General features: G+C 58.4%; 79 protein-coding genes, 5 tRNA genes, 7 rRNA genes and 4 pseudogenes (2 of these 95 cut by a window edge). 64 read left to right on the forward strand and 31 right to left on the reverse strand.

What is annotated here, in order from left to right; genetic code table 11:
• From ACA048_RS00510 to ACA048_RS00520, 3 genes are all read left to right on the forward strand, one after another.
• Positions 1-244, forward strand: partial view of a gamma carbonic anhydrase family protein gene (locus ACA048_RS00510; protein ID WP_497627507.1) — the 3' end only. 302 nt of this gene lie to the left of the window's left edge; 244 of the gene's 546 nt are visible here — the last part of the coding sequence; the start codon falls outside the window, past its left edge; its stop codon occupies positions 242-244.
• 29 nt (positions 245-273) lie between these two features.
• Entirely contained in the window at positions 274-924 is a 651-nt protein-coding gene (locus tag ACA048_RS00515) for an HAD family hydrolase (protein WP_497627508.1), read from the forward strand.
• Positions 925-1,099: 175 nt separating this feature from the next.
• The gene (locus ACA048_RS00520) at positions 1,100-1,558 is read left to right on the forward strand and encodes an REP-associated tyrosine transposase (RefSeq protein ID WP_497627509.1); all 459 of its coding nucleotides are present in this window, start codon (positions 1,100-1,102) and stop codon (positions 1,556-1,558) included.
• Positions 1,559-1,687: 129 nt separating this feature from the next.
• Here the strand turns inward: ACA048_RS00520 and ACA048_RS00525 are convergent, their stop codons facing one another.
• The gene (locus tag ACA048_RS00525) at positions 1,688-2,776 is read right to left on the reverse strand and encodes an aminopeptidase (protein ID WP_497627510.1); all 1,089 of its coding nucleotides are present in this window, start codon (positions 2,774-2,776) and stop codon (positions 1,688-1,690) included.
• 59 nt (positions 2,777-2,835) lie between these two features.
• Here ACA048_RS00525 and ACA048_RS00530 point away from each other — a divergent pair, with 59 nt between their 5' ends.
• The gene (locus tag ACA048_RS00530) at positions 2,836-3,258 is read left to right on the forward strand and encodes a PA0061/PA0062 family lipoprotein (protein ID WP_497627511.1); all 423 of its coding nucleotides are present in this window, start codon (positions 2,836-2,838) and stop codon (positions 3,256-3,258) included.
• A gap of 41 nt (positions 3,259-3,299) precedes the next feature.
• A complete protein-coding gene (locus ACA048_RS00535; RefSeq protein ID WP_497627512.1) occupies positions 3,300-3,722 on the forward strand; it encodes a PA0061/PA0062 family lipoprotein in 423 nt (140 codons plus the stop codon).
• 6 nt (positions 3,723-3,728) lie between these two features.
• Here the strand turns inward: ACA048_RS00535 and ACA048_RS00540 are convergent, their stop codons facing one another.
• Both ACA048_RS00540 and ACA048_RS00545 read right to left on the reverse strand, forming a co-directional pair.
• Positions 3,729-3,962: a DUF1161 domain-containing protein gene (locus ACA048_RS00540; RefSeq protein ID WP_497627513.1), complete on the reverse strand. Its 234-nt coding sequence runs from the start codon at positions 3,960-3,962 to the stop codon at positions 3,729-3,731.
• A gap of 155 nt (positions 3,963-4,117) precedes the next feature.
• On the reverse strand, positions 4,118-4,549 hold the full coding sequence (locus ACA048_RS00545; RefSeq protein ID WP_489334983.1) for an OsmC family protein: 432 nt from the start codon (positions 4,547-4,549) through the stop codon (positions 4,118-4,120).
• Between the two features lie 241 nt (positions 4,550-4,790).
• On the opposite strand from ACA048_RS00545, the gene ACA048_RS00550 reads away from it, so the two are divergent.
• Positions 4,791-5,792: an LLM class flavin-dependent oxidoreductase gene (locus ACA048_RS00550; protein WP_497627515.1), complete on the forward strand. Its 1,002-nt coding sequence runs from the start codon at positions 4,791-4,793 to the stop codon at positions 5,790-5,792.
• Between the two features lie 65 nt (positions 5,793-5,857).
• Here ACA048_RS00550 and ACA048_RS00555 read toward each other — a convergent pair whose 3' ends face one another.
• Together ACA048_RS00555 and ACA048_RS00560 are read right to left on the reverse strand one after the other, a co-directional pair.
• A complete protein-coding gene (locus tag ACA048_RS00555; protein ID WP_497627516.1) occupies positions 5,858-6,079 on the reverse strand; it encodes a DUF1161 domain-containing protein in 222 nt (73 codons plus the stop codon).
• Between the two features lie 121 nt (positions 6,080-6,200).
• Positions 6,201-6,416 (reverse strand): dodecin, encoded by a 216-nt coding sequence (locus ACA048_RS00560; RefSeq protein WP_007947897.1) that lies wholly within the window; start codon positions 6,414-6,416, stop codon positions 6,201-6,203.
• Between the two features lie 155 nt (positions 6,417-6,571).
• Between ACA048_RS00560 and ACA048_RS00565 the strand changes: the two genes are divergently transcribed.
• Positions 6,572-6,898, forward strand: coding sequence for an ElaB/YgaM/YqjD family protein (locus tag ACA048_RS00565; RefSeq protein ID WP_223521125.1), 327 nt, complete (start codon positions 6,572-6,574; stop codon positions 6,896-6,898).
• On the opposite strand, the gene ACA048_RS00570 is transcribed toward ACA048_RS00565, so the two are convergent.
• Positions 6,895-7,788: a LysR family transcriptional regulator gene (locus ACA048_RS00570; protein ID WP_497627517.1), complete on the reverse strand. Its 894-nt coding sequence runs from the start codon at positions 7,786-7,788 to the stop codon at positions 6,895-6,897. The genes ACA048_RS00565 and ACA048_RS00570 overlap by 4 nt on opposite strands.
• Positions 7,789-7,900: 112 nt before the next feature.
• Here ACA048_RS00570 and trpB point away from each other — a divergent pair, with 112 nt between their 5' ends.
• Complete coding sequence (gene trpB, locus ACA048_RS00575) at positions 7,901-9,121, forward strand: tryptophan synthase subunit beta (RefSeq protein ID WP_452628853.1); 1,221 nt, start codon at positions 7,901-7,903, stop codon at positions 9,119-9,121.
• Entirely contained in the window at positions 9,121-9,933 is an 813-nt protein-coding gene (trpA, locus tag ACA048_RS00580) for a tryptophan synthase subunit alpha (protein ID WP_223521119.1), read from the forward strand. The genes trpB and trpA overlap by 1 nt, the downstream gene beginning before the upstream one ends.
• A gap of 95 nt (positions 9,934-10,028) precedes the next feature.
• On the opposite strand, the gene ACA048_RS00585 is transcribed toward trpA, so the two are convergent.
• From ACA048_RS00585 to ACA048_RS00630, 10 genes and pseudogenes are all read right to left on the reverse strand, one after another.
• Positions 10,029-11,990 carry a DUF7844 domain-containing protein gene (locus ACA048_RS00585; RefSeq protein ID WP_497627518.1) on the reverse strand — a complete coding sequence of 654 codons (1,962 nt, stop codon included), beginning with the start codon at positions 11,988-11,990 and terminating at the stop codon, positions 10,029-10,031.
• A complete protein-coding gene (locus ACA048_RS00590; protein WP_497627519.1) occupies positions 11,987-12,307 on the reverse strand; it encodes a DUF2388 domain-containing protein in 321 nt (106 codons plus the stop codon). The genes ACA048_RS00585 and ACA048_RS00590 overlap by 4 nt, the downstream gene beginning before the upstream one ends.
• Positions 12,308-12,334: 27 nt before the next feature.
• A pseudogene (locus ACA048_RS00595) lies at positions 12,335-12,653 on the reverse strand (DUF2388 domain-containing protein).
• 106 nt (positions 12,654-12,759) lie between these two features.
• Positions 12,760-13,077 carry a DUF2388 domain-containing protein gene (locus tag ACA048_RS00600; protein ID WP_223521111.1) on the reverse strand — a complete coding sequence of 106 codons (318 nt, stop codon included), beginning with the start codon at positions 13,075-13,077 and terminating at the stop codon, positions 12,760-12,762.
• Between the two features lie 534 nt (positions 13,078-13,611).
• Positions 13,612-13,827, reverse strand: a complete 216-nt coding sequence (locus tag ACA048_RS00605; protein WP_497627520.1) for a DUF1127 domain-containing protein — start codon at positions 13,825-13,827, stop codon at positions 13,612-13,614.
• 319 nt (positions 13,828-14,146) lie between these two features.
• Entirely contained in the window at positions 14,147-15,640 is a 1,494-nt protein-coding gene (gene scpC / locus ACA048_RS00610; protein ID WP_497627521.1) for a succinyl-CoA:acetate CoA-transferase ScpC, read from the reverse strand.
• A 213-nt stretch (positions 15,641-15,853) separates the two neighbouring features.
• On the reverse strand, positions 15,854-17,290 hold the full coding sequence (locus ACA048_RS00615; protein WP_497627522.1) for an NAD(P)(+) transhydrogenase (Re/Si-specific) subunit beta: 1,437 nt from the start codon (positions 17,288-17,290) through the stop codon (positions 15,854-15,856).
• Positions 17,287-17,643 (reverse strand): NAD(P) transhydrogenase subunit alpha part 2, encoded by a 357-nt coding sequence (locus ACA048_RS00620; RefSeq protein WP_277533369.1) that lies wholly within the window; start codon positions 17,641-17,643, stop codon positions 17,287-17,289. The genes ACA048_RS00615 and ACA048_RS00620 overlap by 4 nt, the downstream gene beginning before the upstream one ends.
• An 11-nt stretch (positions 17,644-17,654) precedes the next feature.
• A complete protein-coding gene (locus tag ACA048_RS00625) occupies positions 17,655-18,776 on the reverse strand; it encodes a Re/Si-specific NAD(P)(+) transhydrogenase subunit alpha (RefSeq protein ID WP_497627523.1) in 1,122 nt (373 codons plus the stop codon).
• Between the two features lie 435 nt (positions 18,777-19,211).
• Positions 19,212-20,111, reverse strand: coding sequence for a LysR family transcriptional regulator (locus ACA048_RS00630; protein ID WP_497627524.1), 900 nt, complete (start codon positions 20,109-20,111; stop codon positions 19,212-19,214).
• 158 nt (positions 20,112-20,269) lie between these two features.
• Between ACA048_RS00630 and ACA048_RS00635 the strand changes: the two genes are divergently transcribed.
• From ACA048_RS00635 to rrf (ACA048_RS00670), 8 genes are all read left to right on the forward strand, one after another.
• Positions 20,270-21,451 carry an acyl-CoA dehydrogenase gene (locus tag ACA048_RS00635; protein WP_497627525.1) on the forward strand — a complete coding sequence of 394 codons (1,182 nt, stop codon included), beginning with the start codon at positions 20,270-20,272 and terminating at the stop codon, positions 21,449-21,451.
• 13 nt (positions 21,452-21,464) lie between these two features.
• The gene (locus ACA048_RS00640) at positions 21,465-22,685 is read left to right on the forward strand and encodes a CaiB/BaiF CoA transferase family protein (RefSeq protein WP_497627526.1); all 1,221 of its coding nucleotides are present in this window, start codon (positions 21,465-21,467) and stop codon (positions 22,683-22,685) included.
• Between the two features lie 585 nt (positions 22,686-23,270).
• Positions 23,271-24,807, forward strand: a 16S ribosomal RNA gene (locus ACA048_RS00645).
• A 162-nt stretch (positions 24,808-24,969) separates the two neighbouring features.
• A tRNA-Ile gene (locus tag ACA048_RS00650) sits at positions 24,970-25,046 on the forward strand.
• A gap of 30 nt (positions 25,047-25,076) precedes the next feature.
• A tRNA-Ala gene (locus ACA048_RS00655) sits at positions 25,077-25,152 on the forward strand.
• A 236-nt stretch (positions 25,153-25,388) separates the two neighbouring features.
• Positions 25,389-28,280: ribosomal RNA gene (locus tag ACA048_RS00660) — 23S ribosomal RNA — on the forward strand.
• Positions 28,281-28,436: 156 nt separating this feature from the next.
• Positions 28,437-28,552 (forward strand): 5S ribosomal RNA (rrf, locus tag ACA048_RS00665).
• A 107-nt stretch (positions 28,553-28,659) separates the two neighbouring features.
• Positions 28,660-28,775, forward strand: a 5S ribosomal RNA gene (gene rrf / locus ACA048_RS00670).
• The 16S, 23S and 5S rRNA genes sit together here with 2 tRNA genes alongside, the layout of an rRNA operon.
• Before the next feature lie 217 nt (positions 28,776-28,992).
• On the opposite strand, the gene ACA048_RS00675 is transcribed toward rrf (ACA048_RS00670), so the two are convergent.
• The 5 genes from ACA048_RS00675 to ACA048_RS00695 all read right to left on the reverse strand — a co-directional run bounded on the left by ACA048_RS00675 (position 28,993) and on the right by ACA048_RS00695 (position 36,004).
• Positions 28,993-29,460: an SRPBCC family protein gene (locus ACA048_RS00675; protein ID WP_497627527.1), complete on the reverse strand. Its 468-nt coding sequence runs from the start codon at positions 29,458-29,460 to the stop codon at positions 28,993-28,995.
• 23 nt (positions 29,461-29,483) lie between these two features.
• Positions 29,484-32,894, reverse strand: coding sequence for an amino acid adenylation domain-containing protein (locus ACA048_RS00680; protein WP_497627528.1), 3,411 nt, complete (start codon positions 32,892-32,894; stop codon positions 29,484-29,486).
• A 14-nt stretch (positions 32,895-32,908) separates the two neighbouring features.
• Positions 32,909-33,838: a diiron oxygenase gene (locus tag ACA048_RS00685; protein WP_497627529.1), complete on the reverse strand. Its 930-nt coding sequence runs from the start codon at positions 33,836-33,838 to the stop codon at positions 32,909-32,911.
• Positions 33,835-34,611, reverse strand: coding sequence for a DUF3050 domain-containing protein (locus ACA048_RS00690; protein WP_497627530.1), 777 nt, complete (start codon positions 34,609-34,611; stop codon positions 33,835-33,837). Before ACA048_RS00690 ends, ACA048_RS00685 begins: the two co-directional genes overlap by 4 nt.
• 682 nt (positions 34,612-35,293) lie before the next feature.
• Entirely contained in the window at positions 35,294-36,004 is a 711-nt protein-coding gene (locus ACA048_RS00695; RefSeq protein WP_497627531.1) for a GntR family transcriptional regulator, read from the reverse strand.
• A gap of 219 nt (positions 36,005-36,223) precedes the next feature.
• Between ACA048_RS00695 and lapG the strand changes: the two genes are divergently transcribed.
• The 3 genes from lapG to ACA048_RS00710 all read left to right on the forward strand — a co-directional run bounded on the left by lapG (position 36,224) and on the right by ACA048_RS00710 (position 39,612).
• A complete protein-coding gene (lapG, locus tag ACA048_RS00700; protein ID WP_497627532.1) occupies positions 36,224-36,916 on the forward strand; it encodes a cysteine protease LapG in 693 nt (230 codons plus the stop codon).
• Positions 36,917-36,930: 14 nt separating this feature from the next.
• A complete protein-coding gene (lapD, locus tag ACA048_RS00705; protein WP_497627533.1) occupies positions 36,931-38,877 on the forward strand; it encodes a cyclic di-GMP receptor LapD in 1,947 nt (648 codons plus the stop codon).
• A 459-nt stretch (positions 38,878-39,336) separates the two neighbouring features.
• Positions 39,337-39,612: a DUF6124 family protein gene (locus ACA048_RS00710; protein ID WP_497627534.1), complete on the forward strand. Its 276-nt coding sequence runs from the start codon at positions 39,337-39,339 to the stop codon at positions 39,610-39,612.
• 158 nt (positions 39,613-39,770) lie between these two features.
• On the opposite strand, the gene ACA048_RS00715 is transcribed toward ACA048_RS00710, so the two are convergent.
• Positions 39,771-40,109, reverse strand: coding sequence for a tryptophan synthase subunit beta (locus tag ACA048_RS00715; protein WP_497627535.1), 339 nt, complete (start codon positions 40,107-40,109; stop codon positions 39,771-39,773).
• A gap of 148 nt (positions 40,110-40,257) precedes the next feature.
• Complete coding sequence (locus ACA048_RS00720) at positions 40,258-63,090, reverse strand: retention module-containing protein (RefSeq protein WP_497627536.1); 22,833 nt, start codon at positions 63,088-63,090, stop codon at positions 40,258-40,260.
• Between the two features lie 357 nt (positions 63,091-63,447).
• Here ACA048_RS00720 and ACA048_RS00725 point away from each other — a divergent pair, with 357 nt between their 5' ends.
• The 12 genes and pseudogenes from ACA048_RS00725 to ACA048_RS00780 all read left to right on the forward strand — a co-directional run bounded on the left by ACA048_RS00725 (position 63,448) and on the right by ACA048_RS00780 (position 77,051).
• Complete coding sequence (locus ACA048_RS00725; RefSeq protein ID WP_497629955.1) at positions 63,448-63,768, forward strand: hypothetical protein; 321 nt, start codon at positions 63,448-63,450, stop codon at positions 63,766-63,768.
• Positions 63,671-63,910, forward strand: a pseudogene (locus ACA048_RS00730) (TolC family outer membrane protein); the annotation flags it as partial. The gene ACA048_RS00725 and the pseudogene ACA048_RS00730, both read left to right, overlap by 98 nt.
• A 60-nt stretch (positions 63,911-63,970) precedes the next feature.
• A complete protein-coding gene (locus ACA048_RS00735) occupies positions 63,971-66,127 on the forward strand; it encodes a type I secretion system permease/ATPase (protein ID WP_497627537.1) in 2,157 nt (718 codons plus the stop codon).
• Positions 66,117-67,484, forward strand: coding sequence for an HlyD family type I secretion periplasmic adaptor subunit (locus tag ACA048_RS00740; RefSeq protein ID WP_452628876.1), 1,368 nt, complete (start codon positions 66,117-66,119; stop codon positions 67,482-67,484). Before ACA048_RS00735 ends, ACA048_RS00740 begins: the two co-directional genes overlap by 11 nt.
• A 321-nt stretch (positions 67,485-67,805) precedes the next feature.
• On the forward strand, positions 67,806-68,708 hold the full coding sequence (locus ACA048_RS00745) for a TauD/TfdA dioxygenase family protein (protein WP_497627538.1): 903 nt from the start codon (positions 67,806-67,808) through the stop codon (positions 68,706-68,708).
• 17 nt (positions 68,709-68,725) lie between these two features.
• Complete coding sequence (locus ACA048_RS00750; protein WP_497627539.1) at positions 68,726-69,751, forward strand: ABC transporter substrate-binding protein; 1,026 nt, start codon at positions 68,726-68,728, stop codon at positions 69,749-69,751.
• Positions 69,752-69,756: 5 nt separating this feature from the next.
• The gene (locus tag ACA048_RS00755; protein WP_497627540.1) at positions 69,757-70,617 is read left to right on the forward strand and encodes an ABC transporter ATP-binding protein; all 861 of its coding nucleotides are present in this window, start codon (positions 69,757-69,759) and stop codon (positions 70,615-70,617) included.
• Between the two features lie 20 nt (positions 70,618-70,637).
• Positions 70,638-71,504, forward strand: coding sequence for an ABC transporter permease (locus ACA048_RS00760; RefSeq protein WP_497627541.1), 867 nt, complete (start codon positions 70,638-70,640; stop codon positions 71,502-71,504).
• Positions 71,505-71,702: 198 nt separating this feature from the next.
• Entirely contained in the window at positions 71,703-72,623 is a 921-nt protein-coding gene (locus ACA048_RS00765) for a LysR family transcriptional regulator (protein ID WP_497627542.1), read from the forward strand.
• Positions 72,624-72,841: 218 nt separating this feature from the next.
• Positions 72,842-74,377 (forward strand): MFS transporter, encoded by a 1,536-nt coding sequence (locus ACA048_RS00770; protein WP_497627543.1) that lies wholly within the window; start codon positions 72,842-72,844, stop codon positions 74,375-74,377.
• Between the two features lie 26 nt (positions 74,378-74,403).
• A complete protein-coding gene (locus ACA048_RS00775) occupies positions 74,404-75,468 on the forward strand; it encodes an HlyD family secretion protein (protein ID WP_497627544.1) in 1,065 nt (354 codons plus the stop codon).
• Positions 75,465-77,051 (forward strand): efflux transporter outer membrane subunit, encoded by a 1,587-nt coding sequence (locus tag ACA048_RS00780; protein WP_497627545.1) that lies wholly within the window; start codon positions 75,465-75,467, stop codon positions 77,049-77,051. The genes ACA048_RS00775 and ACA048_RS00780 overlap by 4 nt, the downstream gene beginning before the upstream one ends.
• A 10-nt stretch (positions 77,052-77,061) precedes the next feature.
• On the opposite strand, the gene ACA048_RS00785 is transcribed toward ACA048_RS00780, so the two are convergent.
• The gene (locus ACA048_RS00785; RefSeq protein WP_497627546.1) at positions 77,062-77,721 is read right to left on the reverse strand and encodes an NYN domain-containing protein; all 660 of its coding nucleotides are present in this window, start codon (positions 77,719-77,721) and stop codon (positions 77,062-77,064) included.
• A 585-nt stretch (positions 77,722-78,306) separates the two neighbouring features.
• Between ACA048_RS00785 and ACA048_RS00790 the strand changes: the two genes are divergently transcribed.
• On the forward strand, positions 78,307-79,878 hold the full coding sequence (locus tag ACA048_RS00790; RefSeq protein WP_497627547.1) for a glycosyltransferase family 39 protein: 1,572 nt from the start codon (positions 78,307-78,309) through the stop codon (positions 79,876-79,878).
• Positions 79,879-79,913: 35 nt separating this feature from the next.
• On the opposite strand, the gene ACA048_RS00795 is transcribed toward ACA048_RS00790, so the two are convergent.
• Both ACA048_RS00795 and ACA048_RS00800 read right to left on the reverse strand, forming a co-directional pair.
• Positions 79,914-80,672, reverse strand: a complete 759-nt coding sequence (locus ACA048_RS00795) for a slipin family protein (RefSeq protein ID WP_027926014.1) — start codon at positions 80,670-80,672, stop codon at positions 79,914-79,916.
• Positions 80,673-80,674: 2 nt separating this feature from the next.
• Positions 80,675-81,208 carry an NfeD family protein gene (locus ACA048_RS00800; RefSeq protein ID WP_497627548.1) on the reverse strand — a complete coding sequence of 178 codons (534 nt, stop codon included), beginning with the start codon at positions 81,206-81,208 and terminating at the stop codon, positions 80,675-80,677.
• 199 nt (positions 81,209-81,407) lie between these two features.
• On the opposite strand from ACA048_RS00800, the gene ACA048_RS00805 reads away from it, so the two are divergent.
• The 11 genes from ACA048_RS00805 to ACA048_RS00855 all read left to right on the forward strand — a co-directional run bounded on the left by ACA048_RS00805 (position 81,408) and on the right by ACA048_RS00855 (position 90,571).
• Complete coding sequence (locus ACA048_RS00805) at positions 81,408-81,869, forward strand: aminoacyl-tRNA deacylase (RefSeq protein WP_497627549.1); 462 nt, start codon at positions 81,408-81,410, stop codon at positions 81,867-81,869.
• 116 nt (positions 81,870-81,985) lie between these two features.
• Entirely contained in the window at positions 81,986-82,231 is a 246-nt protein-coding gene (locus tag ACA048_RS00810; protein ID WP_497627550.1) for a DUF2789 domain-containing protein, read from the forward strand.
• A gap of 90 nt (positions 82,232-82,321) precedes the next feature.
• Complete coding sequence (locus ACA048_RS00815; protein ID WP_497627551.1) at positions 82,322-82,546, forward strand: type II toxin-antitoxin system Phd/YefM family antitoxin; 225 nt, start codon at positions 82,322-82,324, stop codon at positions 82,544-82,546.
• Positions 82,536-82,817 carry a type II toxin-antitoxin system RelE family toxin gene (locus tag ACA048_RS00820; RefSeq protein ID WP_497627552.1) on the forward strand — a complete coding sequence of 94 codons (282 nt, stop codon included), beginning with the start codon at positions 82,536-82,538 and terminating at the stop codon, positions 82,815-82,817. Before ACA048_RS00815 ends, ACA048_RS00820 begins: the two co-directional genes overlap by 11 nt.
• Before the next feature lie 200 nt (positions 82,818-83,017).
• Positions 83,018-83,446 (forward strand): MarR family winged helix-turn-helix transcriptional regulator, encoded by a 429-nt coding sequence (locus ACA048_RS00825; RefSeq protein WP_497627553.1) that lies wholly within the window; start codon positions 83,018-83,020, stop codon positions 83,444-83,446.
• Positions 83,443-85,515 carry an FUSC family protein gene (locus ACA048_RS00830; RefSeq protein ID WP_497627554.1) on the forward strand — a complete coding sequence of 691 codons (2,073 nt, stop codon included), beginning with the start codon at positions 83,443-83,445 and terminating at the stop codon, positions 85,513-85,515. The genes ACA048_RS00825 and ACA048_RS00830 overlap by 4 nt, the downstream gene beginning before the upstream one ends.
• On the forward strand, positions 85,512-85,721 hold the full coding sequence (locus ACA048_RS00835; RefSeq protein WP_007946223.1) for a DUF1656 domain-containing protein: 210 nt from the start codon (positions 85,512-85,514) through the stop codon (positions 85,719-85,721). Before ACA048_RS00830 ends, ACA048_RS00835 begins: the two co-directional genes overlap by 4 nt.
• Entirely contained in the window at positions 85,718-86,605 is an 888-nt protein-coding gene (locus ACA048_RS00840; protein ID WP_497627555.1) for an efflux RND transporter periplasmic adaptor subunit, read from the forward strand. The genes ACA048_RS00835 and ACA048_RS00840 overlap by 4 nt, the downstream gene beginning before the upstream one ends.
• A complete protein-coding gene (locus ACA048_RS00845; protein WP_497627556.1) occupies positions 86,602-88,050 on the forward strand; it encodes an efflux transporter outer membrane subunit in 1,449 nt (482 codons plus the stop codon). The genes ACA048_RS00840 and ACA048_RS00845 overlap by 4 nt, the downstream gene beginning before the upstream one ends.
• Before the next feature lie 84 nt (positions 88,051-88,134).
• Positions 88,135-88,770 carry an NADH:ubiquinone oxidoreductase subunit N gene (locus ACA048_RS00850; protein WP_497627557.1) on the forward strand — a complete coding sequence of 212 codons (636 nt, stop codon included), beginning with the start codon at positions 88,135-88,137 and terminating at the stop codon, positions 88,768-88,770.
• Positions 88,771-89,062: 292 nt separating this feature from the next.
• Entirely contained in the window at positions 89,063-90,571 is a 1,509-nt protein-coding gene (locus tag ACA048_RS00855; RefSeq protein WP_497627558.1) for a YdgA family protein, read from the forward strand.
• Between the two features lie 76 nt (positions 90,572-90,647).
• Here ACA048_RS00855 and ACA048_RS00860 read toward each other — a convergent pair.
• Positions 90,648-92,175: pseudogene (locus ACA048_RS00860) on the reverse strand (FAD-dependent oxidoreductase).
• Positions 92,176-92,314: 139 nt separating this feature from the next.
• On the opposite strand from ACA048_RS00860, the gene ACA048_RS00865 reads away from it, so the two are divergent.
• The 7 genes from ACA048_RS00865 to rrf (ACA048_RS00895) all read left to right on the forward strand — a co-directional run bounded on the left by ACA048_RS00865 (position 92,315) and on the right by rrf (ACA048_RS00895) (position 98,885).
• Entirely contained in the window at positions 92,315-92,875 is a 561-nt protein-coding gene (locus ACA048_RS00865) for a YbhB/YbcL family Raf kinase inhibitor-like protein (protein ID WP_497627559.1), read from the forward strand.
• A gap of 11 nt (positions 92,876-92,886) precedes the next feature.
• Positions 92,887-93,135, forward strand: coding sequence for a hypothetical protein (locus ACA048_RS00870; protein ID WP_497627560.1), 249 nt, complete (start codon positions 92,887-92,889; stop codon positions 93,133-93,135).
• 468 nt (positions 93,136-93,603) lie between these two features.
• Positions 93,604-95,140: ribosomal RNA gene (locus ACA048_RS00875) — 16S ribosomal RNA — on the forward strand.
• 162 nt (positions 95,141-95,302) lie between these two features.
• Positions 95,303-95,379: transfer RNA gene (locus ACA048_RS00880), tRNA-Ile, on the forward strand.
• Between the two features lie 30 nt (positions 95,380-95,409).
• Positions 95,410-95,485: transfer RNA gene (locus ACA048_RS00885), tRNA-Ala, on the forward strand.
• Positions 95,486-95,721: 236 nt separating this feature from the next.
• A 23S ribosomal RNA gene (locus ACA048_RS00890) occupies positions 95,722-98,613 on the forward strand.
• A gap of 156 nt (positions 98,614-98,769) precedes the next feature.
• A 5S ribosomal RNA gene (gene rrf, locus ACA048_RS00895) occupies positions 98,770-98,885 on the forward strand.
• A 432-nt stretch (positions 98,886-99,317) separates the two neighbouring features.
• Here rrf (ACA048_RS00895) and ACA048_RS00900 read toward each other — a convergent pair.
• Positions 99,318-99,394 (reverse strand) — tRNA-Arg (locus ACA048_RS00900).
• Between the two features lie 348 nt (positions 99,395-99,742).
• On the opposite strand from ACA048_RS00900, the gene gabD reads away from it, so the two are divergent.
• The 3 genes from gabD to ACA048_RS00915 all read left to right on the forward strand — a co-directional run bounded on the left by gabD (position 99,743) and on the right by ACA048_RS00915 (position 103,998).
• Complete coding sequence (gabD, locus tag ACA048_RS00905) at positions 99,743-101,185, forward strand: NADP-dependent succinate-semialdehyde dehydrogenase (RefSeq protein WP_150633171.1); 1,443 nt, start codon at positions 99,743-99,745, stop codon at positions 101,183-101,185.
• 184 nt (positions 101,186-101,369) lie between these two features.
• The gene (gene gabT, locus ACA048_RS00910) at positions 101,370-102,647 is read left to right on the forward strand and encodes a 4-aminobutyrate--2-oxoglutarate transaminase (RefSeq protein WP_497627561.1); all 1,278 of its coding nucleotides are present in this window, start codon (positions 101,370-101,372) and stop codon (positions 102,645-102,647) included.
• Positions 102,648-102,783: 136 nt separating this feature from the next.
• The gene (locus ACA048_RS00915) at positions 102,784-103,998 is read left to right on the forward strand and encodes an HDOD domain-containing protein (protein ID WP_497627562.1); all 1,215 of its coding nucleotides are present in this window, start codon (positions 102,784-102,786) and stop codon (positions 103,996-103,998) included.
• 126 nt (positions 103,999-104,124) lie between these two features.
• Here ACA048_RS00915 and ACA048_RS00920 read toward each other — a convergent pair whose 3' ends face one another.
• Together ACA048_RS00920 and desA are read right to left on the reverse strand one after the other, a co-directional pair.
• Entirely contained in the window at positions 104,125-105,102 is a 978-nt protein-coding gene (locus ACA048_RS00920) for a sensor domain-containing diguanylate cyclase (protein WP_497627563.1), read from the reverse strand.
• A gap of 149 nt (positions 105,103-105,251) precedes the next feature.
• Positions 105,252-106,436, reverse strand: a complete 1,185-nt coding sequence (desA, locus tag ACA048_RS00925) for a delta-9 fatty acid desaturase DesA (RefSeq protein ID WP_489335046.1) — start codon at positions 106,434-106,436, stop codon at positions 105,252-105,254.
• Between the two features lie 147 nt (positions 106,437-106,583).
• Between desA and dibA the strand changes: the two genes are divergently transcribed.
• The 6 genes from dibA (at position 106,584) to ACA048_RS00955 (ending at position 112,792) form a co-directional block, all read left to right on the forward strand.
• Complete coding sequence (gene dibA / locus ACA048_RS00930) at positions 106,584-108,503, forward strand: phosphodiesterase DibA (protein ID WP_497627564.1); 1,920 nt, start codon at positions 106,584-106,586, stop codon at positions 108,501-108,503.
• A 256-nt stretch (positions 108,504-108,759) separates the two neighbouring features.
• A complete protein-coding gene (gene oscA / locus ACA048_RS00935) occupies positions 108,760-108,942 on the forward strand; it encodes a sulfur starvation response protein OscA (RefSeq protein WP_134419279.1) in 183 nt (60 codons plus the stop codon).
• A 68-nt stretch (positions 108,943-109,010) separates the two neighbouring features.
• Positions 109,011-110,024, forward strand: a complete 1,014-nt coding sequence (locus ACA048_RS00940) for a sulfate ABC transporter substrate-binding protein (protein WP_497627565.1) — start codon at positions 109,011-109,013, stop codon at positions 110,022-110,024.
• A gap of 69 nt (positions 110,025-110,093) precedes the next feature.
• Complete coding sequence (cysT, locus tag ACA048_RS00945; protein WP_483840858.1) at positions 110,094-110,912, forward strand: sulfate ABC transporter permease subunit CysT; 819 nt, start codon at positions 110,094-110,096, stop codon at positions 110,910-110,912.
• 13 nt (positions 110,913-110,925) lie between these two features.
• Positions 110,926-111,798 (forward strand): sulfate ABC transporter permease subunit CysW, encoded by an 873-nt coding sequence (cysW, locus tag ACA048_RS00950; protein WP_497627566.1) that lies wholly within the window; start codon positions 110,926-110,928, stop codon positions 111,796-111,798.
• A gap of 4 nt (positions 111,799-111,802) precedes the next feature.
• The gene (locus ACA048_RS00955) at positions 111,803-112,792 is read left to right on the forward strand and encodes a sulfate/molybdate ABC transporter ATP-binding protein (protein ID WP_497627567.1); all 990 of its coding nucleotides are present in this window, start codon (positions 111,803-111,805) and stop codon (positions 112,790-112,792) included.
• Positions 112,793-112,882: 90 nt separating this feature from the next.
• On the opposite strand, the gene ACA048_RS00960 is transcribed toward ACA048_RS00955, so the two are convergent.
• A complete protein-coding gene (locus ACA048_RS00960; RefSeq protein ID WP_497627568.1) occupies positions 112,883-113,401 on the reverse strand; it encodes an Mpo1 family 2-hydroxy fatty acid dioxygenase in 519 nt (172 codons plus the stop codon).
• Positions 113,402-113,485: 84 nt separating this feature from the next.
• On the opposite strand from ACA048_RS00960, the gene ACA048_RS00965 reads away from it, so the two are divergent.
• The 4 genes and pseudogenes from ACA048_RS00965 to ACA048_RS00980 form a co-directional block, all read left to right on the forward strand.
• The gene (locus ACA048_RS00965) at positions 113,486-114,172 is read left to right on the forward strand and encodes a Crp/Fnr family transcriptional regulator (protein WP_497627569.1); all 687 of its coding nucleotides are present in this window, start codon (positions 113,486-113,488) and stop codon (positions 114,170-114,172) included.
• A gap of 70 nt (positions 114,173-114,242) precedes the next feature.
• A complete protein-coding gene (locus ACA048_RS00970; RefSeq protein WP_497627570.1) occupies positions 114,243-114,608 on the forward strand; it encodes a response regulator in 366 nt (121 codons plus the stop codon).
• Positions 114,609-114,721: 113 nt separating this feature from the next.
• On the forward strand, positions 114,722-114,970 hold the full coding sequence (locus ACA048_RS00975) for a helix-turn-helix domain-containing protein (protein WP_497627571.1): 249 nt from the start codon (positions 114,722-114,724) through the stop codon (positions 114,968-114,970).
• A pseudogene (locus ACA048_RS00980) lies at positions 114,963-115,343 on the forward strand (type II toxin-antitoxin system HipA family toxin); it runs 851 nt beyond the window's last position. Before ACA048_RS00975 ends, ACA048_RS00980 begins: the two are co-directional and overlap by 8 nt.

The following is a 115,343-nucleotide window of genomic DNA, read 5'->3' on the forward strand; positions in this document are numbered from 1 at the left end:
GGTTCTGATCGGCATGGGCAGCATCGTCATGGACGGTGCGGTGGTCGAGGATGAGGTGATCATCGGCGCTGGCAGTCTGGTGCCGCCGGGCAAATGCCTGGAAAGCGGCTTCCTCTATGTGGGCAGCCCGGTGAAACAGATCCGCCCGCTGACTGACAAGGAAAAGACCTTTTTTACCTACAGTGCGGCGAATTACGTAAAGCTCAAGGATCTGCATCTGGCGGAAGGTTACGACCAGCTCTGACCCCGTCCCGTTTTTGCCCAGGAATAGTCATGCATTACCAAACCGTTTTATTCGACCTCGATGGCACCCTGACCGACCCGCGCGAGGGCATCACGCGTTCAATCCAGTTCGCCCTGAGCAAACTGGGCATCAATGAACCCGACCTGAGCAAGCTGGAACACTTCATCGGCCCGCCGCTGTTGCAGGCGTTCATGCAGTTTTACGACTTCGATGAGCCCAAGGCCTGGGAAGCGGTGAATTTTTATCGCGAACGCTTCAAAGTCACCGGTCTGTACGAGAACCGTGTGTTCGATGGCGTCACCCCGCTGCTGGAAACCTTGGGTGGGCAAGGGCGTCAGTTGTACATCGCGACGTCCAAGCCATGGGTGTTCGCCCGGGAAATCGCCCGGCATTTTGATTTCGCCAAACATTTCAAAGTGATTTACGGCAGTGAGCTGGATGGCACGCGTACGAATAAGGTCGAGTTGATTGCGCATCTGATGGCTGAAGAAGGCCTGGATCCTGCCAACACCCTGATGATCGGCGACCGCAAACATGACCTGATCGGTGCGCGCAGTAATGGGCTGGACTCGGCGGCGGTGGGTTATGGATTTGGCAGCCACGAAGAGCTGAGCGCAGAAGCGCCGACTTATCACTTTGAAACGCTGGATGAGATGCATCAGGCGTTTTTGCAGCGCTAGTTAAATCGCTATCGCGGGCAAGCCTTGCTCCTACAGGGTAGGCGTCGAGCGAATCCCGCAGGAGCAAGGCTTGCCCGCGATGGCGTTCTCCCAGACACATCCTGAGTAACTGTTGCGACTCAAATTTCGCTCCATGATCTAGCCTCAAAAGAAGATAGATCAAGGAGGATCATCAATGCCAAGTCAGCACCATGCCCATCGCCTACGTTTCGGACGTTACTCGCAGGAGGGGCAAATCTACTTGCTGACAGCCGTCGTCCGAAACCGCCAGCCTGTTCTCTCCAGTTTTCAAACGGGTCGATTAGTAGTCGATGCATTTAAAAAAGCCGAGCAAGAGCAATTTGCCAACTCATTGGCCTGGGTTGTCATGCCCGATCATTTCCATTGGCTTATTGAACTTCAAAACATTCCCTTGTCGACCCTGATGGCCCGCACGAAATCACGCACAACAGTCACATTGAACCGGACACTTCAGAGAGAAGGCCCGATTTGGCAGCCGGGATTCCATGATCGTGCCATTCGCAAAGAAGAAGATCTGCAGGCGATTGCTCGATACATCGTTGCCAATCCGTTGCGAACGGGATTGGTCGAGAGGGTTGGGGACTATCCGCTGTGGGACGCTATTTGGTTGTGAAGCAACTCTAGTGAGTGCTTGCGGACGCCATCGCGGGCAAGCCTTGCTCCTACAGGATATGCGTCGAGTCTACCCTTGGTGTCTGACTCGAATCCCGTAGGAGCAAGGCTTGCCCGCGATGGCGGCAGTTCAGTCGACGGAGATCTTATCTGCTAATGCTTTCAACGCCGCCTTGCGCTCCCCAACCGGCAGCGCCCCCAGCTTCTCGACCGCCGCATAAAACTTCATCCAATCCCCACCCTCTTGCCTGAATAAAGCGCTAAACGCCGGCACCCATTGGTCATACAACCCAAACGGCAACAGCCGGGCATTGTTCATCGGCGCGTTGATCCAGGCGTCATAGCGTCTGTCCCCAGCCCATTGGCTATCGCGTAATTGCCGGTATTCGCTGCGCAGCCGCTCGAACTCGGCGGCCTTGCGCTGGCGCATTTGATCCGCGGGCAATGGCAGGGCGTATAACTTTTCAAGACGCGTGCGAGTGTCCAGCACCAGTTGAGTGAATTGATCCCGTCGCTGTGCCTGTGCGCCGTTGTCCGGCGCCAGGCTGCGGGATGCACGCCATTGGCGCGTGCCTTCCTGTTCGACGAAGGTGGCGAAAGACTCGTTGAACTCAGTGTCGTCCTTTACATAAATACGTTGATGCGCCAGCTCATGGAAAATCAGCGTCGACAGCCGTTCGTCGCCCCAGCCCATCATCGAACTGATGATCGGATCGTTGAACCAGCCGAGCGTTGAGTAGGCCTCGACGCCGCCAATCGACACGTCCATTCCTTGCAGGCGCTGCACGGCTGCCTCGCCGCGGGCGGCGCTCTGGCTGTAGTAACCGCGATAGGCGACACAACCGGCGATCGGGAAGCAATGGTTCTGCGGTGTCAGGGAAAACTCCGGCGTGACGAAGACGTTCCAGACTACGTACGGCCGGCCAATGTCGGCATACAGCCGGTAGCTTTGGTTGTCTGGCAGGTGCAGATGCTCGCTGGCGAATGTCCGGGCTTTTTGTGACTGCGCCAGATGCGCGCGCAGTTTCTGATCGCGGGAGGGATCGGCAACCACCTCGGACACCGGCTCACGAGCCCGCAGCAGTTGCAGTTGGCCACTAGCCAACTGGCCGTAATAGCTGACGCTGGCGCAACCGTTGAGTAACAAAAGCAACACACCCGGAAACAAAACGCGGAAAACGCGATCAAGTAACCCAAGGCTTGGAAACGGCCGGATCAAAATAAAATCATCCCTGGAAAGTCTGTCGCAAGACTATCCCGCCTGACCGGAGCTGCGCTATGCACAAGTTGATGCTGACGGGGAGCCTGTTATTGCTGACGGGCTGTGCTGGATTTGGACTGCCCTACCATGACCCGTCGCAAGCGTGGATCGACCTGGACTCACAACAGGAAGACACGAAGCTGCAAGCGTTGGAAGTCGACGACAAAGCCGCCACCGGCAAACGCTATTTTCAGGTGCCGCCCGGCAGTCATGAGCTGACGGTGCGTTATCAGTTCCCGGTCCAGCCGACCAATATCGGCCCGGATGCCGAGCCGCTATGGCGTGACTGTCAGTTAAACGTGAAATACAACGAATTCAACGCCGGTGAGCGCTATCAGCTGCAAGCGGGGAATATCGGCTTTCGGCCGTGGGCAAAACTCTATAACCAACAACGAAAAGTGATTGGCCAAGGCACACCGGCAGGCTGCCAAGGCACCTGATCAGCGTTATGCTGAATGACCGAATCATTGGGACATTCATCATGCGCAGCTTGATGCTGTTGCTCGCCGCCAGTGCTGTTGCTGGCTGTCAGAGCCCGTTGCCGCCAGTTGATCCGCAGATGGCCTGGGTCGATTTTTCTGTGCCATTTCCCAACGATACGTTGTTGATGGCCGAACGGCTGGACAATCAGCGTTTGCGTGACGGGCGTTTTTTCCAGGTCATGCCCGGCAGCCACGTGTTGCTCGTCCGATTTGATTTTGAAGTGCCCGGTGGGAGTGGGGGCATGGGGGCTATGGACGGACCATCGGAACGGCTGTGCTACCTGACCATCAAGTACGATCATTTCGAAGCCGGCCAGCGTTATTTGCTGGTAGGCCAGTCGATAGTGTTTACCCCCGGCGCCCGGTTGTACAACGCCAAGCGCGAGATCGTCGCTGAAGACAGCGAGTCCTATTGCCTGTGAGGCGAATCAGCGGTCATTTTTCTGATAGATGATTTTTTTGGTGCCGCCGTCGCAGGTGCCTACGACCATGTTCTGATCGTGGACTTCGTCATTGGTGACGATTTCCAGGGTGTAGGACGAAACCTTTTGGGCCTGGATCTTGGCTTCGATCTCGGCCTTGAGTTCTTCACAGGGTTTCGGTGCTGCGAGGGCCGATGTGGCCAATGCGCAACAGATAACCGCCAAGGTAAAACGTTTCATGGTTGAAGCTCCTTTGAGGCAGCGCGCAGGGTAAGGCGCTTTCACTGCTGTCATTTATTCGACCACAATTTGGCTGGTCAGGTTTGTCCGGGCGCAAAAAAAGACCGCTGCCTGCTTCAGGCTGCGATCTTTTACAGGTGACTGCAAAGCTGTGATCAGCTGAGCAACGTCGCTTCCAGGCTGATTTTCGCATTCAACACTTTGGAAACCGGGCAGCCTTCTTTGGCCTTGTTGCTCAATTCCTCAAACTGCGCCTGAGTCGCCCCAGGGATTTTCGCCTTGAGGATCAACTTCACGGCCGTGATCGCAAAACCACCGTCTACCTGATCCAGGGTGACTTCGGCATGGGTATCGATGCTGTCAGCCTTGAGACCGGCATCACCAAGAATCATTGAAAACGCCATGGAGAAGCACCCCGCATGGGCTGCGCCGATCAGCTCTTCCGGATTGGTGCCTTTGCCGCCCTCGAAACGCGCTTTGAAGCCGTAAGGCGCTTCTCTGAGCACACCGGTTTCAGTGGAGATCGAGCCAATGCCGGTTTTCAGGTCACCTTCCCAATGAGCCGATGCTTTCTTCGTAATAGCCATATCTGCCTCCTCAAGATCCGGCACGAGCGTCGCGCCTTCGTGGTTTTCGCTTACAGGGTTCTGAGGATAGCTGCTGGTGCAAAGTTCACCTGATCTCATTAGTCCTACCGTTTTCGTAGGTTTTTTTGGCTTGGCTATTGAAACTCGGGTATATGCCCTCATTGCATGAAGCACGCTTATGGATTCGGCAGGTTTTCGTTTGCAAGAAATAACCTGCGACCTCAATTGGAGAAGCAGGTTTATGAAACGACTGTCCGACATCAAGTTCTCGACCCTTGATCTGGTGCCTGTGCGCGAGAACTGCAGCGCAGCTCAGTCACTGCGCAATTCCCTGGACCTGGCGCAACACGTCGAAAAATTCGGCTACAACCGCTTCTGGGTCGCCGAGCACCACAACATGGACGGCATCGCCAGCTCGGCGACTTCCGTGTTGCTAGGTTATCTGGCAGGCGGTACCTCGACCATTCGGGTCGGTTCAGGTGGCGTGATGCTGCCTAACCACGCGCCGCTGGTGATCGCCGAGCAGTTCGGCACCCTGGAAAGTCTGTACCCGGGGCGTATCGACCTGGGCTTGGGCCGCGCGCCCGGCTCTGATCAAATGACTGCCCGCGCGCTGCGTCGTGAACGTTCCGGCAGTGCCGATGACTTCCCGGAAGATGTGGCCGAATTGATGCGCTACCTCGGCCCACGCACTCCGGACCAGCGAATCATCGCCATGCCAGGCACCGGCACCAACGTCCCGGTCTGGTTGCTGGGCTCCAGCCTGTTCAGCGCGCAACTGGCCGGTGAGCGTGGTTTGCCCTACGCCTTCGCCTCCCATTTCGCACCGCGTTTCATGCATGAGGCGATTCGCGTTTACCGCAATCACTTCAAGCCTTCAGCGGTATTGGATAAGCCCTACGTGATGCTCGGTGTGCCGCTGGTGGCTGCTGATACTGACGAGCAGGCTGATTATCTGGCGACGTCGGTCTATCAGCGGATTCTCGCGCTGATGCGGGGGCAAAGTCTGGTTCAGCGTCCGCCAGTGAAAACCATGGACGGGTTGTGGCTGCCGCATGAGCGGGAAGCGGTCAGTGATTTTCTCGGATTGGCGATGGTGGGCAGTCCGCAGAAAATCCGCGCCAAACTGGACGTGCTGGTCGAGCAGACTCAGGCCGACGAACTGATTTTTACCTGCGACCTGTACGAACATTCGGATCGTCTGCACTCCTATGAACTGTTGGCGCAGGTCATGAAGGGCTGACGTTTGAAGCGCTTATAAAAAAGCCGACGCATTGCGTCGGCTTTTTCATTTAAAGCGCGATCAGTCTACTTCTTGTAGACGATGACCTTGGTTCCAAATTCGCATTTACCTACAACTTTCCCGCCTGCCTCGGCACCTTTATCGACGATTTCCAGTGCATAACCGGCAACGCCCTTAGCATCGAGTTTCGCAGCGATTTCGGCTTTCAACTCTTCGCACGACTTGGCGCTGGCAAACGCTGTCCCCGCAAGGCTCAACAAACCTACCGCTAAAATAAACTTCGTCATCGGTCGCATTCCCTGGTCGGATCAAAAGGGGGTATCCAGCGATCTGCCGGAGGCGCACATGTATCTTTGCCATTCCCTATGGCACTCGGCCAGCGCGCAAGTTCTGAAGACTAGCTCAAACTCAGCTGCTGGCAATCCGGAACCCGACTTTGAGCGTCACCTGAAAGTGCGCCGCCTTGCCGTCCTTGATGTGCCCGCGGGTTTCGGTCACTTCAAACCATTCCATGAGCTTGAGGCTTTTGCTGGCTTCAGCCAGCGCGTTATTGATGGCGTCTTCAATGCTGCTGGTGGACGAGCCGACCAGTTCGACTTTTTTGTAGGTGTGATGGTCAGTCATGGCGTTCTCCTCAGGGTGTGAATTACAGCCTAGCAGTGATTTTTAGTCTTACTTGCGTCAGTCAATCCGAAAGCGATGTGCAGATTTACTGCACTTTCTCCAACCCCTGAAGTCCCAACCAACACACGCAACTCAATCAATGCAGGAGAGCCACCATGGCCAACACTTCATTACGTAAAGCCTCATTGCAAAGCATGGAAGCTGAAATCGAGAGTCTGCTGAAATCGTTGGAAAGCCTGAAAGACGATGCTTCGGACGAGTCGCGTAGAACTCTGAAGGCCTTAAAAGCCAATGCCGAAAGTGCGCTGAAACATTCGCGTCATCTGCTCAGCGATGCGTACGAAGAAGTCAAAGTCAAAACCCGTGAAACCGGCATCGCCACTCGGGACTACGCCCAGGAGCATCCTTGGACGACAGCCGGTGTTGCCGTGGGTGCGTTGGGCCTTCTCGCGGCCTATCTGTTGTGCAAACGCGGGGATTAATCCGCCGGGTGCAGTTCGTTCTTGAGCCATTGCGCCAGTTGAAGAGCCCGCCCGTCAGCGGCACGCTTGGGTAACCACAACGCCAGTTGCGCCTGGGTTTCACTGAAACCCCATGGCGCAACCAGGCGACCGGCCTTCACGTCTTCGGCCACCAGTGGCTCCGGTGCAATCGCCACCCCCAGACCGGCCACTGCGGCTTCCAGCAAGTAATACAAATGCTCAAATCCTTGACCGTACTTCAACGCCTTGGCGTCGAGGCCACTTTGCTGTGCCCAACTCGGCCACGCCTGGGGTCGTGATGTGGTGTGTAGCAATGGCTCCTTCAGCAGCGCTATCGCCGGTGCGCCTTGCAACTTTTCGTATCCGGCGAATCGGGGGCTCATGACCGGGCCGATCCGCTCGCTGGTCAACTCATAGACCTGCATGTCCGCAGGCCATGGCGGCTCTGCAAACACCAGCAACGCATCGAGCCCTGGCCGACGCGGATCGAGATCGCCTTCTCCGGCTGACAGGTGCAGACGCAAGTCCGGCAAGTCCGCATTCAGCCGTCCCAGGCGTGGGATAAACCAGCGCGCAAGCAGACTTCCCGAGCAGCCGAGCACGAAGGGCGCATCGGCGGTGCTTTGCGTCAGCTCTGCACACACCGTGCGTAACCGTTCGAACGCTTCGCCGCTGGCATCACGCAACCGAATGCCGGCATCTGTGAGTTTAAGGCCGCGACCGTCCTTGATGAACAAGCTGACGCCGAGGTGTTCTTCGAGCACCTTGAGCTGCCGGCTGACCGCGCCATGGGTGACGTGCAGCTGCTCGGCGGCCAGACTGACGCTGTTCAGTCGGGCAGTCGCTTCGAAGGCACGAAGCGCGTTCAGCGGAGGAAGGTCGTGGCTCATGGGATCTGTGAGTTTTCCTGACAGGTTGTGGCGATCTTATCGGTTTTCAGTGCGTCACGTCAGGGGTAGAGTTAAGCCCATTGTCATCTCACGCATTCAACTGGAGCGACCCATGACTCAGACTAATCTGCGCAACGGCCCCGACGCCAACGGCCTGTTTGGCGCGTTCGGCGGCCGCTACGTCGCCGAAACCCTGATGCCGTTGATCCTCGACCTGGCCCGCGAATACGAAGCGGCCAAGGAAGATCCGGCGTTCAAAGAAGAATTGGCTTACTTCCAGCGTGACTACGTCGGACGTCCAAGCCCTCTGTATTACGCCGAACGTCTGACCGAGTTCTGCGGCGGCGCGAAGATTTATCTCAAGCGCGAAGAGCTGAACCACACCGGCGCGCACAAGATCAACAACTGCATCGGCCAGATCCTGCTGGCACGGCGCATGGGCAAGAAACGCATCATCGCCGAAACTGGCGCGGGCATGCACGGCGTGGCGACTGCCACCGTGGCGGCGCGTTTCGGTCTCGACTGCGTGATCTACATGGGCACCACCGACATCGAACGTCAGCAAGCCAACGTGTTCCGTATGAAGCTGCTGGGTGCTGAAGTGATCCCGGTCGTGGCCGGCACCGGCACCCTGAAAGACGCGATGAACGAAGCGCTGCGTGACTGGGTAACCAACGTCGACAGCACCTTCTATCTGATCGGCACTGTGGCCGGTCCGCACCCTTATCCAGCCATGGTTCGCGACTTCCAGGCCGTGATCGGCAAGGAAACCCGCGATCAATTGCAAGCTCAGGAAGGCCGTCTGCCAGATAGTCTGGTGGCGTGCATCGGCGGGGGCTCCAACGCCATGGGCCTGTTTCACCCGTTCCTTGACGACAAAAGCGTCGAGATCATCGGCGTCGAAGCCGCCGGTTACGGCATCGAGACCGGCAAGCACGCGGCCAGCTTGAACGGCGGCGTACCGGGCGTGCTGCACGGCAACCGAACGTTCCTGTTGCAGGACGACGATGGCCAGATCATCGACGCCCACTCGATTTCCGCCGGCCTCGACTACCCGGGTATCGGCCCGGAACATGCGTGGTTGCATGACATCGGTCGCGTTCAGTACACCTCGGTAACCGACGATGAAGCCCTCGACGCGTTCCACAAATGCTGCCGTCTGGAAGGGATTATTCCCGCACTGGAAAGCGCCCACGCCCTGGCCGAAGTGTTTAAACGCGCGCCGACCCTGCCGAAAGATCACCTGATGGTGGTCAACCTGTCCGGCCGTGGCGACAAAGACATGCAAACCGTGATGCACCATATGGAACAATCGAAGCAGGAGAAACACTGATGAGCCGCCTGCAAACGCGCTTTGCCGAACTCAAGGAACAGAATCGCGCCGCCCTGGTGACTTTCGTCACCGCTGGCGACCCGAGCTATGACACTTCCCTGGCGATCCTTAAAGGCTTGCCCGCTGCTGGCGCCGACGTGATTGAATTGGGCATGCCCTTCACCGATCCGATGGCCGATGGTCCGGCGATCCAGCTGGCCAACATTCGCGCCTTGGGCGCCAAACAGAACCTGGCGAAAACCCTGCAAATGGTTCGCGAGTTCCGTGAAGGCAACAGCGAGACTCCGCTGGTACTGATGGGCTATTTCAACCCGATCCACATGTACGGCGTGCCGCGCTTCATCGCCGATGCCAAAGAGGCCGGCGTTGATGGTCTGATCGTGGTCGACTTGCCCCCGGAACATAACGGCGAGTTGTGCGACCCGGCTCAAGCAGCGGGCCTGGATTTCATCCGCCTGACCACCCCGACCACCGATGACGTGCGTCTTCCGACCGTCCTGAACGGCAGCTCCGGTTTTGTTTACTACGTGTCGGTTGCTGGTGTGACCGGCGCAGGGGCGGCGACTCTGGAACACGTTGAAGAGGCGGTTGCCCGTCTGCGTCGCCACACTGATTTGCCGATCAGCATCGGTTTCGGCATTCGTACCCCGGAGCAGGCCGCTTCTATTGCTCGTCTGGCTGATGGTGTCGTTGTGGGGTCGGCGTTGATTGATCACATCGCCAACGCTTCGACGCCGGATCAGGCGATTGATGGCGTACTGAGCCTTTGCGCGGCGCTGGCAGAAGGCGTGCGCCAAGCGCGAGTCAGCTGAAGTTCAAGTTCCTGATACAGTGGAATTAGAGCCTCGCGGCACAGACTGAACAGCAAGATCGAGGGCTTCAGAACTGTGTTCTGAAGCCCTTTTTTCTACGGCAGTTCCAACCCGCCTGCTGCTTTGTGCAGCTTTCTCAGATGTTCGCCAACCTGCTTCAGATTGGCTTCATTGGCGGCCATTTCGGCGGCACGGTCGGGTTCGAGCAGCGCTCGCACTTCCTTATCCAGATCCCCTGTCAGCGCCAGCAACTGCTTTTGGCGCAGGCTGCTCTCCGACTCCAGGCGTTGCCACTCATTGGGTTGGGGTAATCCATAACCGCCGCTGCCGAGCAGTTCAGCCGGACGGCTAAGGTAGCCGCTATTGGCGAGAATCTGTTGCAAGGTCGCATCGGCCTTGTCCATACCGCCGTTTTCCAGGTTCCGAGCGCCGAGGTAGCGCTGCTTGACTTCGTCCTGGGCCAGCAGCATTTGTTGGCGGAAGGCTGCCTGCTCCAACAGCAGCAATGCGGCACTGGCGCGCAGGTCTGCCTGTTCGAACCATTGCCGGCGCTCGACCGCTTTCAATGCCAGCCAGTCTTCGACTTTGTCCTGCTTGATCGGCACGCGCTTTTTCAGCACGTCGAACATGGCCTGATAACGGTCGCGGAAGGAATCGAAGCGATAGCCCAGCCGGAGCGCTTCGCGTGGGTCGTCAAGCACACTGGTATCCGCCAGTCCGCGACCCTTGAGCACTTCCAGCAGGCCGTTCGGCATGATGTTATCCAGCCCGACCAGTTGTGCATGGTTGGTACTGCTACGCAGCAATTTCAGTTCTTCTACCGCACAGTTGTTGGATAGGAAAAAGTAGTTGCCGTCGTAACTCCAGTGCATCTCGGCGGCATGTTCCACGACACCTTCGATCTCGCTGTGCGACAGGTTCAGTGGCACCGAAGCCAGGCTGCGCAGTTCGGTCTTGGTGTACTCGTCGATGACCTGGGAGAGCGGCAGGACAAACAGGCGTGACGGGTATTTACCAATGAGTCCGCCCCAACTCGAAAGCTGCACGTCACCGACGAAGGCGCGGTAGGACAAGACCAGATGCTGGTCCAGATCGAGACGGCAGTCGGGGCCCCGTGGTCGCCCTGGCGCACAGATGACCAGCCGCAACATGCTGTGGCCCCAGCGGCTGACCCAGTTCTGATTGGCTTCGGCCAGCAGATAGTCGATGGCGTAGACCCGTTCCGGATCGACCTGCCCGAGGGGTTGCTTGGCAAAGTCATTGCCGGCGTTGAGAAAGGCGACGGTTTTAGCGCAGGTGTTTTTGGTCGCCGGTGCCCAGCCAAAGTGTTCCTGGTAGTAACGGTACAGCGCCGGGCGACGACAGGCGTAGCTCGGGTCGAGGAGGAAATACTCCATGTTGACCGCGACGAACTCTTTCGGACTGCTCGTTTCGTAAAGGTCCGGACTGCGTGCGATCTGTCGGTTGTGCTGTTCACGCTCGCCGCGACGGCCGACATATTGTGGCCAGCCGGCAAGGTCGAGCAGGCGAGGATCGTCGCTGACGGTAAAGCGTCGATCGGTCTGGCCACGGCACTGATCAGGAATCCCCACCAGTCCCGAGCTGCTGTTGCGCCGGGTACAGTGTTGAATCAGTTTGCGCTCATCGTCTGGCCACAGGCGCGAGCGATCATAGATGTGGGTGAGTTCGTGCAGCACCGTAGCGAGCATTTCGCGGCGGACAGTGCCATGAGGGCGATAGGTCTTCTTGCTCGCAGCACTGCCGTCGGTGAGGCTGGCGAGCAGGTTACGGTTCAAGTCGAGTTCGGACACCAGCGACGCCTGGCCGTAAGCATTGCTCGGCATGTCATCGGTCCAGCCGACATCGATGCGCCGGTCCAGTTGCTCGATGAACCGGGGCGGCAACGCCTGCATGGCTTCATCGAGCAGTGCCTGACTGGCTTGCTGTTGAGCTGGGCTAAGACCCTCAGTCTTGAGCTGTAATTGCAGGCTGGCGTGAGCCGTGCTGCCGAACAGCATCATGATCCCGGCCAGTAGCCAGGCGGCTGACGGCCTCACAGTGCGAGGATGGCTTCGGCGAGTACCTGATCACTGGCATCCCGGGCTTCCGGCACGCGAACGCGCAGGGTATTGAAAGCTGCTTCGAGGTGCGCGCCGCGGATATCGCCATCGCTGGCCACGAAACTCGCGGCATCGTCCTGGGCTTCGCGGATGATTTTCGAGTCACGAATGGAAGTGGTGGTATCAGAGGTGAAATCAAGCGTGCGTTGGGTGGCACGAATGAGGACGTTACTGGTGGCAACCAGGGTATGGGCTTGGGTCACATCGGCCAACAACAGCAGGCCAAGGGTGGCAGCAATAAGCGGGCTACGCATGGAACGACTCCGGGGGAACAGGGATAACTATTGGACGAGAATTGCTTGTGCCAGTTCAAGGTCGCTTGCATGAAGTTTTGGCTGGGTATAACGCAGATAAATCAGGGCGGATTCCAGCTGTGCTGCACGCAATTGGGCTCTCGCTGGCAATGAATGCCGCTGCATGATCGTGAGCGGCGAGCAGCAGTTTACGATCGAAGGGCGCGCAGGTCACCAGACTGGTGCCATAACCGCTGGCCACAGTGCCTTGAGTAGAAAGATTAAAGGCATCGAAGGCATGGGCCGAGCCGGACCAGCAGGCTACAAGACTGACCGGAGTGATCAACAGCAGAGATTGAAAACGCATGAAGCTCGATAGCTGGAAGCCGGTCTCAGGCTAGCGCAACGTCCGGTCTAGAGCCAGTGCCGAAACACGGGGACACGTTGGGCGTGTCCCGCGTCAAGGCTATCGCTTAGATGGTCAAAATCGCCTGCGCCAGCTGTGCATCTGTTGCATTCAGCTGTGGAGCCTGGTGGCGAATGTGATCGAGGGCGCTTTCGAGTTTTACCCCGCGGATAGCCCCTTCGCTGGCAACGAAGCTCGCGGCATCATCACGGGCAGCCAGCACAATTTTGTCGTCCTTAAACGAAGAAGTGATGTTGGAAGTAGCATCTGACGTGGCTTTGAATGCTTTGACGACGGCATCGGTGGTCACGATAAAGCTGGTGGCGTGGGAATTGGCAGCCACGGCAAGCAGGGCCGCAACGCTGAGCAGACGAAGTCGGGACATGAGGTTACTCCTTTGGAAAAATCGATTGAGGGTGGCGAGGTAACTTCTGGATTACGCCTGTCGTATAGCATTCGCCACGTTCTGGTTTTGATATTAGGCCTGCTTTGTTCTTTCGCACAGTCCGCTCTGTTCATCCAAGACGCTTGCGCCCGATTGGTTTATCCATTTTGTTGAGGTAAGCGCATGGCTGATGCCCAACTTTCAAAGTTGCTGAGCATTGCGCTGATCCCGTAAACGCTGGGGGCTGGCCCGTTCCAGGCAGTTGAAGAGCGCTGTCCCGAAGCCAAAGGAAGTGGGGCTTCGATTTCAGCGGGATCATTCCTCTGCCATTGCAAAACAAGCACACAAACTGTTGGAATTGTACTTGTACAAAGTTGGCGTGTTGAAAACTGTACCTGTGCTCCGCGGGTATGGTCGTTTTGGGAGAAAAGCACGAATACGACAAAGCCCGTCGTGGTTTCCCACGACGGGCTCTGTTTTTTCAATCTGGATTGCTGGCAGTGGACCCAATAGGTCAGGGCCAGCGACGCTAACTTAGCGCCAGAACGGCTTGCTCAGCTCTTCGTAACGCTGTGCTTCGCTAATCCCTGCGTCAGCCAGCAGACGCGAATCCAGGCGAGCCAGTTGGTGGCGGCTGGAGATGCGGCGCTGCCACAGCATCAGGTTGGCGATAACGCGCAGAAGCATGGAAGCCTGGGTTTTTGCAGCAGTGTCTTCGAAGAACAGCTCGGAACTGAGTGTACGTTCCATGATTGACATCCTTCCGCTTGTGGCGGGATTAGGTAGTGGTTTAACTGGTGCCCATGATCCTCTCGTTTGCCTAGTCTCTGTAGATACAGTTCACCTGTATTGTGAGGGGCCAGTTAACTGTTAATAGGGGGTGTACTGGTCTAAATTGAGGCAACTGTACCTGTCTGCACCTTAATGAGGCGTTTTACTTCGTTTGACTGGAAAAGGTAGGTTGTTTCGGTAGGAAATGACCGGTACAGCAGTACAGTTTTAAACGGATTTTTACTTGGCAACGGCAGACTGACGAAACTGTGTTTGCGTCAGCTGCCATCTGTATCAATTACACCTTGAGCATGCGCCCCGTTTCTTCCAGGTTTATGTGCCAGCTCAGCGCATCACGCAAGATATGCGGCGTGTGCCCGCCAATCGCACAAGCAGCGGTGAAATAGTCGTCCAGGGCCTGGCGATAGTCCGGGTGCACACAGTTGTCGATGACGACCCGCGCCCGCTCCCGGGGCGCCAGCCCGCGCAAGTCCGCCAGGCCAATTTCGGTGACGAGGATGTCGACGTCATGCTCTGTGTGATCAACGTGGCTAACCATGGGCACGACGCTGGAGATAGCGCCGCCCTTCGCGATTGATTTGGTGACGAAGACGGATAAATGCGCATTGCGCGCGAAGTCGCCCGAGCCACCAATGCCGTTCATCATCCGCGTGCCGCAGACGTGGGTGGAGTTGACGTTGCCATAAAGGTCAAACTCCAGCGCTGTGTTGATGCCGATAATCCCAAGTCGGCGCACCACCTCAGGGTGGTTGGAGATTTCCTGTGGGCGCAGCACCAATTTGTCCTTGTAACGCTCCAGGTTGCCAAATACATCGGCGTTGCGACGGCTCGACAGTGTGATCGAACTGCCCGACGCAAAGTTCAGTTTACCGGCGTCGATCAGGTCGAATGTCGAATCCTGCAGCACCTCGGAGTACATGGTCAGGTCTTCGAACGGCGAATCAATCAGGCCACACATCACGGAGTTGGCAATGGTACCGATACCAGCCTGCAGTGGGCCGAGCTTGTTGGTCATGCGTCCGGCCGCCACTTCCTGCTTGAAGAAGTTGATCAGATGGTCGGCAATCGCCTGGGTTTCGGCATCCGGTGGCAATACGGTGGACGGCGAGTCCGATTGATTGGTGATCACGATCGCGACGATCTTCTCCGGCGGGATCGGGATGGCGGTGCTGCCAATGCGGTCATCAACCTTCACCAGCGGAATCGGCGTACGGGTTGGACGGTATGTCGGGATATAAATGTCGTGCAGGCCTTCGAGATTCGGGTTGTGCGCCATGTTGATCTCGACGATCACGTGTTTGGCGAAAATCGCGAAGCTGGCCGAGTTGCCGACTGACGTGGTCGGCACGATATGGCCGTGCTCGGTTATCGCCACCGCTTCAATCACTGCGAGGTCCGGCAACTTGAGTTGCTGATTGCGCAATTGCTCCACGGTTTCCGAGAGGTGCTGGTCGATGAACATCACCTCGCCCGCATTAATGGCTTTGCGCAGGGTGCTGTCCACCTGGAATGGCATACGTCGTGACAGTACGCCGGCCTCGGTGAGTTGTTTGTCGAGGTCGTTGCCCAGGCTGGCGCCGGTCATCAGGGTGATTTTGAGCGGCGAGACCTTCGCGCGCTCGGCCAGTGCCTGGGGTACGGCTTTGGCTTCGCCGGCGCGGGTGAAGCCACTCATGCCAACGGTCATGCCGTCCTCAATCAGAGCGGCGGCGTCGACGGCGCTCATCACTTTATCCAACAAGGAAGGCAGGCGAATACGGTCACGGTACATGGGATGTTATCTCGGGCAACGGGTAGCAGGACGTGCAGTCTAGTGAATTACACCGACTCCTGTCCCGCTACCAAGGTCGCAAATAAGGCGTCTATTCCGGGCCTTTCGAGCAAAACATCATTACCGGATCGGTAACAAAAGCATAGTTTGTCTGACGATTTGCGCAAACAAAAACGCCCCGACGAGTCGGGGCGTTCTGTGTGCCGCTGAGGGTTACTCGACGGCTTTGACCATGTCTTCGATGACTTTCTTGGCGTCGCCGAAAACCATCATGGTCTTGTCCAGGTAGAACAGCTCGTTGTCCAGACCGGCATAGCCGCTGGCCATCGAACGCTTGTTGACGATGATGGTCTTGGCCTTGAACGCTTCCAGAATCGGCATGCCGGCAATCGGCGATTTCGGATCGTTCTTCGCGGCCGGGTTGACCACGTCATTGGCGCCCAGCACCAGCACCACGTCGGCTTGACCGAACTCGGAGTTGATGTCTTCCATCTCGAACACCTGGTCGTAAGGCACTTCGGCTTCGGCCAGCAACACGTTCATGTGGCCAGGCATCCGACCGGCGACCGGGTGGATCGCATACTTCACGGTCACGCCGCGATGGGTCAGCTTCTCGGTCAGCTCTTTCAGCGCGTGCTGTGCCCGTGCGACCGCCAGGCCGTAACCCGGAACGATGATCACGGTGTCGGCGTTGGTCAGCAGGAAGGTCGCATCGTCAGCCGAACCGGATTTCACCGGGCGGGCTTCTTTCGAGCCAGCTGGGCCTGCCGCATCTGCGGTGTTGCCGAAACCACCGAGCAGTACGTTGAAGAACGAACGGTTCATCGCCTTGCACATGATGTACGAGAGGATCGCACCGGACGAACCCACCAGCGAACCCGCAATGATCAGCATCGAGTTGTTCAGCGAGAAACCGATACCGGCCGCTGCCCAGCCGGAGTAGCTGTTGAGCATCGACACCACGACGGGCATGTCCGCGCCGCCGATCGGGATGATGATCAGTACACCCAGCACAAAGGCCAGCGCCAGCATCAGCGCGAAGGCGCTGAGATTGCCGGTCAGCATGAAGCTCACGCCAAGTGCCAGAGTCGCCAGGCCCAGTAGCAGGTTCAGCTTGTGCTGGCCACCGAACTGTACTGGTGCGCCCTGGAACAGGCGGAACTTGTACTTGCCGGAGAGCTTGCCGAAAGCGATAACCGAACCGGAGAAGGTGATAGCACCGATCGCTGCACCGAGGAACAGTTCCAGGCGGTTACCGGCCGGGATCGCGTCACCGAGTTGCTGGACGATGCCCAGCGACTGTGGCTCCACCACGGCAGCCACGGCGATGAACACAGCTGCCAGGCCGATCATGCTGTGCATGAAGGCGACCAGCTCGGGCATCTTGGTCATTTCAACGCGTTTGGCCATGATCGAACCGACAGTGCCGCCGATCAGCAGGCCGACGATCACGTAGACGATACCGTCATGGGCCAGCTCGGCACCGAGCTTGTAGATCAGGCCGACCGTGGTAAGGATCGCCAGGCCCATGCCGAGCATGCCGAACAGGTTGCCGCGACGCGACGTGGTTGGGTGCGAGAGGCCCTTGAGCGCCTGGATGAAGCATACCGAGGCGATCAAATACAGGGATGTAACCAGGTTCATGCTCATGCTTGCTGTACCTCAGCCTTGACTGCTTCGGTCTTGGCTGCCGGAGCTTTTGCTGGAGCCGCTTTCTTCTTGAACATTTCCAGCATGCGCCGGGTTACCAGGAAGCCACCAAATACGTTGACCGCGGCCAAGGCCACGGCCAGGGTGCCCATGGTCTTGCCCAGCGGGGTCACGGTGAGGGCGGCGGCGAGCATGGCGCCGACGATCACGATGGCCGAGATGGCGTTAGTGACAGCCATCAGCGGTGTGTGCAGTGCAGGTGTCACGTTCCAGACCACGTGGTAGCCGACATAGATGGCCAGCACGAAGATGATCAGGTTGTAGATACCGTGAGAGATCAGCATGTCTTCCATTGTTTTTATCCTCAGCCGTTCTTGCGCACGATCTGGCCGTCGCGGCACATCAGGCACGCGGCGACGATATCGTCTTCAAGGTTGATCACCAGTTGTCCTTCTTTATCGAACAACAGTTTCATGAAGTCCAGCAGGTTGCGTGCATACAGTGCCGAAGCGTCTGCCGCGACCGCACCGGCCAGGTTGGTCGGGCCGCAAATGGTCACGCCATTCTTAACTACCACTTGATCCGCCACGGTCAACGGGCAGTTGCCGCCCTGAGCTGCCGCGAGGTCGATGACCACCGAACCCGGCTTCATCTGCGCCACGGTTTCCGCGCTTAGCAGCGTCGGTGCCTTGCGGCCCGGGATCAGTGCAGTAGTGATGACGATGTCAGCCTGCTTGGCGCGTTCGTGCACGGCCAGGGCCTGACGTTGCATCCAGCTGGCCGGCATTGGTCGCGCGTAACCGCCGACACCGACTGCACATTCGCGCTCTTCATCGGTCTCGTAAGGCACGTCGACGAACTTGGCGCCGAGGGATTCGATCTGCTCTTTTACTGCAGGACGCACATCGGACGCTTCGATCACTGCACCCAGACGTTTCGCCGTAGCAATGGCCTGCAACCCAGCCACGCCGGCGCCGAGAATCAACACGCGCGCCGCTTTCACGGTTCCCGCAGCGGTCATCAGCATCGGCATGAAGCGCGGATAGTGGTGAGCGGCCAGCAACACGGCTTTATAGCCGGCGATGTTCGCCTGAGAGGACAGCACATCCAGGCTCTGGGCACGGGAGGTACGAGGCGCGGCTTCCAGCGCGAACGCGGTAATGCCGCACTCGGCCAGTTTGGCGATGGTTTCATTGCTGAACGGATTGAGCATGCCCACCACAACGGTGCCGCTCTTTATCAGCGTCAGCTCGCTGTCGCTGGGGGCGACCACCTTGAGAATCAGCTCGGCACCAAACGCATCGTTGGCGCTGCCAATCGTTGCGCCTGCCGCTTCATAAGCACTGTCGACAACACTGGCATTAATGCCGGCGCCGCTTTGCACAGTGACCTTATGACCCTGGCCGATCAGCTTCTTGATGGTTTCAGGGGTTGCAGCAACCCGTGTTTCACCCGTCTGGGTTTCGAGAGGAACACCAATGTGCACGTCAAATCTCCTGCGTGATCTTATTGAGTAAACCCAGGCACTTCGGATGGTGCGGCTGGGGCGGCCGATCAGCACGATCCCGCCAAATCTGGACGGGGCGCGGCATTTTGCAGGCGAATTTTGTGCCCTTCAAGGGATTATGATGGGTGACGGAAAATTAACTACAAGTCACCCCGTGACCGAATGTCGCAACTAACCGGCGCAAGCCCTTGTGGGCCGTGACTTGTAAGGGTTTTTGTCGAAATTTGGTAATTTACATATCTTTACGCTGAATGAGGAGTCATCGCCTGCCGATAGGGGCGCAAAGCCACGTCAACAGGCGCTTATGGGACGTTTGTGCTGCTTGTTGGTACAGTCTGCGTATATGCGACATATAGTTATATCTGTAGGGCTTTTATCTTATTGACTACCAGGTCAACTAATTGAGCGAGGCCTTTATCCTTCTAGGTTGTAGCTGTGGGCTTGATTGAGCAGCCAGTCACGAAATGCCTTTAAAGAGGCCGATTCCACCTTTCGCTCGGGAATCATCAGGTAATAAGCCTTGATGCTCGACAACGCTTGAGTGTTGGCAATCACCAGGCGCTTCTCCGCCAATTCACGCTGAATCAGGAACGGTGGAATCAGCGCAATCCCCATGTCGTGCATCGCGGCTTGAGCGAGCATGGAGAATAGCTCGTAGCGCGGTCCTGTCATGTCCCGAGGGATATTCAGATTCTGGGAATTGAACCACTGACGCCATGCATAAGGACGAGTGGTCTGTTGCAACAGTGGTAGTTCCGCAATTTCAACGGGTGTCAGATTTGTCTTCTTGCCCAGTAGGGTTGGGCTGCACACCGGCATCGGATTTTCACCCATCAACCTGTGGGACTCGGTGCCTGACCAATCGGCGTCACCGAAGTAAATCGCTGCATCAAAATCGGTGTCCGCGAACAGAAAGGGGCGCGTGCGGTTGGTGAGGTTGACCGTTACATCTGGGTGCTTGTGTTGAAAGTCTTTAAGTCGTGGGAGTAACCATTGAGTGCCAAAGGTTGGAACCACTGCCAGTTCGATCACGTTGGCGCCCTGTTGCCCCATCACTGACAGCGTATCCCGCTCCACTGCGTCGAGCTGGGTGGCCACGCGGCGGCTGTAGGAAAGGCCGGCTTCCGTCAGCTTCACCCCACGCCGCGAGCGTCGGAAAAGTTCGACGCTGAGGAACTCCTCCAGGCTGGCGATCTGTCGGCAAATGGCGCCCTGAGTCAGCGAAAGCTCGAGGGCGGCTTTGGTAAAGCTTTCGTGGCGTGCGGCCGCTTCGAAGCTGATCAGGGCTGTAGTGCTGGGGATTTTCCTGCGCATGTACGTCAACCTCACTAATGCATCGCATAAAAGCACTTTTGCGATGTTTCGGAGTGAGAAATTAGCACAACAGTATGCAAAATCCTCGTTTGCCGTAAAGCCGAACCCGGCCTAGGATCAGTCCACGTAATTTGACCCTGATTCGAGAGGACACACTCATGGGCGGTAAAGCGAGCTTCAACTGGATCGATCCTCTGCTGCTGGATCAACAGCTCACTGAAGAAGAGCGCATGATTCGCGACACTGCCGAGCAATTCGCTCAGCAGAAGCTCGCACCGCGCGTTCTCGAAGCTTTCCGTCATGAAAAAACCGATCCTGCAATCTTTCGTGAGATGGGCGAAGTCGGTCTGTTGGGTGCAACGATCCCTGAGCAGTACGGCGGCAGCGGCCTCAACTACGTCAGCTACGGCCTGATTGCTCGTGAGGTCGAGCGTGTCGACTCTGGCTACCGCTCGATGATGAGCGTGCAGTCCTCGCTGGTGATGGTGCCGATCAACGAATTCGGCACTGAAGCCCAAAAGCAAAAATACCTACCAAAACTGGCTACCGGTGAGTGGATTGGTTGCTTCGGTCTGACAGAACCTAACCACGGTTCCGACCCAGGCGCGATGATTACTCGTGCGCGCAAAGTGGAAGGAGGCTACAGCCTGACCGGCAACAAAATGTGGATCACCAACAGCCCGATTGCTGATGTATTCGTGGTCTGGGGTAAAGATGACTCCGGCGACATCCGTGGTTTTGTTCTGGAGAAGGGCTGGAAAGGCCTGAGCACTCCGGCGATTCACGGCAAGGTTGGCTTGCGAGCATCCATCACAGGCGAAATCGTCATGGACAACGTGTTTGTCCCTGAAGAGAACATCTTCCCGGACGTCCGTGGTTTGAAAGGTCCCTTTACCTGCCTTAACTCCGCGCGTTATGGCATTTCCTGGGGCGCGCTGGGCGCTGCCGAGTTCTGCTGGCACACCGCTCGCCAATACACCCTGGATCGTCATCAGTTCGGTCGTCCATTGGCTGCCACTCAGCTGATCCAGAAGAAACTCGCCGACATGCAGACCGAAATCACCATGGCGCTGCAAGGCTGCCTGCGTCTGGGTCGTATGAAAGATGAAGGCACTGCGGCGGTCGAGATCACTTCGATGATGAAGCGCAACTCCTGCGGCAAGTCCCTGGACATCGCTCGCATGGCGCGCGACATGCTGGGTGGCAACGGCATCTCCGATGAGTTCGGTGTCGCTCGCCATCTGGTCAACCTGGAAGTGGTGAATACCTATGAAGGTACGCATGACGTCCACGCACTGATTCTCGGTCGCGCGCAGACCGGCATCCAGGCGTTCTATTAATAGGAGAACGGCCATGGGCGCGCTTTCGCATCTTCGGGTACTGGATTTATCGCGGGTACTGGCCGGGCCTTGGGCCGGGCAGATCCTTGCAGACCTTGGCGCTGAGGTGATCAAGGTCGAGCGCCCGGGCAATGGCGATGACACGCGCGCCTGGGGGCCTCCTTTCCTTAAAGACGCCTATGGTGAAAACACCAGCGAGGCCGCTTATTACTTGTCGGCCAACCGCAACAAACAATCGGTCACCATCGACTTCACGCGTCCGGAAGGCCAGAAGTTGGTGCGGGAGTTGGCGGCCAAGTCGGACATCCTGATCGAAAACTTCAAGGTCGGTGGGCTGGCAGCTTACGGGCTGGACTATGAGTCGCTCAAGGCGATCAATCCGAATCTGATTTACTGCTCGATTACCGGGTTTGGTCAGACGGGTCCCTACGCCAAGCGTGCGGGTTATGACTTCATGATCCAGGGCTTGGGTGGTCTGATGAGCCTGACGGGTCGACCGGAAGGGGATGAGGGTGCCGGGCCGGTGAAGGTCGGTGTGGCGCTGACAGACATCTTGACCGGGCTTTACTCGACGGTAGCGATTCTGGCGGCGCTTGCGCATCGGGATCACGACGGTGGCGGCCAGCATATCGATATGGCATTGCTGGATGTCCAAGTCGCGTGCCTGGCCAACCAGGCGATGAACTACCTGACGACGGGCAATGCACCGAAGCGCTTGGGTAATGCCCATCCGAACATCGTGCCTTATCAGGACTTTCCTACGGCGGATGGCGACTTCATCCTCACCGTGGGTAACGATGGTCAATTCCGCAAGTTTGCCGAAGTGGCCGGGCAGCCGCAGTGGGCGGATGACCCACGCTTTGCGACCAATAAGCTGCGAGTGGCGAATCGGGCGGCTTTGATTCCGCTGATCCGTCAGGCGACGGTGTTCAAGACCACTGCTGAATGGGTGTTGCAGCTGGAGCAGGCTGGTGTGCCATGTGGTCCGATAAATGATCTTGCGCAGATGTTTGCTGATCCTCAGGTCAAGGCGCGTGGGTTGTCGATTGAGATGCCTCATGTGTTGGCGGGGAGGGTGCCGCAGGTGGCGAGTCCTATTCGTCTGTCCAAGACTCCGGTGGAGTACCGCAATGCTCCTCCTTTGTTGGGCGAGCATACGCAGGAGGTTCTGCAGCGTGTGCTGGGGCTGGGAGCGGGTGCAGTGGCAGCTTTCAAAGAATCTGGGGTGCTTTGAGGGTTCCCTCCATATAGAGGGAAGCTATATTGCTCCTCTATATAGAAAGGAATCGGGTGGTTTTCCGCCTTTTGGCAAGTTATTGATAGATAACCCAAATCAGTGCTTGACGGCAGATTCTGGATGTCTATAATTCGCCCCACTTCCGGCGCAGTCGAAACGGAAAACTCCTTGACAAACAAAGAGTTACGCGGTTTTGGCAGTAAGCGGCTTCAGGTCATCGAAGCCCGAAAGGAGTTGAAAAAGAGGTGTTGACAGCAGCGTGTAACGCTGTAGAATTCGCCTCCCGCTGACGAGAGATCGAAGGCGCAAGTGGTTGAAGTTACAAAGGAAACTTTGAAAACTTCTGAAAATAACCGCTTGACAGCAACAGAGGCTGCTGTAGAATGCGCGCCTCGGTTGAGACGAAAGATCTTAACCAACCGCTCTTTAACAACTGAATCAAGCAATTCGTGTGGGTGCTTGTGGAGTCAGACTGATAGTCAACAAGATTATCAGCATCACAAGTTACTCCGCGAGAAATCAAAGATGTAACCAACGATTGCTGAGCCAAGTTTAGGGTTTCTTAAAAACCCAAAGATGTTTGAACTGAAGAGTTTGATCATGGCTCAGATTGAACGCTGGCGGCAGGCCTAACACATGCAAGTCGAGCGGTAGAGAGAAGCTTGCTTCTCTTGAGAGCGGCGGACGGGTGAGTAATGCCTAGGAATCTGCCTGGTAGTGGGGGATAACGCTCGGAAACGGACGCTAATACCGCATACGTCCTACGGGAGAAAGCAGGGGACCTTCGGGCCTTGCGCTATCAGATGAGCCTAGGTCGGATTAGCTAGTTGGTGAGGTAATGGCTCACCAAGGCGACGATCCGTAACTGGTCTGAGAGGATGATCAGTCACACTGGAACTGAGACACGGTCCAGACTCCTACGGGAGGCAGCAGTGGGGAATATTGGACAATGGGCGAAAGCCTGATCCAGCCATGCCGCGTGTGTGAAGAAGGTCTTCGGATTGTAAAGCACTTTAAGTTGGGAGGAAGGGCATTAACCTAATACGTTGGTGCCTTGACGTTACCGACAGAATAAGCACCGGCTAACTCTGTGCCAGCAGCCGCGGTAATACAGAGGGTGCAAGCGTTAATCGGAATTACTGGGCGTAAAGCGCGCGTAGGTGGTTTGTTAAGTTGGATGTGAAATCCCCGGGCTCAACCTGGGAACTGCATTCAAAACTGACAAGCTAGAGTATGGTAGAGGGTGGTGGAATTTCCTGTGTAGCGGTGAAATGCGTAGATATAGGAAGGAACACCAGTGGCGAAGGCGACCACCTGGACTGATACTGACACTGAGGTGCGAAAGCGTGGGGAGCAAACAGGATTAGATACCCTGGTAGTCCACGCCGTAAACGATGTCAACTAGCCGTTGGGAGCCTTGAGCTCTTAGTGGCGCAGCTAACGCATTAAGTTGACCGCCTGGGGAGTACGGCCGCAAGGTTAAAACTCAAATGAATTGACGGGGGCCCGCACAAGCGGTGGAGCATGTGGTTTAATTCGAAGCAACGCGAAGAACCTTACCAGGCCTTGACATCCAATGAACTTTCCAGAGATGGATTGGTGCCTTCGGGAACATTGAGACAGGTGCTGCATGGCTGTCGTCAGCTCGTGTCGTGAGATGTTGGGTTAAGTCCCGTAACGAGCGCAACCCTTGTCCTTAGTTACCAGCACGTGATGGTGGGCACTCTAAGGAGACTGCCGGTGACAAACCGGAGGAAGGTGGGGATGACGTCAAGTCATCATGGCCCTTACGGCCTGGGCTACACACGTGCTACAATGGTCGGTACAGAGGGTTGCCAAGCCGCGAGGTGGAGCTAATCCCATAAAACCGATCGTAGTCCGGATCGCAGTCTGCAACTCGACTGCGTGAAGTCGGAATCGCTAGTAATCGCGAATCAGAATGTCGCGGTGAATACGTTCCCGGGCCTTGTACACACCGCCCGTCACACCATGGGAGTGGGTTGCACCAGAAGTAGCTAGTCTAACCTTCGGGAGGACGGTTACCACGGTGTGATTCATGACTGGGGTGAAGTCGTAACAAGGTAGCCGTAGGGGAACCTGCGGCTGGATCACCTCCTTAATCGACGACATCAGCTGCTTCATAAGCTCCCACACGAATTGCTTGATTCATTGAAGAAGACGAAAGAAGCAGCCTGTATCGGTTTGTAGCTGAGTTGGTTAGAGCGCACCCCATGCTTTGTGGTAAAGAGCAGGGTGAGGTCGGCCTTAGTAGCTCGAAATTGGGTCTGTAGCTCAGTTGGTTAGAGCGCACCCCTGATAAGGGTGAGGTCGGCAGTTCGAATCTGCCCAGACCCACCAATTTTGTGTGGGAAACGCCTGTAGAAATACGGGGCCATAGCTCAGCTGGGAGAGCGCCTGCCTTGCACGCAGGAGGTCAACGGTTCGATCCCGTTTGGCTCCACCACTACTGCTTCTGTTTGTATAAAGCTTAGAAATGAGCATTCCATCGTGGTGATGGTGAATGTTGATTTCTAGTCTTTGACTAGTTCGTTCTTTAAAAATTTGGGTATGTGATAGAAAGATAGACTGGACGTTACTTTCACTGGTAGCGGATCAGGCTAAGGTAAAATTTGTGAGTTAAATTGCGAATTTTCGGCGAATGTCGTCTTCACAGTATAACCAGATTGCTTGGGGTTATATGGTCAAGTGAAGAAGCGCATACGGTGGATGCCTTGGCAGTCAGAGGCGATGAAAGACGTGGTAGCCTGCGAAAAGCTTCGGGGAGTCGGCAAACAGACTTTGATCCGGAGATGTCTGAATGGGGGAACCCAGCCATCATAAGATGGTTATCTTAAGCTGAATACATAGGCTTAAGAGGCGAACCAGGGGAACTGAAACATCTAAGTACCCTGAGGAAAAGAAATCAACCGAGATTCCCTTAGTAGTGGCGAGCGAACGGGGACTAGCCCTTAAGTGGCTTTGAGATTAGCGGAACGCTCTGGAAAGTGCGGCCATAGTGGGTGATAGCCCTGTACGCGAAAATCTCTTGGTCATGAAATCGAGTAGGACGGAGCACGAGAAACTTTGTCTGAATATGGGGGGACCATCCTCCAAGGCTAAATACTACTGACTGACCGATAGTGAACTAGTACCGTGAGGGAAAGGCGAAAAGAACCCCGGAGAGGGGAGTGAAATAGATCCTGAAACCGTATGCGTACAAGCAGTGGGAGCCCACTTTGTTGGGTGACTGCGTACCTTTTGTATAATGGGTCAGCGACTTATTTTCAGTGGCGAGCTTAACCGAATAGGGGAGGCGTAGCGAAAGCGAGTCTTAATAGGGCGTCTAGTCGCTGGGAATAGACCCGAAACCGGGCGATCTATCCATGGGCAGGTTGAAGGTTGGGTAACACTAACTGGAGGACCGAACCGACTACCGTTGAAAAGTTAGCGGATGACCTGTGGATCGGAGTGAAAGGCTAATCAAGCTCGGAGATAGCTGGTTCTCCTCGAAAGCTATTTAGGTAGCGCCTCATGTATCACTGTAGGGGGTAGAGCACTGTTTCGGCTAGGGGGTCATCCCGACTTACCAAACCGATGCAAACTCCGAATACCTACAAGTGCCGAGCATGGGAGACACACGGCGGGTGCTAACGTCCGTCGTGAAAAGGGAAACAACCCAGACCGTCAGCTAAGGTCCCAAAGTTATGGTTAAGTGGGAAACGATGTGGGAAGGCTTAGACAGCTAGGAGGTTGGCTTAGAAGCAGCCACCCTTTAAAGAAAGCGTAATAGCTCACTAGTCGAGTCGGCCTGCGCGGAAGATGTAACGGGGCTCAAACCATACACCGAAGCTACGGGTATCACTTAGGTGATGCGGTAGAGGAGCGTTCTGTAAGCCTGTGAAGGTGAGTTGAGAAGCTTGCTGGAGGTATCAGAAGTGCGAATGCTGACATGAGTAACGACAATGGGTGTGAAAAACACCCACGCCGAAAGACCAAGGTTTCCTGCGCAACGTTAATCGACGCAGGGTTAGTCGGTCCCTAAGGCGAGGCTGAAAAGCGTAGTCGATGGAAAACAGGTTAATATTCCTGTACTTCTGGTTATTGCGATGGAGGGACGGAGAAGGCTAGGCCAGCTTGGCGTTGGTTGTCCAAGTTTAAGGTGGTAGGCTGGAATCTTAGGTAAATCCGGGATTCTAAGGCCGAGAGCTGATGACGAGTGTACTTTTAGTACACGAAGTGGTTGATGCCATGCTTCCAAGAAAAGCTTCTAAGCTTCAGGTAACCAGGAACCGTACCCCAAACCGACACAGGTGGTTGGGTAGAGAATACCAAGGCGCTTGAGAGAACTCGGGTGAAGGAACTAGGCAAAATGGCACCGTAACTTCGGGAGAAGGTGCGCCGGTGAGGGTGAAGCATTTACTGCGTAAGCCCATGCCGGTCGAAGATACCAGGCCGCTGCGACTGTTTATTAAAAACACAGCACTCTGCAAACACGAAAGTGGACGTATAGGGTGTGACGCCTGCCCGGTGCCGGAAGGTTAATTGATGGGGTTAGCTAACGCGAAGCTCTTGATCGAAGCCCCGGTAAACGGCGGCCGTAACTATAACGGTCCTAAGGTAGCGAAATTCCTTGTCGGGTAAGTTCCGACCTGCACGAATGGCGTAACGATGGCGGCGCTGTCTCCACCCGAGACTCAGTGAAATTGAAATCGCTGTGAAGATGCAGTGTATCCGCGGCTAGACGGAAAGACCCCGTGAACCTTTACTATAGCTTTGCACTGGACTTTGAATTTGCTTGTGTAGGATAGGTGGGAGGCTTTGAAGCGTGGACGCCAGTTCGCGTGGAGCCAACCTTGAAATACCACCCTGGCAACTTTGAGGTTCTAACTCAGGTCCGTTATCCGGATCGAGGACAGTGTATGGTGGGTAGTTTGACTGGGGCGGTCTCCTCCTAAAGAGTAACGGAGGAGTACGAAGGTGCGCTCAGACCGGTCGGAAATCGGTCGTAGAGTATAAAGGCAAAAGCGCGCTTGACTGCGAGACAGACACGTCGAGCAGGTACGAAAGTAGGTCTTAGTGATCCGGTGGTTCTGTATGGAAGGGCCATCGCTCAACGGATAAAAGGTACTCCGGGGATAACAGGCTGATACCGCCCAAGAGTTCATATCGACGGCGGTGTTTGGCACCTCGATGTCGGCTCATCACATCCTGGGGCTGAAGCCGGTCCCAAGGGTATGGCTGTTCGCCATTTAAAGTGGTACGCGAGCTGGGTTTAGAACGTCGTGAGACAGTTCGGTCCCTATCTGCCGTGGACGTTTGAGATTTGAGAGGGGCTGCTCCTAGTACGAGAGGACCGGAGTGGACGAACCTCTGGTGTTCCGGTTGTCACGCCAGTGGCATTGCCGGGTAGCTATGTTCGGAATAGATAACCGCTGAAAGCATCTAAGCGGGAAACTAGCCTCAAGATGAGATCTCACTGGGACCTTGAGTCCCCTGAAGGGCCGTCGAAGACTACGACGTTGATAGGTTGGGTGTGTAAGCGCTGTGAGGCGTTGAGCTAACCAATACTAATTGCCCGTGAGGCTTGACCATATAACACCCAAGCAATCTGTGAACTCGAAAGAGACCAGATTGCGGTGTGTGAAGACGATACACAGTCGAAAATTCGAAACGAAACACACAAATCTATTACATACCCATTCGCTGGAGCGTGATCTCGCAAGAGAAAACGACCTGGCTACCGAATTTCTTGACGACCATAGAGCATTGGAACCACCTGATCCCATCCCGAACTCAGCAGTGAAACGATGCATCGCCGATGGTAGTGTGGGGTTTCCCCATGTGAGAGTAGGTCATCGTCAAGATTAAATTCCGAAACCCCTATCTGCGTATGCAGGTAGGGGTTTTGTTTTAGTAGAAGTCACTCATTTTGCTGGCACGTTACGACTGTAACGGGCTGGTCACAGAATTTCTTGACGACCATAGAGCATTGGAACCACCTGATCCCATCCCGAACTCAGCAGTGAAACGATGCATCGCCGATGGTAGTGTGGGGTTTCCCCATGTGAGAGTAGGTCATCGTCAAGATTAAATTCCGAAACCCCTGTCTGCTAACGCAGACAGGGGTTTTGTCGTTTTAGGCTAGCCAAATTCCGTAGAACAAAAGAGCCAGCCCCTGCAAATCAGGGGCTGGCTTTTTTGTATGCCGTTTATGGGTGCTGGTGATCTGACCTCCAGCAGCGTGCAGAACTGGATGTCACGCGTTCCTGGTCAGCGATGTACCTGTCAACGCGAAAACGGAGCCTTACGTAAACAGCTTCAACACATTGTTCATCGCATCATCGGCAAACCCCTGCACAAACGCCTTGAACCCCGGCAGGGCCTCGGCCCCCCCCTGTGCCGGTTCGGCGATGATGGTCCAGGTCGCACGGGACTTGCCCACGCCCAGCGGCTCAACACTCATGGCCGCCCACAAATTGGCCACGCCCAACGTGTTGTAGATCGTGGTCCAGGTTATGTTCAACGCGTGGTCATCCCGCGAGTTGAGTTGCTCGACCACCAGGTTGCCGTCCTTGAAGAATTTCTTGCGCAAGGACGACACGCCCTCGCCCGTCATCTCGATGTGCGACAGCGCCGGAATGAACTGATCGAAGCCGGCGAAGTTACCGACGACTGCCCAGACCTTCACGGCCTCGGCCGGTACTTCCACCGAGGACACCACGTGGCAGCCTTGAGGGTTTTTGATCAGGGTATCGGGTTGCAGAGTGCTCATGGTTTTGCTCCGTTTGGGTTGAATCAGATGAAGTTGATTTCTTTCAAGTAGTCGCAGCCACGACGCAGCAGCTCCGGGGATTTTTCCGGGTAGTGCGTGCCCATCTGCCGCACGCCGGCCTGGGCGTTGTCGTGGCCGATCATCGAGATGTCGCCGATGTCTTCCTCGAAGCCGTTGAGGTAAAAACCGAGCACGCCGAACAGCGCGTTTTCACTATCAACCCGGTCCAGTTGCTGTTGCCAGTCAGCGACGCTGACCATGGAGAATTCCCGCCCAGCCTCGCGAAAGGACGCTACGTAGTCATCCCAACTCAGGGGTTCGGGGTTGTGCAGGTTGAACACCGCTTTTTCAGGCTGATAGCGGCTGGCATGGAAGGCGATGAACCGGGCGAGAAAGTCCACCGGCATCAGGTCGAAATTCAGCGCGAACTCCGGCACCTGGCCGAGCTGGATCGAGCCTTTGAGCATCAGCATCAAGCGGTTTTTGTGGGGCTGACAGACACCCGTGAGGCTGTTGAAACTGATGTTGCCGGGGCGATAAAGATTGACCCGCACCCCTCGCTCGCGAGCTCGCTCAAGAATCCGTTCGCCGACCCACTTGGACAGGTTGTAGCCGTTCTTGATGTAGATCGGCGGTGTCTGGGCGGCGGGCAATTCCAGCACCCGGCCCTCGGCAGTCATCGTGCTGGACGCGGAGAGCGTAGAGACGAAGTTGAAAACCTTCTTGCTGCGCCCTTCACACAACCGAAGGCACTCGAAAATCGGTTCGACGTTGTCCCGCGCCAGCGACTCGTAATCGAGTACGTGATTGACGTTGGCAGCGTTGTGCACCAGTGCGCCGAACTCCCGGTCCAGGCGTTGGTAATCCTCGGCGCACAGTCCCAGAGACGGACGAGTGATGTCCGCGGCATACACCCGCACCCGGCTCAGGTCGAGATGCTCCAGACGGTTCTCGCGCAGTGCATGAGCAAAGCGCTCAGCCGCCGATTGCCCGCCACCATTGCGCACCAGGCATGCGACTTCAGTGGCGCCCCAACCCAGCAGCGCCTCGACAATGTGCACGCCGACAAAACTGTTGGCGCCGGTCACGATCACCTTGTGCACATCGCCCATTTGGCTGATGGGCAACGGCTGAATCTCCAGCTCACGAAAGGCATCGGCCAATGCCTTTTCACTCAACACTTCTTCGGTGCCGGAGCCGCGTACCAAGGTCGCCAACTTGGCAATCGTCGGTAACTCGATGAAGCGGTTGATCGAGATACTGCGACCAAACTCCTCCCGCAATCGCAGCAACATGCGCGACAACAGGATCGAGTGACCGCCCAGATTGAAGAAGCTTTCGTCGGTAGAAATGTCGCTGGCCGGCAGCTCCAGTAACTCCGCCCAAATCTCCAGCAGCAGTGCCTCATCGGCACTGGAGGGTAAGCGCCGAGTAGTGTTTTCCAGGACGCTGACCGGCATTGCAAGCAACGCTCTGCGGTCGACTTTGCCATTGCTGGCGATGGGCATGCTTTGCAGTTCGGTCCAGGCAACCGGCTGCATGTAGTCCGGTAAAAATTGCAGCGCGTGAGCCTTCAAGGCTTCGCGAGCGCTGCCGGGCCGGTCTTCCTGAGGCTGCGCGAAGAAGGCCAGAATGCGCCGCTGGCTGTCGATGACCACCGCCACCTGGCGATACAACTGGCTGTCGCGCAGGCAGCGTTCAATCTCTTCCGGTTCAACCCGGAAGCCGCGAATCTTCACCTGGTGATCCCGCCGCCCACACAGCTCGACGCCGTCGCGGGTCCACTTCGCCATGTCGCCGGTTCGGTAGGCGCGCAGGCTTTGGCCGCATGGAACACTCAGGGTCAGATAACGCTCGGCGGTCTGCTGTGGATTGTTCAAATACCCCAGGCACACCCCCGGTCCGACGATGTACAACTCACCCACGGTTTGGTCGGCCACTGGTTGAAAGTCTTCATCGAGAATCAGCACCTGGCTGTTGGCAATCGGCGCGCCGAGAGTTCGATTGCTGTCGCCGGTACGCAACTGTCGCGCGGTAATCAGCACCGTGGCTTCGGTCGGGCCATACAGGTTGTAAAGCTTGCCCTGGCGAGTCAGTTGCTCGATCACGTAGGGTTCGCAAACATCGCCGCCGGTCATCACATGATCCAGACCCTGCAACTGCTCCAGCGGCAGAATGCTCAACAGTGCCGGCGGCAAAAACGCGTGGCTCAGTTGTCGGTGGCGGATCAGCTCGACCAGTTGCAAGGGATCGCGACGTTGATCGTCACTGGGCACGATCAGCTCGGCGCCCTGAAGCAGGGTCGGGAAAATATCGATCAGCGACGAGTCAAAACTCAATGACGAAAACTGCAACACTCGACTCTGTTCGGTGAGCTGCACGTAGTCGGCGTACCACGCGGTGAAGTGCGCGAGGTTGGCCTGACTGAGCAACACGCCTTTGGGATGCCCGGTGGTACCTGAGGTATAGAGCGCCATGCACGGCGCATCAAGGTCGGGCCGGTGGCGCATCAAAGGGTGCTCGAGGTCCACGTCGTCAACGTCGATGCGGCTGATGTCCAGTCCCGGCATGTCGTCGGCGAGCGGATGCTGGCCGTCATGCAGCAACAACACAGCCCCGGCATTTGAAAGAATGTACTGCTGACGTTGCAGCGGGTGGCTCGGCTCCAGCGGCAAATACACCGCACCGCTGCCGAGAATTGCCAGAATCCCTGCATACAACGCGCTGCATTTCGGCAGACAGATCCCGACCACCAACGGCCCTTGATGTTGATCGAGTAGCGGCTGCAACTGCTGTTGGATTGCACGGCTGTGGGCATGCAGTTGCCGATAGCTCAGAGATGCACCGTCGATACTCAGTGCAGGTCGTTCGGCAGATTTGAGGAGGCGTTGTTCGAGGCGCTCGATCATCGGGATCTGGCCCAGTTTCAGCAGCCCGGGCTGCTCAGTGAAGTTGAGCTGATGGATAAAGGCCAGGTGTTCGAGCCACAGCAGATTTTCCACCCGCTCAAAGTGAGCAGGCGCTGCCGGTTGTGCGTGCAGAAAATACTCGGCATCCCGGGAGAAGCGGCTGACCAGCAGCGCGACGTGATCCACCAGCTCCGCCACCGCTCGCAGGCGCAATGTCTGGCCGTTACCGCAAGGCACGTCGGCGATGGACACACGAGTGAACAATGCCGAGTTGTAAGTGCACAACACGTCCAGCGACGGCAAACCGACAGCCTCCGATCCACCGACACCCAGTTGCAGCGTCAGTCGCGGTGTTTCGCTGAAGCCCGCAAACGACAGACTCGCGTCGTCGATCAGTAAATCAAATGCCGGTTGGTCGTTGAGCGTGTCGAACCGCATTAACGAATGACCGTGTTGTTCAAGCTCCAGCGCCAGGTCGGTCAAGGCCTGGCTTTGCCCAATGAGCAAAATGTCGAGACGTCTCATGGATGTACTCCTTGTTAATCCAGGTAATCGCTCAGCGCGTCTTGCACGCACGGCGAGTCGAGCAGTGAACTGCTGCGAAAAAACCGCACAATGTTGGCGACCATTGGGTGATGGCGATTGATCGGGAAGGCCAGCCCCGAGACTTCGCACTTGAGTGCCCGACGTGCCGCCTCGCTGATCTGCAAAGACTCGATCAACCGGAAGTCGAAGGACTTCTGAATATCATTGGTCAGGTAATGGCTGATGAACACCGGCAGAATCTGCGCGATGCAATGGCGATCGTCTTCGTTCGCGGTGTGCCAGTAGATGCGTACGAGCCGCGCCCAGAAGCTGGAATGGCGACCTTCGTCCAGCAAGTGATCAGCCATCAGGCCCTTGATCGACTGCTTGACTGTGTCGTCCTTGGCGAACGCCGCGACATCACCGGTCACGGTGTTCTCGGCAATGGCCACGCAGATCAACTCGACGGCGCTGCGCAGGTGTTCCGGCGCGAGCGCCAAGGCCACCGGGATGGCTCGACTGAGCTCGATTTCGTCGGGTAACCCGATCGGAGTGATGCCCGTCATGGCGATGGTTTGCTGCATGAAGTCCATGGCCACCAACGCGTGGTAATCCTCGTCCACGACCACGGTCATGGCGTCGTAGCGGCAGGCGAACGGGAACGCCACGGCGAAGCGATTCTTGGCGATGCTGCGCGCGGTCTTGTCGACGATCTCGGTTTCGAATATCACCACGTCGTTGATGAACTTGTAGAGCGTCTGCACCAAGGCAAAGTCCCTTTGTTCCGGGCATTCACGCAGGAAGGTTTCGCTCAGCACCAGCGGTTGCCGGCTCAAGGGATAGATCAGCTTGTCGTCGTTTTCCAGCACCCGCCGTGGGCGAGTGCGGATGGTCGCGCGGCTTTCCCAGGCGTCGGCGAAGGATTGGTAGTCGGCGGCGTTCATGCGCTCACCTCAGGCAAAGGTTCGCCCATGCTCAGACGCAGACCGTCCCACAGGGCGATGCGGCTTTCTATGGCGGCAATGGCGCTGGCGTAGACGTCCTCTTCGCGCTGCGGGTTGCCATCGACCAACCGGGCCAGGAGTTTTTCCGCCGCCGGGCCGTGGTCTTCGGAATCGACTTCGATGTGCCGCTCCAGGTAGTACCGGAAGGTCGGCGCTTGCTCGATGCCGATGCCCCAATCGTCGAGAATCCGCTGGAACATCTGCGGAATAACGCTCTCACGACCATGCAAAAACGCTGCGGCGACGCTGTGTCCGGGTGCATGCAACGCCGTGTGCAAGGTGTGCCGCACGAACTGCGCCGCCGCTGGATCGACGTCCACGCTTTGCAACGCGACGTCATAACTCACGCCTTCCTGCTGCAACGCTACAAAGCGTTCCACCGCGACGGTGCTGGCACCGACTTCGCGCATTGCATCCAGATACAATTCAAAATGGCTGTAATGGCCCTGGACCAGACGATCATCGGACTCTTCACCCAGCACGATTTCGTTGATCAGACGCGCGGCCTGCGGGTCTCCGGGCGGCAGCCAAGGCAGTTGAACGCAGGTCAATTCCTGTTGCAGGCGCTTGGTGAGCGACATGAAATCCCACACCGCAAATACATGGGTTTCCATGAAGCGCTGAAGTACCGACAGTGAATGTATTTCAGAGAAGATCGGGTGTGCACTAAGTTCTGCTTTTTTCTGGATGAGGCGTTCTTTATTGTTTTTCATGAGTGAGCCTATAAGTGATCTGAAGTGCCTAAAGGAAGTTGCGATCAATAAGTGACTGTCGTTTAAAGTTTTTTGTGGGCGAGCAGGAACCTCAGGCTAATTGATCTGTAGGAGTGGGTATGAGTCCGCCGGGCAGTGCCTGCAGGCCTGTGCTCAGTGCGGCGAACAAAAACTAATACACGAATAAAGTTTTCGGCAAGTAATTTTTTAATTAAATAGAAGTTAAACTTTCTACGGCGCGACCAGTCCCAATAAAACTTAAGTCAGAGGTTTTATCTGGGCGTAATTGCTCCTTCCAACTAATTAGGGTCAGAATTGAATAGAAGAGTGAATGCCTCACTCGAAGCAACTTTCATAGTTGAATCATTGACGTGACTTTAGGGGGTGGAAGTTGGCTGGGATCAACGCCGATGCTTCCTTTCCCGTGACAAGACTCCTTCCTTAGGTTCTTGTTGCGGGGGACTGCTGCGCAGGTGCGCAGCGTCGCCCGTTCATTCGTTATTGGCAGTTCAAGAGTGAGCGTAAATCACGGCAGCCGCTATCACCGAAACGTCACTTCTCGGTGCAATTATTGGGCTTGGGAGGGAGAAATCGAGGGCGAGGCTTTAGAGTGGGGCTTGCCGCCGTCGCGACAAGCGAAAACGAGCAATGAGAGTTGCTCGTTCAGGCTTGCCGGCACGGTTTATCGGGAGATTTTCTTGTTAAGCGCTTCAGGGCTGGCGAGGTAGCGCGTAATGACCTCGACACCCCGGTTGAGGTGATTCTCGAGCATCTTTACCGCTCGCTCAATGTCGCGGTCTTCCACGGCCAGTAGCAGCGCTCGGTGATCTTCCTGAGACAATTTGCCCAGGCCCATCGCTTCCAGATTGAAGCGCAGGAAACGTTCCTCTTCGTTCAACCCTTCTTCAACCAGACTCAACAGTCGACGGTTCGGCGCCTTGCTGTACAGCGACATATGGAACAAGCGATTGAGCCGGCCGATCTCGCTGTAATCCTGTTCTGTCTCCATATCATCGATATGACGGGCAGAGGCTTCGAAGTCTTCTTTTTCGAGCAATGGAATCGACAATCGCAGGGCTTCAGATTCCAGGAGAATCCGCAGCGCATAGGTTTCCACGGCGTCGCCCTGAACCAGCGGTGCGACGACGGCGCCTTTATGGGCGACAACGTTGAGCAGCGCCTGGGCTTCGAGCTGGCGCAAGGCTTCGCGCACCGGCATACGGCTGACGCCGAACAGGTCAGCCAGGTCTTGCTGGCGCAACGCGGTGCCGCAAGGGATACGCCCATCGAGAATCGCCGAGCGCAGCGTTTCTTCGATCACCGAACGTGCGAGGTGAGCGGGAATCGGCCCGCTGACCTTGATACTGCTGAGAGGGTTGGTCTTGTGTGGCACTGCTACGCACCCTAATGGACTGAAATATTTGGATCCAAATGGACACTAGTGACTGCAACAGAGCTTGTCAAACAGGCCAGGTTCTCAATCGCAATCTTTTCATGTCATCCACAATACAAAGTCTAGCGCGTCGCCCGTGATTGCACCGTGCCATTGTCTTTTGCCGGGCTAACCTGCACCATCGGCCGAATTCCATTTGCCTGACCTGGATGCCTCGCATTGGCGGTACGTTTCGCAATCCCACGGACTTTGCGCTGGCTGTGCTGCGCTCTGCTACTGGCTGGCGTCATGCTGGGTGGTTTGCAGGCCGATTGGGACTTTTCGCTGATCAGCCGTCGTGCTCAGGCTTTGTACGGCCCGTTGGGTGAAGGGCAGCCGCGGATCGATGCCTGGCAGCAGTTGCTGGCCACTCAGAAGCAGGTCAGCGAGTTGGAGCGGCTCAAAGTGGTCAATCTGTTCTTCAACAAACAGGTGCGCTACGTCGAGGACATCGACCTGTGGCACGAAGTCGACTATTGGGAAACGCCCATCGAGGCGCTGTGGAAGGGCGCCGGCGATTGCGAAGACTACGCGATTGCCAAGTATTTCAGCCTGCGGCATCTCGGCGTCTCCAGTGACAAGCTGCGCATCACCTACGTCAAGGCGTTGCGCCAGAACCGGGCGCACATGGTGTTGACCTACTATTCAAGCCCCGAGGCCATGCCGCTGGTGCTCGACAGCCTGATCAACGAGATAAAACCGGCCAATCAACGAACTGATCTGTTACCGGTCTACTCTTTCAATGCAGAAGGTTTGTACTTGCCGGGCGCCAAGGGCAACAAAAAGGTCGGTGACACCAAACGCCTGTCCCGCTGGCAGGACGTGTTGAAGAAAATGCAGGCCGAAGGTTTCCCGGTCGAAACGACAAACTAGGAGCACGCGCTCAGATGTCTTTGTTCAAACAGCTGTTGATCGCTATCTGTCTGTTCCTGGTGGTCGCCTTCACCGGCAGCTTCATGGTCAGTCTGGAAAGCTCGCGCACCCAGTACGTCAACCAGTTGCGCTCCCACGCCCAAGACGCCGCGACGGCGCTGGCGCTGTCTCTGACACCGAACATCGACGACCCGGCGATGGTCGAGCTGCTGGTCAGTTCGATTTTCGACAGTGGGTACTACTCAAGCATCCGCGTCGTCGACCTGAGCAACGACAATACCATCGTCGAGCGCAGCGGGATTCCGGCGGTGAACAACGTGCCGGACTGGTTCGTCAAAATGATTGGTCTCGAAGCCGCAGGTGGCGATGCGATTGTCAGCCGTGGTTGGGAGCAAGCGGCGCGGGTCGAGGTGGTCAGCCACCCGATGTTTGCGCTGGCCAAGCTGTGGCAGAGCGCGCTGGGGAGTCTCGGCTGGTTGTTGGTTTGCGGCGCCGTGAGCGCGGTGCTGGGGGCGCTGTTGTTGCGTCGGCAATTGAAACCGCTGGATTACATGGTCAAGCAATCCCACGCCATCGCCCGCCGCGAATTTCTCAGCCTGCCGGAACTGCCGCGCACCCCCGAACTGCGTCGCGTGGTGCAGGCCATGAACCAGATGGTCGAGAAGCTCAAGGCGTTGTTCCAGGAACAGGCCGAACGCAGTGAAAAACTGCGGGTCGAGTCTTATCAGGACAACCTCACCGGGCTCGCCAACCGTCGTTATTTCGAGATGCAATTGAACGCCCGGGTGAGCAATCCGGAGCAAGCCAGTTCCGGTTATCTGCTGTTGTTGCGGGTCAAGGACCTGGCAGGGTTGAATCAGCGCTTGGGCGGCCAGCGCACCGACCAGTTATTGAAAGCGGTGGGCGAGCAGTTGTCCCGCGAGTGTGCCAAGTACCCGGAAACCCAGAATCTCATCACGCGGATTCGCGGCGGCGAGTTCGCTGTGTTGGCGCCGGGGCTGGTGCGTGAGGAGGCGTTGCAGCTGGCGCAGAACCTCGACAGTGCCTTGGCCAGCCTGCATGCGACGGGCGCCACCGACGTGGCCTCGGTGGCTTCGATCGGCTTGGCGCCGTTCCTTCATGGCGACTCCCCACAAGCAGTGCTCGGGCTGGGCGATCAGGCGCTGGCCCAGGCGGAAACCCAGGGCGAGCCGAGCTGGGCGTGTCTGGATCACAGTGCATCGGCCAGCGTCGGCGATGACCATCATGCCTGGAACAACTTGCTGGACCAGGCGTTGAATCAGCGACGGTTCCAATTGTATTTCCAACCAGTCGTGGCCAGCCAGGACACGCAACTGGTGTTGCATTACAAAGTGCTGTCGCGCCTGGTCGACGAGCAGGGGCAGACTATTCCTGCCGGGCGCTTCCTGCCGTGGCTGGAACGTTTTGGCTGGACCGCGCGGCTGGATCGGCTGATGTTGGAATTGGTGCTGGAGCAGATGGCGGGTCACGAAGAGTCGCTGGCGCTGAACCTGTCGTCGGCGACGTTGGGCGATGCGCAGGCGCTGAATAAAGTTTTCGAGATTTTGCGCGCGAACTCTAATCTTGGGCCACGCCTGACGCTGGAAATCGGCGAGGAACAGTTGCCGGAGCAAGCGATGCTGGAAGAGCTGACGCGGCGCCTGCGAGAACTCGGCTTCTCCCTGAGCCTGCAGCGCTTTGGCGGACGCTTCAGCATGATCGGCAACCTGGCGCGGCTTGGGTTGGCGTACTTGAAGATCGACGGCGGTTACATTCGGGCGATTGATCAGGAGAGCGACAAGCGCCTGTTCATCGAGGCGATCCAGCGCGCGGCGCATAGCATCGATTTGCCGTTGATTGCCGAGCGGGTCGAGACTGAAGGGGAGCTGTCGGTGATTCGGGAGATGGGGATCTATGGCGTTCAGGGGCAGTTGTTTGGTGAGCCCAAGCCTTGGCGGTGAGGCGGATGCCCTCATCGCGAGCAGGCTCACTCCTACAGTAGATCTTCAGTGAACACAGACTGTGAGAACGACAAAAACCCCTGTAGGAGCAAGCTTGCTCGCGATGGCGTCAGTGCAGTCACCGGAAAATCTGAAGGCAAATTCCTAGGAGATTTCCTTCGAGTTGCGTCGGTTTTGGTGAACGTGTTCCGGGCAAAGCGCAGGTCTAGTCTGGCTTTGTCACTGAATAATCGGTGACACGGACGTGCAAGTCCGACCAACCTGTTTAGGTTGCGTATTGCCCCATCTCACGATGAGCATTTATATGCTCGCTGCTTTATGGCGGCTGCGCGCAGGAGATCCTCGGATCTGCTGGGTGTCCTAAACAGTCCCGGTCTTGCACACCTGCGCACGGCCGCCACCCTATTCGCGTGCAAGCGAACGGTGACGGTCCCAACTGACTGTTTAGGAAGTTTTCTTATGTTCAAAGTGACCCCAAATCCGCCTTCTCCCCGCAGAGGCCGCCTCTTCACCGTCTCCCCCGACATCCCCACCGAAGCCCTCCTGGCCAATGCCTCCGAAGACCTGCTCTCCATCAGCGCCATCGCCGCCGACCTGGCCGACGATGTAGAAGGCACACGCCGCTGCGTCGCGCTGGCGCTTAGCCGAATGGCCGACGGGGTTCATTTGTTGGTAGAGCGGGCGCTCGATCATCTTGAATTGCCAGAGTTGGCGGCGGGTTCGGTCCAGGATTAACAGGGAATTTTTTTGGTGAAATGACCATCGCCTTCGCGAGCAAGCCCTCTCCCACATTAGATCTTCAATGAACACAGCTTGTGTGAACGACGAGGATTCAATGTGGGAGCGGGCTTGCTCGCGAAGGCGTCAGCGCAGACACCAACAATGACGGGGGGTTAGATCAACCCCGTCTCTTCATCATCAATCAACTGGCTCAACCCGCCCAACGCTTCACGGGCCTGGTTGCGGTCCATCAGTTTGGCTTGTGCCGCCGACGGCAGGTCGGTGACGCGGATCACGCCTTTGCTGGTCAGCACCTGGATCAAGTCATCGAGTACCCGGATCATTTCCAGGTCGCTCTGCTTGAGCTGCTTGAGGCTGGTTTCCATCACTTCGTTGGCATACCAGGTCTGAATTTCATGGTTGTCGGCCGGCAGTGTTTCCGTGGCCTCGGCGTAGGCCGCGGCTTCCACGCGCACTAACTGGCCTTGCGCATCGCGTTGCACGTAGAACATTGAACATCCCTCAGAAATGGACCAGCGTCATGCTGTCAGCAGCATAGGCCAACTGAACGCGAGTATGCGGTGCGGCGAAGAAATCGTCACCGTGGAGAAAGGCACAAACGTGACGGCCGCCCCATAAGGGCGGCCGTTTTTCGTTTGATCAGCTGTTGTTGTGGTCAACCTTGATGGTTGGATCGCTACCGGCAATCAGGTTATGCAGGTTGGCGGTGGACCAGTTGTTACCTTCCAGTTTGATCGTCACATCCGCTTTGGCCGCAGTCGCGTCGGCGCTGTTGAAATTGCCGGCGGAGTTGACCTCCAGGGACGAGACGCCGCCCGACGTGGTGATCTTCAGGAAGTTATCGATGGTGCTGCCGCTCTCGTTCTGCAACAGATCACGCAGGTCGATGCGGTCGCCTTCATTGGCATTGAAGTCCTTGATCACGTCGGTGCCGGTATCGCCTGCTTTCCAGACGAAGGTGTCGCCACCCAAGCCGCCGATCAGCGTGTCGTTGCCACTGCCACCGAGGAGGGTGTCATTACCGGCACCACCGTCCAGCGTATCTGTGCCAGCGCCACCGATGAGGAAGTCATTGCCGGCCTCACCGTTCAGCAAATCGTTGCCAGTGCCACCGAGCAGGATGTCGTTGCCGCTGCCGCCGTAGAGTTTGTCGTCACCGCCCTGCCCGAAAATGATGTCGTTACCAGCACCACCCAACAGCGTATCGTCACCATCGTGGGCGCCAGACACATCGAACGTGGAGTAGTGCTCGGTGACGTACTGGTGCACGTTGCTTGAGGTGACTTTGTTGGTTTCGATGCCGGTTTCCTTGCCGACAAAAGCCTGCAACGCGGTGTAGCCCTCACCCGTCACGCCAGTGAAGCTCACCAGATCGCCGAAGATGATGTCGTTGCCATCGCCGCCGTTGATGGTGTCCTTGCCCGGAAGGGTCGCTTCGCTGTGGCCGAGAATTGCGTTGGCCAGATCATCCGGGTTGATGTTGGCCAGCGGTTTTCCATTGGCGGTGTTATACGGCGAGAGGTCGCCTTCCGAGACATCGCTGTTCACGCCAATGGCTTGTACCTTGGAGTTTGCGGCAGCAAACAACGCGAACGCGGTTGCCGCATTGCTCGCACTGGTGCTGTCGACATCGCCGCTGCCTGCGTAATCCGATAGTTCAAAGGTGCCGTCACCCTGGGCGTGAACTTGCAGGTTGGAGCTGTACGGTTTCGAGCTCCATTCGTTTTTCGAGTTTTCGCTCCATTTGTACAAAACACCCGAGGTATCAATAACCACGCGACTTTCACCGCCGATGACCATCTTGAACTCGGTACCCGGCGTGTAGCGGACATCCTTCAAAACGTTATCGAGGTAAAGGTCGGTAGCGCTATTGGACTTGAAGTCGACGACCAGCGGATTGGTTTGTTCGTCCTTCGTATAAGCGGTCGGCTCACCATCGGTGATGAAATAGGTGAGGTTGGTCGCGTTGGAGTTGCTCAGCGCGTCAGGGCCTTTGAACCAGTTTGCGGTGGTTTTGAATACGTCTTCGTAGTTGGTGTAACCACCAGACTGCATGCTGTTGAGGACCCCCTTCAATTGGTCCAGAGCGCCCGCTTTCGACAGATCGATCGAAATCGATTTGTTGACCTGTGTATCGAAGTCCACGAGGAATACTTTCACGGTGCCGGCGCTCGCGTTTGGCGAGGTGGCGCTGGCGATCAGCGAGGTGAACACCGCTATCAGGGAATTCTTCGCCGACGTTACGGAGGACGCGCTCATGCTGCCCGAGCTGTCGACCATGAACGCGATGTTGTAATTCTGGCCCGGTATGACCGTCAGGCCGCCGATATCGGCCACTACGATGTCATTGCCATCGGTGCCGACGACATTGTCGTTTCCTGCGGTGCCAGTGATCGGGTTGTAGACCGCCGGGTAAACCGTGATGGGAATCGTTGCGACACTGGCCGCAGAACCACCGAGCGATTCGGTGGAGGTCGAGGTCACGGTCAGGTTGAACTGCCCGTTGTAATACGCAGGCGGGGTCACGGTCAGGGAACTGAGGGTCCAGTCGGTGACATTGGCTTCGCCGGACGTCGCGGTGGCGGTGAAGGTGTGGCCGGCGCCATCGGTGAGTACCGCGCCTGCTGGAATGCCGCTGATTTTCACGCCCAGGCTTTCGGAGCCGTCGACGTCTGTCCGTACGGTGGTGATTGCAGACAGATGAACGCTGGTGCCTTCGGCGCCCGTGTTGAGTTTGTAGCCGTCGTAGTAGCCTTCGCCATTGGTGCCATGCAGGTCGGAAACAGTCACGCCGGAAGCAGCCAGATCCGCCACGCCGGAGTACAGCGGCACACCGGTGCTGCTCAGGTCGACCGCTGTACCGCCGTTGACCGACAGGTTGACGTCATAGCTGCCCGGGCCGCTCTGGTTGTGGTGGTAGATGTCGATGGTGTAGTAGCCACTGGTAGTCGGCACGAAGCCCGTCCCCGTGATCGCCCCGCCATTCCCCCACAAAGCACTGGCCACGTTTTTGCCGCCGATGGTCACCAACAGACTGTCATCGCCGGTGCCGCTGAAGGTGTAAGTCTTGCCGGCTTCGAGGTAAATCAGGCCGGAGGTTTTCGATGCGGTGCCCGCAGCCACATCGCCACTGGATTGCACGTTGGTGACGGTGCTGCTGGAGTTCGCCTTGCCAGCCGCATCGATCACCGATTTCAGCGTGTCAGTTGGCGCGCCGTTACCATTGGTGCCAAGTCCGGCCAGGCCGGTCCAGGCTTCTTTGATCAAGCCCGTCGAGGTTACGTTGTTGCTGGCGACGTTCAGCGTTGGCGCATCAGCCACCGGGGTGATGTCGATTTTGATTGTGCCGGTATTGCCCAGCAGTGCGCCGTCGGTTGGCTGGAACTGGATCTGTGCGTAATCCGCCTTTTGGTCGCCCATGCCGCTGGGGTTACCGTTGGCGCCAGACTCATTGGCATCTGGCATAAAGCGTAACTTGCCAGCGTCGATGTCAGCCTTGGTGATGGTCTGGTTAGGCGTCAGGTCGGTCCAGGTCGAGCCGTTCAGATACTGCAACTTGCCGTCGCCCGGCAGGCCGGTGATTTTTACACCGAGGCTGGCGGCGGGGCTGTCGACATCGCTGACGCCGAAGGTCGACCAGCCGAGGATCAGCGGGGTGTCTTCGGTGCCGGTGACGTTAACCGGTGCGGCGGTCGGTGCGTCGTTGACCGGGGTGACGCTGATGTTCAGGGTCGACGTGTCGTTGGTTCCCGAACCGTCGGTGACGGTGTAGGTCACGGTCGGCACCGTGCCGTTGTAGTTGGCGGCTGGAGTGAAGGTGTAAGCCCCGTTCGCTCCGATGACCAGAGTGCCGACGTTGGCGATAGTCGCCGTGGCGCCCGCCAGGTACTGGGTGCCGCCAACCGTGAAGTTGACCACGCTGACTGGACCGTCAACGCTGCTCGTGCCCTCGAGGACGCTGCCGGTCAGGGCGGTGTCTTCCAGGGTGGAACGCGATTCGTTGGCATCGGTGAAACTGTCGTCAACCGGGGTGACGCTGATGTTCAGGGTCGAGGTGTCGTTGCCGCCCGAACCGTCGGTGACGGTGTAGCTGACCGTTGGCACCGTGCCGTTGTAGTTGGCGGCTGGAGTGAAGGTGTAAGCCCCGTTCGCTCCGATGACCAGAGTGCCGACGTTGGCGATAGTCGCCGTGGCGCCCGCCAGGTACTGGGTGTCGCCAACCGTGAAGTTGACCACGCTGACTGGACCGTCAACGCTGCTCGTGCCCTCGAGGACGCTGCCGGTCAGGGCGGTGTCTTCCAGGGTGGAACGCAATTCGTTGGCATCGCTGAAACTGTCGTCGACCGGGGTGACGCTGATGTTCAGGGTCGACGTGTCGTTGGTTCCCGAACCGTCGGTGACGGTGTAGGTCACGGTCGGCACCGTGCCGTTGTAGTTGGCCGCCGGGGTAAAGGTGTAAGCCCCGTTCGCCCCGATCACCAGGGTGCCGACGTTGGCGATAGTCGCCGTGGCGCCCGCCAGGTACTGGGTGCCGCCAACCGTGAAGTTGAGCACGCTGACTGGACCGTCGACGCTGCTCGTGCCGTCGAGGACGCTGCCGGTCAGGGCGGTGTCTTCCAGGGTGGAGCGCGATTCGTTGGCATCGGTGAAACTGTCGTCGACCGGGGTGACGCTGATGTTCAGGGTCGAGGTGTCGTTGGTTCCCGAACCGTCGGTGACGGTGTAGGTCACGGTCGGCACCGTGCCGTTGTAGTTGGCCGCCGGGGTAAAGGTGTAGGCACCGTTCGCCCCGATCACCAGGGTGCCGACGTTGGCGATAGTCGCCGTGGCGCCCGCCAGGTACTGGGTGCCGCCAACCGTGAAGTTGACCACGCTGACTGGACCGTCAACGCTGCTCGTGCCCTCGAGGACGCTGCCGGTCAGGGCGGTGTCTTCCAGGGTGGAACGCAATTCGTTGGCATCGGTGAAGCTGTCGTCGACCGGGGTGACGCTGATGTTCAAGGTCGAGGTGTCGTTGGTTCCCGAACCGTCGGTGACGGTGTAGGTGACCGTTGGCACCGTGCCGTTGTAGTTCGCCGCCGGGGTAAAGGTGTAAGCCCCGTTCGCCCCGATCACCAGGGTGCCGACGTTGGCGATAGTCGCCGTGGCGCCCGCCAGGTACTGGGTGTCGCCAACCGTGAAGTTGACCACGCTGACCGGGCCATCGACGCTGCTCGTGCCGTCGAGGACGCTGCCGCTAAGGGCGGTGTCTTCCAGGGTGGAACGCAATTCGTTGGCATCGCTGAAACTGTCGTCGACCGGGGTGACGCTGATGTTCAGGGTCGACGTGTCGTTGGTTCCCGAACCGTCGGTGACGGTGTAGGTCACGGTCGGCACCGTGCCGTTGTAGTTGGCCGCCGGGGTAAAGGTGTAGGCACCGTTCGCCCCGATCACCAGGGTGCCGACGTTGGCGATAGTCGCCGTGGCGCCCGCCAGGTACTGGGTGCCGCCAACCGTGAAGTTGACCACGCTGACTGGACCGTCAGCGCTGCTCGTGCCCTCGAGGACGCTGCCGGTCAGGGCGGTGTCTTCCAGGGTGGAACGCGATTCGTTGGCATCGGTGAAGCTGTCGTCGACCGGGGTGACGCTGATGTTCAGGGTCGAGGTGTCGTTGGTTCCCGAACCGTCGGTGACGGTGTAGGTGACCGTTGGCACGGTGCCGTTGTAGTTCGCCGCCGGGGTAAAGGTGTAAGCCCCGTTCGCCCCGATCACCAGGGTGCCGACGTTGGTGATAGTCGCAGTTTCACCGGCCAGGTACTGGGTGCCGCCAACCGTGAAGTTGAGCACGCTGACTGGACCGTCAACGCTGCTCGTGCCGTCGAGGACGCTGCCGGTCAGGGCGGTGTCTTCCAGGGTGGAACGCGATTCGTTGGCATCGCTGAAACTGTCGTCGACCGGGGTGACGCTGATGTTCAGGGTCGAGGTGTCGTTGGTTCCCGAACCGTCGGTGACGGTGTAGGTCACGGTCGGCACCGTGCCGTTGTAGTTGGCCGCCGGGGTAAAGGTGTAGGCACCGTTCGCCCCGATCACCAGGGTGCCGACGTTAGCGATAGTCGCCGTGGCGCCCGCCAGGTACTGGGTGCCGCCAACCGTGAAGTTGACCACGCTGACTGGACCGTCAACGCTGCTCGTGCCCTCGAGGACGCTGCCGGTCAGGGCGGTGTCTTCCAGGGTGGAACGCAATTCGTTGGCATCGCTGAAACTGTCGTCGACCGGGGTGACGCTGATGTTCAGGGTCGACGTGTCGTTGGTTCCCGAACCGTCGGTGACGGTGTAGGTGACCGTTGGCACCGTGCCGTTGTAGTTCGCCGCCGGGGTAAAGGTGTAAGCCCCGTTCGCCCCGATCACCAGGGTGCCGACGTTGGCGATAGTCGCAGTTTCACCGGCCAGGTACTGGGTGCCGCCAACCGTGAAGTTGAGCACGCTGACTGGACCGTCGACGCTGCTCGTGCCGTCGAGGACGCTGCCGGTCAGGGCGGTGTCTTCCAGGGTGGAGCGCGATTCGTTGGCATCGGTGAAACTGTCGTCGACCGGGGTGACGCTGATGTTCAGGGTCGAGGTGTCGTTGGTTCCCGAACCGTCGGTGACGGTGTAGGTCACGGTCGGCACCGTGCCGTTGTAGTTGGCCGCCGGGGTAAAGGTGTAGGCACCGTTCGCCCCGATCACCAGGGTGCCGACGTTAGCGATAGTCGCCGTGGCGCCCGCCAGGTACTGGGTGCCGCCAACCGTGAAGTTGACCACGCTGACTGGACCGTCAACGCTGCTCGTGCCCTCGAGGACGCTGCCGGTCAGGGCGGTGTCTTCCAGGGTGGAACGCAATTCGTTGGCATCGGTGAAGCTGTCGTCGACCGGGGTGACGCTGATGTTCAAGGTCGAGGTGTCGTTGGTTCCCGAACCGTCGGTGACGGTGTAGGTGACCGTTGGCACCGTGCCGTTGTAGTTCGCCGCCGGGGTAAAGGTGTAAGCCCCGTTCGCCCCGATCACCAGGGTGCCGACGTTGGCGATAGTCGCCGTGGCGCCCGCCAGGTACTGGGTGTCGCCAACCGTGAAGTTGACCACGCTGACCGGGCCATCGACGCTGCTCGTGCCGTCGAGGACGCTGCCGCTAAGGGCGGTGTCTTCCAGGGTGGAGCGCGATTCGTTGGCATCGGTGAAACTGTCGTCGACCGGGGTGACGCTGATGTTCAGCGTACTGCTCGAGCCGGTGCTGGTGGTGTATGTCACCTGCGGAACGTTGCCATTCCAGTCGGCCGCCGGCTTGAAGGTGTAGTCGCCGTTGCTGGCGATGATCAGCGTTCCGACACCGGTAATGGTCGCGGTCTGGCCCGCCGTGAAGCTGCCGTTGACCCCATTCACGCTGAAGCTGGAGACGCTCAGGACATTATCGATATCGTGGTCGTTGGTCAGCACGTTGCCGATCGCGTCGTGGTCTTCGTCGACGGTGATCTGGTCCACCTGGAGCACGCTTGCGTCATCGACGGGAGCAACGTGCACCACCAGTGGCAGTGAGGTGCTGGCGCTTGGGGCATCGCCGTCTTTGGCGGTGGCCGTTACGGTCAGGGTGATGTCGCCATTGAAGTTCGTCGGTGGTGTCAGTTTGAGCGTGGACAGGCCCCAGCCCGTGATGTCCACCGAGGTCGAGCCGTCGGTAGCGTTGAAGGTGTGGGTGCCATCGGTGAGACTGGACCCCGTCGGCAAGTCGCCCAGTGTGATGGTGAGTGTTTCCGAGCCGTCGGCGTCGTTGGTGTGGGCCTGGATGGTTGACAACAGGATCGCGTTGTCTTCAAGGCCCGAGTTGAGCACCTGAGTGACGTTGATGTTGTCCAGCAGGCCGCCCAGGCTATTGCTGTCACCGGCGCGGAACTCGAGTTTCTGGTTGCCATCGGCAGTGACCGGAACGTCGAAGCTGTAGTGCTGCATGCCGGTGGTCGAGGTGTTCAGGGTGCCAATGAGTTGGCCACCCCAGTACACATTGATGAGCGAGTTATCCACACCAGCACGCGGTGCATAGTCGAACGACACGTTATAGGTGCTGCCGGCCTTGGCATCGATAGTGGTGTAGAGGTTGCTTGCATCGCCGGCGTTGCGCTCCAATTCAATGACCTGGTTATCGGTGCCGGCACCGTAGACGCTGGCCTTGCCGATTTCGACCCTGCTACCGTTGTTGTCAGTGTGCCATGCGCCGTTGCCGAGCTTGCTGACATCGACGTCGCCATAGGCGCCGTTCAAAGCGACTTCCTGGAGGTCAGTCGAGACGACTATTCCGCCACCGGTCAGTGACAGGCTTGGGGTGTCGGTTATTGGCGCGACGACGATTGTGCCGGTTGCCGAAGACGCTGAGGGCATGCCCTGGTTGTCGGTCGAGCTGTAGGTGAAGTTGGTGGTGCCACTCCAGTCGCCAGTAGGCTTGAAGTAAATCGTTGCGCCGTTGGCGGTTGCGGAGATCACGCTGTTGGCGGTCAACGCGATGGTCCCGGCGGCATCAGCGTAAAACACGCCATTGGCTGGCAGGCTGGTCAGGCTGAAGTGGTCGACGCTGCCGTCGATGTCATTGCCGCCGAGCTGCACGGTAATCAATTGATCTTCATCACCGCTGGCCGAGGTGGTACTGACGGTCGGAGCGTCATTGACCGAGTTGACTGCGATGTCCAGCGTGCTGATGGAATTGGTGTTGGTGGTATAGCTGATCTGCGGAGCGGTGCCGTTCCAGTTCGCCGTTGGGGTGAAACTGTAGTCGCCGTTGGCGGCGATAGTCACAGTGCCGACACCGGCGATAGTCGCGACTTGACCCGCGGTAAAGGAACCGGTGACGCCTTGTACGGTGAATGTCGCGACACTCAGATCGTTGTCGACATCGCTATCGTTGCCGAGCACGTTGCCGGTTGCAACGTGGTCTTCATCGACAGTGTTGGTATCCGCGGTCAGGACGCTCGGGTCATTGACCGGTGTTACGTTGATGTCCAGGGTCGAGGTGACATTGCTGCCGGAACCGTCGGTGACGGTGTAGCTGACCTTCGGTACCGTGCCGTTGTAGTTGGCGGCTGGGGTGAAGGTGGAGGTGCCGTTCGCTCCGATTACCAGAGTGCCGACGTTGGCGATGGTCGCGGTGCTGCCAGCGGCGTAGGTGGTTTCACCGATGGTGAAGTTGAGCACGCTGACCGGGCCATCGACGCTGCTCGTGCCGTCGAGGATGCTGCCGGTAACGGCGGTGTCTTCCAGAGTGGAGACCGTTTCGCTGGCATCGGTGAAGCTGTCATCGACCGGGGTGACGCTGATGTTCAGGGTCGAGGTGTCGTTGCTGCCGGAACCGTCGGTGACGGTGTAGGTCACGCTTGGCACCGTGCCGTTGTAGTTGGTCGCCGGAGTGAAGGTGTACGCCCCGTTCGCTCCGATGACCAGAGTGCCGACGTTGGCGATGGTCGCGGTGCTGCCAGCGGCGTAGGTGGTTTCACCGATGGTGAAGTTCACCACGCTGACTGGACCGTCGACGCTCGACGTACCGGTCAGCACGTTGCCGGTAGCCACCGTGTCTTCGTTGATCGTGACGGTTTCACTGGCATCGATGAAGTTGTCGTTGACCGGGGTGACGCTGATGTTCAGGGTCGAGGTGTCGTTGCCGCCCGAACCGTCGGTGACGGTGTAGCTGACCGTTGGCACGCTGCCGTTGTAGTTCTCGTTTGGGGTAAAGGTGTAAGCCCCGTTCTCCCCGATCACCAGGGTCCCGACGTTGGCGATGGTCGCCGTGGTGCCTGCCGCGTAGGTGGTCGCACCGATGGTGAAGTTGACCACGCTGACCGGGCCATCGACGCTGCTCGTGCCGGTCAGCACGTTGCCGGTAGCCACCGTGTCTTCGTTGACCGTGACGGTTTCACTGGCATCGATGAAGTTGTCGTTGACCGGTGTGACGCTGATGTTCAAGGTCGAGGTGACGTCAGTACCGGAACCGTCGGTGACGGTGTAGCTGACGGTCGGCACCGTGCCGTTGTAGTTGGCGGCTGGAGTGAAGGCGTATACACCGTTAGCCCAGATCACCAGGAGACCGACGTTGGCGATAATCGCCGGGGCGCCGGCGGCGTAGGTGATATTTCCGACGGTGAAGTTGAGCACGCTGACTGGACCGTCGACGCTTGAAGTACCCGATAGCACATTGCCGGTCGCGAAAGTGTCTTCTTTGATCGTGACAGTTTCACTGGCGTCGGTGAAGTTGTCGTTGACCGGCGTGACGCTGATTTTCAGGGTCGAGGTGTCGTTGCTGCCCGAACCGTCGGTGACGGTGTAGGTCACGCTTGGCACTCTGCCGTTGTAGTTGGCGGCTGGAGTGAAGGTGTACGCACCGTTAGCCCCGATCACCAGGGTCCCGACATTGGTGATAGTCGCCGTGGCGCCTGCTGCGTAAGTGGTCGCACCGATGGTGAAATTGACCACGCTGACTGGACCGTCAACGCTGCTGGTACCGGTGAGGACGCTGCCGGTGAGGGCGGTGTCTTCCAGGGTGGAAACCGTTTCGCTGGCATCGGTGAAGCTGTCATCGACCGGCGTGACGCTGATGTTCAGGGTCGAGGTGTCGTTGGTTCCCGAACCGTCGGTGACGGTGTAGGTCACGGTCGGCACCGTGCCGTTGTAGTTGGCGGCTGGAGTGAAGGTGTACGCCCCGTTCGCTCCGATGACCAGAGTGCCGACGTTGGTGATAGTCGCGGTTTCACCGGTCAGGTACTGGGTGCCGCCAACCGTGAAGTTGAGCACGCTGACCGGGCCATCGACGCTGCTCGTGCCGTCGAGGACGCTGCCGGTCAGGGCGGTGTCTTCCAGGGTGGAACGCGATTCGTTGGCATCGGTGAAGCTGTCGTCAACCGGGGTGACGCTGATGTTCAAGGTCGAAGTGACGTCAGTACCGGAGCCGTCAGTGACGGTGTAGCTGACCGTTGGCACCGTGCCGTTGTAGTTGGCCGCCGGGGTAAAGGTGTAAGCCCCGTTCGCCCCGATCACCAGAGTGCCGACATTGGCGATGGTCGCCGTGCTGCCTGCGGCGTAGGTGGTTTCGCCGATGGTGAAGTTAAGCACCGTAACGGGGCCGTCGACGCTGCTCGTGCCGTCGAGGACGCTGCCGGTCACTGGGGCATCTTCCAGACCGGAGACCGTTTCGCTGGCATCGGTGAAGCTGTCATCGACTGGGGTGACGCTGATGTTCAGGGTCGAAGTGACGTCAGTACCGGAGCCGTCAGTGACGGTGTAGCTGACCGTTGGCACCGTGCCGTTGTAATTCTCGGCCGGGGTAAAGGTGTACGCCCCGTTCGCTCCGATGACCAGAGTGCCGACGTTGGTGATAGTCGCGGTTTCACCGGCCTGGTACTGGGTGCCGCCAACCGTGAAGTTGAGCACGCTGACCGGGCCATCGACGCTGCTCGTGCCGTCGAGGACGCTGCCGGTCACTGGGGCATCTTCCAGACCGGAGACCGTTTCGCTGGCATCGGTGAAGCTGTCATCGACCGGGGTGACGCTGATGTTCAGGGTCGAGGTGACGTCAGTACCGGAACCGTCGGTGACGGTGTAGCTGACCGTTGGCACCGTGCCGTTGTAGTTGGCCGCCGGGGTAAAGGTGTAAGCCCCGTTCGCCCCGATCACCAGAGTGCCGACATTGGCGATGGTCGCCGTGCTGCCTGCGGCGTAGGTGGTTTCGCCGATGGTGAAGTTAAGCACCGTAACGGGGCCGTCGACGCTGCTCGTGCCGTCGAGGACGCTGCCGGTCACTGGGGCATCTTCCAGACCGGAGACCGTTTCGCTGGCATCGGTGAAGCTGTCATCGACTGGGGTGACGCTGATGTTCAGGGTCGAAGTGACGTCAGTACCGGAGCCGTCAGTGACGGTGTAGCTGACCGTTGGCACCGTGCCGTTGTAATTCTCGGCCGGGGTAAAGGTGTACGCCCCGTTCGCTCCGATTACCAGAGTGCCGACGTTGGTGATAGTCGCGGTTTCACCGGCCTGGTACTGGGTGCCGCCAACCGTGAAGTTGAGCACGCTGACTGGACCGTCGACGCTGCTCGTGCCGTCGAGGACGCTGCCGGTCACCGGGGCGTCTTCGCTGGTGGTCACGGTTTCGCTGAGGTCGGTGAAGCTGTCATCGACCGGGGTGACGCTGATATTCAGGGTCGAGGTGTCGTTGGTTCCGGAACCGTCGGTGACGGTGTAGGTCACGCTCGGCACCGTGCCGTTGTAATTCTCGGCCGGGGTAAAGGTGTACGCCCCGTTCGCTCCGATGACCAGAGTGCCGACGTTGGTGATAGTCGCGGTTTCACCGGCCTGGTACTGGGTGCCGCCAACCGTGAAGTTGAGCACGCTGACCGGGCCATCGACGCTCGAGGTACCCGCCAGCACGCTGCCGGTGACGGCGGCGTCTTCGCTGGTGGTCACGGTTTCGCTGAGGTCGGTGAAACTGTCATCGACCGGGGTGACGCTGATGTTCAGGGTCGAGGTGGCGTCAGTACCGGAGCCGTCGGTGACGGTGTAGCTGACCGTTGGCACTGTGCCGTTGTAGTTGGCCGCTGGAGTGAAGGTGTAGGCGCCATCGGCAGTGAGCACCAGGGTCCCGACGTTGGCGATGGTCGCGGTGCTGCCGGCGGCGTAGGTGGTTTCGCCGATGGTGAAGTTCACCACGCTGACCGGGCCATCGACGCTCGAGGTACCGCTGAGGACGCTGCCGGTCACCGGGGCGTCTTCGCTGGTGGTCACGGTTTCGCTGAGGTCGGTGAAGCTGTCATCGACCGGGGTGACGCTGATATTCAGGGTCGAGGTGTCGTTGGTTCCGGAACCGTCGGTGACGGTGTAGGTCACGCTCGGCACCGTGCCGTTGTAATTCTCGGCCGGGGTAAAGGTGTACGCCCCGTTCGCTCCGATGACCAGAGTGCCGACGTTGGTGATAGTCGCGGTTTCACCGGCCTGGTACTGGGTGCCGCCAACCGTGAAGTTGAGCACGCTGACCGGGCCATCGACGCTCGAGGTACCCGCCAGCACGCTGCCGGTGACGGCGGCGTCTTCGCTGGTGGTCACGGTTTCGCTGAGGTCGGTGAAACTGTCATCGACCGGGGTGACGCTGATGTTCAGGGTCGAGGTGGCGTCAGTACCGGAGCCGTCGGTGACGGTGTAGCTGACCGTTGGCACTGTGCCGTTGTAGTTGGCCGCTGGAGTGAAGGTGTAGGCGCCATCGGCAGTGAGCACCAGGGTCCCGACGTTGGCGATGGTCGCGGTGCTGCCGGCGGCGTAGGTGGTTTCGCCGATGGTGAAGTTCACCACGCTGACCGGGCCATCGACGCTCGAGGTACCGCTGAGGACGCTGCCGGTCACCGGGGCGTCTTCGCTGGTGGTCACGGTTTCGCTGAGGTCGGTGAAGCTGTCATCAACCGGGGTGACGCTGATATTCAGGGTCGAGGTGGCGTCAGTACCGGAGCCGTCGGTGACGGTGTAGCTGACCGTTGGCACTGTGCCGTTGTAGTTGGCCGCTGGAGTGAAGGTGTAGGCGCCATCGGCGGCGAGCACCAGGGTGCCGACGTTGGTGATAGTCGCGGTTTCACCGGCCAGGTACTGGGTGCCGCCAACCGTGAAGTTGAGCACGCTGACTGGACCGTCGACGCTGCTCGTGCCGTCGAGGACGCTGCCGGTCACTGGGGCGTCTTCGCTGGTGGTCACGGTTTCGCTGAGGTCGGTGAAACTGTCATCGACCGGGGTGACGCTGATGTTCAGGGTCGAAGTGACGTCAGTACCGGAACCGTCAGTGACGGTATAGCTGACCGTTGGCACCGTGCCGTTGTAATTCTCGGCCGGGGTAAAGGTGTACGCCCCGTTCGCTCCGATGACCAGAGTGCCGACATTGGTGATAGTCGCGGTTTCACCGGCCAGGTACTGGGTGCCGCCAACCGTGAAGTTGAGCACGCTGACTGGACCGTCGACGCTGCTCGTGCCGTCGAGGACGCTGCCGGTCAGGGCGGTGTCTTCCAGAGTGGAACGCGATTCGTTGGCATCGGTGAAGCTGTCATCGACCGGGGTGACGCTGATGTTCAGGGTCGAAGTGACGTCAGTACCGGAGCCGTCGGTGACGGTGTAGCTCACGGTCGGCACCGTGCCGTTGTAGTTGGCGGCAGGAGTGAAGGTGTACGCCCCGTTCGCTCCGATGACCAGAGTGCCGACGTTGGTGATAGTCGCGGTTTCACCGGTCAGGTACTGGGTGCCGCCAACCGTGAAGTTGAGCACGCTGACCGGGCCATCGACGCTGCTCGTGCCGTCGAGGACGCTGCCGGTCAGGGCGGTGTCTTCCAGGGTGGAACGCGATTCGTTGGCATCGGTGAAGCTGTCGTCAACCGGGGTGACGCTGATGTTCAAGGTCGAAGTGACGTCAGTACCGGAGCCGTCAGTGACGGTGTAGCTGACCGTTGGCACCGTGCCGTTGTAGTTGGCCGCCGGGGTAAAGGTGTAGGCGCCATCAGCGGCAATGACCAGAGTGCCGACATTGGTGATAGTCGCGGTTTCACCGGCCAGGTACTGGGTGCCGCCAACCGTGAAGTTAAGCACCGTAACGGGGCCGTCGACGCTCGAGGTACCCGCCAGCACGCTGCCGGTGACGGCGGCGTCTTCGCTGGTGGTCACGGTTTCGCTGAGGTCGGTGAAACTGTCATCGACCGGGGTGACGCTGATGTTCAGGGTCGAGGTGGCGTCAGTACCGGAGCCGTCGGTGACGGTGTAGCTGACCGTTGGCACTGTGCCGTTGTAGTTGGCCGCTGGAGTGAAGGTGTAGGCGCCATCGGCAGTGAGCACCAGGGTCCCGACGTTGGCGATGGTCGCGGTGCTGCCGGCGGCGTAGGTGGTTTCGCCGATGGTGAAGTTCACCACGCTGACCGGGCCATCGACGCTCGAGGTACCGCTGAGGACGCTGCCGGTCACCGGGGCGTCTTCGCTGGTGGTCACGGTTTCGCTGAGGTCGGTGAAGCTGTCATCGACCGGGGTGACGCTGATATTCAGGGTCGAGGTGTCGTTGGTTCCGGAACCGTCGGTGACGGTGTAGGTCACGCTCGGCACCGTGCCGTTGTAATTCTCGGCCGGGGTAAAGGTGTACGCCCCGTTCGCTCCGATGACCAGAGTGCCGACGTTGGTGATAGTCGCGGTTTCACCGGCCTGGTACTGGGTGCCGCCAACCGTGAAGTTGAGCACGCTGACCGGGCCATCGACGCTCGAGGTACCCGCCAGCACGCTGCCGGTGACGGCGGCGTCTTCGCTGGTGGTCACGGTTTCGCTGAGGTCGGTGAAACTGTCATCGACCGGGGTGACGCTGATGTTCAGGGTCGAGGTGGCGTCAGTACCGGAGCCGTCGGTGACGGTGTAGCTGACCGTTGGCACTGTGCCGTTGTAGTTGGCCGCTGGAGTGAAGGTGTAGGCGCCATCGGCAGTGAGCACCAGGGTCCCGACGTTGGCGATGGTCGCGGTGCTGCCGGCGGCGTAGGTGGTTTCGCCGATGGTGAAGTTCACCACGCTGACCGGGCCATCGACGCTCGAGGTACCGCTGAGGACGCTGCCGGTCACCGGGGCGTCTTCGCTGGTGGTCACGGTTTCGCTGAGGTCGGTGAAGCTGTCATCAACCGGGGTGACGCTGATATTCAGGGTCGAGGTGGCGTCAGTACCGGAGCCGTCGGTGACGGTGTAGCTGACCGTTGGCACTGTGCCGTTGTAGTTGGCCGCTGGAGTGAAGGTGTAGGCGCCATCGGCGGCGAGCACCAGGGTGCCGACGTTGGTGATAGTCGCGGTTTCACCGGCCAGGTACTGGGTGCCGCCAACCGTGAAGTTGAGCACGCTGACTGGACCGTCGACGCTGCTCGTGCCGTCGAGGACGCTGCCGGTCACTGGGGCGTCTTCGCTGGTGGTCACGGTTTCGCTGAGGTCGGTGAAACTGTCATCGACCGGGGTGACGCTGATGTTCAGGGTCGAAGTGACGTCAGTACCGGAACCGTCAGTGACGGTATAGCTGACCGTTGGCACCGTGCCGTTGTAATTCTCGGCCGGGGTAAAGGTGTACGCCCCGTTCGCTCCGATGACCAGAGTGCCGACATTGGTGATAGTCGCGGTTTCACCGGCCAGGTACTGGGTGCCGCCAACCGTGAAGTTGAGCACGCTGACTGGACCGTCGACGCTGCTCGTGCCGTCGAGGACGCTGCCGGTCAGGGCGGTGTCTTCCAGAGTGGAACGCGATTCGTTGGCATCGGTGAAGCTGTCATCGACCGGGGTGACGCTGATGTTCAGGGTCGAAGTGACGTCAGTACCGGAGCCGTCGGTGACGGTGTAGCTCACGGTCGGCACCGTGCCGTTGTAGTTGGCGGCAGGAGTGAAGGTGTACGCCCCGTTCGCTCCGATGACCAGAGTGCCGACGTTGGTGATAGTCGCGGTTTCACCGGTCAGGTACTGGGTGCCGCCAACCGTGAAGTTGAGCACGCTGACCGGGCCATCGACGCTGCTCGTGCCGTCGAGGACGCTGCCGGTCAGGGCGGTGTCTTCCAGGGTGGAACGCGATTCGTTGGCATCGGTGAAGCTGTCGTCAACCGGGGTGACGCTGATGTTCAAGGTCGAAGTGACGTCAGTACCGGAGCCGTCAGTGACGGTGTAGCTGACCGTTGGCACCGTGCCGTTGTAGTTGGCCGCCGGGGTAAAGGTGTAGGCGCCATCAGCGGCAATGACCAGAGTGCCGACATTGGTGATAGTCGCGGTTTCACCGGCCAGGTACTGGGTGCCGCCAACCGTGAAGTTAAGCACCGTAACGGGGCCGTCGACGCTCGAGGTACCCGCCAGCACGCTGCCGGTGACGGCGGCGTCTTCGCTGGTGGTCACGGTTTCGCTGAGGTCGGTGAAACTGTCATCGACCGGGGTGACGCTGATGTTCAGGGTCGAGGTGACGTCAGTACCGGAACCGTCGGTGACGGTATAGCTGACCGTTGGCACCGTGCCGTTGTAGTTGGCCGCCGGGGTAAAGGTGTAAGCGCCATCGGCCGCAATGACCAGAGTGCCGACGTTGGTGATAGTCGCGGTTTCACCGGTCAGGTACTGGGTGCCGCCAACCGTGAAGTTGAGCACGCTGACCGGGCCATCGACGCTGCTCGTGCCGTCGAGGACGCTGCCGGTCAGGGCGGTGTCTTCCAGGGTGGAACGCGATTCGTTGGCATCGGTGAAGCTGTCGTCAACCGGGGTGACGCTGATGTTCAAGGTCGAAGTGACGTCAGTACCGGAGCCGTCAGTGACGGTGTAGCTGACCGTTGGCACCGTGCCGTTGTAGTTGGCCGCCGGGGTAAAGGTGTAGGCGCCATCAGCGGCAATGACCAGAGTGCCGACATTGGTGATAGTCGCGGTTTCACCGGCCAGGTACTGGGTGCCGCCAACCGTGAAGTTAAGCACCGTAACGGGGCCGTCGACGCTCGAGGTACCCGCCAGCACGCTGCCGGTGACGGCGGCGTCTTCGCTGGTGGTCACGGTTTCGCTGAGGTCGGTGAAACTGTCATCGACCGGGGTGACGCTGATGTTCAGGGTCGAGGTGACGTCAGTACCGGAACCGTCGGTGACGGTATAGCTGACCGTTGGCACCGTGCCGTTGTAGTTGGCCGCCGGGGTAAAGGTGTAGGCGCCATCAGCGGCAATGACCAGAGTGCCGACGTTGGCAATGGTCGCGGTGCTGCCCGCGGCGTAGGTGGTTTCGCCGATGGTGAAGTTCACCACGCTGACCGGGCCATCGACGCTCGAGGTACCGCTGAGGACGCTGCCGGTCACCGGGGCGTCTTCGCTGGTGGTCACGGTTTCGCTGAGGTCGGTGAAACTGTCATCGACCGGGGTGACGCTGATGTTCAGGGTCGAGGTGACGTCAGTACCGGAACCGTCGGTGACGGTGTAGCTGACCGTTGGCACCGTGCCGTTGTAGTTGGCCGCCGGGGTAAAGGTGTAAGCCCCGTTCGCCCCGATGACCAGAGTGCCGACATTGGCGATGGTCGCCGTGCTGCCTGCGGCGTAGGTGGTTTCGCCGATGGTGAAGTTCACCACGCTGACCGGGCCATCGACGCTCGAGGTACCCGCCAGCACGCTGCCGGTGACGGCGGCGTCTTCGCTGGTGGTCACGGTTTCGCTGAGGTCGGTGAAGCTGTCATCGACCGGGGTGACGCTGATGTTCAGGGTCGAAGTGACGTCAGTACCGGAACCGTCGGTGACGGTGTAGCTGACCGTTGGCACCGTGCCGTTGTAGTTGGCCGCCGGGGTGAAGGTGTAGGCGCCATCGGCAGTGAGCACCAGGGTGCCGACGTTGGTGATAGTCGCGGTTTCACCGGCCAGGTACTGGGTGCCGCCAACCGTGAAGTTGAGCACGCTGACTGGACCGTCGACGCTGCTCGTGCCGTCGAGGACGCTGCCGGTCAGGGCGGTGTCTTCCAGAGTGGAACGCGATTCGTTGGCATCGGTGAAGCTGTCATCGACCGGGGTGACGCTGATGTTCAGGGTCGAAGTGACGTCAGTACCGGAGCCGTCGGTGACGGTGTAGCTCACGCTCGGCACCGTGCCGTTGTAGTTGGCCGCCGGGGTAAAGGTGTAGGCGCCATCAGCGGCAATGACCAGAGTGCCGACGTTGGCAATGGTCGCGGTGCTGCCCGCGGCGTAGGTGGTTTCGCCGATGGTGAAGTTCACCACGCTGACCGGGCCATCGACGCTCGAGGTACCGCTGAGGGCGCTGCCGGTCACCGGGGCGTCTTCGCTGGTGGTCACGGTTTCGCTGAGGTCGGTGAAACTGTCATCGACCGGGGTGACGCTGATGTTCAGGGTCGAGGTGGCGTCAGTACCGGAGCCGTCGGTGACGGTGTAGCTGACCGTTGGCACCGTGCCGTTGTAGTTGGCCGCCGGGGTAAAGGTGTAGGCGCCATCGGCAGTGAGCACCAGGGTCCCGACATTGGTGATAGTCGCGGTTTCACCGGCCTGGTACTGGGTGCCGGCAACCGTGAAGTTGAGCACGCTGACCGGGCCATCGACGCTCGAGGTACCCGCCAGCACGCTGCCGGTGACGGCGGCGTCTTCGCTGGTGGTCACGGTTTCGCTGAGGTCGGTGAAGCTGTCATCGACCGGGGTGACGCTGATGTTCAAGGTCGAAGTGACGTCAGTACCGGAGCCGTCAGTGACGGTATAGCTGACCGTTGGCACCGCGCCGTTGTAGTTGGCCGCTGGAGTGAAGGTGTAGGCGCCATCGGCGGCGATCACCAGAGTGCCGACATTGGCGATGGTCGCCGTGCTGCCGGCGGCGTAGGTGGTTTCACCGATGGTGAAGTTAAGCACCGTAACGGGGCCGTCGACGCTCGAGGTACCGCTGAGGACGCTGCCGGTCAACGGGGCGTCTTCGCTGGTGGTCACGGTTTCGCTGAGGTCGGTGAAACTGTCATCAACCGGGGTGACGCTGATATTCAGGGTCGAGGTGACGTCAGTACCGGAACCGTCGGTGACGGTGTAGCTGACCGTTGGCACCGTGCCGTTGTAGTTGGCCGCCGGGGTGAAGGTGTAAGCCCCGTTCGCTCCGATGACCAGAGTGCCGACGTTGGTGATAGTCGCGGTTTCACCGGCCAGGTACTGGGTGCCGCCAACCGTGAAGTTGAGCACGCTGACTGGACCGTCGACGCTGCTCGTGCCGTCGAGGACGCTGCCGGTCAGGGCGGTGTCTTCCAGAGTGGAACGCGATTCGTTGGCATCGGTGAAGCTGTCATCGACCGGGGTGACGCTGATGTTCAGGGTCGAAGTGACGTCAGTACCGGAGCCGTCGGTGACGGTGTAGCTGACCGTTGGCACCGTGCCGTTGTAGTTGGCCGCCGGGGTAAAGGTGTAGGCGCCATCAGCGGCAATGACCAGAGTGCCGACGTTGGCAATGGTCGCGGTGCTGCCCGCGGCGTAGGTGGTTTCGCCGATGGTGAAGTTCACCACGCTGACCGGGCCATCGACGCTCGAGGTACCGCTGAGGACGCTGCCGGTCACCGGGGCGTCTTCGCTGGTGGTCACGGTTTCGCTGAGGTCGGTGAAACTGTCATCGACCGGGGTGACGCTGATGTTCAGGGTCGAGGTGACGTCAGTACCGGAACCGTCGGTGACGGTGTAGCTGACCGTTGGCACCGTGCCGTTGTAGTTGGCCGCCGGGGTAAAGGTGTAAGCCCCGTTCGCCCCGATCACCAGAGTGCCGACATTGGCGATGGTCGCCGTGCTGCCTGCGGCGTAGGTGGTTTCGCCGATGGTGAAGTTCACCACGCTGACCGGGCCATCGACGCTCGAGGTACCCGCCAGCACGCTGCCGGTGACGGCGGCGTCTTCGCTGGTGGTCACGGTTTCGCTGAGGTCGGTGAAGCTGTCATCGACCGGGGTGACGCTGATGTTCAGGGTCGAAGTGACGTCAGTACCGGAACCGTCGGTGACGGTGTAGCTGACCGTTGGCACCGTGCCGTTGTAGTTGGCCGCCGGGGTGAAGGTGTAGGCGCCATCGGCAGTGAGCACCAGGGTGCCGACGTTGGTGATAGTCGCGGTTTCACCGGCCAGGTACTGGGTGCCGCCAACCGTGAAGTTGAGCACGCTGACTGGACCGTCGACGCTGCTCGTGCCGTCGAGGACGCTGCCGGTCAGGGCGGTGTCTTCCAGAGTGGAACGCGATTCGTTGGCATCGGTGAAGCTGTCATCGACCGGGGTGACGCTGATGTTCAGGGTCGAAGTGACGTCAGTACCGGAGCCGTCGGTGACGGTGTAGCTCACGCTCGGCACCGTGCCGTTGTAGTTGGCCGCCGGGGTAAAGGTGTAGGCGCCATCAGCGGCAATGACCAGAGTGCCGACGTTGGCAATGGTCGCGGTGCTGCCCGCGGCGTAGGTGGTTTCGCCGATGGTGAAGTTCACCACGCTGACCGGGCCATCGACGCTCGAGGTACCGCTGAGGGCGCTGCCGGTCACCGGGGCGTCTTCGCTGGTGGTCACGGTTTCGCTGAGGTCGGTGAAACTGTCATCGACCGGGGTGACGCTGATGTTCAGGGTCGAGGTGGCGTCAGTACCGGAGCCGTCGGTGACGGTGTAGCTGACCGTTGGCACCGTGCCGTTGTAGTTGGCCGCTGGAGTGAAGGTGTAGGCGCCATCGGCGGCGAGCACCAGGGTGCCGACGTTGGCGATGGTCGCGGTGCTGCCGGCGGCGTAGGTGGTTTCGCCGATGGTGAAGTTCACCACGCTGACCGGGCCGTCGACGCTCGAGGTACCCGCCAGCACGCTGCCGGTGACGGCGGCGTCTTCGCTGGTGGTCACGGTTTCGCTGAGGTCGGTGAAACTGTCATCGACCGGGGTGACGCTGATGTTCAGGGTCGAGGTGGCGTCAGTACCGGAGCCGTCGGTGACGGTGTAGCTGACCGTTGGCACCGTGCCGTTGTAGTTGGCCGCTGGAGTGAAGGTGTAGGCGCCATCGGCGGCGAGCACCAGGGTGCCGACGTTGGCGATGGTCGCGGTGCTGCCGGCGGCGTAGGTGGTTTCGCCGATGGTGAAGTTAAGCACCGTAACGGGGCCGTCGACGCTCGAGGTACCCGCCAGCACGCTGCCGGTGACGGCGGCGTCTTCGCTGGTGGTCACGGTTTCGCTGAGGTCGGTGAAACTGTCATCGACCGGGGTGACGCTGATGTTCAGGGTCGAGGTGACGTCAGTACCGGAGCCGTCGGTGACGGTGTAGCTGACCGTTGGCACTGTGCCGTTGTAGTTGGCCGCTGGAGTGAAGGTGTAGGCGCCATCGGCGGCGAGCACCAGGGTGCCGACGTTGGCGATGGTCGCGGTGCTGCCGGCGGCGTAGGTGGTTTCGCCGATGGTGAAGTTCACCACGCTGACCGGGCCATCGACGCTCGAGGTACCGCTGAGGACGCTGCCGGTCACCGGGGCGTCTTCGCTGGTGGTCACGGTTTCGCTGAGGTCGGTGAAACTGTCATCGACCGGGGTGACGCTGATGTTCAGGGTCGAGGTGACGTCAGTACCGGAGCCGTCAGTGACGGTATAGCTGACCGTTGGCACCGTGCCGTTGTAGTTGGCCGCTGGAGTGAAGGTGTAGGCGCCATCGGCGGCGATCACCAGAGTGCCGACATTGGCGATGGTCGCCGTGCTGCCGGCGGCGTAGGTGGTTTCACCGATGGTGAAGTTCACCACGCTGACCGGGCCATCGACGCTCGAGGTACCGCTGAGGACGCTGCCGGTCACTGGGGCATCTTCCAGACCGGAGACCGTTTCGCTGGCATCGGTGAAACTGTCATCAACCGGGGTGACGCTGATATTCAGGGTAGAGGTGACGTCAGAACCGGAACCGTCGGTGACGGTGTAGCTGACCGTTGGCACCGTGCCGTTGTAGTTGGCCGCCGGGGTAAAGGTGTAGGCGCCATCGGCGGCAATGACCAGCGTGCCGACGTTGGCAATGGTGGCGGTCTGGCCGGCTGTGAAGGTGGCATTGACGCCGGCGATGGTAAAGGTGGCCACGCTCAGGACATTGTCGATGTCGCTGTCGTTGCTCAGCACGTTGCCGATCGCAGGCGTGTCTTCTGCAATGGTTTGGGTGTCTGCAGTCAAAACACTCGGATCATCGACCGCCGTCACGGTGAGATCCAGCGTGCTGGTCAATCCCGTATTAGTGGTGTACGTGACTTGCGGTACGGCGCCGTTGTAGTTGGCGTCTGGAGTAAAGGTGTAGTTGCCATTGGTGCCGATGGTCAACGTACCGACACCGACGATGGCCGCCGCCTGGCCTGCGGTGAAGCTGCCGGTCATGCCCGCGACGGTGAAGCTGGCGACGCTGAGAGGGGTGTCGGCATCGCTATCGTTGTTCAGTACGTTGCCGGTCGCGACGCTGTCTTCGGCCTGTGTGCCGGTATCAGCGGTCAGTACGCTCAGAGCGTTGGTGGCCGTGGTGTTCTGATTGCTGCCGGTATCGAGCGTGGTGGTTGTGGCAGCGAAATCAGGACCGTCGGTTGGGAAACCAACGGTAGCATCCACTCGGCCAGCGGTTGCATCCAGCATTACGAAGCTGTGACCGCCACCTGCCGCACCGCCCGTGCCGACAGCCGCAGGGCCGGCCGCGGTGGCTTCAAGGTCTTTGGTCGGGTCGGCGCCGGCAACAATGGCTTGCTGCAATTCTTCAACCGATGGTGCGGCTTGTGCGGTGGCTTCTGCCAGGCCGCTGCTGGAATCCGGAGCGTTGCCGCTCCACTGAGAGTCGCGGCCCAGGTCCAGGGTCCGGCCGTCAGCCAGTTCGAGCGTTACGGCGCCCGCTGCACCGGTGTCTACCTGATCGCCGACTAACAGCCGATCGCCTTCAATGAGTACACGACGGACGCCCTCTGGGGAGACCGCGAAAACTTGACCGACAATGCTTTTGACGATGGCAACAACACTGCTCATTGAAGACTCTCCGGGTGATGCGTTCAGTTGACTTCCATGGACTTGGCGGACTTGGCCTGCTCAGTCGGGTCGTTCTTTTAAACAGAGTAGACGCAAGTTTGACGCTATTGATCGTCAATAAATTGTCTATATTTTTCTGCTATTAACTATATGCCAAACTATTGACCTTGCAGTTGTCATCCTAAACACTCGTCCCAGTAATGTCACATTGATATTTAGGTAACGAGCTGTCCTGCCGAGTGTGATCCAGCTCTAACTTTCTAATTTCCGACGTACGGTATTACGGGCATCCATTATCCAATGCCGTCGTACGTTCTGAAGTGATTCAGGACAAGAAGTCCTGGGAATATTCGAACCATGCGTCAGCAACTGTTCAAGTCTTCACCCGGCGCCAATGCCGGCAGTTTTATTCAGGAACAGAGCCTTATGCAGGCAATACAACAGGCACTGGAGGTCCATCTGGAAATCCAGGCAAGTATTAATAGTCGATTGGCCGCGGATTATCGGTTAAAGACGGCCAAAGGTGGATCCCTTTCCCGGGTCGATCTGCCGGACGGTTATGGTCGTGAAGGCCGCTTAACAATATGCCGATCACAACACCAGCGTGCGCACCGCATATTAGAAACAGTTCAGCCTCGGCGAGCGCAGCTTGCTCGACAGCGAAAACGAACTGTTTAACGCTTCCCGTTGTTTGGCCGAGATCAAAAACATTCAGTTATTTACTCAATACCGAATCAAGGCGACCATGGGCGCGTTGCTCAAGCGCCAGGGAGTGGTCGCACCGTTAGTTTTCGTTGTGCAAATCGACGTGAAGCCGTAGGTTCAGCTCCTCGGGATGAATTGAGTCCTCCCTTTTTACCGTTAGCCAAGAGTGTCGAGCGTGGAATCAGAAGTCAGTCGGGTTCAACTCATCCATGATCCACGCACGCTGCATGACGATCCGTTGCTGGATGGCCTGCTAGCCCTTTGCACATTGCACCAGAAGCCGGCCAGCGCCGCGATGCTGACCACCGGCCTGCCGTTGCCCAAGCAACGCCTGAGCGTCGAGTTGCTACCTCGCGCAGCGGCTCGCGCCGGCCTGCAAGGTCGGGTGCTGCAACGCAAGCTTGAGCAGATTCCGGCGATTGCGCTGCCGGCATTGTTGTTGCTCAAGGACGGTCGCAGTGCGGTTCTGCTTGGCTGGCTGGGTGACGACCAGGCCCGCGTGCTGCTAAACGAAAGCGATGGCGGCGAAAGTGTCGTCAGTCGCGAATTGCTCGCCGACGACTACACCGGCAAAGTGTTTTTTGCTCAACCCCAGCATAAATTCGACGTCAACCACGGCACGCTGATCCCGCGCGCACGCTCGTGGTTCCGCGACACCCTCAAGCGTTCGCGCTGGCTCTACGCTGACGCCATCGCCGCCAGTTTCCTGATCAACATCATCGCCATGGCCGCGCCGCTGTTCGTGATGAACGTCTACGACCGTGTCGTGCCAAACCAGGCCGAATCGACCCTGTGGGTATTGGCCATCGGCATTACCGGTGCTTACCTGTTCGACCTGATCCTCAAGAGTCTGCGCAGTCTGTGCCTGGACCTGGCCGGCAAGAAAACCGACCTGATCATCTCCGCCACGTTGTTCGAACGCATCGTCGGCATGGCCATGAAGTACCGCCCGGCCCGGGTCGGCAGCTTCGCCCAGAACATTCATGAATTTCAAAGCCTGCGCGATTTCCTCGCCTCGCTGACGCTGACCAGCCTGATCGATCTGCCATTTACGCTGCTGATCTTCATGGTCATCGCAATTATCGGCGGGCACCTGGTGTGGATTCCGGTGCTGGCGTTCCCGATTGCCTTGCTGATCGGCTATGCACTGCAGAAGCCGCTGGTGGCAACCATGGAGCGAACCATGGCCTTGGGCGCCGAGCGCCAGTCGAGCCTGATCGAAACCCTCGCTGGCCTCGACGCGGTGAAGGTCAACAACGCCGAAAGCGAACGTCAGTATCAGTGGGAACAAACCATTGGCACCCTCAGCCGCCTCGAACTGCGGGTGAAAATGCTCTCCGGCCTGGCGATGAACATCACGTTGCTGATCCAGCAGCTGGCCGGGGTCATCATGATCGTCTTCGGCGTGTACCAGATCATCGCCGGCAACCTGAGCATGGGCGGTCTGATTGCCTGCTACATGCTCAGCGGTCGTGCCCTCAGCCCGCTGGCTTCGCTGTCCGGCCTGCTGACGCGTTACCAGCAAGCGCGGGTGACCATGACCTCGGTCGATCAAATGATGGAGTTGCCGCAAGAGCGCAACTTCGAAGAGCGCCCGCTGAGCCGCAAGGTGCTGCAAGGCGGCATCGAGTGCCGGCAGATGAACTTCACCTACCCGGGCCAGCAGAACCTGGCGCTGAAGAACATCAACCTGAGCATCAAGCCGGGCGAGAAGATCGGCATCATCGGTCGCAGCGGTTCGGGCAAAAGCTCCCTGGCCAAACTGGTAGTGGGGCTGTACCAGCCGGACGACGGCGCGCTGTTGGTGGATGGCGTCGACATTCGCCAGATCGACGTGAGCGAATTGCGCCACAACATCGGCTACGTGGCGCAGGACATCCAACTGCTGGCGGGCACCCTTCGCGACAACCTGGTGTCGGGCGCACGTTATGTCGAAGACGAATTGGTCTTGCAAGCCGCCGAACTGGCCGGCGTGCATGAATTCGCCCGTCTGCACCCGCAAGGTTATGAGCTGCAAGTCGGTGAGCGCGGGCAGAACCTGTCTGGCGGTCAGCGCCAGAACGTCGCGCTGGCCCGGGCATTGCTGCTCAATCCGCCGATTCTGCTGCTCGACGAACCGACCAGCGCCATGGACAACACCGGTGAAGAACGCCTCAAACAACGCCTCGCGGCCATGATTGAAAGCAAGACCGTGGTGCTGGTCACGCACCGGGCTTCACTGTTGTCGCTGGTGGATCGCTTGATTGTCATCGACCGTGGACAAATTCTCGCCGATGGCCCGAAAGCCGTCGTGATGGAAGCGTTGAAGAAGGGGCAGATCAGTGTTGCTTAAGTCGGGTTTCAAGAATGCGATCGGTCGTTACTTCAAAGGCTCCGATTCGCTGCATGGCCAGCCTTTGCCCGAGGTCAACAAAGCCCTCATCGAAGACGCCCCGCGTGTGGTGCGGTTGACGATCTGGGCAATCATCGGATTTTTCGTGTTTCTGATGCTCTGGGCCAACTACGCGGTGATCGACGAGGTCACCAAGGGCGACGGCAAGGCGATTCCGTCGTCCAAGATCCAGAAAATCCAGAACCTTGAAGGCGGGATCGTCTCTGAGTTGTTCGTCAAGGAAGGGCAGATCGTTGAGGCCGGTGCGCCGCTGATTCGCCTGGACGATACGCGCTTTGCCTCCAACGTCGGTGAAACCGAAGCGGATCGGTTGTCGATGCTGCTGCGGGTTGAGCGCTTGAGTGCGGAAGTTGACGATCGTCCACTGAATTTCCCGGCGGATGTGCTCAAAGCCGTGCCCATTCAGGCGGCCAGCGAAGAGTCGCTGTACACCAGCCGTCGTCAGCAACTGCACGATGAAATCGGTGGTTTGCAGGAGCAATTGATCCAGCGTCAGCAAGAGCTGCGTGAATTCACCTCCAAGCAGTCGCAGTACCGAAACGGGCTGGCACTGCAGCGCCAGGAAATCAACATGTCCGAGCCGTTGGTGGCCCAGGGCGCGGTGTCGCCGGTTGAAGTGCTGCGACTCAAACGTGGGGAAGTCGAAACGCGCGGGCAACTGGATGCCACGACGCTGGCGATCCCTCGTGCCGAATCGGCGATCAAGGAAGTGCAGCGCAAGATCGACGAGACGCGTGGCAAATTCCGCAGCGAAGCGCTGACCCAACTGAACGAAGCGCGCACCGATCTGAACAAGGCTCAGGCCACCGGCAAAGCGCTGGAAGACCGGGTCAGCCGGACGCTGGTGACATCGCCGGTACGTGGCATCGTCAACAAGTTGTTGGTGAACACCATTGGCGGCGTGATTCAGCCGGGCAGCGATCTGGTGGAAATCGTGCCGCTGGACGACACCTTGCTGGTCGAGGCGAAGGTTCGCCCGCAAGACATCGCCTTCCTGCATCCGGGGCAAGAAGCGACGGTGAAGTTCACGGCGTACGACTACACCATTTATGGTGGGTTGAAGGCCAAGCTTGAACAGATCGGCGCTGACACCATTACCGATGAAGACAAGAAAAACACCTACTACATCATCAAGCTGCGCACTGATCGCAGCCATCTGGGGACGGATGAAAAGCCGTTGCTGATCATTCCGGGGATGGTGGCGTCGGTGGATATCATCACCGGCAAAAAGTCGGTGCTCAGCTATTTGCTCAAGCCGATTATCCGGGCGCGGGCCGAGGCGCTGCACGAGCGGTAGTCCCCCGGTGTGGCTGATGGCCTCATCGTCGGAACGCAGCGCCCGGACCAAGCCTGGCTCCTACAGAGACAGTGTTGATCACACGATCCCTGTAGGAGCCGAGCTTGCTCGCGATGGCGGCCTAACCGACAACACACCTCAAAAGCCATATCGTTATTCATTAACGGTATTTAAATTTAAATTCTTATATCTATAAAGTCACTCTTCTGCGTACCCGCCGACCAATCGGCGCGCCGCACGACACGAACCAACACGGGACCTCCGTGAGTTTCTTGATCGACGCGCGCGCCTTTGAGCGTGCCGTGCGTGGGAGTGATTTTTATGTCAGCTGTCTCTTTGTCTTCAGCGAATGCCTCTCAAAGCATCGCGCCTCAAACCTTTGACATCCGCCCGTTCAGCGGCGCGGTCGGTGCCGAAATCATCGGCCTCGACCTGTCTCGGCCAATCAACGATCAGGACTTCGCCCGTATCCATCGCGCGCACCTGGATCATCACGTCGTGGTGTTCCGCGACCAGCGCATTACCCCTGAGCAGCAGATCGTCTTCAGCCGTCGATTCGGCGTGTTGCAGATTCATGTGCTCAAGCAGTTCCTGCTGGCCGGCCATCCGGAAATCCTCATCGTTTCCAACATCATCGAAAACGGCCAATCCATCGGCCTCGGTGACGCTGGCAAGTTCTGGCACTCCGATCTTTCCTATAAAGAGCTGCCCAGCCTGGGCTCGATGCTGCACGCCCAGGAGCTGCCGTCCGAAGGCGGCGACACCTTATTCGCCGACATGCACAAAGCCTGGGACAACCTGCCCGACGCGTTGCGCAAAGCAGTCGAAGGCCGATCCGCCGCGCATTCCTACACCGCGCGTTACAGCGAGACCAAATTCGAAGGCAACTGGCGCCCGACCCTGACGCCGGAGCAGCTCGCACAAGTCGCCGAAGTGATTCATCCGATCGTACGCACGCACCCGGAAAACGGACGCAAGGCGTTGTTCGTCAGCGAAGGCTTTACCACGCGCATCGTCGGTTTGCCGGAAGACGAGAGCAAGCAACTGCTTGATGAGCTCTACGCCCATAGCGTGCTGCCGCAAAACATCTACCGCCATCAATGGCAGCCCCATGACCTGGTGTTCTGGGACAACCGCTCGCTGATCCACCTCGCCGCCGGATGCCCCAGCCATCTGCGCCGCAAGCTGTTTCGCACCACCATCCAGGGCGACGCGCCTTTCTGATTTGTCGGAGAATTTTCATGACCAAACGTCTTCCATTTGCACCGCTGGCGGCCGCCATCGGCCTGGGTTTCAGCCTGATCGCCGGCAGCCTGGTGGCGCCGACTGTGGCCCACGCCGAAGGTGAAATCCGCATCGCCGAGCAGTTCGGCATTGTTTACCTGTTGCTCAATGTGGTGCGCGATCAGAACCTGATCGAGAAGTACGGCAAGCAGGAAGGCATCGACATCAAGGTCGACTGGACTCAGCTGTCTGGTGGCGCGGCGGTCAACGATGCGCTGCTCTCGGGTTCGATTGATATCGCAGGCGCTGGTGTCGGCCCGTTGCTGACGATCTGGGATCGCACCCATGGCAAGCAGAACGTCAAAGCCGTGGCTTCCCTCGGTAACTTCCCCTACTACCTGGTGAGCAACAATCCCAAGGTCAAGACCATCGCCGATTTCACCGAGAAGGATCGAATTGCGGTGCCGGCCGTTGGGGTTTCAGTGCAATCGCGTTTCCTGCAATACGCGGCGGCCAAGCAATGGGGTGACAAGGAGTTCAATCGCCTCGACAAGTACACCATCGCGGTGCCGCACCCGGACGCCACGGCCGCGTTGGTGGCCGGTGGCACCGAGTTGTCCGGGCACTTCTCCAACCCGCCATTCCAGGATCAGGAGCTGGACAACCCCAACGTCCATGTGGTGTTGAACTCCTATGACGTGCTCGGCCCGAATTCGCCAACGGTGCTGTTTGCGACCGAGAAATTCCGTGACGAGAACCCGAAAACCTACAAGGCCTTCATTGCGGCGCTGACTGAAGCGGCTGAATTTGCGCAGAACGATAAAGGCGCGGCAGCCGACACGTACCTGCGCGTCACCAAGGCGAAAATCGATCACGCCGCGTTGCTGAAAATCATCGACAACCCGCAATTCGAATTCAGCATCACGCCGAAAAATACGTATCCACTGGCCGAGTTTCTCTACCGCGTCGGTGCGATCAAAAACAAACCGGATTCGTGGAAGGACTACTTCTTCCAGGACACCAAACCGCTGCAAGGGAGCTGATCGTCATGAACGCCCCTTTGCAAGGCCACACGGTCAGCAAATCGAACACGGCAGCCCAAGCGCTGCTGTCGGTCGACAATGTCAGCCTCGAATACCGCACGCCACAGCGTGTGGTGCGAGCGACCCATCAAGTCAGTTTTGAAATCGATCCGGCGGACCGCTTTGTGCTGCTCGGCCCGTCGGGTTGCGGTAAATCGACGTTGCTCAAGGCTGTCGCCGGTTTTATTCAGCCTTGTGAGGGTGAGATTCGCCTGCAAGGGCAAACTGTCCACGCGCCGGGCCCGGATCGAATTGTGGTGTTCCAGGAGTTCGATCAACTGCCACCGTGGAAAACCGTCAAACAGAACGTCATGTTTCCGCTGCTGGCGTCCAAAACACTCAAGCGTAAAGAGGCTGAAGAGCGGGCACTGCACTCTCTGGAAAAGGTGGGGCTGGCGGCGTTTGCCGATGCTTATCCGCATACCTTGTCCGGTGGCATGAAAGCGCGAGTCGCCATTGCACGAGCGCTGGCGATGCAACCGAAAATCCTCCTGATGGACGAACCCTTCGCCGCGCTGGATGCGCTGACCCGCCGCAAGATGCAGGAAGAATTGCTGCTGCTCTGGGAAGAGGTGCGTTTCACGCTGCTGTTTGTCACGCACTCTATCGAAGAGGCGCTAGTGGTGGGCAATCGCATTTTGCTGTTGTCGCCGCATCCGGGCCGGGTACGGGCAGAAGTCCACAGCCATCAATACGATTTGCACAGCCTCGGCGGCGTTGCGTTTCAGGAGTCGGCGCGACGGATTCATCGGTTGTTGTTCGATGAAGGGCAATCTCCGGAAACCGAGCGTGAGCTGGATTTCTCCGATATTCGCATCGCTTATTGAGCCATTGAGAGGTTTGCCCGATGAGCCATTTATCATCTGTGCGTGAAGAGTTCGAAACTGTTTTACAGCCGCTGACCAGCGTACCGCTGGAGCGTGAACTGCCGCTTGGTCAGCGCCTCTGGCAACAGGGCTGGATTCGTAAAAGTCTGATCCTGATTTTGCTGGCAGCGCTGTGGGAAGTGGTTGCCCGTGTTCAAAACAACGACCTGCTGCTGCCGAGTTTTCTGCAAACCGCCAGCGCGCTGTATGACGGTTTGCTCACTGGCGAATTGCTGGGCAAGGTCTGGATTTCGTTGGTGGTGTTGCTCAAGGGTTATCTGATCGGCATCGTCCTGGCATTTGCCCTGACCACATTGGCGGTGTCGACCCAGTTTGGTCGCGACCTGTTGAGCACATTGACCTCGATGTTCAACCCGCTGCCGGCGATTGCGTTGTTGCCACTGGCACTGCTGTGGTTCGGCCTGGGGCAGAACAGCCTGATTTTTGTGCTGGTGCACTCAGTGCTTTGGGCCTTGGCCTTGAACACCTACGCCGGGTTTCTCGGAGTCTCGGAAACCCTGCGCATGGCCGGGCGCAATTACGGCCTCAAGGGCATGCGGTTCGTGCTGTTTATCCTGATCCCGGCCGCGTTGCCATCGATCCTTGCCGGGCTGAAAATCGGCTGGGCCTTCGCCTGGCGCACGTTGATCGCTGCGGAACTGGTGTTTGGCGCGACCAGCGGCAAGGGTGGGTTGGGTTGGTACATATTCCAGAACCGCAACGAACTCTACACCGACAAAGTCTTTGCCGGGTTGGCGGTGGTGATCCTGATCGGGTTGCTGGTGGAGAACTTGGTGTTCGACACGCTGGAGCGGGTGACCGTGAAGCGGTGGGGGATGCAGCGGTAAGTTGCGGCGTCTGGTCTGACGCCTTCGCGAGCAGGCTCACTCCTACAGGGCGATGTGTCGAACACATAGTCCGCATCCACTGAAGATTACTGTGGGAGTGAGCCTGCTCGCGATGGGGGCAGTCCAGCCACCGCATCAGTTGGAGATGTTTGCTAGCATTGCGTCTGAATCAATCCAGATCAGCCAAGAGTGCTCAGCATGCAACTCCCGGACATGAACCTGTTGGTCGCCCTCGACGCGTTGCTCGATGAAGGCAGTGTGGTCGGCGCTGCACGGCGGATGAACCTCAGCCCGGCGGCCATGAGCCGAACGCTGACGCGGATACGCGAGGCCATCGGCGACCCGATCCTGGTGCGTGCCGGTCGTGGTTTGGTGCCGACGCCCAAGGCGCTGGAATTACGTGAGCAGGTACGTGATGTGGTCGAGCAGGCCGCGTTGCTGTTTCGCTCGGCCGATGTGGTAGATCTCGGTTCGTTGCGCCGACGGTTCAGCATCCGCGCCAATGACTTTTTCGTCGGCGTCTATGGCGGCAAACTGTTTGACACTATGGAGCGCCAAGCGCCGCATTGTGAATTGCGATTTGTGCCGGAGGGCGATGGCGATGATGAAGCGCTGCGCGAAGGGCGGATCGATTTAAGTGTGAGCAACAATCGTCCCGTCATGCCGGAAGTGAAAGTACAGAACCTGTTCTCTACGCACTTTGTCGGTCTGGTGCGCGAAGATCATCCACTGTTTGACGATGAGATTACCGCCGAACGCTACGCCGGTTTTTCTCATATCAGCATGTCGCGCCGAGGCATTGCACGCGGGCCGATCGACACGGCACTCAATGCTTTGGGGCTGGAGCGGCGGGTCGCAGTGATTGCGCCGAGCTTCCATGCGGCGATGTTCGCGTTGCCGGATTCCAATCTGATTCTGCCGGTGCCCAAGGAAGCGTTGCTAAGCGTGCGACGCCTGGGCTTGAAACTGCGCTCGTTCACGCTGCCGATTCCGTTGCCCACCCTGATGCTGACCCAGGCCTGGCACCCCAGGTTTGACAATGACCCGGCTCACCGCTGGCTGCGTGAAACCCTCAAAACCTGTTGCGATGAGACGTGGCTAGAGGCGCAACCCACCTGAAGTGACCCCAAATCTCTGTGGGAGCGAGCCTGCTCGCGATAGCGGTGGGTCAGTCACTATAGATGTTGAATGTGACGGCCCAATCGCGAGCAGGCTCGCTCCCTCAGGGTTTTTGTATTGTTGCGTCTAACGCACTTATAACCTGTCGATAAGTCAGTTTTCGTCAGGCCTCGCGCTTTTTAAACTGCCCCGGTACTCAAACCCCGGAGCAAGCAGTAATGACTTCCCTCACGGTCACGGCACCACACGCCGCGACCCGTCCAGCCGCTGTCGCACCACCGGTCTTCGGCCCGAGGATCATCATCGGTCTGGTGGGCGTGTTGTTGGCGGTGCTGGCCTCGGGCCTGAACGAGATGGTGACCAAGGTTGCCTTGGCGGACATTCGCGGCGCGTTGGCCATCGGCTACGACGAAGGCACCTGGCTGGTCGCCAGTTACACCGCAACCTCGGTGGCGGCCATGGCGTTTGCGCCATGGTGCTCGGTGACGTTTTCGTTGCGGCGTTTCACCCTCTGCGCCATCAGCGTCTTCACGCTGTTAGGCGCGTTGAGTCCGTTCGCCCCGAACTACGAAAGCCTGCTGGTCCTGCGCACGTTGCAAGGTTTGGCGGGCGGCGCGTTGCCGCCGATGTTGATGACCGTGGCGCTGCGATTCTTGCCGGCCAATGTGAAGCTCTATGGCTTGGCCGGTTATGCCCTGACAGCCACTTTCGGCCCCGGGCTCGGCACGCCATTGGCCGGGTTGTGGACCGAGTATGTCGGTTGGCAATGGACGTTTTGGCAAATCATCGTGCCGTGCCTGATCGCCCTGGTGGCGGTGTTTTACGGTTTGCCACAGGACCCGCTGCGCCTGGAGCGCTTCAGGCACTTCAACTGGCGCAGTCTGCTGCTGGGTTTTCCGGCGATCTGCCTGTTGGTGATCGGCGTTCTGCAGGGCAATCGACTGGACTGGTTCGAGTCGAGCCTGATCTGCGGATTACTCGGCGGTGGGTTGCTGTTGATGGTGCTTTTCCTGATCAATGAATGGTCGCAACCCATTCCGTTTTTCAAGATGCAGATGCTCGGCATCCGCAACCTGTCCTTCGCCTTGCTCACTCTGGCCGGGGTGCTGGTGGTGTTGCTGGCGGTGATCATCATTCCGTCCGCTTATCTGGCGCAGGTGCAGGGTTATCGCCCCATCCAGACTGCGCCGATCACACTGTTGGCAGCGTTGCCCCAGTTGATTGCGCTGCCGTTAGTGGCTGCGTTGTGCAATCTGCGATGGGTTGATTGTCGCTGGGTGTTGGGTATCGGCTTGAGCCTGTTGGCGCTGTCTTGCATCGGCGGTTCACTGCTGACGTCGGCGTGGATTCGCGACGATTTCTACGCACTGCAATGGCTGCAAATCTTCGGTCAGCCGATGGCGGTGTTGCCACTGTTGATGCTCGCGACCGGCAGCATTTCGCCCATGGAAGGACCGTTCGCCTCGGCCTGGTTCAACACGGTGAAAGGCCTGTCCGCGGTGCTCGCCACCGGCGTCATTGAGGCGTTGACCACTTCCAGGCTGCACTTCCACTCAACCATGTTGGTGGACAACCTCGGTAATTCGCCACTGGCCGACAGCGACAGCGCAGGTCTCGCTCATCGGCTGCACGAGCAAGCCGTGGTGCTGACTTCCTCCGATCTTTATCTGTGCATGGCGGGCGTCGCACTGGCGTTGATCCTGATGATTTTCTGGCTGCCGACGCGGGTTTATCCACCGCGCGCGCCGACTTGAACGCTTCACTGAAACAGAAGGTTTTTATGACGATTCAAACAAAGCAAAAAGTGGTTGTCGGTATCGCCGCCGTGGTGGCAGTCGGCGTGCTGATTTATCTGCTGACGCCCGGCCTTTTCGGGCCGCGTACGCAGCAAAAAACCAATGATGCCTTTGTCTCGGCGGACTTCACGCTGGTGGTCCCGCGCGTGGCCGGGTTTATCAAGGACGTGTTGGTGGAAGACAACCAGCAAGTCAAGGCCGGGCAGTTGCTGGCGTTGATCGATGATCGTGATCTGCGAGCCGCGGCCCAAGCGGCTGACGCCGAGACCCTGATGGCGAGAGCGCAGCTGCAAAATGCCCGGGCGACCCTTGAGCGCCAGGCTTCAGTGATCGCTCAGGCTCAAGCCTCGGTAGTATCAGCGAAGGCTGAATTGGCCTTCGCCGAGCAAGAGTTGAACCGCTACATCCACCTGGCGGGCGTTGGGGCCGGCACGGTGCAGAATGCTCAACAAGCGCGCACGCGCATCGATCAGGCCAACGCGCGGTTGGCCAATGCAACGGCAGTGCTGGCGGCGGAACGCAAGCAAGTGGACATCCTGACAGCCCAATGCGACGCCGCCGAAGGTGGGCTGAAACGTGCGCAAGCTGCCCTGGAAATCGCCAGTTACGAGCTGTCTTATACGCGCATTGTTGCGCCACAGGACGGCATTGTCGGCGAGCGCGCCGTGCGAGTCGGCGCCTATGTGACGCCGGGCAGCAAGATACTGGCGGTGGTGCCGCTGGCACAGGCTTACGTGGTCGCCAATTTTCAAGAAACTCAACTGACCAACGTACAGCCGGGGCAGAACGTGCAGCTGCGGGTCGACAGCCTCGGCGGTGAGGCCCTGAACGGTCGTGTCGAAAGCATCGCCCCGGCGACGGGCGTGACATTCGCCTCGATCAAACCGGACAACGCCACGGGCAACTTCACCAAGGTTGTGCAGCGGATCCCGGTGAAAATTGTCCTGGAACCGGGTCAGGCACTGGCCTCGCGGTTGCGAGTGGGGATGTCGGTGGAGGCGAGTATTGATACTGCGAGCGCGGTGTCGCATGAGGTGACTCAGCGATGAAGATGTTTGTTGGCTCGGCAGACGTCATCGCGAGCAGGCTCGCTCCCACATTGAATCGGTTCAATGCACACAATCTCTGCCCAAAAGGAGATCCCCTGTGGGAGCGAGCCTGCTCGCGAAGAGGCCGGTGGCCTTGCGCAGTTCTCGGCGCTTTATTGGTGACAGGCCTTTCAGCCTGCACCGTCGGCCCGGACTTTCACAAACCTCAGGCCCCGCAAATCACCGAATGGTCAAAACCGTCAAAAGCTGCTGCCAGCCAAGCCGTCACCGCAACGATCGAGGAGCGCTGGTGGGACGTGTTCCACGATCCGATACTCTCGGGCCTGACTCAACGCGCCCTGACCGATAACCTCGACTTGAAACTCGCCAGCAGCCGCTTGCAGCAAAGCCGCGCAGCGCGCCAGGTGATCACCGCCAACCGTTACCCCGGCACGGCGGCCGCTGGCAGCTATGGACGCAAACGTTACAGCGGCGAAGGCTTGAACGACCCCTCGGGACATAACGGTGACTCGGCATTCAACCTGTGGGACGCCGGCTTCTCCGCGTCCTGGGAGCTGGATTTCTGGGGGCGCGTGCGCCGCGAAACCGAAGCCGCCGACGCCACGCTTGAAGTGGCCGAAAACGATCGTCGGGGGGTGTTGCTGTCGGTGCTCGCAGAAACCGCTCAGGACTACATTCAGCTGCGCGGCGTGCAAAGCACTCGAGCCGTCACCGAGCAAAACCTCGATGTTGCCCGCCACAGTTTGAAACTCTCGCAACTGCGCCTGGCCGACGGCGTTGCCACCGACCTGGACGTCGCCGAAGCCGCCGCTCAAGTCGCCGCCATCGAATCACGCCTGCCCGAGCTGGAGCAGCGGGAGTCACAACTGATCAACGCAATGAGCCTACTGATGGGCGAACCGCCGCAAGCGCTGTACGCCGAATTATCCACAGACGCGCCCGTGCCGCAAACACGGCGACAGGTCGCTATCGGCCTGCCGTCGCAACTGGCCGAACGCCGCCCGGATATCCGCCAGGCTGAAGCGCGCTTGCATGCCGCCACGGCAAGCATCGGCGTGGCCAAGGGAGACTTCTACCCGCGGATCACCCTGTCGGGCAATGTGGGCTCACAAGCCATGCAACTCAGCGATTTTGGTTCGTGGAGCTCGCGCTCGTTCGGCATCGGCCCGCAATTCAGTCTGCCGCTGTTCGACGGCGGTCGTCTGCGCGGCGTGCTGAACTTGCGCGAAGCCCAGCAGCAGGAAGCCGCCATCGCCTACCAGCAAACCGTGTTGCGCGCCTGGCATGAAATCGACGATCAACTGACCGCCTACAACGCCCGACAACTGCGTCGCGACAGCCTCGCCGAAGCCGTGCGCCAAAACCAGATCGCCCTGCGCACTGCGCAGCAGCAATACACCGAAGGCGTGGTGGACTTCGTCAACGTGCTCACGGTGCAAGGTGCGTTGTTGGCGACTCAGGAGCAGTTGGTGGAGAGTTCGACCGGGGTATCGCTGGCGATGGTCGGGTTGTACAAGGCTTTGGGCGGGGGATGGGAGTCGGTGTATCCGGTGGCAAGTGTCGTTACCAATAATCCGGCTTGATGGCGGGGGCCTAGTGCGTCGGCACCCGGTTTGGAAATTGATGCTTTTGCAGCTCTTCTTCGGTGACGACTCGTCGCATCCCGTGTGAGTGTTCTTTTAAAGAGCCTGGCGAGGGACGGTTTAATTCAGCCCGGTGGGGAAGAATGACCCCGACTTTCATATCAGGAAAATCTTCTCGGATTGCTCTCAGGGCTGGAGTCATGTCTGTATCACTGGATACCAGCACCAGCTGTTCGATTTGGTCATGGATATGGAGTTTGGTCTGCCTTGCTGCCGTGCGATACATGCTAATTGCAATGTGGACATCTGTTTCTTTCTCTTCAAGCTTCCAGATGTCCACTTTGTCCTGGCGAGATGCGCCGATTTTTCTGTCAATGAAACGAGGGGCTTTAGCGGGCTCAAGTTTATGGCGACCATAGTGAACGGCAACATTGGTCGTCTTTAACGCGCGCACATAGGTGTCTTGAGCTTCTTTGGAGGCTCTGCCGCGAGTAGCAAGTTCTGGTTTGACGGATGAGGTGAAGTAATCAACGGAGATGATCGAACTCTGCGGATTCTCGATGTACGCGACATGGGCCAGCAAGCCTTGGAGATTAAGCCATTTATACGGTGTGCCCGCGAGTAATCCATAAAACACGTTGTAGCCATCAACAAAGAAAGCAGTTCGCAAAAACTCATACCTCAGAAACGAAAAAACCGGCCTAGGCCGGTTTCTTCACCCCAACTGCCAGTGAATTTAATCTCTGCGTACGGGGTTCAGTGGGGGGATCGTAAGTCGGGTACGGTACGGGCGTCAACCCGTAGATTGATTAACGCTCTACTCGACTTTCAGCGGCGAGCCAGTTTTGAGCATTCGTCCGGTGGATGGTCAAGGTGTTATCGACTCAATCTATTAGTGTTTGCTACAGGATGAATGTTTAAGTGCTGTATCTCTGTAAAAGTGACGATTGTCCACAGCTCATCTCGGTAACGATTGAATGTAGATTCCCCGTTTTGTGTGGGATTTATTACCGAGAGGCAGTGCAGAAAAACAATGCACCTGCTCGGAGATATTTGGCATTTTCGAAACAACCCATTTCCATCCAGTAATCGCTCACCACTTGATGCACTCCCACGTGTTTTAGCCCCCACTCGACCGTCAGGGGGATACGGCCGCCGATGGCAATGGTCGTAAAGCCAGCATCGACGACGAACCTGCACCGTCTTACAGTGATCCATAAGCTTCGTGATCTCGGGCCAGTTGCGAGGGGAGGCAATGGAAGCGCGCAGAGAAACATCACTTGGCGGCACCCAGGATCCGCACGCAGTGCCCGGTGGCTGGGCGGTGGTACAGCGTTGGCTGCGGTGGGCGCAGGAACACTGGCTGTTGCCGATTCTGGCGTTGGCGGCCTTGGTGCGTTTCTACGATCTGACCGCGGCGGCCGTCTGGGGCGACGAAGGGTCGAGCCTGCTGATGAGCCACTACTCGGTGGCTGAAATATGGGTGCATGCCGCCCATGATGTGCACCCTCCGCTGTATTTCGTGCTGCTGCATGGCTGGATCGAGCTGTTCGGCGACGGTATTTTCTCGATCCGCTGTCTCAGCGCTCTGCCTGGAATCGCCACGGTGTGGCTCGGCGTCTGGTTGGTGGACTTGATCGCCACTCGGCGTGCCGCGTTATTGGCCGGTTTTCTGCTGGCGTTGCTACCGACGGCGGTGCGTTACAGCCAGGAAGTGCGGATGTATTCGCTACTGGGCCTGTGGCTGATCGGTGCCACGATTGCGCTGGTTTACTGGATCAGGTATCCCCGGCGCACACGCTATCTGGTGGCGTATGTGCTGCTGATGAGCGCGGCGTTCTACACCCATTACTTCACCGCCCTGTGCGTGATGTGCCACTGGCTGTATCTGGGGCTGATTCGTGTACTGCCAGGCTATCGTTTGCGTAGTATTCAGCGCCCCGGCTGGTGGCTGGCGAACGTGGCAATCGTGTTGCTGTACCTGCCGTGGGTGCCGAACCTGATCGATTTGATCCAGCACATGGATCAGCTCAAAGCCAATGGCGATGTGGGGTGGGAGTCGCCGGTCACGTTCAGCTCGTTGCCGTCGATGATCTGGTCGTTGCTGACCCAGGACGATGGCGAAAACCTGCCGACGCTGATTTTTATCGCGCTGCCGCTAGCGTTGCTGGTCATGACTGGCGTGGCGCTGGCGCGGGACCGCAGCGTCATTCGCGGCAGTGTGCTGCTGGTGATCTACACGGCGTTGCCGATGCTGTTGGTGTTTGGCGTGTCATTTATCTCGCCGGTGTTCATTGAGCGCTATCTGACGGCCTATGCACTGGGGTTGCCGATGATTGTCGCACTGGCCATTGATCGCCTGTATTCAGGCTTGCGGGTGCTGGCGCTGACCGTGCTGGTGCTGTTTGTCGGCGTCGAACTGTTCGGTTTGAAGAACAACGCCTCGGTCGATCCCAACAATCAGATCAACGTATTGGTCGACTACGTTAACCGGCATTTTGCTGCTGGCGACCGGATTGTCACCAGCGACATGCTCTGGTACCTCCCCTACGTTTATTACAATCGCACTGACACCCAACCGCTGCTGTACACCCCGCTGTTGGCCAATGGTGGGTCGAGCCGGCCAAACGCCTATGGTTTCGGTACGCTGGTCACCCAGGACATTTATCTGGACCGCCTCGCCAGCTTGCCCAAAGGCACTGGGCGAGTGTGGCTGATCGGCACCGTTGGTGTGCCGGACGAGTTTGCGCCGCTGCCATCGGGCTGGCAGAACGCTGGCGAAATGCGGGCAGGATGGGTTAATGCGCGCTTGTTTGTGCGGCATTGAAAGTGTTGGCGCGATTGATGGGCCGTTACGAACTTTCACGGTTTCGACGATAAATCCGCCATTCCCTTGAGCAATTCAATCGGCAGCGGAAAGACGATGGTCGAGCTCTTGTCCCCGGCAATCGAACTTAGCGTCTGCATGTAACGCAACTGCATGGCCCCTGGCTGACGACCGAGCATTTCGGCAGCCTGCATGAGTTTTTCCGAGGCCTGCAATTCACCTTCGGCGTGGATCACTTTGGCCCGGCGTTCCCGTTCGGCTTCGGCTTGTTTGGCGATGGCACGAACCATCGATTCATTGAGGTCCACATGTTTGATCTCGACGTTGGCAACCTTGATACCCCAAGCGTCGGTCTGGGCGTCGAGTACTTGCTGGATGTCTATGTTCAATCGCTCGCGCTCGGCCAGCAGTTCGTCGAGTTCATGTTTACCGAGGACCGCTCGCAGTGTGGTCTGGGCCAATTGGCTGGTGGCCGCGAGAAAGTCTTCGACCTGGATGATCGCCTTCTGCGGATCAAGCACGCGGAAGTACAGCACCGCATTGACCTTGACCGAGACGTTGTCGCGGGTGATGACGTCTTGCGGTGGCACATCGAGGACGATGGTCCGCAGGTCGACGCGGACCATTTGCTGGACCACCGGGATCAGCAGGATCAAACCGGGGCCCTTGACCTGCCAGAAGCGTCCGAGCTGGAATACCACGCCGCGCTCGTATTCGCGCAGGATGCGAAAGGTCGACCCCGCCAGTGCAATCAGTAACAGCAGCAGCGCGGCGAAACCTACTTGCAGGCCCATGACTATTCTCCCACCGGCGCCGCGTCAGCCGCGGCCACTTGCAACAGTAAACCTATTCGCGCCACCACCCGGACGTGTTGCCCCGGTTGCAGCGGTGTCGAGCTTGAAACCTGCCAGCGCTCCCCTTGCAGATGCACCCAGCCGTTACAGGCATTGCCGGGCAGTAACGACAAGACAGGTGTCACGCTGCCCAGCAGCCCGGCATCGCCGCTGACGGTGCTGCGCGGCCGGGTTTTCAGGGCGCGAATCAGCAGGAAAATCAGCAGCAGGGCACTCACCAGCCCCAGGCCAATCATCAAGGGAACAGGTATCTCGGTGTTGGTCAGAATCACCGCGCCGATCACGAACATCACAATGCCGCCCAAACCGATCACACCGTAATTGGGCAACGCGGCCTCGGCGATCAGAAAGGCGATGCCAAACGTAATCAACCAGATCCCGATAGGGTTTGGCATCAGCAGCACAACGGTATCGGCTGCGAACACCGATCCGCTCAACGCCAACAGCAGCGCTACGACACAGCAACGAGTATTCACTTGACCCTCCGCGAGAGTCAGCAGGTGGCTCTGTATACAGTTTAGTTGAGCCTTGGCGTATCTGAATTCTGCTCACTTTTCGGCGGCCGTCCGATGGGCGGATTTCCCGCCGGAATGTGCCGGCAGGCCTAGACTTTTAGTACGAAGAAGAGCGTTAACCATCGTCCGCCCGTCACTGGCACGGACACCGAGGTGCATCATGCGTATGGCAAGAACCGTGCAGAGAAGCCTGGAAACAGCTCACTGCGAATATGACATCGTCACCCACCCCCATTCGGCCAGCAGCCTTGAAACGGCGCGGCTCGCGGGTGTTCCTGCCGAACGGGTGGCCAAGTCGGTCATCCTCGACGATCACCACGGTCATTACTTGATGGCTGTGCTCCCTGCCAGCCGTCACCTGGACCTGAGCAAAGTCCGCAGCAGCGGCGAATGGCAAGTTTCCCGGGAAAGCAATCTGGCGCACCTGTTCGATGATTGCGAACGCGGTGCTGTGCCTGCACTGGGTGAGGCCTATGGGCTGGACGTGGTCATCGACCCGCTGGTGAGCCGGCAGAAAGACATCTATCTGGAAGCCGGCAACCACATCAACCTGCTGCACATGGACATGCCGCAGTTTTTGAAAATGGTGCCGCATGCCGAGGTGCGGGAACTGAGTTACTGAGTGTTGTGTTGTCATGCTGCCGCCATCGCGAGCAGGCTCGCTCCCACAGTTAGTCGAGTGTTCAAGTGGGAGTGAGCCTGCTCGCGATAAATTTTTCATTTCACCAGGAGCCCGACATGGAATCCCCAACCCACACCCTGCCCAACCTGTTCAAGCAACTCGGTCTGGCGGATGACGCCGAAAGCATCGATAAATTCATCGCCACCCACTCACCGCTCAAGCCTGAACTGCACCTTGCTGATGCGTTTTTCTGGAGCAAGAGCCAGGCGGATTTTTTACGTGACGATATTCTCGATGATGCGGATTGGGCGGAGGTGGTGGATCAGTTGGATGTGTTGTTGAGGAAGGGGCGGGGGGTGTAGGGGGAGCAGGAGGTTTTGTTTTTTCAGGTTGGCCATAAGGCGTTAATAGACCAGTATTAAGTCTTATATATGTAGAATGTTCTGGCCGACATGGCCGTCAGTGTGTCCGAGTTGAAGAGAAATCCATCGGCGGTATTGAGCGGTGCCCATGGAGGGCCTGTTGCCGTGCTTAATCACAATCGAGTGATGGGGTACATGGTTCCAGCAAATGTTTTCGAGGCCATGATGGAGCGCCTCGATGACCTTGAATTGGCGGAAATTGTTCGGTCTCGCCGTCATGAAACGCCGGTGCCGGTAAATTTGGATGACCTATAAGCTTGAGTTCCTGCCGTCCGCACGCAAGGAATGGGGCAAGCTGGGGCATACGTTGCGTGAGCAATTCAAAAAGAAATTGGCAGAGAGACTTGAGGTGCCCCGGATCCCATCCGATTCGCTGCAAGGAATGCCTGACTGCTACAAAATAAAGTTGAAATCAGCAGGGTACTGGCTGGTGTATCAGGTTATAGAGGAGCGTGTAGTCGTTTCTGTTGTGGCAGTCGGCAAGCGAGAGCGCAGTGCAGTTTACGACCGAGCCAAACAACGCTAGCGGCAAAACACAGTTGATTTCTGCCGCATGCGCTCGCATTGCGGCATATCGCTTCGAACTCCTCATCGAACGGATAGTGCGAACCTTTTTGCCAGTTTGTTTCAAAACTTGACCACCTCTCCCTCCAAATGCCATATTGATAGTTAGCAAACTAACAGTGTGTGTTTTCCCCCGTGCCGAAAAACCTCGACGCTCTCCAGATGAACATCAGCAGCTCCATGGTGGTGGCCGCCAGGCATTGGCGGAAGATCTGCCAGACCACGCTGGTCAACTATGGAATCTCCGAAGCCTGCGCCGCCCCTTTGTTGATGATCGGGCGCCTGGGCGAGGGCGTGCGGCAGGTGACGGTGGCGCAGGCGGCGGGGATGGAGAGTCCGTCCCTGGTGCGTTTGCTCGATCAGTTGTGTCATTCGGGTTATGTCTGCCGCACGGAAGACGCCCATGACCGGCGCGCCAAGTGCCTGAGCCTGACCGAAACCGGTCGCGAACTGGTGCAGGCGGTCGAAATCGAACTGGTGCGATTGCGTCATGAAGTACTCGAAGGCATCGACCCAAGCGATCTGGAAGCTACGCTACGGGTATTGAGAGCCTTTGAAGCGGCGAAAGCGCCGTCGGTGGTCAACCCTTGAACGGATTTTTCACCGGTATGCCCGCAGCAAGGGACTGGTTCTACGGTGTGCGCACCTTTGCTGCCTCGATGATCGCGTTGTACATCGCCCTGCTCATGCAAATGCCACGCCCGTATTGGGCGATGGCCACGGTCTACATCGTTTCCAGTCCCTTTGTCGGTCCTACCAGTTCCAAGGCGCTCTATCGTGCAATCGGCACCTTTATCGGGGCGGCGGCAGCGGTTCTGTTCGTGCCCATGTTTGTTCAGAGTCCTTATGTATTGGTGGTGGTCATCGCGCTGTGGACCGGGATTTTGCTGTTCCTGTCCTTGCACCTGCGCACCGCCAACAACTACGCCTTGATGCTGGCCGGTTACACCTTGCCGCTGATCGCCCTGCCGGTGGTGAACAACCCGTTGGGGGTTTGGGACGTCGCGGAAGCGCGGACTGAAGAAATCTTCCTCGGCATCGCCGTGGCTGCCGTGGTCGGCGCCATGTTCTGGCCTCGACGGCTGGCGCCAGTGTTCAACGATGCGGTGAGCAAGTGGTTTACCGATGCCTCGACTTACAGCCTGCGTTTCCTCAGCCGCCAGGTGCAACCTGATGAAGTCAGCGCGCTGCGCTCCGCCATGGTAGCGACCTTCAACACTCTGGAATTGATGATCGGTCAGTTGCCTCACGAGGGCGCGCGGCGGCAAACCGTGCGAAATACCAAAGAACTGCGTGGGAGGATGATTCACCTGTTGCCGGTGATCGACGCCCTTGATGACGCGCTGTATGCCCTTGAGCGGCGCACGCCAGAGCTGGTGGATAAGTTTGCACCGTTGCTGGCGGCCACCACCGAATGGCTCAATCACCAAGACGCCGACCTCGTTCGCTGGCAGTCACTGAAAGACCAGTTTGAAGCCTTGCAGCCTACCGCCGAAGCCTTGAATGATCGCAAACAGCTGCTGTTCTCCAACGCGTTGTATCGCCTCGGCGAGTGGATCGATCTATGGCAAGACTGCCGCAGCTTGCAATACGCCATCCAGTGCGAAAGCCAGGACAGCTGGCGCGCGGTGTATCGCCACTGGCGCCTCGGTCGCCTGTCGCCATTTCTCGACCGTGGGCTGATGCTCTACTCGGCAGTCTCCACGGTCAGCGCCATCATCGTCGCCTCGGTGCTGTGGATTCTGCTCGGCTGGACCGATGGCGGGGCCGCGGTGATTCTGGCCGCCGTGGCGTGCAGCTTTTTCGCCTCGATGGATGACCCGGCGCCGCAGATTTACCGGTTCTTTTTCTGGACCGCGATGTCGGTGGTGTTCGCCAGCCTGTATCTGTTTCTGGTGCTGCCCAACTTGCATGACTTCCCGATGCTGGTGCTGGCGTTTGCCGTGCCGTTTATCTGCATCGGCACCCTGACGGTCAAGCCGCAGTTTTACCTGGGCATGCTGCTGACCCTGGTCAACACCTCGTCCTTTATCAGTATTCAGGGTGCCTACGACGCGGACTTCCTCAGCTTTGCCAACTCCAACCTGGCCGGTCCCATCGGGTTGTTATTTGCTTTCGTCTGGACTCTGATCGCCCGGCCGTTTGGTGCGGAACTGGCGGCCAAGCGGCTGACCCGTTTCAGTTGGCGCGACATTGTCGGCCTCACCGAACCGGCCACCTTGGCCGAACACCGGCAATTGGGTATCAAAGTGCTCGATCGTCTGATGCAGCACTTGCCGCGTCTGGCCATGACCGGCCAGGACACCGGCATCGCGTTGCGCGAAGTGCGCGTGGCGCTGAACCTGCTCGACCTGCTGGCCTACACCCCGCGGGTGGTCGGTGTCCCGCAGGCGTTGCTGCATCAGGTGGTGACGGAAGTCGGCGAGTATTTCAAGACCTGCCTCAAGGCGGGTGAGCGACTGTCGCCACCGAACCCGTTGCTGATGACCCTCGACCGCGCGCGCCGTGCGCTGGATACGGATTGCGATGAGGGCGCACGTCTGAATTTGCTGCATGCCCTGAGTGGCCTGCGTCTGGCGTTATTGCCCGGCGTGGAATTCGTCAGCTCGGGCGAACTCGAAGAACCGCTGCCCCATGGCATCGATGGAGCGCCTTTATGATCGGTGATGTGGATCTGAGCGGGGTGTTTCTGCCCACGCTGCTGGTATTGATGGGCATTACGTATGTGTTGTACCTGCTGGTGCACGGGTTGCTGATGCGCCTGCACTTTTACCGTCTGGTCTGGCACCGGGCATTGTTCAACGTGGCTCTCTACGCTTTGCTGCTCGGCGCCGTGGACTCACTCAGTCGATACCTGATGACATGAAAAAACCTTTTCTGACCCTGGGTCGCGTGGTGTTGACCCTGTTGATCGTGACCTTCGCCGTCGTGGTGGTCTGGCGCATGGTGATGTACTACATGTTTGCGCCATGGACCCGCGACGGGCATATCCGTGCCGACATCGTGCAAATCGCCCCTGACGTCTCCGGGTTGATTCAGCAAGTGGACGTGCGTGACAACCAGTTGGTGAAACGCGGCCAAGTGCTGTTCAGCATCGATCAGGACCGTTTCAAACTGGCCCTGCGCCAGGCCAAGGCGGCGGTCGCCGACCGTCAGGAAACCCTGGCTCAGGCACAACGCGAAGCCAAGCGTAATCGTGGGCTCGGCAATCTGGTGCCAGGCGAACAATTGGAAGAAAGCCAGTCTCGGGTGGCACGCGCCGAGGTGGCGTTGATGGAGGCTCAAGTGGCGGTGGACAGCGCTCAATTGAACCTCGACCGCTCGACCATCCGTAGCCCGGTCGACGGCTACATCAACGACCGTGCACCGCGTGTGCAGGAGTTCGTCACCGCCGGGCGGCCGGTGTTGTCGGTGGTGGACAGCAATTCATTCCACATCGACGGCTATTTCGAAGAAACCAAACTGGACGGCATTCATGTCGGCCAGAGCGTCGACATTCGGGTGATCGGCGACCGTGCGCGGCTGCGCGGCCATGTGGAAAGCATCGTCGCCGGCATCGAAGACCGCGACCGCACCATCGGCAGCAACCTGCTGCCCAACGTTAACCCTGCGTTTAGTTGGGTGCGTTTGGCGCAGCGGATTCCGGTGCGGATTGCCTTCGATGATGTACCGGCGGACTTCCGCATGATCGCCGGGCGGACCGCGACCGTGTCGATCATCGACGATCAAGCGCAGGAGCCCGCGAAATGAGCAGGGCGTCGGGTTTGGCGGTTGCCGGATTAGGTTTGTTGCTGTCGGCCTGTCAGGTGGTTGGCCCGGATTACCATTTGCCCGACGAAGCGGCTGTCCATCGACCCGATTTGCAGGGCGATCTGGCGGTCGACGGCAAAACGGTGGTGTCCGAACCGGTGCCGGCCGATTGGTGGCGCCTGTACAAGGACCCGAGACTCGACCAGTTGGTGCAACAGGCCATGGCGTCCAATACCGATTTGCGCGTTGCGGCGGCCAGCCTTTCGCGGTCCCGCGCTCAGGTCGATGAGGCAGAAGCGGCGGGCGGCTGGAGCGGCGGTGTGAAGATGGGAGCCCAGCGATTGCAGGAGTCTGGCCAAGCGTTCCTGATACCGGAAAAAGTGCCGGTGGCCAACGTCGGTGATATCGGCATCAGCGCGTCGTACCAGTTCGATCTGTTCGGCACGTTGCAGCGCGGAATCGAAGCGGCCAAGGCCAACGCCGATGCGACACAGGCCGCCGCCGATACGGCTCGCATCACCGTGGTGGCCGACGTGGTCCGAGCCTACACCCAGGTGTGCGCGGCCAATGAGGAGCGGGAGATTGCCCAGCACTCCCTCGACCTGCAGGCCCAGAGCACCACGCTGATCCAGCGCCTGCGCGATGCCGGCCGTGGCGACGAAACCCAGGTCACCCGTTCGCAAACCCAGTTCAAATCCCTGCGCGCCGACATGCCGCGCTATGAGGCCTCGCGTCAAGCCGGGCTGTATCGCCTGTCGATGTTGCTGGCCAAGCCAGTGGATCAACTGCCTGCCGGCACCGCCACCTGCGACGAGCTGCCGAAAATCGCGCAATTGATCCCGGTGGGCGATGGCGCCGCATTGCTCAAGCGTCGTCCCGATGTGCGGCAGGCCGAGCGCCGGCTGGCGACTGCGACGGCCGGGATTGGCGTCGCCACGGGTGAGCTGTACCCGAACATCAGCATCGGCGCGACCATCGGCACCGTCGGTATCCTCGACGATCTCGGCGACCCGTCCACCAACCGTTGGGGCTTCGGTCCGTCGCTGACCTGGAACGTGCCGACCAACGGCGCCCGGGCACGCATCCGCGAAGCCGAAGCGGTGACCCAGGCGACGCTGGCGCATTTCGATGGGGTGGTGCTCAACGCCATTCGCGAAACCCAGACCAGCCTGGCCCAGTACGCCGCGTTGTTGCAACGTCGTGACGCCCTGGCAGACGCCGAGCAATCGGCAAGACTGGCAGCGGACCAGACGCATCGTTTCTTCCAGGCCGGGCGCGAATCATTCCTGGCGGACCTGCAAGCGACCCGCACCTACACGGATGTCACGGCGCAACTGGCCGCTGCCAACACCCAGGTTGCCGCCAGCCAGATCGATTTGTTCCTCGCCCTGGGCGGAGGCTGGGAAAGCGGACGAACGCAAGCCACGAACACCAGCAAACCCTGAGGCCGTTGCTATGCTTTGATTTGATGAAGTCACACATCGACTTCATCAAATCAAAGCTCGCGTTGGTCATGGGGATTAAAAATAATGAAAAACCCTTATGCTCCTGGCTTTTGGTGCGCTATCGCGGCATTGGTTTTGCTGTCGGCCACCTATTTCTACGGCATCATGCTGGCCCACCAGATCGATAAGGCGCTGGTGTTTCTCGACAGCGCCAGCGCGCTGATTGCGGTGATGGCAATCGTGGTGGTGGCCTGGGCTTCAGTCCAGGGCCAGCGCATCAAAAAAAGACAACTCGAACAAGGCAAGACGTTGGTGCTGATCTGGGACACCAAGGTGGCGTTGCGTCGTGTCGAAACGGTGTTTGACCAATATTTCTGGGGCAGCTACTGGCAGCCGGGGCGTACGTTTCAGGAAGTCATGGGCGAGCTCACCGGCACACCGCTGGAAAAAAGCCTCGAGACCTTGAAGAAACAATGCGTGGCCCTGGACAAGCAGGTGTCCGAGGAGGGCTGGCACTGGCTCAACAACGCCCGCGAACTCTCGGATGTCGCCACCGCCATGGCGCGGGAACGCTACCAACTGGACGTCTGCGACCCACGCTCGGAAGTAACGGGCGGGGCGGTAATCAATCGGGACTTTGAGGTGCTGGTGTATACGTGGACTGCGCGGCTCAAGAGCTTTGATCATCAGTTGGATGAGATGGAAGTCCAATACTCCTGAATTGTGTTGGCTGGACTGACACCATCGCGAGCAGGCTCACTCCTACAAGGGTTCTGTGAAAGACACATAACCTTTGTAGGAGTGAGCCTGCTCGCGATGGCGATTTCATGTCCAGCGAAACTCTCAACCCCTCTGCGCAGTCCATAGACACTCTTTAACCTTTAATCATTGGGCCGCCCAGTGCGCCTAGTGCTAATCTCCATCCCACTTTTAGCGGAGTCGAGCCGCAACCCCTCAAGGGTTCAGGGAAGACGACCACACCTTCAAAAAACGGACATTGACTGGGTCATTCATGAATAAATCAGCAGGCGTGCTTCTCGGAATCGTCGTAGCCATCGGTGCAATCAGCGCGGGCGGTGCCTGGTACACCGGGACCAAAATCGAAGGCGTGTTGAATACCGCCATCGCCGACGCCAACAAAGAGCTGAACGCCGCGCTGGTCGGTTCCAATGGCACGGCATCGCTTGAGCTGGTGTCGCTTGAGCGTCATGTGTTCAGCAGCACCGCGCACTACCGCCTCAAAGGCGAAGGCGAGAGGTTTGGTGAAACCCCGGTTGAATTGCTGTTTGCCGACCAAATCGAACACGGTCCGCTGCCGTTCTCGCGCCTGGTCTCTTTCAAGTGGTTGCCGGTCATGGCCACCAGTCACTACGAACTGGAACGCACCTCGCTCACCGAGAAGTGGTTTGCCGCTGCCAAAGACAAATCCCCGCTCACCGGCGTGGTCAATATTGGTTACGACAACTCCACCAGCGGCACCCTCGAGTTGCAACCGCTGGACGTCGTGCTGGATGACAAATCCACGCTGAAATTCTCTGGTTTGAACCTCGACGTCGCCGCCAGCGCCCAGGCCCAGAAGGTCAAGGCCAACGGCTACATGAACAGCCTGACATTGAGCACCGTGGCTGAAGATCAAACCCCGTTAAAGGTTGAGCTCAATGGCCTGACCCTTGCCAGCAACCTGGTAAAAAGTCCCTACGGCTACTACACAGGCGAGAACACCCTCGAGCTGACGGACAGCAAAACCACCTTTGGTGCCAAGCAATCGGTACTGGGCCTCAAGAAATTTGAAATGAAGAACCTGACCCAGGAATCGGGCACTAGCGCTTCGGGGCGTGCCGATTACAAGGTGGGTGAAGTGTCGATGAACGGCAAGGCTGTCGGCGCTGCGCAGATGGCCGTGAGCCTGAAAAACCTCGACATTCCGGCGACCATGTCGCTGATGCAGATTTACCAGACCAAACTGCAGCCTTACGAGAGAGCCGCCGCCGAGGCTGCTGTGGCCGGTGAGCCGACACCAGAACTGGTCTTGACCCCGGCCGAAGAGGCGCAAGTCAAAACCGGCCTAGAAAAACTGCTGGCGGCCGGCCCGCAGGTGGCTCTGGAAAACCTGTCGTTCAACACCGCCAACGGTGAAAGCCGCGCGAACCTGGTGCTCGACCTGACCAAACCGCAGACCATGGACCTGCCGCCCGATCAACTGACCTTACAGTTGATTGCGCTGCTGGATATCAATGTGCAAGTGTCCAAGCCAATGCTCGTCGACTTACTTACGGTGCAAAGCCAGCTTGACGGTCAGACTGACGCCAAGGTCATCGCCGATCAGGCTACTGCCACTGCCGACATGTTCAGCAGCATGGCGGTCGGATCGCAATTCGCCAAACTGGACGGAAACAACATCGTCAGCAAATTGCACTACGCCAACAATCAGGTGGAATTCAATGGCCAGAAAATGACCGTTGAAGAGTTTGTCGGCTTCGTGATGAGCAAACTCGGTGGCGGTGCCGAAATCCAGGAATAAAACCCAGGATTCAAAAGAGCGCCCGGCCTCAGCTATAAAGCAGAAGCCGGGCGTTTTGCTGTCGGGTGTTTGTGCGCTAACCAATGTCCCGAATCAGCTTCCACGCCTCGTCCACCGACAACGGCTGTTTCATGCGTTCGGCGAGCAGCGCCATGGCCCGTTCTTCATCGCAGGCGACCGCCGCGGCCACCACGCCGTTTTTGCCGAACAGGCCTATAAAGGGTGGATGGTAAGGATCACCCTTGAACTCGACCTCGTCCCAGGCTTCGGCGTGGCTAAGGTAGTCGTAGTTTTTGCCAAAGTGCCAGGTCCAGAAATACGGCACGTTGAGGTAATGCTCGTCAGCACCAAGCATATTCGCCGCGGCGATCCGCGCCTGTTGCTGGGCCAGGCGCCAATGCTCGATACGCTGAGGTTGGCCGTTGAGCGGGAAGGTCGCGATATCACCGACCGCCCATAACCCTTCGGTGACGCGCATTCCCCCATCGACCTTCAGCGACCGGTCTTTTTCCTTGGGCAGATCGGCAAACGCATCGGTTGCAGGGCTGACGCCAATGCCGGCCAGCACCAGATCCGCTGGCAAGCGTTGACCATTGTCCAGGTGCACTGCCTCGACGTTGTTCGCTCCTTCTATATAGGAGGCTTCGCCATCGGTGTGAAATACCACGCCTTTGGCCTCATGGAGGGCGCGAATCGCCTTGCCGACGGTTTCGCCGAATTGTGCGGCGAAGGGAATGGCATGACGGGCCAGGACTGTGACCTCCAACCCTAATTGGCGCAGCGCTGAAGCGGACTCCATGGCAATAAAGCTGTCACCGATGATCACCGCTCGCTGGCCAGGTTTTGCCGCCTGCAGAATTCGCAGCGCCTGGGATTTGGAACGCAACACGAACACTTGCGGCAAATCGGCGCCAGGCAGTGTGAGTTGATTGGGCTGGCCGCCTGGCAAGCAACGCGGCGTCATAGTTTAGCGATCGACCATTGGCCAGCCGCAGGGTTTTGTTCGACGAGTCCAGGCTGGCGACTTCACCGGTGATGCGCTCAATACGCTGTTCACGATAAAACGCGTCATCACGCAGCAGCGGGATTTCTTCCGGCGGCATCTCTCCCGCGATGACAAATTTGCTCAGGGCGGTGCGGTCGTAGCCGGTGTCGGCTTCGCGGTCGATCAGCAAAACTTGGCCGCCGAAGCCTTTTTCGCGCAACGCTGCCGCACACGCTGTACCGGCGGCCCCGGCCCCGACGATGACAAACGTCCGTTCATCGTCAGCCGGCGGGGTGTGAGCATCGGCAAACGGCTGGTTGTCGACCCAGATGTCGCCATCGCGGACTTCCAGCGGATAGCGCTTGAGACTGTCCAGGGCCGGCGGCTCGCATAATGCCCCGTCTTCGATCCGAAACGCACCTTTGTGCCACGGGCAAATCAAGCGTCCGTGGCACACAGCACCTTGCGCCAGTGGTGCTCCGGCATGCGGGCATTCGCCTTGATAGGCGCGTAGTTGATCGCCCACTCGCAGCAAAACAATGTTGGTGTCCGCGATCCGGGCTTCAAGGCCTCTGTTTTCGGGCACATCGGCGAAAGGGGCGACGCGGTGCAGTGCCATGATAGCTCTCCAGGCAGACGTTTCACTTACGAGTTTGGCGCGTTACGCTCGGTTCAGCCAATTCCCAGTGCCGCCTCACCAACGGTACCGTTATAGTTCGCAAGCCGACGACGGCCCTACACGCACAAGGTGCTCCGCAATGACCCGATTGACCTCTCTTAACCCTTGGTTTGCGGCCGTTGCAGTCGCCCTGTGCGTGCAATTTCCGGCACAGGCCCAGGAACGTTTTACCTTAAATATCCCGGGTGTCACGGATGATCGACTGTTTACCTCTGCCGCCGCCAGCGATGCTCCGGGTTGTGGCGGGCACAACGCGTCACCCGCACTGAATTGGAACGCCGGGCCGGCGGGTACGTTGAGTTATGCCATCGTCATGCATGACCCTGACGGGCAGAATGGGCAGGGTGCCGATCATTGGGTGCATTACGGCATCAAAGCCGGCACTCACCAGATCCCGGCTGGTGTAGGAGCAAAATCAGCCCTTGAAGGTGTCGGTGGCACCAACAGCAAAGGCACCACCGGTTATGTGGGGCCTTGCCCGCCAGTCGGCGACAGTGCGCATCACTACATTATTCAGTTGTACGCGCTGGACCTAGTGCCGGACGCCTTGCCTGTTGGTCTGACGCGCGCGCAACTGCTGGAAAAAATCAAAGGGCATGTACTGAAAAACAGCAGTGTGGTTCGCCGGTATCACCGCTGACATTCAGCCATTTGGCATCAGCGCCCGAAAGCGCGCACTATCGGGCCATAGCCGATGCGTTGGAGGAAGTCGTGGCGAAAAAAATCGATCGCATCGCCCAAATGCTTAACTGCCCCGTGAAAGGGGAGGAGCTAAGGCGGGCAATTACTGAGAGTCGTAAGGATTTTCTCCTTAACCAGCCGGAAGCACAGGAGGTTGATGAGGACGACTTCGAGGAAGATGAGGAGTGGGACGACGATCTTGACTGGACGACCGAGTAGGAGCGCCGCTGGTTAACCCAATCAATACCGATGTGTAGAGCTGCGGTTTCAAGTGATGCAGCGCCTCGCTGAAGGGCTGAAAAGGTCTCCGCAGTACAGGCATTTGGAAGCGGTAAGAAAGTTCAAAAAGATGCTTGACGAAATATTGGATCGCTGTAGAATTCGCCTCCCGCTAACGAGAGATCGAAAGCGCAAGTGGTTGAAGTTACAAAGGAAACTTTGAAAACTTCTGAAAATAACCGCTTGACAGCAACAGAGGCTGCTGTAGAATGCGCGCCTCGGTTGAGACGAAAGATCTTAACCAACCGCTCTTTAACAACTGAATCAAGCAATTCGTGTGGGTGCTTGTGGAGTCAGACTGATAGTCAACAAGATTATCAGCATCACAAGTTACTCCGCGAGAAATCAAAGATGTAACCAACGATTGCTGAGCCAAGTTTAGGGTTTCTTAAAAACCCAAAGATGTTTGAACTGAAGAGTTTGATCATGGCTCAGATTGAACGCTGGCGGCAGGCCTAACACATGCAAGTCGAGCGGTAGAGAGAAGCTTGCTTCTCTTGAGAGCGGCGGACGGGTGAGTAATGCCTAGGAATCTGCCTGGTAGTGGGGGATAACGCTCGGAAACGGACGCTAATACCGCATACGTCCTACGGGAGAAAGCAGGGGACCTTCGGGCCTTGCGCTATCAGATGAGCCTAGGTCGGATTAGCTAGTTGGTGAGGTAATGGCTCACCAAGGCGACGATCCGTAACTGGTCTGAGAGGATGATCAGTCACACTGGAACTGAGACACGGTCCAGACTCCTACGGGAGGCAGCAGTGGGGAATATTGGACAATGGGCGAAAGCCTGATCCAGCCATGCCGCGTGTGTGAAGAAGGTCTTCGGATTGTAAAGCACTTTAAGTTGGGAGGAAGGGCATTAACCTAATACGTTGGTGCCTTGACGTTACCGACAGAATAAGCACCGGCTAACTCTGTGCCAGCAGCCGCGGTAATACAGAGGGTGCAAGCGTTAATCGGAATTACTGGGCGTAAAGCGCGCGTAGGTGGTTTGTTAAGTTGGATGTGAAATCCCCGGGCTCAACCTGGGAACTGCATTCAAAACTGACAAGCTAGAGTATGGTAGAGGGTGGTGGAATTTCCTGTGTAGCGGTGAAATGCGTAGATATAGGAAGGAACACCAGTGGCGAAGGCGACCACCTGGACTGATACTGACACTGAGGTGCGAAAGCGTGGGGAGCAAACAGGATTAGATACCCTGGTAGTCCACGCCGTAAACGATGTCAACTAGCCGTTGGGAGCCTTGAGCTCTTAGTGGCGCAGCTAACGCATTAAGTTGACCGCCTGGGGAGTACGGCCGCAAGGTTAAAACTCAAATGAATTGACGGGGGCCCGCACAAGCGGTGGAGCATGTGGTTTAATTCGAAGCAACGCGAAGAACCTTACCAGGCCTTGACATCCAATGAACTTTCCAGAGATGGATTGGTGCCTTCGGGAACATTGAGACAGGTGCTGCATGGCTGTCGTCAGCTCGTGTCGTGAGATGTTGGGTTAAGTCCCGTAACGAGCGCAACCCTTGTCCTTAGTTACCAGCACGTGATGGTGGGCACTCTAAGGAGACTGCCGGTGACAAACCGGAGGAAGGTGGGGATGACGTCAAGTCATCATGGCCCTTACGGCCTGGGCTACACACGTGCTACAATGGTCGGTACAGAGGGTTGCCAAGCCGCGAGGTGGAGCTAATCCCATAAAACCGATCGTAGTCCGGATCGCAGTCTGCAACTCGACTGCGTGAAGTCGGAATCGCTAGTAATCGCGAATCAGAATGTCGCGGTGAATACGTTCCCGGGCCTTGTACACACCGCCCGTCACACCATGGGAGTGGGTTGCACCAGAAGTAGCTAGTCTAACCTTCGGGAGGACGGTTACCACGGTGTGATTCATGACTGGGGTGAAGTCGTAACAAGGTAGCCGTAGGGGAACCTGCGGCTGGATCACCTCCTTAATCGACGACATCAGCTGCTCCATAAGCTCCCACACGAATTGCTTGATTCATTGAAGAAGACGAAAGAAGCAGCCTGTATCGGTTTGTAGCTGAGTTGGTTAGAGCGCACCCCATGCTTTGTGGTAAAGAGCAGGGTGAGGTCGGCCTTAGTAGCTCGAAATTGGGTCTGTAGCTCAGTTGGTTAGAGCGCACCCCTGATAAGGGTGAGGTCGGCAGTTCGAATCTGCCCAGACCCACCAATTTTGTGTGGGAAACGCCTGTAGAAATACGGGGCCATAGCTCAGCTGGGAGAGCGCCTGCCTTGCACGCAGGAGGTCAACGGTTCGATCCCGTTTGGCTCCACCACTACTGCTTCTGTTTGTATAAAGCTTAGAAATGAGCATTCCATCGTGGTGATGGTGAATGTTGATTTCTAGTCTTTGACTAGTTCGTTCTTTAAAAATTTGGGTATGTGATAGAAAGATAGACTGGACGTTACTTTCACTGGTAGCGGATCAGGCTAAGGTAAAATTTGTGAGTTAAATTGCGAATTTTCGGCGAATGTCGTCTTCACAGTATAACCAGATTGCTTGGGGTTATATGGTCAAGTGAAGAAGCGCATACGGTGGATGCCTTGGCAGTCAGAGGCGATGAAAGACGTGGTAGCCTGCGAAAAGCTTCGGGGAGTCGGCAAACAGACTTTGATCCGGAGATGTCTGAATGGGGGAACCCAGCCATCATAAGATGGTTATCTTAAGCTGAATACATAGGCTTAAGAGGCGAACCAGGGGAACTGAAACATCTAAGTACCCTGAGGAAAAGAAATCAACCGAGATTCCCTTAGTAGTGGCGAGCGAACGGGGACTAGCCCTTAAGTGGCTTTGAGATTAGCGGAACGCTCTGGAAAGTGCGGCCATAGTGGGTGATAGCCCTGTACGCGAAAATCTCTTGGTCATGAAATCGAGTAGGACGGAGCACGAGAAACTTTGTCTGAATATGGGGGGACCATCCTCCAAGGCTAAATACTACTGACTGACCGATAGTGAACTAGTACCGTGAGGGAAAGGCGAAAAGAACCCCGGAGAGGGGAGTGAAATAGATCCTGAAACCGTATGCGTACAAGCAGTGGGAGCCCACTTTGTTGGGTGACTGCGTACCTTTTGTATAATGGGTCAGCGACTTATTTTCAGTGGCGAGCTTAACCGAATAGGGGAGGCGTAGCGAAAGCGAGTCTTAATAGGGCGTCTAGTCGCTGGGAATAGACCCGAAACCGGGCGATCTATCCATGGGCAGGTTGAAGGTTGGGTAACACTAACTGGAGGACCGAACCGACTACCGTTGAAAAGTTAGCGGATGACCTGTGGATCGGAGTGAAAGGCTAATCAAGCTCGGAGATAGCTGGTTCTCCTCGAAAGCTATTTAGGTAGCGCCTCATGTATCACTGTAGGGGGTAGAGCACTGTTTCGGCTAGGGGGTCATCCCGACTTACCAAACCGATGCAAACTCCGAATACCTACAAGTGCCGAGCATGGGAGACACACGGCGGGTGCTAACGTCCGTCGTGAAAAGGGAAACAACCCAGACCGTCAGCTAAGGTCCCAAAGTTATGGTTAAGTGGGAAACGATGTGGGAAGGCTTAGACAGCTAGGAGGTTGGCTTAGAAGCAGCCACCCTTTAAAGAAAGCGTAATAGCTCACTAGTCGAGTCGGCCTGCGCGGAAGATGTAACGGGGCTCAAACCATACACCGAAGCTACGGGTATCACTTAGGTGATGCGGTAGAGGAGCGTTCTGTAAGCCTGTGAAGGTGAGTTGAGAAGCTTGCTGGAGGTATCAGAAGTGCGAATGCTGACATGAGTAACGACAATGGGTGTGAAAAACACCCACGCCGAAAGACCAAGGTTTCCTGCGCAACGTTAATCGACGCAGGGTTAGTCGGTCCCTAAGGCGAGGCTGAAAAGCGTAGTCGATGGAAAACAGGTTAATATTCCTGTACTTCTGGTTATTGCGATGGAGGGACGGAGAAGGCTAGGCCAGCTTGGCGTTGGTTGTCCAAGTTTAAGGTGGTAGGCTGGAATCTTAGGTAAATCCGGGATTCTAAGGCCGAGAGCTGATGACGAGTGTACTTTTAGTACACGAAGTGGTTGATGCCATGCTTCCAAGAAAAGCTTCTAAGCTTCAGGTAACCAGGAACCGTACCCCAAACCGACACAGGTGGTTGGGTAGAGAATACCAAGGCGCTTGAGAGAACTCGGGTGAAGGAACTAGGCAAAATGGCACCGTAACTTCGGGAGAAGGTGCGCCGGTGAGGGTGAAGCATTTACTGCGTAAGCCCATGCCGGTCGAAGATACCAGGCCGCTGCGACTGTTTATTAAAAACACAGCACTCTGCAAACACGAAAGTGGACGTATAGGGTGTGACGCCTGCCCGGTGCCGGAAGGTTAATTGATGGGGTTAGCTAACGCGAAGCTCTTGATCGAAGCCCCGGTAAACGGCGGCCGTAACTATAACGGTCCTAAGGTAGCGAAATTCCTTGTCGGGTAAGTTCCGACCTGCACGAATGGCGTAACGATGGCGGCGCTGTCTCCACCCGAGACTCAGTGAAATTGAAATCGCTGTGAAGATGCAGTGTATCCGCGGCTAGACGGAAAGACCCCGTGAACCTTTACTATAGCTTTGCACTGGACTTTGAATTTGCTTGTGTAGGATAGGTGGGAGGCTTTGAAGCGTGGACGCCAGTTCGCGTGGAGCCAACCTTGAAATACCACCCTGGCAACTTTGAGGTTCTAACTCAGGTCCGTTATCCGGATCGAGGACAGTGTATGGTGGGTAGTTTGACTGGGGCGGTCTCCTCCTAAAGAGTAACGGAGGAGTACGAAGGTGCGCTCAGACCGGTCGGAAATCGGTCGTAGAGTATAAAGGCAAAAGCGCGCTTGACTGCGAGACAGACACGTCGAGCAGGTACGAAAGTAGGTCTTAGTGATCCGGTGGTTCTGTATGGAAGGGCCATCGCTCAACGGATAAAAGGTACTCCGGGGATAACAGGCTGATACCGCCCAAGAGTTCATATCGACGGCGGTGTTTGGCACCTCGATGTCGGCTCATCACATCCTGGGGCTGAAGCCGGTCCCAAGGGTATGGCTGTTCGCCATTTAAAGTGGTACGCGAGCTGGGTTTAGAACGTCGTGAGACAGTTCGGTCCCTATCTGCCGTGGACGTTTGAGATTTGAGAGGGGCTGCTCCTAGTACGAGAGGACCGGAGTGGACGAACCTCTGGTGTTCCGGTTGTCACGCCAGTGGCATTGCCGGGTAGCTATGTTCGGAATAGATAACCGCTGAAAGCATCTAAGCGGGAAACTAGCCTCAAGATGAGATCTCACTGGGACCTTGAGTCCCCTGAAGGGCCGTCGAAGACTACGACGTTGATAGGTTGGGTGTGTAAGCGCTGTGAGGCGTTGAGCTAACCAATACTAATTGCCCGTGAGGCTTGACCATATAACACCCAAGCAATCTGTGAACTCGAAAGAGACCAGATTGCGGTGTGTGAAGACGATACACAGTCGAAAATTCGAAACGAAACACACAAATCTATTACATACCCATTCGCTGGAGCGTGATCTCGCAAGAGAAAACGACCTGGCTACCGAATTTCTTGACGACCATAGAGCATTGGAACCACCTGATCCCATCCCGAACTCAGCAGTGAAACGATGCATCGCCGATGGTAGTGTGGGGTTTCCCCATGTGAGAGTAGGTCATCGTCAAGATTAAATTCCGAAACCCCTATCTGCGTATGCAGGTAGGGGTTTTGTTTTGTCCGCAGGAAAGTTCGTATCGTAGTGATCTGACTCAGTTGGGAGGGCCTCATGCTTGAGGGGCGCGGTCTTATAGAGCGCCGGAATTGATCAGCAAAAAACTACCTGAGTCAGCGACCACATGATCATCAAGGTCCCAGCCATGGCTTACAAGCCGCGTTGCAGGCCCTAGAGGCTCGAAACCAGGGCTCGGCCTACGGAGAAGCGGCGCCATCTTTCGCCAGCGCCCCTGACGTAGTCGTATGCCTTCGAGCATGGTTCGTCCTCGAGCGATGCTTGGCCCAGCCGAGGTCAATAAACAAAGGCATTGCCCGGAATTGGTTAACCATTACCCACAAAAAAGCCCCAGACCCTAAGGTCTGAGGCTTTTTTATTTGCAGCGTATGGTGCACCAGGCGGGATTCGAACCCACGACCCCTGCCTTCGGAGGGCAGTACTCTATCCAGCTGAGCTACTGGTGCAAGCGGGCGCCATGATACTCATATGTGCTGCGTGCGTCCATGCTGCTGAATCGCCTGTGTTTTTTGAAAGCGTAACCTCCGTTTGCTACGTTGATCAGAAAAACCAGGCAAATGCGGCGTTTTCGTTCTTTTTTTCGAACAGGCTATTGTCCTTTACCCCCTTTGATCCTAGGATTCGTTTGAGATTTCAAACGCTCTTGTCTAGGTGCTGAACCGCACGGTATCAATCAGTGCGCTATTTATGTGCTTCAGCCCAGTGAATGATTTCCCTGACGGCAGCCTATAGGGCGCCTTTCTACAATCATAATTTGCTCCGCGCCTGCCGCGGTGCTGTTAAGGAAAGCCGACATGCAGCTTAAAGACACCCAATTGTTCCGCCAGCAAGCCTTCATCGATGGCGCGTGGGTCGACGCAGACAATGGTCAGACGATCAAAGTGAACAACCCGGCAACGGGCGAAATTCTGGGCACTGTGCCGAAAATGGGCGCTGCCGAAACCCGTCGTGCGATCGAAGCCGCAGACAAAGCGCTGCCGGCCTGGCGTGCACTGACCGCCAAGGACCGTGCGAACAAGCTGCGTCGCTGGTTCGAGCTGATTATCGAAAACCAGGACGACCTGGCTCGCCTGATGACCCTTGAGCAGGGCAAGCCATTGGCCGAAGCCAAGGGCGAAATCGTTTACGCTGCATCCTTTATCGAATGGTTCGCCGAAGAAGCCAAGCGCATCTACGGTGACGTGATTCCAGGCCACCAGCCAGACAAGCGCCTGATCGTGATCAAGCAGCCAATCGGTGTGACCGCTGCCATTACCCCGTGGAACTTCCCGGCCGCGATGATCACCCGTAAAGCCGGCCCGGCGCTGGCTGCCGGTTGCACCATGGTGCTCAAGCCTGCTTCGCAAACGCCTTTCTCGGCATTCGCGCTGGCAGAACTGGCTCAGCGTGCCGGCATTCCTGCCGGTGTATTCAGCGTTGTTTCCGGCAGCGCCGGCGACATCGGCAGCGAACTGACCAGCAACCCGATCGTACGCAAGCTGTCGTTCACTGGCTCGACCGAAATCGGTCGTCAGCTAATGGCTGAATGCGCCAAGGACATCAAGAAAGTGTCCCTTGAACTGGGCGGCAACGCACCGTTTATCGTGTTCGACGACGCGGACCTGGATAAGGCCGTCGAAGGCGCGATCATTTCCAAATACCGCAACAACGGCCAGACCTGCGTCTGTGCCAACCGTCTGTACATTCAGGATTCGGTCTACGACGCGTTTGCCGAGAAGCTGAAAGTGGCTGTGGCCAAGCTCAAGATCGGCAACGGTCTGGAAGAAGGCACCACTACTGGTCCGCTGATCGACGAAAAAGCCGTGGCCAAGGTTCAAGAGCACATTGCTGACGCGATCAGCAAAGGCGCAACCGTTCTGGCCGGTGGCAAGGTCATGGAAGGCAACTTCTTTGAGCCGACCATTCTGACCAACGTGCCGAAGAACGCTGCCGTGGCCAAGGAAGAAACCTTCGGTCCATTGGCGCCGCTGTTCCGCTTCAAAGACGAAGCCGAAGTGATCGCGATGTCCAACGACACCGAGTTCGGTCTGGCCTCGTACTTCTATGCTCGCGACCTGGGTCGTGTGTTCCGTGTAGCTGAAGCGCTGGAATACGGCATGGTCGGCGTCAATACCGGGTTGATCTCCAACGAAGTCGCGCCGTTCGGCGGCATCAAGGCCTCGGGCCTGGGCCGTGAAGGCTCCAAGTACGGCATCGAAGATTACCTGGAAATCAAATACCTCTGCCTGGGCATCTAAGTCCGGCAAGGCATTGCTTCAAACGCAAAGGGCACGAGAGCGCTGTCCCTTTGCGACGCTTCAAACGGAATTTTCTCTGTGGTTGGGAAAGCTGTGGCAGTCGATCATCGCATGCTGCCGTAGTTGCCTCCCCGCCGCATTTTCCTTGAACCACGCCGCCCGATGAGCGGTGAATGAGGACTTTATGAGCAAGACTAACGCATCCCTGATGAAACGCCGCGAAGCCGCAGTACCACGCGGTGTTGGCCAGATTCACCCGATCTTCGCCGAGTCCGCGAAGAACGCTACCGTGACCGACGTTGAAGGTCGCGAGTTCATCGACTTCGCCGGCGGTATCGCCGTACTGAACACCGGCCACGTGCACCCGAAAATCATCGCCGCCGTAACCGAGCAGCTGAACAAGCTGACCCACACTTGCTTCCAGGTGTTGGCTTACGAACCGTACGTAGAAGTGTGCGAAAAAATCAACGCCAAGGTGCCAGGTGATTTCGAGAAGAAAACCCTGCTGGTGACCACTGGTTCCGAAGCTGTGGAAAACTCGATCAAGATCGCCCGTGCCGCCACTGGCCGCGCCGGCGTAATCGCGTTCACTGGCGCTTACCACGGTCGCACCATGATGACGCTGGGCCTGACCGGTAAAGTCGTGCCTTACTCGGCCGGCATGGGCCTGATGCCAGGCGGCGTGTTCCGCGCGCTGTACCCGAACGAGCTGCACGGTGTGAGCGTCGATGACTCGATCGCCAGCATCGAACGTATCTTCAAGAACGACGCCGAACCGCGTGACATCGCTGCCATCATCATCGAGCCGGTTCAGGGCGAAGGCGGTTTCTACGTCGCGCCTAAAGAGTTCATGAAGCGTCTGCGCGCCCTGTGCGACCAGCACGGCATCCTGTTGATCGCTGACGAAGTGCAAACCGGCGCTGGCCGTACCGGCACCTTCTTCGCCATGGAACAGATGGGCGTGTCCGCCGACCTGACCACCTTCGCCAAATCCATCGCCGGCGGCTTCCCGTTGGCCGGTGTGTGCGGCAAGGCCGAATACATGGACGCCATCGCTCCAGGCGGCCTGGGCGGCACTTACGCCGGTAGCCCGATTGCTTGCGCCGCAGCCCTGGCCGTGATGGAAGTGTTCGAAGAAGAACACCTGCTGGACCGCTGCAAGGCCGTCGGTGAGCGTCTGGTCACTGGCCTCAAGGCTATCCAGGCCAAGTACCCAGTGATTGGCGAAGTCCGTGCGCTGGGCGCGATGATCGCTGTCGAGCTGTTCGAAAACGGCGACAGCCACAAGCCAAACGCTGCTGCGGTAGCGTCGGTTGTGGCCAAGGCTCGCGACAAGGGCCTGATCCTGCTGTCCTGTGGCACCTACGGCAACGTACTGCGCGTCCTGGTGCCGCTGACTTCGCCGGACGAGCAACTGGACAAAGGCCTGGCGATCATCGAAGAGTGCTTCTCCGAGCTCTGATTGATTTGTGAGCTGATCGACAAAAAACCCGCTTCGGCGGGTTTTTTTACGCCTCTTGGAACACATTGAGGACATTTGTTCTGTATTGAGGGGCCAGTGTTGACTAAGGTTCATGCATTGCGAGGGAGCGTGCTGCATGACTGTCGTTGATTTACCCGCTACACCGAGAGTGCTGATTGCCGAGGCGGACCCCTGGTCCCGAGACTTGCTCAAGCAGGTGTTATTGAATGTGCGCTGCGATGCGCGGCTGGACCTGTGCGCCGATGGCCAGCAGGCAATAGACAGGCTGGCGGAGATTCCTTACGACTTGGCGATCGTTGACTGGGAGTTGCCCGGTGTCGATGGCTTGAATGTTTTGCGCAACGTGCGCCAACGCAAACGCAATCCGCCGTTACCCTTCATTCTGATGAGCAGTCGTAATGACAGTGTCAGCGTGCGCGAGGCTTTGCCTATGGCGCCCACGGCGTACCTGACCAAACCCCTGAACATGGAAAACCTGACCCGGCGTCTGCAGGGCTTGCTGCTGAACGCGGGCGAAGAGGTGTCCTGTGAGGTGCCAACGTTGGCGCCGGGCATGACGTTGTCGGTGTATCTGGAACGTCGTCGAGAACTGACGGACGGCGCGCCGTTGATGACCGACGTGCAGATCGCCGTCCAGCGCAGCCTCAATCCCAACGGTCTCGATCTGAAACGCCTGGAAGACGAAATTCGCACCGATCCGCAGATTACCGCTGTGCTGATCGCCGCCGCAAACAGCGCAGGGCATCACATTGGCGACCCCGTGCAGACCCTGTCTCAGGCCTTGCATCGCTTGGGCTCCGGGCAAAGCATGAACCTGATTCTGGGTTTGGCGCTCAAGCGCAGTGCCCGGCTCGTAGATCCGTTACTGGCGGACTATGCCGAGCGTTATTGGGAGCTGTCGCTGCACACCGCCGAGTACGCCCGCACGCTGGCGCGCTTGCTGGATCTTGAACAAGAGCGCTGTTACTGCGCGGGCATGCTGCATCGTCTTGGCGACCTGGCATTGCTGCGGTGTTTGCAAGAGTGGAAGCAGGCCGGAGGTGAGCTGGATGAGTGGGAAGAGGTGGGTGATGCGCTCGCAGTGTTCGGTGCAGGCTACGGTTCGGCGCTGCGCACTCGTTGGCGTCTGCCGCTGGAGCTGCGAGAGCTGATTGCAGCGGTCTATCAGCTCGGTGGTGGCGTTTACTCACGTGAAGCGCTGGTGATGAACATGGCGGCGCAATTGGCGCGACTGACCGAGCATGAGGGCGTTGAAGAGTTGGCCAAAAGCCGGACGGCACGCTTGCTCAAGATCGGTTTGCCGGAACTGATCCGATTGCGCAAAAAGTAGGCATAACACCAATCCCCCTGTAGGAGCGGGCTTGCTCGCGATAGCAGAGATTCAGTCGACATCACTTTGCCTGTCACTCCGCTATCGTGAGCAGGCTCACTCCCTCAGGGGTTCGGTGTTGGGCCATTAAGCGGAGATGATGCGGTTCTTGCCCTGCCGCTTGGCTTCATACATCGCCGCATCCGCACGGGCGAACAGGCTGTCGAGGCTTTCATCTTCGTCGGTGAGGCTGGTCAAACCCTGGCTGACGGTGATACCGAAAGTCTGATCGTCATGGCGGAAGCTCAATTGCTGAATCTGCCGTTGCAGGCGCTCGGCCACTTGCATGGCCATGTCGGGCGCGCAGCCGGGAAATACCGCCGCTAACTCTTCACCGCCGATCCGGCCGAACACATCCCCACGACGCAATGCGCTGCGACCGCTCTCTGCGATCTGTTGCAGCACCGTGTCACCTTGCGGGTGGCCGTACGTGTCGTTAATCACTTTGAAATCATCGATGTCCAGCAACAGGAACGCCAGTGGCGCACCTTGCTTGCGTGCCTGTGCAAACTCGCGTTGCGCGCATTCGAAGAAGTGCCGGCGATTGCTGCTTTGAGTCAGCACGTCGGTGGTGGCCAAGCGTTGCAGCTCGGCTTCCGTGCGCTTCTTTTCGGTGATGTCTTCGGCAATACCGACAATGATCACTGGTTGACCGGGCTCGGCCTGACGGTTGATGAAGCATTTGTCGCTGAGCCAACGCACCTGCCCATCGGCATTGATAATGCGGTATTCGCGGTCTTCAACCGCGCCTTTGACCAGGCTGCGCTCGGCATAGTCCAGGTCGTCGGGGTAAATGCTGTCGCGCCATTCGTTGTAGTCGGACAGCAAACTGCCGGTGGAACGGCCGAATATCCGCTCATAGGCCGGGCTGACGTAGAGCACCTGACGGGTTTCCCAATTGAATGCCCAAAGCACCGCGTTGACGCTCACCAGCAACGAGCTGAACAGCTGTTCACGCTCACTCAGGCGTGCCACTTCGCTTTGAGCATGCATCAGTGCCATCAAGGTTTGAGCGGTGTCGGGTAACTGAGGAAGGGATGAGTCTTGCAGGTGTTTGGAGACCATCGGGACAAATCTCAAAGGGCGTGTGCCGCTCGAGGTTCGAAAGCGGCTAAAACGAAGCCCGCCGGGGTGGCGAAGTGTCTTTGAGATAGAGGATCTGGAGCTAAGTTCCGAAGGGTGCGCCCGCTAGCGGGGCGCACCGATCAACGGCATCAGACAGCGGAAGGGCGCAGCGAGTAGGTTTTCAACTGGTCGGCGAAGTCGCGAAGGGATTGAATTCCGCTGGCTTCAGCTTCGTGTACCCAGTCCTTGATGGCGGCGAGCATGTCGTGACCATTTGAGCTGGTCTTGACCCAGATCTGCTGCAAGGCCAGGCGTTTCTCGTAAATTACCTTCAGCGCCTGACTGTGCTCGAGCATAGCCTGGATGCGAACGTGGTGTTTTTCGTCCAGCAGGCTGGTTTCCCGCGAGAGCAGGCGCTTGGCGCGGTGGAATTGATGGCGGACCGAGTGATCGACCTTTTCCAGTTCTTGCTTGACCAGCGGCGCGATCACCAATTTGCGGTACTGCGCCATGATCTGAAAGCGGTTGTTGAGGATCGCCATGGCGGTGTCCATGTCCAGGTTGCCTTTACCTTCAACCCGGTGGGCAATCGGTGCCACCCGCTGGACCTTGGCCAGACGGAAAAAACTGAAGATCTGGATCCAGGCCCAACCGAGGTCGAACTCCCACTTCTTCACCGACAATTTTGCCGAGTTAGGGTAGGTGTGATGGTTGTTATGCAGTTCTTCACCGCCAATCAGGATGCCCCAGGGCACCAGATTGGTCGCGGCATCGCGACATTCGAAGTTGCGATAGCCGACGGCATGGCCAAGGCCGTTGACCACGCCAGCGGCCCACACCGGAATCCACATCATCTGGATGGCCCAGATGGTGATACCGATGGTGCCGAACAGCAGCAAGTCGATGATGCCCATGATCGCGATACCCAACAGCGGGAACCGGCTGTAGAGGTTACGTTCGATCCAGTCTTCGGGGCAGTTCTTGCCGTAGATACGCAGGGTTTCCGGGTTTTCCGCTTCCGCGCGGTACAGCTCGGCGCCTTTGCGCAGAACGGTGGAAAGCCCCTTGATGACCGGGCTGTGCGGGTCATCGACGGTTTCGCATTTGGCGTGATGCTTGCGGTGGATAGCGGTCCACTCGCGGGTGTTCTGTGCCGTGGTCAGCCACAGCCAGAAGCGGAAGAAATGTTTCAGGCCGGCATTGAGCTCAAGCGAGCGATGGGCTGAGTAACGATGCAAATAGACCGTGACGCCAATGATCGTGACATGGGTCATCAGTAGGGTGACTGCTACCAGTGACCAGGGCGACAAGCCGAGTAAACCTTCGTACCACATAGGCTGTAGGGCCCTCGATAAAGAGAAAAATAGCCGTTGCATTATCACTAAGCCCACGGATAAAACCAGTCGCCCTTTCAGATAAGAGTGGCTGGATGTGTCCTTGATCTATTATTCCGACCCTTCTGTAGGGACATGGACGGCCAAATGTCTGCCACCTATCGCGATGCCTTGCGTGCAGCGCTGCTTTATCTGTTGTTTTCAGTCGCCTGGATGGCGTTGAGCGGCTATTTATTGAACAGTTTCTTCGATAGCTCTGCCGAGCTATTGCGATGGCAACTGATCAACGGCTATGTCTGGGCGGTGCTCAGCGCCGGTTTGATCTTCAGTGCCCGGGCCCGACTGTTCCAGTGCCTGGGGATCGGCGCCAAACTGCGCGAGCGTCAGGCCGACCGCGAGCGATTGCGCCAGGCAGCTGCGGTGTTTGACTGCACCCGTGAGGGCGTGTTGGTCACTGATAGCAACGGGTTGATTGTCCATGTGAACCGGGCCTTTATGGCAATCACCGGTTATCAGCGGGATGAAGTGCTGGGCCAACAACCCAGTCTGTTCAAATCCGGCCATCACCCACCGGCGTTCTATCAGGCGATGTTTGCGACGCTCAACAGCGCCGGCGAGTGGAGCGGGGAAATCTGGAATCGTCGCAAAAGCGGCGAAATCTACCCGCAATGGCAAACCATCCGCATCATTCATGACGATAGGGGCCGGCGAAGCCAATACGTGGCGGTGTTTTCCGATATCAGTGCGATCAAAAACTCCGAGCACGAGCTCAAACACTTGGCTCACCACGATCCGCTGACCGATTTGCCCAATCGACTGTTATTCAACGACCGCGTCGAACAGGCGCTGTCGTCGGCGCAAATCCACAAACGGGGTTGCGCGTTGCTGATGGTCGACCTGGATCACTTCAAGATGATCAACGACAGCCTTGGGCACACCGTCGGTGATCAGCTGCTCAAGGCTGTGGCCGAGCACTTGAAAGCCATGTTTGGTCCAGGTGCTACGTTGGCGCGTCTGGGCGGTGACGAGTTTGCGGTGCTCGCCGAAAGCTGTCCGCAAGTTGCGCAGGCTGCGGCGCTGGCGCAGCGGATCATCGATGGCTTCCGGGAGCCGTTTTACATCGATGGGAATCGGCTGTTTATTAACACCAGTGTTGGCATCAGCCAGTTTCCCAGTGATGCTTTGAGTGCCGAGCAAATGTTGCGCAACGCGGGTTCGGCCTTGTCCAAGGCCAAGAGTGCAGGTCGGGATGTCTATGCGCTCTACACCGACGAATTGACTGCCCATGCCCAGCAGCGGGTAGAAATTGCTTTCGAATTGCGCCGCGCCCTGGAACAGCAGGAGTTGCGCGTCCATTACCAACCCGTGCATGACCTCAAAACCTGTCGCCTGGTGGGCGTGGAGGCGTTGGTGCGTTGGGCGCATCCGCAGCGCGGGCTGGTGTCGCCAGCAGAATTTATCCCCATCGCCGAGCGTACGGGGTTGATTGCCGAAATCGATGCCTGGGTCATGCAGCAGGCCTGCGAGCAAATGTGCCAGTGGCAAGCCGCTGGCGTGGTGCTGTCGTTTGTTGCGGTGAATATTTCTTCGCGACTGTTTGCCCGGCGAGAACTGTATCAGCAGGTGGCTCGGGTGCTTGATGTGACGGGGCTCGATCCGGCGTATCTGGAGCTTGAAGTCACTGAAAGCGCGGTGATGGATGATCCGGAAGTGGCGCTGGAGCAGATGCATCGCTTGCGCGAGTTGGGCGTGCGGCTGGCCATCGATGATTTCGGCACAGGATATTCGTCGCTGCTGCGGCTCAAGCGTTTGCCGGTGCAAAAACTCAAGATTGACCAGGGCTTCGTTGCCGGGTTGCCGTGGGATGAAGATGACGCGGCGATTGTGCGAGTGATCATTGCCTTGGCGCAGAGCATGGGGATGCAGGTGCATGCCGAGGGGATAGAGCAGGTCGAGCAGGCGGGATTTCTGCTTGAGCATGACTGCGATCTGGGGCAAGGCTACTGGTTTGGGCGGCCGGTGTCGGCTGAGCAACTGGATTGGATGTACGCGCCCATTTTTCGCTAAGCCCGCTTTTTTCTGTGTCGATCGTTCCCACGGTCTGCGTGGGAATGCCGTCCAGGACGCTCTGCGTCCTCCCAAAACCATGACGCAGAGCGTCATCGGATGCATCCCCACGCAGAACGTGGGAATGATCAATCTTTCAGTTATATAAACATTCTTAAATAGTCTTTTTAAGTATATCTACTCCTCACTACTATTGGCCTCACGCCGCAAGCAGTGCCGCCACTGCAGGCAACCTCTCAGTTGAAGGAGCAGCACCATGAGCGCATCCCTACGTAGTGTTGATGGCCAGGACGAAGCAACCATTTTGCGTGAGATCCAGAGCGCGTTGCGCGATCTGCGCTTTGGGGCTGTGGAGATCACTGTGCATAACGCCCAGGTCGTGCAGATCGAACGCAAAGAGAAATTTCGTCTGCAGAGCCCGAGTAATAAACCGAGCTAAGCAACCGGCAACCCGCTTCCAGCACCTCATAAAAAGCCACCACAATCAGAATTCCAGGAGCTTTCACCATGTCGTCGATTCGTCATTTCGCTTTGGCCGCCCTGGCCAGTGCACTTTTTGCGGGTTCCGCGGTTGCCAAGGATTACGAACTGCTCAATGTGTCGTACGACCCGACGCGTGAGCTGTACCAGGATTACAACGCCGAGTTCATCAAGCTCTGGCAGAAGGATCACGCCGGTGACACCGTAAAAATCCAGCAATCCCACGGTGGTTCGGGCAAGCAGGCCCGCGCGGTGATCGACGGTCTGCGCGCCGACGTTGTGACCCTGGCCCTGGCCGGCGACATCGACGAAATCGCCAAGCTCGGCAAGTCCCTGCCGGCCGACTGGCAGACGCGTCTACCGGATGCGAGCACGCCTTACACCTCGACCATCGTGTTCCTGGTGCGCAAGGGCAACCCTAAAGGCATCAAGGACTGGGGTGACCTGGTCAAGAACGATGTGGCGGTCATCACCCCGAACCCGAAGACCTCCGGCGGCGCACGCTGGAACTTCCTCGCGGCCTGGGCTTATGGCCTGAAAGCCAACGGCGGTGACGAAGCCAAGGCCAAGGAATACGTACAAACCCTGTTCAAGCACGTGCCCGTGCTGGACACCGGCGCTCGCGGTTCGACTATTACCTTCGTCAACAACGGTCAGGGAGACGTGTTGCTGGCCTGGGAAAACGAAGCCTTCCTGGCGCTGAAAGAAGACGGCGGTGCCGACAAGTTCGAAATCGTCGTGCCTTCTCTGTCGATCCTTGCCGAGCCACCGGTGGCCGTAGTTGACAAGAACGCCGAGAAAAAGGGTAACGAGCAGATCGCCGATGCGTATCTCAAATACCTGTACAGCCCGGCCGGCCAGGAAATTGCGGCGAAAAACTTCTATCGTCCACGTGACAAGGGTGTCGCCGCGAAGTACGCCAAGCAGTTTCCGACCCTGGACCTTGTGACCATCGACAAGAACTTCGGCGGCTGGAAAACCGCGCAACCGAAATTCTTCAACGACGGTGGCGTGTTCGACCAGATTTACCAGGCGCAGTAGTTTTAAATAGCCATCAACGAGCCCCGATTTAACCGTCGGGGCTTTGCGCGTTCTCAACCAAGGACTTTTATGTCGCGTCGTATTTCCCCCGTCATACCCGGCTTCGGGCTGACGCTGGGCTACACCTTGGTGTACCTCAGCCTGATTGTGCTTATTCCTCTGGCGGCCATGTTCGTCCATGCCGCCCAACTCACCTGGGATCAGTTCTGGGCAATTATCTCGGCACCACGGGTGCTGGCGGCGTTGAAGTTGAGCTTCGGCACCGCGCTCTATGCCGCGATCATCAACGGAATCATTGGCACGCTGCTCGCCTGGGTGCTTGTGCGCTATACCTTCCCCGGTCGCAAAATCATCGACGCAATGATCGACTTGCCCTTCGCGTTGCCCACTGCGGTGGCCGGTATTGCGTTGACGGCGTTGTACACCCCCACCGGTTTGGTGGGTCAGTTTGCAGCGGACCTGGGTTTCAAGATCGCGTACACCCCCCTCGGCATCACCCTTGCCCTCACTTTTGTGACACTTCCATTCGTGGTACGTACCGTACAGCCAGTATTGGCTGATATCCCGCGTGAAGTGGAAGAAGCGGCGGCGTGTCTCGGTGCTAAACCGTTGCAGGTTTTCCGCTACATTCTGGTGCCTGCATTGCTCCCGGCATGGCTGACGGGTTTCGCGCTGGCCTTTGCCCGCGGGGTCGGTGAGTACGGTTCGGTGATTTTCATCGCCGGCAACATGCCGATGAAAACCGAGATCCTGCCGCTGCTGATCATGGTCAAGCTCGACCAGTACGATTACACCGGCGCCACGTCCATTGGTGTACTGATGCTGGTGGTTTCCTTCGTCCTGTTGCTGCTGATCAACTTGCTGCAACGTCGCATCGAAACCCCATAAGGAGGCGCGAACCATGTCCCAATCGTCTATTGCTGCCGCCTCTTCGGCCAACGCCGCCCGCCGTGGCAGTGCCACCTCGCGAAGAATCCTGATCGGTCTTGGCTGGTTGATTTTTGTGCTGTTCCTGTTACTTCCGCTGTTTATCGTGGTGTCCCAGGGTTTGAAGAATGGTCTGGGTGCGTTCTTCACCGCGATCTTCGAACCGGACGCGTTGTCCGCGCTGAAACTAACAGTGTTCGCCGTGCTGATCTCGGTGCCGCTGAACCTGGTGTTCGGCGTCAGCGCCGCTTGGTGCGTGAGCAAGTACTCTTTCCGCGGCAAGAGCATGCTGGTAACGCTGATCGACCTGCCATTCTCGGTATCGCCGGTGATCGCTGGTCTGGTCTACGTGCTGATGTTCGGCGCCCAAGGCTTCTTCGGGCCGTGGTTGCAGGATCACGACATCCAGATCATCTTCGCCTTGCCGGGCATCGTACTGGCGACGATTTTCGTCACCGTGCCGTTCGTGGCGCGCGAACTGATCCCGTTGATGCAGGAACAGGGCACGCAAGAAGAAGAGGCCGCGCGTTTGCTCGGGGCCAATGGCTGGCAGATGTTCTGGCACGTCACCGTTCCCAATATCAAATGGGGCCTGATCTACGGCGTGGTGCTGTGCACTGCGAGGGCGATGGGTGAGTTCGGTGCGGTGTCGGTAGTTTCAGGGCACATTCGCGGGGTGACCAACACCTTGCCGCTGCACGTCGAGATCCTCTACAACGAATACAACCACGTGGCCGCGTTCGCCGTGGCGAGCCTGTTGCTGATCCTGGCGCTCTTCATCCTGCTGCTCAAGCAGTGGAGCGAAAACCGTATTAACCGCCTGCGCGCCAGCGCCGCGGAGGAATGATTTCATGTCGATTGAAGTGCGTAACGTCAGCAAGAATTTCAACGCGTTCAAGGCGCTGGACAACATCAGCCTGGACATTCAAAGCGGCGAACTCGTGGCGCTGCTCGGCCCCTCGGGTTGCGGTAAAACCACGCTTTTGCGGATCATCGCCGGTCTGGAAACCCCGGATCAGGGCAACATCGTATTCCACGGCGAAGACGTCTCCGGCCATGATGTGCGCGATCGCAACGTCGGTTTCGTGTTCCAGCATTACGCCTTGTTCCGCCACATGACGGTGTTCGATAACGTCGCATTCGGCCTGCGCATGAAGCCGAAAAACCAGCGTCCGAGCGAAAGCCAAATTGCAACCAAGGTTCACGAACTGCTGAACATGGTGCAACTGGATTGGCTATCGGATCGCTACCCGGAACAACTCTCCGGCGGCCAACGTCAGCGCATTGCCCTGGCCCGTGCCTTGGCGGTGGAACCAAAAGTCTTGCTGCTCGATGAACCCTTCGGCGCCCTCGACGCCAAGGTCCGCAAAGAACTGCGCCGCTGGCTGGCGCGACTGCACGAGGACATCAACCTGACTTCCGTGTTCGTGACTCACGACCAGGAAGAAGCGATGGAAGTCGCCGACCGGATTGTGGTGATGAACAAGGGGGTGATCGAGCAGATCGGCTCACCGGGTGACGTCTACGAAAACCCGGCCAGTGATTTTGTTTATCACTTCCTCGGGGATTCCAACCGGCTGCATCTGGGGGAGGACAACCACGTGCTGTTCCGTCCGCACGAAGTGTCGCTGTCGCGGCATGAACTGGAAGATCACCACGCGGCTGAAGTGCGCGATATCCGTCCGTTGGGTGCGACGACTCGGGTGACGTTGAAAGTCGAAGGTCAGAGCGAATTGATCGAAGCGGAAGTGGTGAAGGATCACGACAGCCTGATCGGGCTGGCGAAGGGTGAAACCTTGTTCTTCAAGCCCAAGGTCTGGCAAAAACTGGCCAGCATCTAAAGCAAAAGCATCGCGAACAGGCTCGCTCCCACAGGTGTTCTATGTACACCATAGATCCAATGTGGGAGCGAGCCTGCTTGCGAAAGTGTCCTACGCCGCGGCGCGATTCGGATTGATCCGCACCCCACCCGCCCGCGCCTCGATCTGCTCTTTGAGGTCATGCCGCAACCCCAGCAAAAACGTCAACTCCACCACCACAAACAACGGCCCGACAATCAACCCGCTCACATCATCAACAAACGCCGGCTTACGCCCTTCATAGTAATGCCCGACGAACTGAATCACCCAGCCCGCCACAAACATCCCGATACCGCTCGATAGCCAGACCAGCGTGCTTTGCTGCGCCAGCGTCTGCCCCGCCCAAACGGACAGTCCCAGCAATACGCTCATCAGCACCCCGAGGCGTAATTCCAGGCGCAGGTAAAACCACGCCGACGCCAGCGACACCAACACCGCCGGTGACAGCCAGCCGCCCGCCCATTGCGGCCGCGACAGCAATACCGCGACGGCCACCATAATCAACGGAATACCGATAAAGTGGCTGGCAATGTTGCGCGGGTCACGGTGGTAGGCAGCGTATTGACTGAGATGGTCAACGAGGCTTTTCATTGTTATTCCTCCTGTAGGGTGACTGATCATGCCCCGGGTTCACTTTTGGCTCTGTCGGGCAGGCGACAATCTCTAGGAGTTTCCATGGATATGCAGGCCTGGCGTTCGCGCCTGATGACGGGGCAATGGTTCAGTCATCTACCTGTTCCCTTACAGGATAGTCTGCTGGCTGCGGCCCGGATTCGGCGTTTGTCGTCGGGGCAATTGCTGTTCAAGCGAGGGGATCCTCCGTGCGGGTTGTATGCAGTGCTCGAAGGTTCAGTGCGCATCGGCGCAGTCAGCGAGCAGGGCAAGGAAGCGCTGCTGAGCCTGGTGGAGCCGCCGCACTGGTTCGGCGAAATCTCCCTCTTCGATGGCCAGCCGCGTACCCACGATGCCTACGGCGTGGGCCAGTGCGTGCTGTTGCACATTGCGCAGGCGACACTGCTTAAGCTGCTCGACGAACAACCGGTGTATTGGCGGCAACTGGCGTTGCTGATGAGCCACAAATTGCGCCTGACCTTCATCAACCTCGAACAGCTGAGCCTGATGCCCGCCCCGGCACGTCTCGCCCATCGCTTATTGATGATTGCCCAGGGTTACGGCGAAATCGAACCACCGCGTCGGGTGCTGCAACTGCCGCAGGAGCAGTTGGCATCGATGCTGTCGCTGTCGCGCCAGACAACTAATCAGATTCTCAAGGACCTGCAGGGGCAGGGGATTCTGAATCTCAAGTACGGCGAGATCGAAATTGTCGATGCCGAACGGTTGCGGGCACTGGCGATTTTTTGAAACGTAACGTTATGGGTGGGCTTTGTCGGTGAAGGCGCCTAGCCTGTGACGACGATAATCGAGGTGTGCCATGCGTGTACTGCTAGTAGAAGACGAACCGGAGACCGCCAAACTCCTGGCCAACGGCCTGAGTGAGGCGAGCTATTCGGTGGATGTAGCGCTCAACGGCATGGACGGCCGGCGCTTTATCGAGTCCGGCGAATACGAACTGATCATCCTCGACGTGATGTTGCCAGGGCTCAACGGCTGGCAATTGCAGCAGCAGATTCGCAAGCTTGGCGACACACCGGTGCTGTTCCTCACCACCAAGGACGGCATTGAGGATCGACTGCGCGGGCTCGAACTGCATGAGGATGATTATTTGCTCAAGCCGTTTGCGGTGAGCGAGCTGGTGGCGCGGGTGCGCAAGTTGTTGCGGCGGGATCGGGGGCGGTAAGGCTCTCGGGCTCTGGTTGAAAACTGAGCTGGACTTCTGTATCAAACTGCACTAAATACAATGCATATTCACGGTTTGTGGAATTTTGCACTGTATACGATGCGGGGCGGACAATGGAAAACCTTGGCGAACTAATCCGTTCTCTACGCAAAGAGCGAAAGCTTTCTCAGCAGGAACTGGCAAAACAGTACGGCATGAGCCGTTCCACGATTTCAGGCATCGAGAACAACACCATCTCCGAAATCGGTCTGCGCAAGGTTGAGGCGATCCTCAACGGTTTCGGGTATGAGCTCACCGCCGTGCCCCGTCAGTCGAAGCGTCCAACGCTGGACTCCCTGAAGAAGGCTAACTTCCATGGCTGAGCCGCAGGAAAAGGACAGGCTGCACATCCGTGTTTCCGGAACGCCAGTCGGCACCCTGGGTCGTGGTCAGCCTCGCGGCGATTCGGTGTTTACCTACACCGAAGCCGCGCAGGAGAAAAACGCGGTCTCGTTGACCATGCCGACGCGGCTCGAGAGCTATACGTGGGAGCAAGGCATACCGCCGGTTTTTGAGATGAACCTGCCCGAAGGCGCTTTGCGTGATGAGTTGGTTCGTCGATTCAGTAAAGTGGTCAGAGGCTTCGATGATTTTGCGATGTTGGCAATCGTCGGCCCGTACCAGCTAGGTCGAATGGGCATTGCAAACGCACAAGATGCAAGCGACCGTCCGCCTGAAACCAGCCTCTCAGACCTC

It is taken from the genome of Pseudomonas sp. LBUM1659, assembly GCF_059716045.1.

Coding starts and splice junctions, on each gene's coding strand:
- ACA048_RS00515 (WP_497627508.1), top strand. CDS start 274: ATGCATTACCAAACCGTTTTATTCGACCTCGATGGCACCCTGACCGAC.
- ACA048_RS00520 (WP_497627509.1), top strand. CDS start 1,100: ATGCCAAGTCAGCACCATGCCCATCGCCTACGTTTCGGACGTTACTCG.
- ACA048_RS00530 (WP_497627511.1), top strand. CDS start 2,836: ATGCACAAGTTGATGCTGACGGGGAGCCTGTTATTGCTGACGGGCTGT.
- ACA048_RS00535 (WP_497627512.1), top strand. CDS start 3,300: ATGCGCAGCTTGATGCTGTTGCTCGCCGCCAGTGCTGTTGCTGGCTGT.
- ACA048_RS00540 (WP_497627513.1), bottom strand. CDS start 3,962: ATGAAACGTTTTACCTTGGCGGTTATCTGTTGCGCATTGGCCACATCG.
- ACA048_RS00545 (WP_489334983.1), bottom strand. CDS start 4,549: ATGGCTATTACGAAGAAAGCATCGGCTCATTGGGAAGGTGACCTGAAA.
- ACA048_RS00550 (WP_497627515.1), top strand. CDS start 4,791: ATGAAACGACTGTCCGACATCAAGTTCTCGACCCTTGATCTGGTGCCT.
- ACA048_RS00555 (WP_497627516.1), bottom strand. CDS start 6,079: ATGACGAAGTTTATTTTAGCGGTAGGTTTGTTGAGCCTTGCGGGGACA.
- ACA048_RS00560 (WP_007947897.1), bottom strand. CDS start 6,416: ATGACTGACCATCACACCTACAAAAAAGTCGAACTGGTCGGCTCGTCC.
- ACA048_RS00565 (WP_223521125.1), top strand. CDS start 6,572: ATGGCCAACACTTCATTACGTAAAGCCTCATTGCAAAGCATGGAAGCT.
- ACA048_RS00570 (WP_497627517.1), bottom strand. CDS start 7,788: ATGAGCCACGACCTTCCTCCGCTGAACGCGCTTCGTGCCTTCGAAGCG.
- trpB (WP_452628853.1), top strand. CDS start 7,901: ATGACTCAGACTAATCTGCGCAACGGCCCCGACGCCAACGGCCTGTTT.
- trpA (WP_223521119.1), top strand. CDS start 9,121: ATGAGCCGCCTGCAAACGCGCTTTGCCGAACTCAAGGAACAGAATCGC.
- ACA048_RS00590 (WP_497627519.1), bottom strand. CDS start 12,307: ATGCGTAGCCCGCTTATTGCTGCCACCCTTGGCCTGCTGTTGTTGGCC.
- ACA048_RS00600 (WP_223521111.1), bottom strand. CDS start 13,077: ATGTCCCGACTTCGTCTGCTCAGCGTTGCGGCCCTGCTTGCCGTGGCT.
- ACA048_RS00605 (WP_497627520.1), bottom strand. CDS start 13,827: ATGGAACGTACACTCAGTTCCGAGCTGTTCTTCGAAGACACTGCTGCA.
- scpC (WP_497627521.1), bottom strand. CDS start 15,640: ATGTACCGTGACCGTATTCGCCTGCCTTCCTTGTTGGATAAAGTGATG.
- ACA048_RS00615 (WP_497627522.1), bottom strand. CDS start 17,290: ATGAGCATGAACCTGGTTACATCCCTGTATTTGATCGCCTCGGTATGC.
- ACA048_RS00620 (WP_277533369.1), bottom strand. CDS start 17,643: ATGGAAGACATGCTGATCTCTCACGGTATCTACAACCTGATCATCTTC.
- ACA048_RS00630 (WP_497627524.1), bottom strand. CDS start 20,111: ATGCGCAGGAAAATCCCCAGCACTACAGCCCTGATCAGCTTCGAAGCG.
- ACA048_RS00635 (WP_497627525.1), top strand. CDS start 20,270: ATGGGCGGTAAAGCGAGCTTCAACTGGATCGATCCTCTGCTGCTGGAT.
- ACA048_RS00640 (WP_497627526.1), top strand. CDS start 21,465: ATGGGCGCGCTTTCGCATCTTCGGGTACTGGATTTATCGCGGGTACTG.
- ACA048_RS00675 (WP_497627527.1), bottom strand. CDS start 29,460: ATGAGCACTCTGCAACCCGATACCCTGATCAAAAACCCTCAAGGCTGC.
- ACA048_RS00680 (WP_497627528.1), bottom strand. CDS start 32,894: ATGAGACGTCTCGACATTTTGCTCATTGGGCAAAGCCAGGCCTTGACC.
- ACA048_RS00685 (WP_497627529.1), bottom strand. CDS start 33,838: ATGAACGCCGCCGACTACCAATCCTTCGCCGACGCCTGGGAAAGCCGC.
- ACA048_RS00690 (WP_497627530.1), bottom strand. CDS start 34,611: ATGAAAAACAATAAAGAACGCCTCATCCAGAAAAAAGCAGAACTTAGT.
- lapD (WP_497627533.1), top strand. CDS start 36,931: ATGTCTTTGTTCAAACAGCTGTTGATCGCTATCTGTCTGTTCCTGGTG.
- ACA048_RS00710 (WP_497627534.1), top strand. CDS start 39,337: ATGTTCAAAGTGACCCCAAATCCGCCTTCTCCCCGCAGAGGCCGCCTC.
- ACA048_RS00715 (WP_497627535.1), bottom strand. CDS start 40,109: ATGTTCTACGTGCAACGCGATGCGCAAGGCCAGTTAGTGCGCGTGGAA.
- ACA048_RS00720 (WP_497627536.1), bottom strand. CDS start 63,090: ATGAGCAGTGTTGTTGCCATCGTCAAAAGCATTGTCGGTCAAGTTTTC.
- ACA048_RS00725 (WP_497629955.1), top strand. CDS start 63,448: ATGCGTCAGCAACTGTTCAAGTCTTCACCCGGCGCCAATGCCGGCAGT.
- ACA048_RS00745 (WP_497627538.1), top strand. CDS start 67,806: ATGTCAGCTGTCTCTTTGTCTTCAGCGAATGCCTCTCAAAGCATCGCG.
- ACA048_RS00750 (WP_497627539.1), top strand. CDS start 68,726: ATGACCAAACGTCTTCCATTTGCACCGCTGGCGGCCGCCATCGGCCTG.
- ACA048_RS00755 (WP_497627540.1), top strand. CDS start 69,757: ATGAACGCCCCTTTGCAAGGCCACACGGTCAGCAAATCGAACACGGCA.
- ACA048_RS00760 (WP_497627541.1), top strand. CDS start 70,638: ATGAGCCATTTATCATCTGTGCGTGAAGAGTTCGAAACTGTTTTACAG.
- ACA048_RS00765 (WP_497627542.1), top strand. CDS start 71,703: ATGCAACTCCCGGACATGAACCTGTTGGTCGCCCTCGACGCGTTGCTC.
- ACA048_RS00770 (WP_497627543.1), top strand. CDS start 72,842: ATGACTTCCCTCACGGTCACGGCACCACACGCCGCGACCCGTCCAGCC.
- ACA048_RS00775 (WP_497627544.1), top strand. CDS start 74,404: ATGACGATTCAAACAAAGCAAAAAGTGGTTGTCGGTATCGCCGCCGTG.
- ACA048_RS00780 (WP_497627545.1), top strand. CDS start 75,465: ATGAAGATGTTTGTTGGCTCGGCAGACGTCATCGCGAGCAGGCTCGCT.
- ACA048_RS00790 (WP_497627547.1), top strand. CDS start 78,307: ATGGAAGCGCGCAGAGAAACATCACTTGGCGGCACCCAGGATCCGCAC.
- ACA048_RS00795 (WP_027926014.1), bottom strand. CDS start 80,672: ATGGGCCTGCAAGTAGGTTTCGCCGCGCTGCTGCTGTTACTGATTGCA.
- ACA048_RS00805 (WP_497627549.1), top strand. CDS start 81,408: ATGCGTATGGCAAGAACCGTGCAGAGAAGCCTGGAAACAGCTCACTGC.
- ACA048_RS00810 (WP_497627550.1), top strand. CDS start 81,986: ATGGAATCCCCAACCCACACCCTGCCCAACCTGTTCAAGCAACTCGGT.
- ACA048_RS00815 (WP_497627551.1), top strand. CDS start 82,322: ATGGCCGTCAGTGTGTCCGAGTTGAAGAGAAATCCATCGGCGGTATTG.
- ACA048_RS00820 (WP_497627552.1), top strand. CDS start 82,536: ATGACCTATAAGCTTGAGTTCCTGCCGTCCGCACGCAAGGAATGGGGC.
- ACA048_RS00825 (WP_497627553.1), top strand. CDS start 83,018: ATGAACATCAGCAGCTCCATGGTGGTGGCCGCCAGGCATTGGCGGAAG.
- ACA048_RS00835 (WP_007946223.1), top strand. CDS start 85,512: ATGATCGGTGATGTGGATCTGAGCGGGGTGTTTCTGCCCACGCTGCTG.
- ACA048_RS00840 (WP_497627555.1), top strand. CDS start 85,718: ATGAAAAAACCTTTTCTGACCCTGGGTCGCGTGGTGTTGACCCTGTTG.
- ACA048_RS00845 (WP_497627556.1), top strand. CDS start 86,602: ATGAGCAGGGCGTCGGGTTTGGCGGTTGCCGGATTAGGTTTGTTGCTG.
- ACA048_RS00850 (WP_497627557.1), top strand. CDS start 88,135: ATGAAAAACCCTTATGCTCCTGGCTTTTGGTGCGCTATCGCGGCATTG.
- ACA048_RS00855 (WP_497627558.1), top strand. CDS start 89,063: ATGAATAAATCAGCAGGCGTGCTTCTCGGAATCGTCGTAGCCATCGGT.
- ACA048_RS00865 (WP_497627559.1), top strand. CDS start 92,315: ATGACCCGATTGACCTCTCTTAACCCTTGGTTTGCGGCCGTTGCAGTC.
- gabD (WP_150633171.1), top strand. CDS start 99,743: ATGCAGCTTAAAGACACCCAATTGTTCCGCCAGCAAGCCTTCATCGAT.
- gabT (WP_497627561.1), top strand. CDS start 101,370: ATGAGCAAGACTAACGCATCCCTGATGAAACGCCGCGAAGCCGCAGTA.
- ACA048_RS00915 (WP_497627562.1), top strand. CDS start 102,784: ATGACTGTCGTTGATTTACCCGCTACACCGAGAGTGCTGATTGCCGAG.
- ACA048_RS00920 (WP_497627563.1), bottom strand. CDS start 105,102: ATGGTCTCCAAACACCTGCAAGACTCATCCCTTCCTCAGTTACCCGAC.
- desA (WP_489335046.1), bottom strand. CDS start 106,436: ATGTGGTACGAAGGTTTACTCGGCTTGTCGCCCTGGTCACTGGTAGCA.
- dibA (WP_497627564.1), top strand. CDS start 106,584: ATGTCTGCCACCTATCGCGATGCCTTGCGTGCAGCGCTGCTTTATCTG.
- oscA (WP_134419279.1), top strand. CDS start 108,760: ATGAGCGCATCCCTACGTAGTGTTGATGGCCAGGACGAAGCAACCATT.
- ACA048_RS00940 (WP_497627565.1), top strand. CDS start 109,011: ATGTCGTCGATTCGTCATTTCGCTTTGGCCGCCCTGGCCAGTGCACTT.
- cysT (WP_483840858.1), top strand. CDS start 110,094: ATGTCGCGTCGTATTTCCCCCGTCATACCCGGCTTCGGGCTGACGCTG.
- cysW (WP_497627566.1), top strand. CDS start 110,926: ATGTCCCAATCGTCTATTGCTGCCGCCTCTTCGGCCAACGCCGCCCGC.
- ACA048_RS00955 (WP_497627567.1), top strand. CDS start 111,803: ATGTCGATTGAAGTGCGTAACGTCAGCAAGAATTTCAACGCGTTCAAG.
- ACA048_RS00960 (WP_497627568.1), bottom strand. CDS start 113,401: ATGAAAAGCCTCGTTGACCATCTCAGTCAATACGCTGCCTACCACCGT.
- ACA048_RS00965 (WP_497627569.1), top strand. CDS start 113,486: ATGGATATGCAGGCCTGGCGTTCGCGCCTGATGACGGGGCAATGGTTC.
- ACA048_RS00970 (WP_497627570.1), top strand. CDS start 114,243: ATGCGTGTACTGCTAGTAGAAGACGAACCGGAGACCGCCAAACTCCTG.
- ACA048_RS00975 (WP_497627571.1), top strand. CDS start 114,722: ATGGAAAACCTTGGCGAACTAATCCGTTCTCTACGCAAAGAGCGAAAG.